Annotated in this window: 106 protein-coding genes and 1 tRNA gene; 59 read left to right on the top strand and 48 right to left on the bottom strand. The window is 65.0% G+C overall.

Annotation, left to right across the window (positions count from 1 at the left end; translation table 11 throughout):
* Positions 1-37 precede the first annotated feature (37 nt).
* From FGK64_RS06225 to FGK64_RS06210, 4 genes are all read left to right on the top strand, one after another.
* Positions 38-114, top strand: a tRNA-Arg gene (locus FGK64_RS06225).
* Positions 115-284: 170 nt separating this feature from the next.
* The gene (locus FGK64_RS06220) at positions 285-1241 is read left to right on the top strand and encodes an AraC-like ligand-binding domain-containing protein (protein WP_138862890.1); all 957 of its coding nucleotides are present in this window, start codon (positions 285-287) and stop codon (positions 1239-1241) included.
* Positions 1242-1347: 106 nt separating this feature from the next.
* Positions 1348-3390, top strand: coding sequence for a hydantoinase/oxoprolinase family protein (locus FGK64_RS06215; protein ID WP_138862889.1), 2043 nt, complete (start codon positions 1348-1350; stop codon positions 3388-3390).
* A gap of 3 nt (positions 3391-3393) precedes the next feature.
* Positions 3394-5349, top strand: a complete 1956-nt coding sequence (locus tag FGK64_RS06210) for a hydantoinase B/oxoprolinase family protein (RefSeq protein WP_138862888.1) — start codon at positions 3394-3396, stop codon at positions 5347-5349.
* Positions 5350-5389: 40 nt separating this feature from the next.
* On the opposite strand, the gene FGK64_RS06205 is transcribed toward FGK64_RS06210, so the two are convergent.
* Positions 5390-6307, bottom strand: coding sequence for a LysR family transcriptional regulator (locus FGK64_RS06205; protein ID WP_138862887.1), 918 nt, complete (start codon positions 6305-6307; stop codon positions 5390-5392).
* 203 nt (positions 6308-6510) lie between these two features.
* Here FGK64_RS06205 and FGK64_RS06200 point away from each other — a divergent pair, with 203 nt between their 5' ends.
* Genes FGK64_RS06200 through FGK64_RS06180 form a run of 5 tightly spaced genes read left to right on the top strand, consistent with a single transcriptional unit; the run spans position 6511 to position 10782 of the window.
* A complete protein-coding gene (locus FGK64_RS06200) occupies positions 6511-7296 on the top strand; it encodes a 5-oxoprolinase subunit PxpA (RefSeq protein ID WP_138862886.1) in 786 nt (261 codons plus the stop codon).
* Between the two features lie 30 nt (positions 7297-7326).
* A complete protein-coding gene (locus FGK64_RS06195; RefSeq protein ID WP_138862885.1) occupies positions 7327-7563 on the top strand; it encodes an acetyl-CoA carboxylase in 237 nt (78 codons plus the stop codon).
* A complete protein-coding gene (locus FGK64_RS06190) occupies positions 7564-8946 on the top strand; it encodes an acetyl-CoA carboxylase biotin carboxylase subunit (protein WP_138862884.1) in 1383 nt (460 codons plus the stop codon). It begins immediately after the preceding gene.
* The gene (locus FGK64_RS06185) at positions 8943-9818 is read left to right on the top strand and encodes a 5-oxoprolinase subunit B family protein (RefSeq protein WP_138862883.1); all 876 of its coding nucleotides are present in this window, start codon (positions 8943-8945) and stop codon (positions 9816-9818) included. Before FGK64_RS06190 ends, FGK64_RS06185 begins: the two co-directional genes overlap by 4 nt.
* On the top strand, positions 9808-10782 hold the full coding sequence (locus FGK64_RS06180) for a 5-oxoprolinase subunit C family protein (RefSeq protein ID WP_138862882.1): 975 nt from the start codon (positions 9808-9810) through the stop codon (positions 10780-10782). Before FGK64_RS06185 ends, FGK64_RS06180 begins: the two co-directional genes overlap by 11 nt.
* A gap of 62 nt (positions 10783-10844) precedes the next feature.
* On the opposite strand, the gene FGK64_RS06175 is transcribed toward FGK64_RS06180, so the two are convergent.
* Positions 10845-11846 carry a GntR family transcriptional regulator gene (locus FGK64_RS06175; RefSeq protein ID WP_138862881.1) on the bottom strand — a complete coding sequence of 334 codons (1002 nt, stop codon included), beginning with the start codon at positions 11844-11846 and terminating at the stop codon, positions 10845-10847.
* Positions 11847-12156: 310 nt separating this feature from the next.
* Between FGK64_RS06175 and FGK64_RS06170 the strand changes: the two genes are divergently transcribed.
* The 27 genes from FGK64_RS06170 (at position 12157) to FGK64_RS06040 (ending at position 38889) form a co-directional block, all read left to right on the top strand.
* Positions 12157-13227 carry an ABC transporter ATP-binding protein gene (locus tag FGK64_RS06170; protein ID WP_138862880.1) on the top strand — a complete coding sequence of 357 codons (1071 nt, stop codon included), beginning with the start codon at positions 12157-12159 and terminating at the stop codon, positions 13225-13227.
* Complete coding sequence (locus tag FGK64_RS06165; protein ID WP_246057683.1) at positions 13227-14138, top strand: ABC transporter permease; 912 nt, start codon at positions 13227-13229, stop codon at positions 14136-14138. The genes FGK64_RS06170 and FGK64_RS06165 overlap by 1 nt, the downstream gene beginning before the upstream one ends.
* Positions 14139-14142: 4 nt before the next feature.
* Complete coding sequence (locus tag FGK64_RS06160) at positions 14143-14991, top strand: ABC transporter permease (RefSeq protein ID WP_138862879.1); 849 nt, start codon at positions 14143-14145, stop codon at positions 14989-14991.
* The gene (locus FGK64_RS06155; protein WP_138862878.1) at positions 14988-15716 is read left to right on the top strand and encodes an SDR family NAD(P)-dependent oxidoreductase; all 729 of its coding nucleotides are present in this window, start codon (positions 14988-14990) and stop codon (positions 15714-15716) included. Before FGK64_RS06160 ends, FGK64_RS06155 begins: the two co-directional genes overlap by 4 nt.
* A gap of 8 nt (positions 15717-15724) precedes the next feature.
* Entirely contained in the window at positions 15725-16477 is a 753-nt protein-coding gene (locus tag FGK64_RS06150; RefSeq protein ID WP_138862877.1) for an SDR family NAD(P)-dependent oxidoreductase, read from the top strand.
* Between the two features lie 31 nt (positions 16478-16508).
* On the top strand, positions 16509-17735 hold the full coding sequence (locus tag FGK64_RS06145) for an ABC transporter substrate-binding protein (protein WP_138862876.1): 1227 nt from the start codon (positions 16509-16511) through the stop codon (positions 17733-17735).
* A gap of 95 nt (positions 17736-17830) precedes the next feature.
* Positions 17831-18898 carry an ABC transporter ATP-binding protein gene (locus FGK64_RS06140; protein WP_138862875.1) on the top strand — a complete coding sequence of 356 codons (1068 nt, stop codon included), beginning with the start codon at positions 17831-17833 and terminating at the stop codon, positions 18896-18898.
* A 61-nt stretch (positions 18899-18959) separates the two neighbouring features.
* A complete protein-coding gene (locus FGK64_RS06135; RefSeq protein ID WP_138862874.1) occupies positions 18960-19838 on the top strand; it encodes a polysaccharide deacetylase family protein in 879 nt (292 codons plus the stop codon).
* A 61-nt stretch (positions 19839-19899) separates the two neighbouring features.
* Positions 19900-20223 (top strand): hypothetical protein, encoded by a 324-nt coding sequence (locus tag FGK64_RS06130; RefSeq protein ID WP_138862873.1) that lies wholly within the window; start codon positions 19900-19902, stop codon positions 20221-20223.
* On the top strand, positions 20220-21254 hold the full coding sequence (locus tag FGK64_RS06125) for a CobW family GTP-binding protein (protein ID WP_138862872.1): 1035 nt from the start codon (positions 20220-20222) through the stop codon (positions 21252-21254). Before FGK64_RS06130 ends, FGK64_RS06125 begins: the two co-directional genes overlap by 4 nt.
* The gene (locus FGK64_RS06120; protein WP_171053989.1) at positions 21254-22456 is read left to right on the top strand and encodes an ABC transporter substrate-binding protein; all 1203 of its coding nucleotides are present in this window, start codon (positions 21254-21256) and stop codon (positions 22454-22456) included. The genes FGK64_RS06125 and FGK64_RS06120 overlap by 1 nt, the downstream gene beginning before the upstream one ends.
* A 4-nt stretch (positions 22457-22460) precedes the next feature.
* A complete protein-coding gene (locus tag FGK64_RS06115; RefSeq protein WP_138862870.1) occupies positions 22461-23444 on the top strand; it encodes an asparaginase in 984 nt (327 codons plus the stop codon).
* 151 nt (positions 23445-23595) lie between these two features.
* On the top strand, positions 23596-24462 hold the full coding sequence (locus tag FGK64_RS06110) for an amidohydrolase family protein (RefSeq protein WP_171053988.1): 867 nt from the start codon (positions 23596-23598) through the stop codon (positions 24460-24462).
* Positions 24463-25908, top strand: a complete 1446-nt coding sequence (locus FGK64_RS06105) for a class I adenylate-forming enzyme family protein (protein ID WP_138862868.1) — start codon at positions 24463-24465, stop codon at positions 25906-25908.
* A 114-nt stretch (positions 25909-26022) separates the two neighbouring features.
* Positions 26023-26847 carry an acetoacetate decarboxylase family protein gene (locus tag FGK64_RS06100; protein WP_138862867.1) on the top strand — a complete coding sequence of 275 codons (825 nt, stop codon included), beginning with the start codon at positions 26023-26025 and terminating at the stop codon, positions 26845-26847.
* A 40-nt stretch (positions 26848-26887) separates the two neighbouring features.
* On the top strand, positions 26888-27910 hold the full coding sequence (locus FGK64_RS06095; protein WP_138862866.1) for an ABC transporter substrate-binding protein: 1023 nt from the start codon (positions 26888-26890) through the stop codon (positions 27908-27910).
* Positions 27907-28512 carry a cysteine hydrolase family protein gene (locus FGK64_RS06090; RefSeq protein WP_138862865.1) on the top strand — a complete coding sequence of 202 codons (606 nt, stop codon included), beginning with the start codon at positions 27907-27909 and terminating at the stop codon, positions 28510-28512. Before FGK64_RS06095 ends, FGK64_RS06090 begins: the two co-directional genes overlap by 4 nt.
* A 5-nt stretch (positions 28513-28517) precedes the next feature.
* Positions 28518-29348 carry an ABC transporter ATP-binding protein gene (locus FGK64_RS06085; RefSeq protein ID WP_138862864.1) on the top strand — a complete coding sequence of 277 codons (831 nt, stop codon included), beginning with the start codon at positions 28518-28520 and terminating at the stop codon, positions 29346-29348.
* 18 nt (positions 29349-29366) lie between these two features.
* Positions 29367-30146, top strand: a complete 780-nt coding sequence (locus tag FGK64_RS06080; RefSeq protein ID WP_138862863.1) for an ABC transporter permease — start codon at positions 29367-29369, stop codon at positions 30144-30146.
* A gap of 19 nt (positions 30147-30165) precedes the next feature.
* The gene (locus FGK64_RS06075) at positions 30166-31014 is read left to right on the top strand and encodes an amidohydrolase family protein (RefSeq protein ID WP_138862862.1); all 849 of its coding nucleotides are present in this window, start codon (positions 30166-30168) and stop codon (positions 31012-31014) included.
* 69 nt (positions 31015-31083) lie between these two features.
* Complete coding sequence (locus tag FGK64_RS06070) at positions 31084-31854, top strand: GntR family transcriptional regulator (RefSeq protein WP_171053987.1); 771 nt, start codon at positions 31084-31086, stop codon at positions 31852-31854.
* A 30-nt stretch (positions 31855-31884) separates the two neighbouring features.
* Positions 31885-32493: a cysteine hydrolase family protein gene (locus FGK64_RS06065; protein ID WP_138862860.1), complete on the top strand. Its 609-nt coding sequence runs from the start codon at positions 31885-31887 to the stop codon at positions 32491-32493.
* Positions 32494-32538: 45 nt separating this feature from the next.
* Positions 32539-33810, top strand: coding sequence for a 3-isopropylmalate dehydratase large subunit (locus FGK64_RS06060; RefSeq protein WP_138862859.1), 1272 nt, complete (start codon positions 32539-32541; stop codon positions 33808-33810).
* Entirely contained in the window at positions 33807-34292 is a 486-nt protein-coding gene (locus FGK64_RS06055; RefSeq protein WP_138862858.1) for a LeuD/DmdB family oxidoreductase small subunit, read from the top strand. Before FGK64_RS06060 ends, FGK64_RS06055 begins: the two co-directional genes overlap by 4 nt.
* Positions 34289-35146, top strand: coding sequence for an isocitrate lyase/PEP mutase family protein (locus FGK64_RS06050; RefSeq protein ID WP_138862857.1), 858 nt, complete (start codon positions 34289-34291; stop codon positions 35144-35146). The genes FGK64_RS06055 and FGK64_RS06050 overlap by 4 nt, the downstream gene beginning before the upstream one ends.
* 10 nt (positions 35147-35156) lie before the next feature.
* Complete coding sequence (locus tag FGK64_RS06045) at positions 35157-36830, top strand: hydantoinase B/oxoprolinase family protein (protein WP_138862856.1); 1674 nt, start codon at positions 35157-35159, stop codon at positions 36828-36830.
* A gap of 4 nt (positions 36831-36834) precedes the next feature.
* Positions 36835-38889: a hydantoinase/oxoprolinase family protein gene (locus tag FGK64_RS06040; protein ID WP_138862855.1), complete on the top strand. Its 2055-nt coding sequence runs from the start codon at positions 36835-36837 to the stop codon at positions 38887-38889.
* Positions 38890-39066: 177 nt separating this feature from the next.
* On the opposite strand, the gene FGK64_RS06035 is transcribed toward FGK64_RS06040, so the two are convergent.
* The 7 genes from FGK64_RS06035 to FGK64_RS06005 form a co-directional block, all read right to left on the bottom strand.
* Complete coding sequence (locus FGK64_RS06035; protein ID WP_138862854.1) at positions 39067-39876, bottom strand: enoyl-CoA hydratase/isomerase family protein; 810 nt, start codon at positions 39874-39876, stop codon at positions 39067-39069.
* Positions 39873-41705: an AMP-binding protein gene (locus tag FGK64_RS06030; RefSeq protein ID WP_138862853.1), complete on the bottom strand. Its 1833-nt coding sequence runs from the start codon at positions 41703-41705 to the stop codon at positions 39873-39875. Before FGK64_RS06030 ends, FGK64_RS06035 begins: the two co-directional genes overlap by 4 nt.
* Positions 41702-42223, bottom strand: a complete 522-nt coding sequence (locus FGK64_RS06025) for a MarR family winged helix-turn-helix transcriptional regulator (protein ID WP_138862852.1) — start codon at positions 42221-42223, stop codon at positions 41702-41704. Before FGK64_RS06025 ends, FGK64_RS06030 begins: the two co-directional genes overlap by 4 nt.
* On the bottom strand, positions 42223-43515 hold the full coding sequence (locus FGK64_RS06020; RefSeq protein WP_138862851.1) for a TRAP transporter large permease: 1293 nt from the start codon (positions 43513-43515) through the stop codon (positions 42223-42225). The genes FGK64_RS06025 and FGK64_RS06020 overlap by 1 nt, the downstream gene beginning before the upstream one ends.
* Positions 43512-44060 (bottom strand): TRAP transporter small permease, encoded by a 549-nt coding sequence (locus FGK64_RS06015; protein ID WP_138862850.1) that lies wholly within the window; start codon positions 44058-44060, stop codon positions 43512-43514. The genes FGK64_RS06020 and FGK64_RS06015 overlap by 4 nt, the downstream gene beginning before the upstream one ends.
* A 100-nt stretch (positions 44061-44160) precedes the next feature.
* Complete coding sequence (locus tag FGK64_RS06010) at positions 44161-45180, bottom strand: TRAP transporter substrate-binding protein (RefSeq protein WP_138862849.1); 1020 nt, start codon at positions 45178-45180, stop codon at positions 44161-44163.
* A gap of 101 nt (positions 45181-45281) precedes the next feature.
* On the bottom strand, positions 45282-45887 hold the full coding sequence (locus FGK64_RS06005) for a helix-turn-helix domain-containing protein (RefSeq protein WP_138862848.1): 606 nt from the start codon (positions 45885-45887) through the stop codon (positions 45282-45284).
* 148 nt (positions 45888-46035) lie between these two features.
* Here FGK64_RS06005 and FGK64_RS06000 point away from each other — a divergent pair, with 148 nt between their 5' ends.
* The 5 genes from FGK64_RS06000 to FGK64_RS05980 are packed head-to-tail and all read left to right on the top strand — an operon-like array spanning position 46036 to position 52127.
* A complete protein-coding gene (locus FGK64_RS06000; protein ID WP_138862847.1) occupies positions 46036-47187 on the top strand; it encodes an NAD(P)/FAD-dependent oxidoreductase in 1152 nt (383 codons plus the stop codon).
* 55 nt (positions 47188-47242) lie between these two features.
* Positions 47243-48214 (top strand): TRAP transporter substrate-binding protein, encoded by a 972-nt coding sequence (locus tag FGK64_RS05995; RefSeq protein WP_138862846.1) that lies wholly within the window; start codon positions 47243-47245, stop codon positions 48212-48214.
* Positions 48215-48271: 57 nt separating this feature from the next.
* Positions 48272-49729 (top strand): M81 family metallopeptidase, encoded by a 1458-nt coding sequence (locus tag FGK64_RS05990; protein WP_138862845.1) that lies wholly within the window; start codon positions 48272-48274, stop codon positions 49727-49729.
* Complete coding sequence (locus FGK64_RS05985) at positions 49726-51222, top strand: amidohydrolase family protein (protein WP_138862844.1); 1497 nt, start codon at positions 49726-49728, stop codon at positions 51220-51222. Before FGK64_RS05990 ends, FGK64_RS05985 begins: the two co-directional genes overlap by 4 nt.
* Positions 51219-52127, top strand: a complete 909-nt coding sequence (locus tag FGK64_RS05980; protein ID WP_138862843.1) for a CobW family GTP-binding protein — start codon at positions 51219-51221, stop codon at positions 52125-52127. The genes FGK64_RS05985 and FGK64_RS05980 overlap by 4 nt, the downstream gene beginning before the upstream one ends.
* On the opposite strand, the gene FGK64_RS05975 is transcribed toward FGK64_RS05980, so the two are convergent.
* From FGK64_RS05975 to FGK64_RS05940, 8 genes are all read right to left on the bottom strand, one after another.
* Positions 52124-52924, bottom strand: a complete 801-nt coding sequence (locus tag FGK64_RS05975) for a hypothetical protein (RefSeq protein WP_138862842.1) — start codon at positions 52922-52924, stop codon at positions 52124-52126. The two genes, FGK64_RS05980 and FGK64_RS05975, sit on opposite strands and share 4 nt — an antisense overlap.
* Complete coding sequence (locus FGK64_RS05970) at positions 52911-53297, bottom strand: hypothetical protein (protein ID WP_138862841.1); 387 nt, start codon at positions 53295-53297, stop codon at positions 52911-52913. Before FGK64_RS05970 ends, FGK64_RS05975 begins: the two co-directional genes overlap by 14 nt.
* 79 nt (positions 53298-53376) lie before the next feature.
* Positions 53377-54240: a dynamin family protein gene (locus FGK64_RS05965; RefSeq protein ID WP_138862840.1), complete on the bottom strand. Its 864-nt coding sequence runs from the start codon at positions 54238-54240 to the stop codon at positions 53377-53379.
* Complete coding sequence (locus FGK64_RS05960) at positions 54225-56288, bottom strand: dynamin family protein (RefSeq protein ID WP_138862839.1); 2064 nt, start codon at positions 56286-56288, stop codon at positions 54225-54227. The genes FGK64_RS05965 and FGK64_RS05960 overlap by 16 nt, the downstream gene beginning before the upstream one ends.
* Positions 56289-56336: 48 nt before the next feature.
* A complete protein-coding gene (locus FGK64_RS05955; protein ID WP_138862838.1) occupies positions 56337-57263 on the bottom strand; it encodes a hypothetical protein in 927 nt (308 codons plus the stop codon).
* A complete protein-coding gene (locus FGK64_RS05950; RefSeq protein WP_138862837.1) occupies positions 57260-58198 on the bottom strand; it encodes a PP2C family protein-serine/threonine phosphatase in 939 nt (312 codons plus the stop codon). The genes FGK64_RS05955 and FGK64_RS05950 overlap by 4 nt, the downstream gene beginning before the upstream one ends.
* Positions 58191-59120, bottom strand: coding sequence for an FHA domain-containing protein (locus tag FGK64_RS22480; protein WP_246057682.1), 930 nt, complete (start codon positions 59118-59120; stop codon positions 58191-58193). The genes FGK64_RS05950 and FGK64_RS22480 overlap by 8 nt, the downstream gene beginning before the upstream one ends.
* Positions 59121-59164: 44 nt before the next feature.
* Positions 59165-60652: a serine/threonine protein kinase gene (locus FGK64_RS05940; protein WP_138862836.1), complete on the bottom strand. Its 1488-nt coding sequence runs from the start codon at positions 60650-60652 to the stop codon at positions 59165-59167.
* 204 nt (positions 60653-60856) lie between these two features.
* Here FGK64_RS05940 and FGK64_RS05935 point away from each other — a divergent pair, with 204 nt between their 5' ends.
* Both FGK64_RS05935 and FGK64_RS05930 read left to right on the top strand, forming a co-directional pair.
* Positions 60857-61213: a DUF2946 family protein gene (locus FGK64_RS05935; protein ID WP_138862835.1), complete on the top strand. Its 357-nt coding sequence runs from the start codon at positions 60857-60859 to the stop codon at positions 61211-61213.
* 40 nt (positions 61214-61253) lie between these two features.
* On the top strand, positions 61254-61733 hold the full coding sequence (locus FGK64_RS05930; protein ID WP_138862834.1) for a copper chaperone PCu(A)C: 480 nt from the start codon (positions 61254-61256) through the stop codon (positions 61731-61733).
* Between the two features lie 16 nt (positions 61734-61749).
* Here FGK64_RS05930 and FGK64_RS05925 read toward each other — a convergent pair whose 3' ends face one another.
* Positions 61750-62406, bottom strand: coding sequence for a GntR family transcriptional regulator (locus tag FGK64_RS05925; RefSeq protein ID WP_138862833.1), 657 nt, complete (start codon positions 62404-62406; stop codon positions 61750-61752).
* Between the two features lie 137 nt (positions 62407-62543).
* Here FGK64_RS05925 and dctP point away from each other — a divergent pair, with 137 nt between their 5' ends.
* The 5 genes from dctP to FGK64_RS05900 all read left to right on the top strand — a co-directional run bounded on the left by dctP (position 62544) and on the right by FGK64_RS05900 (position 68251).
* On the top strand, positions 62544-63530 hold the full coding sequence (gene dctP, locus FGK64_RS05920; protein ID WP_138862832.1) for a TRAP transporter substrate-binding protein DctP: 987 nt from the start codon (positions 62544-62546) through the stop codon (positions 63528-63530).
* 80 nt (positions 63531-63610) lie between these two features.
* Positions 63611-64159, top strand: coding sequence for a TRAP transporter small permease (locus tag FGK64_RS05915; RefSeq protein WP_138862831.1), 549 nt, complete (start codon positions 63611-63613; stop codon positions 64157-64159).
* Positions 64159-65475: a TRAP transporter large permease gene (locus FGK64_RS05910; protein WP_138862830.1), complete on the top strand. Its 1317-nt coding sequence runs from the start codon at positions 64159-64161 to the stop codon at positions 65473-65475. The genes FGK64_RS05915 and FGK64_RS05910 overlap by 1 nt, the downstream gene beginning before the upstream one ends.
* Positions 65472-66719 carry a malonyl-CoA decarboxylase gene (locus FGK64_RS05905; protein WP_138862829.1) on the top strand — a complete coding sequence of 416 codons (1248 nt, stop codon included), beginning with the start codon at positions 65472-65474 and terminating at the stop codon, positions 66717-66719. The genes FGK64_RS05910 and FGK64_RS05905 overlap by 4 nt, the downstream gene beginning before the upstream one ends.
* 14 nt (positions 66720-66733) lie before the next feature.
* A complete protein-coding gene (locus FGK64_RS05900; RefSeq protein WP_138862828.1) occupies positions 66734-68251 on the top strand; it encodes a malonate--CoA ligase in 1518 nt (505 codons plus the stop codon).
* Positions 68252-68395: 144 nt separating this feature from the next.
* On the opposite strand, the gene FGK64_RS05895 is transcribed toward FGK64_RS05900, so the two are convergent.
* Genes FGK64_RS05895 through FGK64_RS05860 form a run of 8 tightly spaced genes read right to left on the bottom strand, consistent with a single transcriptional unit; the run spans position 68396 to position 75722 of the window.
* Positions 68396-69922, bottom strand: a complete 1527-nt coding sequence (locus FGK64_RS05895) for an aldehyde dehydrogenase family protein (RefSeq protein ID WP_138862827.1) — start codon at positions 69920-69922, stop codon at positions 68396-68398.
* An 11-nt stretch (positions 69923-69933) separates the two neighbouring features.
* The gene (locus FGK64_RS05890) at positions 69934-70278 is read right to left on the bottom strand and encodes a cupin domain-containing protein (RefSeq protein ID WP_138862826.1); all 345 of its coding nucleotides are present in this window, start codon (positions 70276-70278) and stop codon (positions 69934-69936) included.
* Positions 70279-70292: 14 nt separating this feature from the next.
* Positions 70293-70640 carry a cupin domain-containing protein gene (locus tag FGK64_RS05885; RefSeq protein WP_138862825.1) on the bottom strand — a complete coding sequence of 116 codons (348 nt, stop codon included), beginning with the start codon at positions 70638-70640 and terminating at the stop codon, positions 70293-70295.
* Positions 70637-71917, bottom strand: coding sequence for a nucleotide disphospho-sugar-binding domain-containing protein (locus FGK64_RS05880; RefSeq protein ID WP_138862824.1), 1281 nt, complete (start codon positions 71915-71917; stop codon positions 70637-70639). Before FGK64_RS05880 ends, FGK64_RS05885 begins: the two co-directional genes overlap by 4 nt.
* Positions 71918-71938: 21 nt before the next feature.
* The gene (locus tag FGK64_RS05875) at positions 71939-72985 is read right to left on the bottom strand and encodes an ABC transporter ATP-binding protein (protein ID WP_138862823.1); all 1047 of its coding nucleotides are present in this window, start codon (positions 72983-72985) and stop codon (positions 71939-71941) included.
* Complete coding sequence (locus FGK64_RS05870; protein WP_138862822.1) at positions 72982-73764, bottom strand: ABC transporter permease; 783 nt, start codon at positions 73762-73764, stop codon at positions 72982-72984. The genes FGK64_RS05875 and FGK64_RS05870 overlap by 4 nt, the downstream gene beginning before the upstream one ends.
* On the bottom strand, positions 73761-74615 hold the full coding sequence (locus FGK64_RS05865; protein WP_210236540.1) for an ABC transporter permease: 855 nt from the start codon (positions 74613-74615) through the stop codon (positions 73761-73763). The genes FGK64_RS05870 and FGK64_RS05865 overlap by 4 nt, the downstream gene beginning before the upstream one ends.
* A gap of 60 nt (positions 74616-74675) precedes the next feature.
* Complete coding sequence (locus FGK64_RS05860; RefSeq protein WP_138862821.1) at positions 74676-75722, bottom strand: polyamine ABC transporter substrate-binding protein; 1047 nt, start codon at positions 75720-75722, stop codon at positions 74676-74678.
* A gap of 193 nt (positions 75723-75915) precedes the next feature.
* On the opposite strand from FGK64_RS05860, the gene FGK64_RS05855 reads away from it, so the two are divergent.
* From FGK64_RS05855 to FGK64_RS05835, 5 genes are all read left to right on the top strand, one after another.
* Positions 75916-76836: a GntR family transcriptional regulator gene (locus FGK64_RS05855; RefSeq protein ID WP_138862820.1), complete on the top strand. Its 921-nt coding sequence runs from the start codon at positions 75916-75918 to the stop codon at positions 76834-76836.
* 9 nt (positions 76837-76845) lie between these two features.
* On the top strand, positions 76846-78126 hold the full coding sequence (locus tag FGK64_RS05850; protein WP_138862819.1) for a nucleotide disphospho-sugar-binding domain-containing protein: 1281 nt from the start codon (positions 76846-76848) through the stop codon (positions 78124-78126).
* A 128-nt stretch (positions 78127-78254) separates the two neighbouring features.
* Positions 78255-79643 carry a hypothetical protein gene (locus tag FGK64_RS05845; protein ID WP_138862818.1) on the top strand — a complete coding sequence of 463 codons (1389 nt, stop codon included), beginning with the start codon at positions 78255-78257 and terminating at the stop codon, positions 79641-79643.
* The gene (locus FGK64_RS05840) at positions 79640-83524 is read left to right on the top strand and encodes a hypothetical protein (RefSeq protein ID WP_138862817.1); all 3885 of its coding nucleotides are present in this window, start codon (positions 79640-79642) and stop codon (positions 83522-83524) included. Before FGK64_RS05845 ends, FGK64_RS05840 begins: the two co-directional genes overlap by 4 nt.
* A gap of 34 nt (positions 83525-83558) precedes the next feature.
* The gene (locus FGK64_RS05835; RefSeq protein WP_138862816.1) at positions 83559-83963 is read left to right on the top strand and encodes a hypothetical protein; all 405 of its coding nucleotides are present in this window, start codon (positions 83559-83561) and stop codon (positions 83961-83963) included.
* 189 nt (positions 83964-84152) lie between these two features.
* Here FGK64_RS05835 and FGK64_RS05830 read toward each other — a convergent pair whose 3' ends face one another.
* A complete protein-coding gene (locus FGK64_RS05830; protein WP_138862815.1) occupies positions 84153-84551 on the bottom strand; it encodes a DUF3307 domain-containing protein in 399 nt (132 codons plus the stop codon).
* Between the two features lie 187 nt (positions 84552-84738).
* On the opposite strand from FGK64_RS05830, the gene FGK64_RS05825 reads away from it, so the two are divergent.
* Positions 84739-87756, top strand: coding sequence for an ABC transporter transmembrane domain-containing protein (locus FGK64_RS05825; protein WP_246057681.1), 3018 nt, complete (start codon positions 84739-84741; stop codon positions 87754-87756).
* Between the two features lie 3 nt (positions 87757-87759).
* On the opposite strand, the gene FGK64_RS05820 is transcribed toward FGK64_RS05825, so the two are convergent.
* The 10 genes from FGK64_RS05820 to FGK64_RS05775 all read right to left on the bottom strand — a co-directional run bounded on the left by FGK64_RS05820 (position 87760) and on the right by FGK64_RS05775 (position 97108).
* Positions 87760-89208, bottom strand: coding sequence for an amidase (locus FGK64_RS05820; RefSeq protein WP_138862814.1), 1449 nt, complete (start codon positions 89206-89208; stop codon positions 87760-87762).
* A 31-nt stretch (positions 89209-89239) separates the two neighbouring features.
* Entirely contained in the window at positions 89240-90469 is a 1230-nt protein-coding gene (locus FGK64_RS05815; protein ID WP_138862813.1) for a mandelate racemase/muconate lactonizing enzyme family protein, read from the bottom strand.
* A gap of 15 nt (positions 90470-90484) precedes the next feature.
* On the bottom strand, positions 90485-91573 hold the full coding sequence (locus FGK64_RS05810) for a zinc-binding dehydrogenase (RefSeq protein ID WP_138862812.1): 1089 nt from the start codon (positions 91571-91573) through the stop codon (positions 90485-90487).
* A gap of 88 nt (positions 91574-91661) precedes the next feature.
* Positions 91662-93008 (bottom strand): lyase family protein, encoded by a 1347-nt coding sequence (locus FGK64_RS05805; protein ID WP_138862811.1) that lies wholly within the window; start codon positions 93006-93008, stop codon positions 91662-91664.
* The gene (locus FGK64_RS05800) at positions 93008-93721 is read right to left on the bottom strand and encodes an alpha/beta fold hydrolase (protein WP_138862810.1); all 714 of its coding nucleotides are present in this window, start codon (positions 93719-93721) and stop codon (positions 93008-93010) included. Before FGK64_RS05800 ends, FGK64_RS05805 begins: the two co-directional genes overlap by 1 nt.
* Positions 93721-94287, bottom strand: coding sequence for a protocatechuate 3,4-dioxygenase subunit alpha (gene pcaG, locus FGK64_RS05795; RefSeq protein WP_138862809.1), 567 nt, complete (start codon positions 94285-94287; stop codon positions 93721-93723). Before pcaG ends, FGK64_RS05800 begins: the two co-directional genes overlap by 1 nt.
* Positions 94288-94289: 2 nt before the next feature.
* On the bottom strand, positions 94290-95000 hold the full coding sequence (gene pcaH, locus FGK64_RS05790; RefSeq protein ID WP_138862808.1) for a protocatechuate 3,4-dioxygenase subunit beta: 711 nt from the start codon (positions 94998-95000) through the stop codon (positions 94290-94292).
* Entirely contained in the window at positions 94997-95377 is a 381-nt protein-coding gene (gene pcaC / locus FGK64_RS05785; RefSeq protein ID WP_138862807.1) for a 4-carboxymuconolactone decarboxylase, read from the bottom strand. Before pcaC ends, pcaH begins: the two co-directional genes overlap by 4 nt.
* Entirely contained in the window at positions 95370-96158 is a 789-nt protein-coding gene (gene pcaD / locus FGK64_RS05780; RefSeq protein ID WP_138862806.1) for a 3-oxoadipate enol-lactonase, read from the bottom strand. Before pcaD ends, pcaC begins: the two co-directional genes overlap by 8 nt.
* 74 nt (positions 96159-96232) lie before the next feature.
* Positions 96233-97108 (bottom strand): 3-hydroxybutyryl-CoA dehydrogenase, encoded by an 876-nt coding sequence (locus FGK64_RS05775; RefSeq protein ID WP_138862805.1) that lies wholly within the window; start codon positions 97106-97108, stop codon positions 96233-96235.
* A gap of 158 nt (positions 97109-97266) precedes the next feature.
* Between FGK64_RS05775 and FGK64_RS05770 the strand changes: the two genes are divergently transcribed.
* The gene (locus FGK64_RS05770) at positions 97267-98097 is read left to right on the top strand and encodes a DUF6473 family protein (protein ID WP_246057680.1); all 831 of its coding nucleotides are present in this window, start codon (positions 97267-97269) and stop codon (positions 98095-98097) included.
* A 133-nt stretch (positions 98098-98230) separates the two neighbouring features.
* On the opposite strand, the gene FGK64_RS05765 is transcribed toward FGK64_RS05770, so the two are convergent.
* From FGK64_RS05765 to FGK64_RS05720, 10 genes are all read right to left on the bottom strand, one after another.
* Positions 98231-99157 (bottom strand): electron transfer flavoprotein subunit alpha/FixB family protein, encoded by a 927-nt coding sequence (locus FGK64_RS05765; protein ID WP_138862803.1) that lies wholly within the window; start codon positions 99155-99157, stop codon positions 98231-98233.
* Positions 99157-99915, bottom strand: a complete 759-nt coding sequence (locus tag FGK64_RS05760; RefSeq protein WP_138862802.1) for an electron transfer flavoprotein subunit beta/FixA family protein — start codon at positions 99913-99915, stop codon at positions 99157-99159. The genes FGK64_RS05765 and FGK64_RS05760 overlap by 1 nt, the downstream gene beginning before the upstream one ends.
* A 167-nt stretch (positions 99916-100082) precedes the next feature.
* Positions 100083-100664: a cob(I)yrinic acid a,c-diamide adenosyltransferase gene (locus tag FGK64_RS05755; protein ID WP_138862801.1), complete on the bottom strand. Its 582-nt coding sequence runs from the start codon at positions 100662-100664 to the stop codon at positions 100083-100085.
* A 3-nt stretch (positions 100665-100667) separates the two neighbouring features.
* On the bottom strand, positions 100668-100868 hold the full coding sequence (locus FGK64_RS05750; protein WP_138862800.1) for a twin transmembrane helix small protein: 201 nt from the start codon (positions 100866-100868) through the stop codon (positions 100668-100670).
* Positions 100869-100946: 78 nt separating this feature from the next.
* Positions 100947-101774, bottom strand: a complete 828-nt coding sequence (locus FGK64_RS05745; RefSeq protein ID WP_138862799.1) for an SDR family NAD(P)-dependent oxidoreductase — start codon at positions 101772-101774, stop codon at positions 100947-100949.
* Positions 101775-101841: 67 nt separating this feature from the next.
* A complete protein-coding gene (locus FGK64_RS05740; protein ID WP_138862798.1) occupies positions 101842-102876 on the bottom strand; it encodes a siderophore-interacting protein in 1035 nt (344 codons plus the stop codon).
* Entirely contained in the window at positions 102873-103685 is an 813-nt protein-coding gene (locus FGK64_RS05735) for an ABC transporter ATP-binding protein (RefSeq protein WP_425456600.1), read from the bottom strand. The genes FGK64_RS05740 and FGK64_RS05735 overlap by 4 nt, the downstream gene beginning before the upstream one ends.
* Positions 103685-104725 (bottom strand): FecCD family ABC transporter permease, encoded by a 1041-nt coding sequence (locus FGK64_RS05730; protein WP_246057679.1) that lies wholly within the window; start codon positions 104723-104725, stop codon positions 103685-103687. Before FGK64_RS05730 ends, FGK64_RS05735 begins: the two co-directional genes overlap by 1 nt.
* Positions 104722-105756, bottom strand: a complete 1035-nt coding sequence (locus tag FGK64_RS05725) for a FecCD family ABC transporter permease (protein ID WP_138862797.1) — start codon at positions 105754-105756, stop codon at positions 104722-104724. Before FGK64_RS05725 ends, FGK64_RS05730 begins: the two co-directional genes overlap by 4 nt.
* The gene (locus FGK64_RS05720; RefSeq protein WP_171053998.1) at positions 105753-106742 is read right to left on the bottom strand and encodes an iron-siderophore ABC transporter substrate-binding protein; all 990 of its coding nucleotides are present in this window, start codon (positions 106740-106742) and stop codon (positions 105753-105755) included. Before FGK64_RS05720 ends, FGK64_RS05725 begins: the two co-directional genes overlap by 4 nt.
* A gap of 320 nt (positions 106743-107062) precedes the next feature.
* Between FGK64_RS05720 and FGK64_RS05715 the strand changes: the two genes are divergently transcribed.
* Entirely contained in the window at positions 107063-109180 is a 2118-nt protein-coding gene (locus FGK64_RS05715) for a TonB-dependent siderophore receptor (protein ID WP_425456605.1), read from the top strand.
* 150 nt (positions 109181-109330) lie between these two features.
* On the opposite strand, the gene FGK64_RS05710 is transcribed toward FGK64_RS05715, so the two are convergent.
* On the bottom strand, positions 109331-109951 hold the full coding sequence (locus FGK64_RS05710; RefSeq protein WP_171053983.1) for an SH3 domain-containing protein: 621 nt from the start codon (positions 109949-109951) through the stop codon (positions 109331-109333).
* Between the two features lie 205 nt (positions 109952-110156).
* On the opposite strand from FGK64_RS05710, the gene FGK64_RS05705 reads away from it, so the two are divergent.
* The 3 genes from FGK64_RS05705 to FGK64_RS05695 all read left to right on the top strand — a co-directional run.
* Positions 110157-112475, top strand: coding sequence for a DNA topoisomerase IV subunit A (locus FGK64_RS05705; protein ID WP_138862794.1), 2319 nt, complete (start codon positions 110157-110159; stop codon positions 112473-112475).
* 67 nt (positions 112476-112542) lie between these two features.
* Positions 112543-113157, top strand: a complete 615-nt coding sequence (locus tag FGK64_RS05700; RefSeq protein WP_138862793.1) for a hypothetical protein — start codon at positions 112543-112545, stop codon at positions 113155-113157.
* A gap of 111 nt (positions 113158-113268) precedes the next feature.
* Positions 113269-113398 (top strand): GTP-binding protein (locus tag FGK64_RS05695; RefSeq protein WP_246057696.1); only part of this gene is annotated, 130 nt, incomplete at its 3' end.

The following is a 113398-nucleotide window of genomic DNA, read 5'->3' as shown; positions in this document are numbered from 1 at the left end:
CAAACCCCCGTGGGCTTCTCTAAATGCCAGCCTCAGTGGACCGATAGCTCAGCTGGATAGAGTACTTGACTACGAATCAAGGGGTCGGGGGTTCGAATCCTCCTCGGTCCGCCACTACCTGACAATCAGACTGGTTTCGTCGCGAAACGCACAGGTTTCGTGGCGCTTGCTATGCGACTTCGCGCTTTCGGCAAAAATTATGCGCCCAGAGCCAAGTCTGGCGGCCTGCGCGTGTTAGTCTTTCCCTCGACACAAGAAGAATCAGTCGTGACAGGGAGTCACCGATGAGACCGGAACACGCGGTCCATGTCTCGGGGCATGGCGAAGACGGATGGCGCAAGGCCGTGGCGCGGGCCTATTTCGCGCTGGATATCGAAACGCGCGACCGCCACGGGTTTCGTGGCGAAATGGAGTGCTGGGATCTTGGCGATGTCGGCTTGTCGCGGATCGACTGTGACGCGCTGATCTATCGCCGCCACAAACGGCATCTGCTGAATGAGTCTGAAAGCTCGCTTCTGGTGGCGATCCCGGAAGATGACGATGTGCAATTCATTCAGGGCAACCGTCGCACAAGCTGCAAGCCCGGTGGTTTTGTGGTGGAACGCAGCGATGCGCCCTATGAATACTGGCACGGCAAGCGCAATCGCCAATGGGTGCTGAAGGTGCCCACCGCCAGTGTACGGGCGCGGGTCGGGGCCTCGGAACGGCTGGGCGGGCTGACGTTTGATGCCTCGTCGGGCGTGGCGAGCTATTTCCTGTCGAGCCTGCGCAACACCGCCGGCCATATCGCGGGAATCGACGCCGCCGCGCGCGAGGCGGCGGGCAATCACCTGCTGGAACTGCTGTGCCTGACGATCCGCAGCGACGACCGGGTTCTAAGCTCCGGCGCCTCGTCGATCCGCGCGGCGCATCTGGCGCGGGCCGAACAGGTGATCCGCGAAAACCTGAAATCCGAACAGCTCACGCCGCAGTTCGTGGCCGAGGCTTGCGGCATCTCGCTGCGCTACCTGCAGCAGCTGTTCTTTGAAACCGACCAGTCGATCAACGGCTATATCCGCGAACGCCGCCTGAAACGCTGTGACGAGGAATTGCGGTCGGCGCTGACAACGCTGTCGCTGGCGGAAATTGCCTATCGCTGGGGATTCACCGATCAGTCGCAGTTCTCAAAGCACTACAAGGCGCGGTTCGGCATGACCCCGACCGCCGCCCGGAAAGAGGCGCAACAGGCCCGCACCGGCTGACACCGCGCTTTTCCTGACAAACCGAACCTGAACCGCCGGGGTCCGCCCCGGCAGGCCGGCACCGCTGTGCCTGCGCCAATCGCCTTGCGACCAAGAAGGACAGATCATGACAAACACCCGTGTTGCCGTCGATGTTGGCGGGACGTTCACCGACATCTGCGTGATGGACGAAACGACCGGCAAGATCCGCATCGAGAAAACATCCTCGACGCCCGATGACCCGATGCGCGCCGTGATGGACGGGATCGAAGTGGCCGGGATCGACCTGTCGGATGTGTCGATGTTTTCTCATGGCACGACGGTCGCGACCAACGCGCTGATCACCCGCAACCTGCCGCGCACGGCGATGGTGTGTTCCGAAGGCTTCCGCGACGTGGTGGAAATTCGGCGCGCCAACAAGGAAGATCTGTGGGACACCTATAAAGACGTGGCCAAGCCCTATATCCCGCGCCGCGACCGGCTGACCGTGGTCGAACGGATCGACGCCGAAGGCCGCGTGCTGCAACCGCTGGACGAAGAGGGCGCGCGCCGGGTGGCCGAGGTGCTGAAGAAACGGCAGGTCAAATCCGTCTCGGTCTGCTTCATGAATTCCTATGTGAACGCCGAGAATGAAAAGCGGATGCGCGACATCCTGAAAGAGGTGATGCCCGATATCCCCGTGTCGATCTCGGCCGAGATCATGCCGGAAATCTTTGAACACGAACGGTTTTCGACCACGATGGCCAACGCGGTCGTGTCACCCGTGGTGGTGGATTACGTCACACGCCTTGGCGACAAGCTGGCCGAGGGCGGGTACGAACGCGAGCTGCTGCTGCTGCACACCGGCGGCGGGGTGATGACGCCGAAGGCCGTGCGCGAATACGCCGCGCGTCTGGCCGGGTCGGGCATCGCGGCCGGGGCCATCGCCAGCCGGTTTATCGGCAACCTTTGCGGGTTTCCGAACACCATCGGGTTCGACATGGGCGGCACCTCGACCGATGTGTCGGTGTCCTTCGAGGGCGAGCCGCGCATCACCAAGGACTGGTATATCGAATACGGCTATCCGATCCGCTTCCCCTCGATCGAGGTACTGACCATCGGTGCGGGCGGCGGCTCGCTGGCCTGGCAGGACGAAGGCGGATCGCTGCGCAATGGCCCGCAATCGGCGGGCGCCTACCCGGGCCCGGCCTGCTATCAGAACGGCAACGAGGTGGCGACGAACACCGATGCCAACGTGGTGCTGGGCCGTCTGGGCACCAGCCTTGCGGGGGGCAAGATCACGCTGGATCCGGCGCTGGCCGAAACCGCCGTGCGCGACACGGTGGCAGATCCCTTCGGGATGGAGCTGCACGAGGCCGCCGAGGCCATCGTGCGTGTCGCCAACGCCAATATGGCCAACGCCGTGCGCCTGCTGTCGATTTCGCGCGGGTACGATCCGCGTGACTTTGCGCTTTGTGCCTTTGGCGGGGCGGGGGCGCTGCACGGGGCTGCCGTGGCGCGCGAACTGTCGATCCCCACGGTGATCGTGCCGCCGAATCCGGGGGTGACCTCGGCGCTGGGCTGCCTGTTGGTGGATATTCAGCACGATTTCTCCGACAGCTTCATGCGCCGCGCCGCCGATACCAAGGCCGAAGACCTGGAAGAGGCGTTCACCCGGATAGAGGACGAAGCCCGCGCCCAGCTGGCCCGCGAAGGTGTCGAGGACAAGGACATGGTGCTGACCCGCACGGCCGAGATGATGTACCAGGGCCAGTGGCGTTCGCTGGAAGTGCCCGCACCCGCCCGCGTCACCGATGTCAACGCGCTGGTCGATGCTTTCCACGCCGAGCACGAACGCGAATACAACTATGCCCGGAAAGAGGCCGATGTGTCGCTGTTCCGCGTGGCGGTGAAGGCCGTCGGGCTGGTGCCCAAGGCGGAACTGCCCAAGCAGGACGTGTCGGAACACGACGCCGAGCCCACCGGGCAGCGCCCCGTCTGGTTCGACGGCACCGCGCATGACGCCGGTATCTACCAGCGCGAGACGCTGGCGGCGGGCGCGCGGATCAAGGGGCCCGCGATTGTCGAACAGCTGGATTCGACGACCGTCATTCCGCCCGACACCACCGCCCATGTCGACGCCTACATGAATATCCGCATTGAACTGACCGCACCCGAAGCGAAGGCCTGACCCATGACCGCACACACTCCGCTTGATCCCGTCACCTTCGAGGTGCTGAAGAATTCCTTCATCACCTCGGTCGACCAGATGGCCGAACAGATGCTGCGCACCTGTTATTCCTTCGTCATCTACAACCGCGACTTTTCCAACGGTCTGCACGATGCCGAGGGCAATTCGATCGCGCAGGGCAATCAGGATATCGCCGTGCATGTCGGCACGCTGCATTTCACCTGCAAGGACGTGATCCGCACGTTTGAGGGCGAGATGATGCCCGGCGACGTCTACGCCATCAACGATCCCTACGCCGGGGGCACGCATTTTTCCGACGTGCGGCTGGTGCGCCCGATCTTCGACGACGATGTGCTGATCGGTTTCTCGCAGTCGAATGGCCACTGGTCCGACCTTGGCGGGTCGGTTCCCGGATCGTTTGACGTGACCGCGCGCGACATGTTCCGCGAGGCGGTGCGCATCACCCCGGTGCGCCTGTTCCGGGCCGGTGAATTCTGCCACGACGTGGCCGGGTTGCTGGCGGCGAACACGCGGGATCCGGCGTCGATCATCGGCGACATCCATTCGCAGGCCAGCGCCACCGCCGTGGCCGAGCGCGAATTGCTGCGGCTGGTGCGCAAATATGGGCGCGATCAGGTGCTGCAAGGCATGGCCGAGGTGCAGGATTACGTCGAACGCGCGGCGCGTCAGCGCATCGCGGCACTGCCGGACGGCACTTGGGAAACGGTGGATTACATCGACCGTGACCCCGGCGCAGGCGAAGGCATGATTCCGATCCGCGTGAAGATGACGATCAAGGGCGACCGGATTCACTATGATTTCACCGGCTCGCATCCGACCATCTCGTCGATCTACAACTCGGCCCCCGGCGCGACCTTTTCCGCCGTGGTTGCGGGGATGAAAACCTTCTTCCCCGACCTGCCGCTGAACAGCGGGTTCTACCGCATGATCGACGTAACAGCCCCCGAAGGCAGCGTGGTCGCCGCCGAATGGCCCACTGCCGTTACCGGGTTCCTGATGCCGTTCGAAAAGATCATGAACGCGATCTTTGAAATGTGGTCGCAGATCATGCCCGACCGGGCCATCGCCTGTGCCTTCAACCTTGAATACCTGCTGGCGGGCGGACGCGATCTGCGCAGCCCGGACAAGCCGATCTTCATGTTCTACGAATGGCTGCCCGGCGGCTGGGGCGGGCGCAACGGCAAGGACGGGTCGGACGTGACAACCGCCTGTTTCGGCACCGGCCTGATGTCGCAGCCGAACGAAGGCAACGAGCGTGTGAACCCGACCCGCACGACCGAATTCCAGATCCTGCGCGACAGCGCGGGCCCCGGCAAATGGCGCGGCGGGGCAGGGGTGCAGAAAACATCCGTTCTGCTGGAAAGCGAAAACGCCGTGATGTCCTATATCTGCGACCGCGAGCGCGCGGTGGTTTGGGGCGTCGAAGGCGGCTTGCCATCGATGCCGCACGGGCTGTCGATCAAGGGCGCGAAAGAAGACAAGGCGAAATGGCTCGGCTCGGTCTTTTCGGATTACCCGGTTTACACGGGCGATGAATTCGCGCGGCCCACGGCGGGCGGGGGCGGCTTTGGCGACCCGCTGGAGCGCGACCCCAAGGCAGTCTGCGAGGATGTCATCGACGATTATGTCTCGGTGGAGCGGGCGGCCTGCGACTATGGCGTGGTGATCGTCGAGAACGACGCCGACCTCTGCGATTACGAGGTGGATGCCGAGGCGACGGAAAAGCTGCGCGCTGACATCCGGGCCAAGCGGCGCGACTGGGCGCGCACCGATCCGGCCAAGGTGTCCGAGATGTACCGCAAGGGCGATATCAACACGCTCGACGTGGTGCGCCGCTATGCGACCATTCTGGATTGGGAAACCGGCGAGGTGCTGGAAAAGACCACGGCGCAGTTCCGCGAAAGCTATGAAAAGCGGACCGTTGCGCATTGGTCCTGATAGCAACGTTCCCGGGTCATGCCGGGGCACGGGGCGCGGGTCAGCCGCGCCCCACGACCGCCGGGCTTTGCGGCGACAGAAAGGCGTGGCGGAAGTAGTCGTGGAACACGGCCAGAGGGCCGGAAATCTCCATGCCCTTGCGCCAGGCCAGGCCCACGTCCATCGTCGGCACCTCGCGTTCGGTCTGGACGGTGCCGATACGTTTTCCTTCCAGCGACCAGGGCCGGTAGACCATGTCGGACAGGATCGTGATGCCCTGACCGTTGGCCACCATCGAGCGCACCGCCTCGGTCGACGAGGTGCGCAGCTTGACTCTCGGCTGCATTCCCAGAACCGACCAGTATTTCATCGCCGTCTGCGCGGCTTCGTCCACGGTGAGCATGATGTAATCCTCGCTTGCGATATCGGCAAAGCTGACGCGCCCGGCTTGGTGAAACCGGTGGTTGTTGGGCACCCACAGCCGCCGGCGCGAGCGGAACAGCGTTTCGGTTTCCAGATCCGGGTTCGCGGTGTTCGAGGTCAGCATCACCGCCATGTCGAAGCGGTTGCTCAGCAGTCCTTCCTCGATGCTTTCGCGGGGCTGTTCGCTGGGCCGGATCTCGAGCCCCGGAAACAGCTGGTGCAGGCGGTCAAGATGATAGGGCAGGAAATACCCCATCACCGTATAGCTGGCCGCGATGGATATCGTGCCCGTCACCGCCGATTGCCGGTGCGTGATATGCCGCGCGCGTTCCAGCCGGTCGAGGATATCCTGCGCCGAGGCGCGCAGCTCGCGTCCCGCGTCGGTCAGCTCCATCCCAGAGGCGGTGCGCTGGAACAGCGGCGCACCCAGCTCATCCTCCAGCCGTCGCACCGCGGCGGTGACCGAACTTTGCGAGATCGCCAGCGCGTTGGCCGCCCGGCTGACTTGCCCGGATTCCGCCGTTGCCAAAAAATACTTCAACTCGCGCAAATCCATCGCATTCTCCGTAATTCCGATACCTCTGCATCGGGTTGGGCGATAATGGTGGCGATCCAGGGCCGTTTTGCCGCGCGATCCGGACCCGGAACCCCGAAAATCGTCAACATTATCGGTTTCTCAGATAATGCGATACCTGAATTCAGAATTTTACAAAAGCCCCGCGCCCGTCTGATCGTAACGAAAATGCAACGGGGAGACCGATGGGCAAACTGATAGATCTCAACTGCGACATGGGCGAAGGCTTTGGCCATTGGACGCTGGGCGAAGCGCCCGACGAAGACCTGATGGCGCTGATTTCCTCGGCCAATGTGGCCGCAGGGTTCCACGCAGGCGACCCGAATTCGATCGACCGGGTGGTGCAGCTGGCCAAGACATATGGTGTCGGGCTGGGCGCGCATCCGGCCTATAACGACCTGCAGGGATTTGGCCGCCGCTTTATCGACACCAGTCCCGAAGAGCTGGTGAACGATATCCTGTACCAGGTCGGCGCGGTGCGCGAATTCGGCCGCCGTCATGGCGTTGCCTTACAGCATATCAAGCCGCATGGCGCGCTGTATATGGAGGCAGCAAAGAACGAAACGCTGTCGCTGAAGCTGATCGACACGCTGCGCGACACCAGCGGTGACACCATCCTGTTCTGCATGGGCGTGTCGAAAACCTATGACATCGCCAGGAAGCTGGGCCAGCCGGTGGTGCGCGAATTCTATGCCGACCGTGACTATGGCGACGACGGGTCCATCGTGTTCCGCCGCAAGGTGCAGCGCCCCGACCCGCAGGCCGTGGCCGACAAATGCCTGCGCGCCTGCCTTGAAAACAAGGTCGAGACGGTCGACGGCAAAGTGATCGACATCGAATTCGAATCGATCTGCTTCCACTCTGATACGCCCGGCGCCGTCGCGATCGGGCAGGCCATCCGCGACGGTCTGACCGCCGAGGGCATCACCATTGCCCCCGCCGCGACCGTGCTTGAACAGACATCGGCCTGAGCGCCGCAAAAGAACGAAGGAACCGACACAATGACCGATATCCAATCCCCGCTGCCCGGCACGTTCTATCACCGCCCCGACCCCGACCAGCCACCGTTCAAAGCCAAGGGCGACAGTGTGGCCGAGGGCGACGTGATCGGGCTGATCGAGGTGATGAAGACCTTTATCGAGGTCAAGGCCGAGGCCGCCGGCACATTTGCCGGATACGAAGCCGATGACGCCACGCCGGTGACGGCGGGTGCGGTGCTGGCAAAGCTGGAGTCCTGAATGCCGGTCTCTCGCCTATTGATTGCCAACCGGGGCGAAATCGCCATGCGCATCGTGCGCGCGGCAAAATCGCTGGGGGTGCATACGATTCAGGCCTACTCCGAGGCTGACGCCGAGATGCTGTCGGTGCGCGAGGCCGATGAATCGATCTGCATTGGCCCCGCCCCGGCTAAGGACAGTTACCTGAACATCGACGCGCTGCTGAAAGCTGCGCGCGAGACAAACGCCGATGCGGTGCATCCGGGTTATGGCTTTCTGTCGGAAAGCCCCGCCTTCGTGCGCGCCGTGGAAGACGCCGGGCTGACCTTTGTCGGCCCCTCGGCCGATACCATCGAACGCATGGGCGACAAGGTCGCCGCGCGTCAGGCGGCCGAAGCGGCAGGCGTGCCGGTTGTGCCTGGTTCGGACGGGCGGGTGGATGGCGTTGATGCCGCGTTGGAGGTGGCCGAGACCATCGGTTACCCCGTGATGGTGAAGGCCGCCGCTGGTGGTGGCGGACGCGGCATCCGCGTGGCGCAAGACTCGGATGAGCTGCGCAAGCTGGCGCCGCAGGCCGCACGTGAGGCGCAAGCCGCCTTTGGCGATGGCGGGCTGTATGTCGAACGTGCGATCCTGTCGCCCCGTCATATCGAGGTGCAGATCCTGGGCGACGGCACTCGCGCGGTGCACTGCTGGGAGCGTGAATGTTCGCTGCAACGCCGCCGCCAGAAGGTCTGGGAAGAGGCGGGAGCCTCCTGTCTGGATCAGGCCACGCGCGAAACATTGTGCCAATCCGCTGTCGCGCTGGCCAAGGCAGTGAACTATCGCGGCGCGGGCACGCTGGAATACCTTTATGACGATGCCAGCGGCGAATTCTTCTTTATCGAGATGAACACCCGCATCCAGGTTGAACACCCGGTGACCGAAATGATCACCGGCGTCGATCTGGTGGCCGAGATGATCCGCGTGGCCGGTGGCGAACCATTGTCGATGACGCAGGACGACATCGCCCGCAATGGTCACGCGATCGAGGTGCGGCTGAACGCCGAAGACCCGCTGATGCAGTTCATGCCCTTCCCCGGCAAGGTCGACGGGCTCGACTGGCCCGAAGGCGACGGCATCCGCGTCGATCACTTCCTGAGCGACGGCTATCAGATTCCGCCGTTCTACGACTCGTTGATCGGCAAGCTGATCGTTCACGCCCCCACCCGCGACGAAGCCATCGACAAGCTGGCCAAGGCGCTGCGCAGCACGCGCATCGGCGGCGTGAAAACCACCATCCCGCTGCATCTTGCACTGGCCCGTTCCCCCGACGTGCGCGCGGGCCGCGTTCATACCCAATGGCTGGAGCCCTGGCTGGATGCCGGGAACCTGACGGCCGAGGCGACAGGAGATCCCCAGTGAAAACCAGATATACTTATGGCGGCGACGAACACGTCTATGTCGAGATGGACGAGGAGATGTCGCTTGACGCGTTCTTCAAGTCCCTCTCGATGAGCGAGGCGGTCAAGGCCGCCAACATCCCCGGCGTGCGCGAAATCTGCCCGGCGAACGCATCGTTCCAGGTGCGGTTCGATCCGGACGTGACCGCGCCCGACGACATGATGGAACAGATCAAGCAGCTGGAATCGCAGGCTGAAAAGGCTGAAAAGCGGCTGACCACCCGTATCATCGAGGTGCCGGTCTATTATCAGGATCCGTGGACGCACGAAACGCTGATGCGGTTCCGCGAACGCCATCAGGATCCTTCCGGCAGCGATCTGGACTATGCCGCGCGGATCAACGGCTATGACAACGCCGAGGCCTTTATCGAGGCGCATCATTCGCAGCCGTGGTTCGTGTCGATGGTCGGCTTCGTGTCGGGCTTGCCGTTCCTCTATCAGCTGGTCGAGCGTGACAAGCAGTTGCAGGTGCCGAAATACCTGCGCCCGCGCACCGACACGCCGAAACAGACAGTGGGCTACGGCGGCTGCTTCTCGTGCATCTACTCGGTGCGCGGGGCGGGCGGCTACCAGATGTTCGGCATAACCCCGATGACGATCTACGACCCCCGGCAGGAAACCAGCTATCTGAAGGATTTCATGGTCTTCTTCCGCCCTGGCGACATCGTGAAATGGAAACCGATCGACCGCGCCGAATACGACCGCATCCTGAAAGAGGTCGAAGCCGGCACTTGGGCGCCGCGCATCGCCGAGGTCGAATTCGATCTGGATGCATTCAACGCAGACATGGACGGCACCAACGCCAAGCTGATGGAGGCGCTCAATGACGCTTGAGATTGTCAAACCCGGCCTTGCCACCTCGGTTCAGGATCTGGGACGCCCGGGCTATTTCCACCTTGGGATCCCCGAAGGCGGCGCGATGGATCGCTATGCGCTGCGGGCCGCGAACCTGCTGGTGGGCAACCCCGAGGATGCCGCCTGTCTTGAGGCGGTGTTCATGGGGCCGGAAATCCGCATCGGCGCCGATTGCATTCTGGCGGTGACGGGCGGCGAAATGCCGATCAAGCTGGACGGCGAACCGCAGGCGACATGGGAAAGCTTTGCCGCCAAGGCGGGGCAGGTGCTGTCGTTCGGATTTCTGACCGGAGGCGCGCGCATCTACATCGCCGTATCGGGTGGCGTGGCGACCGAGCCGGACCTGGGCAGCCGGTCGACCTATCCGATTGGTGCGCTGGGCGGGGTCGAAGGGCGGCCTGTGCAACCGGGCGACGTGCTGCCGATTGGCGCGCCGAACGGAGCAAAGCCGGGCTGGTCGGTGCCGGAAGAGCTGCGCCGTGGCCCCGGTTCACCGGCCGAGCTGCGGGTTTTGCCGGGCCTGTACTGGGATCGGCTGACCGAAGCCTCGCAAGCGGCGTTCTTCGACGACACCTGGACCGTCGCATCAGAGGCTGACCGCATGGGCTATCGCTTCAAGGGCGGGCGGGCGATGGAATTCGTCGACCGCGAACAGCCCTTTGGCGCCGGGTCGGACCCGTCGAACATCGTCGATGGCTGCTATTCCTACGGCTCGATCCAGGTGCCCGGCGGCACGGAACCCATCGTGTTGCACCGCGACGCAGTGTCGGGCGGCGGCTATTTCACGCTTGGGGCGGTGATCTCGGCTGATATGGACCTGATCGGCCAGTTGCAGCCGAACATGCCCGTGCGCTTCGTCAAGGTCGATATGTCCGAGGCGTTGCTGGCCCGGACCGAGCGGCGACAGATGTTGGCGCAGCTGCGCCAGAGCCTCGCAGCCTGATGATGACTGCTCCGGCATACCCGATCCCGGGCGTGCCGGGGCTTCTTCTGTCTGGTGCTGCGTCAGTCAGGCACCAGATAGCTGGCAAGATCGCCGGGCGGTTCGATCACCGACACGATCTTCAACTGTGCAATAGTGCGATCCAGCGCCTTGCGCAGATGCGTTGTCAGCATGTCGGCGGCGGCGGTCAACGTGCCCGCCTGCAACAGATCGATCACCATGCACAGCTCCAACAAGGCCTGCCGGTCGGGCGGCAGCCCGATGGAAAACAGCACCCGCTGCGATGCCTCGAGCGCCGAACGGTTGGCCGAAACATAGGTCGCCAGATCGCAGTTCGGCGTGGCGAGAATGGCCAGCTGAAAGAACCGCGCGTCCATGTCGAACCAGGTTTCGGGGCTCAGCGGCTGGTCGGCGGGCAGGGCGCGGATATCCTGCGCCAGGTCCGCCAGTGCAGCGCCATCGGGCGTGGCCGTGCGCAGCGCCGCGTTTTCCAGCACGATGCGCAGCTCGAACTTGTCCTTGATGCGTTGGGCTGTCAGCGGCTCCACCACCCAGCGCGAGGTCGCGCTTTTCTGCACCAGCCCGCGTTCCTGCAACCGGCCCAAAACGTCACGGACCACGGTGCGCGACACGTCGAATTGTTGGGCTACCAGCGCCTCGACCACGCGGTAGCGACCGAAGATGAGGCAGCGCGACAGGTCGGACTCGATCCGGTCGTGGATGCGCTGCCAGTTCGGGCGTCCGGCACTTTCGTCCATGCCGTCAAGATCCAGCGCCAGTTTGCGCAGGTCCAACCGGCGCGGCGTGTCGTCGCCCGACCCCGCCACCAGATAGCCACGGCCGGAAAAACGGCGCACCAGCCCTTCTTCGGCCAGGATCGACAGCGCCCGCTTGATTGTCGCGCGCGACACGGACAGCCGTTCCGACAGGGCGCTTTCCTGCAGCACCAGCCCGGGGATCAGGCGACCGCCGCCAATATTGCCGCGCAGCAGGGCTGCCGTCGCCTCGAACAGCGTTGGGGGCGGCGTATCGCTGTGGGCATCGCGGGCCGCGTCCTGAGGCATCTGCCTGTTCCTTTCATATCTGACCCGCGTTCGGCTTCGGGGCGAATCGCTGGCGAATGTAGCTTGAAAGTCAGCTTAGGGAAAATATGATTATTGCATACAAAAATCATATAGAGGCGCAGCGTATGGAGCAGGTGTTCTGCGGCTGCATAGCGTTTGATCGAAAATATGTTACCTCATAACACTTAAAATCATCAAAAATGAGGCGTTTTGAAAAGATAATGCTTTTTGTGCGCAAAAATCATTTTTTATCTTGCGAGAGAAAATTTGTGATGTTTGTGTACGGACACCAAAAAACGGAGTGCGAATCGTGCTGAAGCTGAGTGGGGTAACGCGGCGCTATGGGGATGCCGTGGCGCTGGACGGTCTCGATTTCATTGTCCCGGATGACACCTATGTGTCGCTGCTGGGGGCGTCGGGGTCGGGCAAGACCACTTTGCTGCGCTTGATCGCCGGTTTCGAAGAGCCCGACGCGGGCGAATTGATGCTGGGCGGCGAACGGCTGGACGGCAAACCCCCGCACCGGCGCGACATCGGGTTCGTGTTCCAGAACTTTGCGCTGTTTCCGCATCTGTCGGTCGAGGAAAACGTCGCCTTTGGCCTGCGCCATCGCGAATCCAAGGCGGTTCCTGCCGGAAGCGATCTGAACGACCGTGTGAACGCCGCGCTTGATCTGGTTGGCTTGACCGGCTTCGGCCATCGCGGCGTGGGCGAGATTTCGGGCGGTCAGAAACAGCGCGTCGCCCTTGCGCGCACGCTGGTGACCGAGCCGCGTATCGTTCTGCTGGACGAACCGCTGGGCGCGCTGGATGCCAACCTGCGGGCGCGGATGTGCGACGAGCTGCGCGCCATTCGCGAACGGCTGAAAGTGTCGTTCCTGCATGTGACGGGTTCGGAAACCGAGGCGCTGACCATGGGCGACACCGTGGCCGTGCTGGCCAATGGCCGCATCGCCCAGGCCCAAGACAGCACGTCGCTGTTCACGCAGCCTGCCAATACCGCCGCCGCGCGCCACCTGAATGCGTGGAACCTGATCGGCGGGCGGGTCAAGGGCCGCACGCTGGACACCGCCGTGGGCGCGCTGCCGATTTCGCAATCGCTGCCCGACGGGTCGGAGGCGCAACTTGCCGTGCGGTTCGACCAGATCGGTGTGTGTGAGCCGGATCAGGTGCCCGCCGGGCAAGACCATTTCACCGCGCGCTACCTGGCCGGCGAATTCAACGGCCCGACCGAGCTGTCGTTCTTTCGCGCCGACAACGGCGACCTGATCCAGGTCGTGAACCACCTGAGCAATCCGCGCCTGCCCGACCTGACCGAAGGCCGCACCTACGCTTTGCATTTCTCGCCCGACGCGGCGCTACTTTTCGAGGGGGCCGCCTGATGAGCACCATGACCACCGACATGCCCGCCGAAAAGGGCCAGAGCCCGGCCATCAAGCGCGAGGCCCGCGACCGGCGCCGCGCGCTGATGCTGCTGTCGCCCGGGGTCCTGTGGATGGTGCTGTTCATGATCCTGCCGATGATCATGGTCGTCTACGTTTCGTTCTGGACGCAGACCACATTCGCGGTCGAACCCACCCTGACCACCGCAAGCTGGGAACGCTTCCTGTCATCGTCCACCTACCTTAGCGCCATCGGCACGACGCTGCGGGTCTGGGCCATCGTTCTGGTGGCAACATTGGTGGTGGGCTATCCGGTTGCGCTGTTCATCGGGCTGTTCGTGAAGAACCGCACCATCCAGACCGCGCTGCTGGTGGCCTGCGTGATCCCGTTCTGGACTTCGTTCCTGATCCGCGTGATCGCGTGGCGCCCGATGCTGGGCACCGAAGGTGCGATCAACGTGATCCTGCAAAAGCTGGGGATCATCAACGAACCGCTGACCTTCCTGCTGTTCTCCGAATTCTCGGTGCTGGTGGGCATGACCCAGATTTACTGTGTGTTCATGGTCGGCCCGATCACCTTCATGATCGCCCGGATCGACGAGTCGATGATCGAGGCGGCGCGCGACCTTGGGGCCTCTTTCGGGACCATCTTCCGCCGGATCATCCTGCCGCTGTCGATGCCCGGCGTGATCGTGGGCGCGATCTTTGTCTCGGTCATGGTGCTGGGCGAATTCGCCACCGCCGCGTCGCTGTCGGGCCGCAAGACCAACATGCTGGGCAACATCATCGTCAGCCAGGTCGGATCGCTGAAATGGGCCTTTGCCGCCGTGGCCGGGGTTGTCCTGACACTCATCATCGCTGCCGTGATCACGCTGGCGCTGCGGATCGTCGATCTGCGCAAGGAGATGTAAGCCAATGAACACCCGCATCCTTCGCCCCGCGCTGGCCGTCTATACCGCCGCCTTCCTGCTGTTCCTCTATGGTCCGCTGATCGTTCTGGCGATCCTCAGCTTTCAAAGCCAGACGGGCGGCCCGCAGTTCCCGATCCAGGAATGGTCGACCTATTGGTATCGTCACCTGTTCGGCCTGACCGAAACCAGCCGCATCTCGCAGCTGCCGGTGGGCGACAGCCTTGTGCGCTCGCTGGTCCTGGCCTTCATGACGACCGTGGTGTCGACCGTTCTGGGCACGATGAGCGCCGAAGCCTTCCGCACGCGGTTCAAGGGCTCGGGCCCGGTGTTCTACCTGATCATCCTGGGCATGATGGTGCCGGGTGTTCTGGTTGGCCTTGGCATGGCGCTTTTGTCGAACTTTGCCGGGATCGACCGGGCATGGTGGGGCACGGCCTTTGTGCTGCACGTCGTCTATACCTACCCGTTTGCCTTCCTCGTGATGCTGGCGATCTTCAACCGGTTCGACCGCAGCGTGGAAGAGGCCTCGATGTCGCTTGGTGTCAGCCCGGCGCAAACCTTCCGCCGCGTGACCTTTCCGATCATCTTTCCGGGCGTCCTGTCGGCCATGCTGTTCAGCTTTACCCTGTCTTACGATGAATTCTCGCGGACGCTGTTCACCGTGGGGCGCGAGCTGACGCTGCCGCTGTCGATCTATGGCACCTTCTCGGTTGAAATCTACCCGAACATCTTTGCCTTCGGGGTTCTGACCACGCTGTTCAGCTTTACCTTGCTGGTGATCTACGGCGTGCTGATGAAGCGGTTCACTGCCTCGCGGGCCGGGCGCTTTTCCGGGCAGGAGGAGGCGGCATGATCGCGCTTGTCACCGGCGCCGGATCGGGCATCGGCGCGGCGATTGCCGAACGGCTGGCGGCTGACGGCCACAGCGTTGCGGTGAACGATCTGCACCTGAGTGCCGCGCAAGAAACGGTTGACCGGATCACCGGCGCGGGCGGCACCGCCTGGGCCTTTGCCGCCGATGTCAGCGACGAACCGGGTGTCGCCGCGATGGTTGACGAGGTACGCAACACGCTGGGCGCGCCCGAGATCCTGGTGAACAACGCGGGCTTCGGCCATCAGGCCCCGTTCCTGGACATCACGCCCGAGCAGTTCGACCGCATGTTCGCGGTGCATGTGCGCGGCACCTACCTGCTGACACGCGCCTGCCTGCCCGCGATGCTGGACAAGGGCGAAGGCATCGTCGTGAACGTCGCCTCGCAGCTGGGCCAGATCGGCGGGGTCGAGCTGGTGCATTACGCGGGCGCCAAGGCCGCGATCATCGGCATGACCAAATCGCTGGCGCGCGAAGTCTCGACCAAGGGCGTGCGCGTGAACGCGGTGGCGCCGGGGCCGATCAACACCCCGCTGGTCGAGGCGCTGTCGGAAGACTGGAAAGCCGCCAAAAAGGCCGAGCTGCCGCTGGGCCGCTTCGGCTCGCCAGCGGAAATCGGCGGCGTGGTTTCGTTTCTGTGTTCGCCGGATGCGGCGCTTTTCGTCGGACAGACGCTGGGCCCGAATTCCGGCGATGTGATGCTGTGAGGAAGACAATGGACAAACGTGTCGTCATCGTAACCGGGGCCGGGATCGGCATCGGCAAATCCGTGGCAGAACGCTTTGCGGGGCAGGGCGATCATGTTGTGGTGACCGATGTGCTGGAAGCCGAGGGCAAGGCCGTGACCGAGGCGATCACCGCCGCCGGTGGCAGCGCCGAATTCCATGCACTGAACGTGCGCGACACTGCCGCCGCCGATGCGCTGGTGGGCGATGTGATCGACCGCTTTGGCCGGATCGACGTGATCGTCGCAAATGCGGGCATCGCGCACCGCGTCCCCATGTCGGAAATGACCGACGAGAAATGGGACGAAACATTCGATGTCGACCTGAAAGGCATGTTGCGGGTGATCCGCCCGGCGCTGCCCGCGATGAAGGCGGGTGGTTCGATCATCTGCCTGTCGTCGATCATGGGCGTGGCCTATGGCTGGGACGAACATGTGCATTATTCCTCGGCCAAGGCCGGGGTGGTCGGGTTGGTGCGTGGTCTTGCCGTCGAGGTTGCCAAGCGCGGCATTCGCGTCAACGGCATCGCGCCCGGATACATCCGCACCGCGCAACTCTTGTCAGAAAAGAACAGCCTTGGCCCCAACGCGGCCGAGATCGCTTCGCCTTACATCCCGATGGGTCGCCTTGGCGAACCCGAGGAAATCGCCTCGGTCATCGGGTTTCTCGCATCTGCCGACGCCTCCTACCTGACGGGTCAGGTGGTGACGGTCGATGGCGGCCTTTTGCCGGGCCGCTACTAACCATCAACCAAAACTAAAAGCAGGGAATGACATGACTTCTTTCAAAACACCTTCCCGCCGCGGGTTTCTGCGCGGCAGCGCGGCGCTGGGCGCCGCGGCACTGGGCACAGGGCTGCACCCCTGGACCAGCATGGCCCACGCCCAGGATCTGGGCGGGCAGGCGCTGCGCACCACCGGTCTGTCGGTGACGGTGCAGGACCGCATCCTGGAAATGTTCACCGAAGCCTCGGGCGTCGGTTCGGCCTCGGGCACCCCGGCCACCTTCCCCGATGCGCAGACCAAGATCCTGTCGGGTTCGTCGGATTACGACACCTGGGAAATCATCGCCGAGCGTCTGCCCGCGCTGATTGCCACCGACAACGTCGAGACGATCAACACCTCGTCGCTGAAGAACTGGGCGAACATTCGCGATACCTTCACCAGCTTCAACCCCGACATGCCCGAACGCGCGCAGATCGCCGGGCAGATTTGGGCAGATGAAGGCCAGACCGAGCTGTACATGGTTCCGGCCGTCTACAACTATGACTCGATCGGCTATAACCCCGAGGTTCTGTCGGCCGAAGAAGCCAACACCTGGACCGCGATCTTCGACCCCAAGTGGAAGGGCAAGTCGGGCCTGAACGTTGATCCGCTGATCGCCTTCGGTCAGGCCATTCTGGCGCTGAACTCGCTGGGTGAGATGGATGTGGCCAACCCGGGCAACCCGACGCAGGCCGAAATCGACGAAGCCGCGGCCTTCCTGATTTCCAAGAAGAAAGAAGGCCAGTTCCGCGCGCTGTGGGGCGACTTTGGCGAGCTGGTGAACCTGATGGCCTCGGGCGAGATGGTCGTCTGCGACGCGTGGCAGCCTGCTGTCATGGCGGTGAAGGCGCAGGGCAAGCCCGCCCAATACGCCGTGCCGAAAGAAGGCTACCGTGCCTGGGCCATCGGGCCGTCGATGCTGAAAGGCACGCCGAACCGCGAGGCCGTGATCGCCTATGCCGATTTCTGGCTCTCGGGTCAGCCGGGCATCGCCGTGACCGAGCAGGGGTATTATTCGCCCTCGACCAACATCAAGGACGTGATGGACCCCAAGAAGTACGCCTTCTGGTACGAAGGCAAGCCGTGGGAAGGCGAGCCCGAGCGCGGCATCAACCCCGGCGATCTGCGCGATGGCGGTTCGCTGGAAGAGCGCGCGTCGAACGTCGCCTACTGGCACCAGTGGCCGGATGAGTACGACTATCTCATCCAGAAGTGGGACGAGTTCCTGAACGCCTGATGGCAACGGCTCGGGCGCGGGTTTCTCCCCCTCGCGTCCGGACCACCCCCTGCCCACGGGCAAACAACCAAGACTTCCGAACCCCAGGAGGGCGCATGGCCCACGATCTTGAACTCATTCAGGTTGGCAAGACCTATCCCGACGGCACCGTCGCCGTTTCGGATTTCGACCTGAAGGTCGAAAAAGGCGAATTCGTCGCCTTCCTTGGCCCGTCGGGCTGTGGGAAATCGACCACGCTGCGCATGATCGCCGGGTTCGAGGACATCACCAACGGGCAAATCCTGATCCAGGGGCGCGACGTGTCGACGATCCCGCCGGAAAAGCGCCCGACCTCGATGATTTTCCAGAACTACGCGCTGTTCCCGCACATGACGGTGCGCCAGAACATCGCCTTTGGCCTTGATATCAAGGGCATGGCCAAGGCCGAGAAGGACAGCAAGGTTGACCGCATCCTTGACATGTTCGACCTGACCGAATTTGCCGACCGCCGCGCCGACCGCCTGTCGGGCGGGCAGCGTCAGCGCATCGCCCTTGCGCGCGGCCTTGTGGTCGAACCCGAAATTCTGCTGCTGGACGAACCGCTTGGCGCGCTGGATGCCAACCTGCGCCGCATCATCCAGAACGAGCTGAAACTGCTGCAACGCGAGCTGGGCATCACCTTTGTCTTCGTGACCCACGCCCAAAGCGAGGCGCTGGGCCTGTCGGACCGCGTGGTGGTGATGTCGAACGGGATCGTGGAACAGATTTCCCACCCCAAAGAACTGTACCGCCGCCCGGCCTCGCCTTTCGTGGCGGAATTCATCGGCTCGAACACCATAATCAAGGGTACGCCTCAACCGGGCGATGCCACGGGTCTGGCCCAGCTGAACACGCCGCTGGGCGTGATCCGGGGGCATGGGCCTGCGGATGCCGATATGGCGGTGATCCCGGCCGAAGCCTTCCGCATCACCCCCGCAGGCGCCCCCGGAGAACTGCGCTTTGACGGGACGGTGACGAACAAGAGCCTGATCGGCTCTGTCGGGCATATCCGCGTGCGGCTGGCCGACCAGCGCGAGATCGAGGTGGAAACCCACGCCGATACCGATGCCGCGCAGGCGCTGGTGCCCGGTGCCCCGATCACGCTTGGGGTCGATCCCGTTTCGGTCACCCTGATCCATTCATAAACGACGCGGGCCGGGGGCCAGGCGCCCCTTGGCCCAGCAAACCACCAAGAGGAGTAAACAGATGACCAAGGAAATTCTTGTCGGCTTCGGGATCGACGTCGACGCGGTTGCAGGCTGGCTTGGGTCCTACGGCGGTGAAGACAGCCCCGACGACATCTCGCGCGGGATGTTTGCCGGCGAAGTCGGCTCGCCCCGCCTGCTGGACCTGTTCGACAAGACCGGGTTGAAAACCACATGGTTCATCCCCGGCCACTCGGCCGAAACCTTCCCCGAGCAGATGAAGGACGTCGCCGCGCGCGGGCACGAGATCGGCATTCACGGCTATAGCCACGAAAACCCGATCGCGATGACACCCGAGCAGGAAGAGGAAGTGCTCGACAAGTGTATCGACCTGATCACCGAGATCTCGGGCAAGCGGCCGACGGGCTATGTGGCGCCGTGGTGGGAATTTTCCAATGTCACCAACGAACTGCTGCTGAAAAAGGGTATCAAGTACGACCATTCGCTGATGCACAACGATTTCACGCCCTACCGCGTGCGCGTTGGCGACAAGTGGACCAAGATCGACTATTCCGGCAAGCCCGCCGACTGGATGAAGCCGCTGGAGCGGGGCGAGGAAACCGACCTGATCGAGATCCCGGCCAACTGGTATCTGGACGATCTGCCGCCGATGATGTTCATCAAGAAGTCGCCCAACAGCCACGGCTTCGTCAATCCGCGCGACATCGAACAGATGTGGAAGGACCAGTTCGACTGGGTCTATGAGAACATGGATTACGCCGTGTTCCCGATCACCATCCACCCCGACGTGTCGGGCCGTCCGCAGGTTCTGCTGATGCTGGAGCGGCTGATCGACTACATCAAGTCGAAGGACGGCGTGCGCTTCGTCACCATGAACGAAATGGCCGACGACTTCGACAAACGCTTCCCGCGCGGCTAAAGCGGGCCAAACTTTGCAGGATCCGTGCGATTGCGGGTCCTGCCACTTACGGAGGCACGCCATGTGTTCGCTTTGCGGTATTCTTGGATGCGACGATCACTGGACCAATGCGGTTGAGCGCCCGGGCGTCTACAGCCGCAACACCGACCGGCAGGCCCGGCGCGCCGAAACCGCCCGCCGCATGGCCGCCGCCAACCGCGTTCTGAACTATCGCCGGTTGAAACTGTCGGAATGGCAGGGCATGAGTTACGTCGTGTCAAGCCCGACCGGGGCCTCGACCGTGTTCGACGCGCTGTTGCACCTGTGGCCCGAGGCCGAGGCGCTGGCGCCGCGCGGGTTCGACCCGCTGGACGAGGACATGATCAACTGGATGGAGCGGCAATGACTCCGGTCATCTTGCTTACGGGGTTTCTGGGGTCTGGCAAGACCACGCTGCTGCAACGGCTGCTGACCGATCCTGCGATGGCGCGGGCGGCGGTGCTGATCAACGAATTCGGCGAGGTGGGGCTGGACCATCACCTGCTGGATCGTATCGACGACAACGTGATGCTGATGAAATCGGGCTGCATCTGCTGCACCGTGCGCGGAGAGGTGGCCGACGCGCTTCAGAACCTGAACAGTCTGCGCAGCCGGGGCGAGATCGCGTTTGACCGCGTGGTGATCGAAACCACCGGGCTGGCCGATCCCTACCCCGTGTTGCAGACCCTGCGCGCCCATCCGGTGCTGCGCAGCCATTTCGACAGCGGCGGCGTGCTGACCACCGTGGACGCGGTGAATGCCGCGCAACAGCTGGAATACCGGGCCGAGGCCGTGCGCCAGATTGCCGCCGCCGACCGCATCGTGCTGACCAAGACCGATCTGGCCGCGCCCGAGCAGATCGCCCCGCTGCGCGCCGCGCTGTCGCGGGTGAATCCTGCCGCGCGGGTTGTCACCTCGGCCGAAGGGGTTGCCGAGATCATCGGCGGGCTGGAGGATCACGCCACGCTGGTGCCGGAAGAGGCGTGCGGGCCGGATTGCGACCACGAAGATCACGACCATGATCATGACCACGGGCACGGGCATCACCACCACCACGCGCATCACCACGACGAAACGCTGGGCGTGGTGACATTTTCGCTTGTCATAGACCGCCCCGTGGACTGGACCGATTTCGGCATCTGGCTGACGCTTCTGCTGCACCGCTACGGCGACAAGATCTTCCGTGTCAAAGGCATACTCGACATCGCGGGCGAAGATCGTCCCGTCGCCATTCACGGCGTGCAGCATCTGGTGCATGCGCCGGTGCATATGCAGCACTGGCCCGCAGGCCCGCGCCAGTCGCGGCTGGTCTTCATCCTCGAAGGGCTGGACCCGGCGATGATCCGGCGGTCGTTCCATGCCTTCATGCGGCTGCCCGCCGCCGAGCGTGCCGCCTGATGGAGCCGCTGCGCGTTCTTTGCACGGAAATCCTGCCGTGGCGGTTGCTGAAGGACCGGGCCGAGCGCGAGCTGGGCTTCCCGCTGGAATTCATGGAGCAGGATTTCGTGACCGCGCAGCGCACGGCGGCCATGTCGCCCGACAGCTACGATGTCTACGACCAGTGCTTTCACAACCTTGATATTGTCTGGCATTGGCGCGCGGTACAGCCCATCGACACCGCCCGCATCAGCGCATGGGACGAGATGAGCGAACTGGCGCGCAGCCCCGGCTTGGGCAACGGTGCGCATCGCGGGCTGGGCGACGCCCCGGCGACGCGGCTGTACGTGCAGCCCGACGGTTCGCTGTCGGCCAATCCCACCGCGCGGATTTCGATGCTGCCCACGGTGCACAACTTTGACAGCTTTGCCATCAACAGCGAGGTGTCGGGCGTCGATGTCGACCGCGACGTGACCAGTTGGGCCGAGCTGCTGGACCCGCGCTGGCAGGGGCGGGTGGCCTTGGTGGATGAACCGGCGATCGGGGCATTCGACCTGACGATGGCGCTGGTTGCCGACGGGCGCATGAAGGTGGCCAACCTTGGCAGCATGAGCGTGGCCGAGATTGAAGAGATGTATCAGCACGGGATCGAGCTCGTGCAATCGGGCCACCTTGCGCCATTCTGGCGGCGGGCGTCCGAACCGGCGCTGCGGTTCGCTTCGGGAGAGCTGTGCATATCCTCGATCTGGTCGCCCTCGGTCGTTCAGATGAAGGCGATGGGGCTGAAGGTGCGGCAGGCAATTCCGGTCGAAGGGTACCGCGCGTGGCATGGCGGCATGTGCCTGTCGCGCAAGCTGTCGGACCGGCGGCTGGATATGGCCTATGCCTGGCTGAATTGGTTCCTGGACGGCTGGGCCGGCGCCTGCATGGCGCGGCAGGGATACTATATGTCGGTGCCCGACCGGGTGCGCGACCACCTGGACCCGGACGAATGGGAATACTGGTACGATGGCCGCCCCGCCGCCCGCGCGCTGCCCGACCCGAACGGCAAACTGGCGATCCGGCCCGGCGAGGTCCGCTCGGGCGGGTCGTATCGGGCCCGGTCAAACCACGTTGCCGTCTGGAACAGCACGATGGATGAACATAACTTTCTGGTGCGCCGCTGGAACGAGCTGATCGCGGCCGCCGAACAGAAATGGGCACGCACCCGCAAGACAGGTTGAGGACATGAGCAAGGTAACCCTGATCGCCACCGGCGGCACCATCGCATCGGTCGAAGACAGCGCCGGAGGCCCGGTCAACGCCGGTCTGGCCGGCGACCGGCTGCTGGACAGCCTGCACGACCGCCCCGAGGGGATCACCGTCGACGTCGAGAATTTTCAGGCGGTCGGCAGCTATGCACTGGATCTGGACACGGTGTACCGCCTTTGCGTGCGCATCTCCGAGGTTCTGGCCGACCCGGATGTCGATGGCGTGGTGGTGACCCACGGCACCGACACGATGGAGGAAACGGCGTTTCTGGCCGACCTGCTGGTTGCCAGCGACAAGCCCGTGGTCTTCACCGGCGCGCAGCGGCACGCAGGGCAACCCGACACCGACGGGCCGCGCAACCTGTCGGATGCGCTGCGCTGTGCTGCCGCGCCTGCCTTGCGCGGGCTTGGCGCGGTGATCCTGTTCGAGGGTGAAATCCACGCCGCGCGCGACGTATCCAAGGTGCATACCTCGCGCGTCGATACCTTCCGTTCACCCGGATTGGGCAAGCTGGGCGAAGTCGATGGCGCGCGGGTGCTGGTCTATCGGCATCCGGCGGAACGGGTGCAGCTGTCGACGCCGCGTCTGGATGAAACGGTGGAACTGATGGCGCTGGGGCTGGGCTCGCGCCCGGGGTTTCTGGACTATTGCCGCGAGAACGGCGCCGCGGGCGTGGTGATTTCGGCCTTTGGCCGGGGCAATGCGCCCAAGGGCTTTGCGGATGCGGCCGAACGGCTGATCGGCGCGGGCATTCCCGTGGTCATCGCCTCGCGCTGCGCCGAGGGCCGGACCGAGCCGGTTTATGGCCGCGATTCGGGGGGCACCACGCTGGTTGGGGTGGGCTGTGTTCTGGCCGGGACGCTTTCAGCGGTAAAGGCGCGGCTGCTGTTGTCGATCCTGATCGGCAAGGGCGCGGATATGGATGAAATTCGAACGGTGTTCGCAGGTTACGGCGGCTGACCCTCGGTTCGCCAGATGCACAGCGCCTTGCCGGCCGCCCTAAAATGGGGCGGCCGTTTGCGTTTGCCGCGCCGCGCACGGAATTTTCCTTGCTCGCCCCGACATCGTATGCTTATTTGCTATAACATTATATCAAATAAGGATGCCGCCCGTGTCCCAGCAGGACTATCGCGCAATCGACGCTGTCGTGAACATCTGGACCGACGAGGCCTTGGCCGGGCGGCCTGACCGCGACGATTTCTACACTGGCAAGATGAAGGTGGACCGCGCCACCTTCGAGGGCATTTCGCTGGACGAGATGCTGCGTCGCATGGATGCCGCCGGGATCGAGAAATCCTTTCTGATTGCCGCCAAGGTCGGCCCCGCCCTGCATCGCTCGTGCTATCATGTGCCCTACAAGCTGGTGGCCGAGGCGGTGCAGGCCCACCCCGACCGGTTTCTCGGGCTGGCGGGCATCGACCCGACTGAAGGCATGGCGGGCGTGCGCGCGCTGGAGAGTGCGGTGCGCGATGACGGGTTCATCGGCGCGCATCTGTATCCGCATTGGTTCGAGCTGGCCCCCGATCACGCGCGTTACTACCCGTTCTACGCCAAATGCATCGAGTTGGACGTGCCGATCCAGCTGCAGGTCGGCCAGTCGATGGTGTATGACAAAACCTATCCGCGCCGCAGCGTGGGCCGTCCGATCACGTTGGATTCCGTGGCCTGTGACCTGCCCGAGCTGAAGCTGATCGGCATTCATGTCGGCATACCGTGGACGGACGAGATGATCGCGATGGCCTGGAAGCACGACAATGTCTTCATCGGGTCGGATGCGCATGCCCCGAAGTACTGGCCCGAGAGCTTCGTGAAATACATCAACAGCTACGGGCAGGACAAAGTGATCTTTGGCACCGATTTCCCGGTGCTGGATTTCGAGCGCACCATGCGCGAGATCGACGATCTGAACCTGCGCCCCGTCCCGCGCCGCAAATTCCTGCGCGACAACGTGCTGCGCATCTACGGGCTGGAGGGGTAGATGAACCTTGCTGACGCCTTGGAAATCCACGCCGCCGCGCGCCCCGATCACCCGGCGGTGGTGGCGGGAGACCTAAGCCTTAGCCATGCTGAATTTGCCGCGCGGGTGCAGGGCATGGCGGCGGCATTGGTGGCGCGGGGGGTCACGGCGGGCGATCTGGTGGGCGTGTGCCTGCGCGACAGCCCCGAGCATCTGATCGCCAATTTCGCCGTGGTGCGGCTGGGCGCGATCCTGCTGCCGATGGACTGGCGCTGGACCAGCGGCGAGAAAGAGCGGCTGGCCGACCATTTTGGTGCCCGGCTGGTTCTGGCAGAGGCCGAGGAAACCGCGCTGGCCAAGACGCGCGTGGTGGTGGGCGAGCTGTCGGGCGAAGGCCTTGCGGCCCCCGCAGTCGCGCCCGGAGGCGATGCGCCGCTGCTGCTGTCGCTGTCTTCGGGCACCACCGGGCGGCCCAAGGGGCCGTGCATCACGCATGATCACATGCTGTGCCGGTTCCGCACGCATTGGATCAACATCGGGCTGAACGCGGCGGATCGCTATGTCTCGGCCACGCCGCTGTATTTCGGCGGTGGGCGGACCTTTGCGATGTCGGTGCTGTTTTCGGGCGGCACGGTGATCCTGTTTCCGCCGCCCTTCCGCGCGCCGGATCTATGCGCCGAACTGGCGCGCACCGGGGCAACCAGCACGTTTCTGGTGCCGACACAGCTGCGCAAGCTGCTGGCCGAAGGCGACGAAATGCTGGCCCCGACCCGGGCGCTACGCACACTGATCTCCAGCGGCGCACCGCTGGATCCGGAAGAACGTGCCGAACTGGGCCGTCGGATTTGCGGCAACTTCATCGAATATTACGCCTCGACCGAAGGCGGTGGCGTGTCGATTTCTACCCCGGCTTCGCGCGAACGGGCGCCCGATTCCGTGGGCCGCCCGGTTTTTGCAGTCGAGGTGCAGGTGGTTGGCGACGATCACACGCCGCTGGCGGCGGGGCAGGTCGGGCGGCTGCGCTATCGCGGACCCGGCGTGGCGACGGGGTATTACCGCGACGACGAGGCCGGGAAAGACGCATTTCGCGACGGCTGGTTCTATCCCGGCGATCTGGCCGACATCGACGCGGGCGGGCACATTCACCTGCGCGGCCGGGTGAAAGACGTCATCATCCGGGGCGGTGTGAACATCCACCCCTCCGAGGTGGAGACCGTACTGCGCGACCATCCCGGCGTGACAGAGGCGGCGGTGGTCGGCTGGCCTTCGGCCCGGCTGGGCGAAGAGGTTGCGGCCTTTATCAGCGTCAGCGGCCCGGTCGACGATACCGCGCTGGTCAACTGGTGTGCCGAGCGGCTGGCCAGCTACAAATGCCCGGTCGCCTATTTCCGTGTCGAGGATATGCCCCGCAACAGCGCGGGCAAGATCCTGAAGCCCGAGTTGGTCGCGCAGCTGCCCGCCCGATGACTGCGCGAAAAACAGGCGCCGCCCCGGTCCGATCCGGCAAAAACCCACAAAAGATTTGATCGGCCCGGAAACTTGGACATAATGTTATATAGATATAGCAAATAGGCTGATTCGATGCGGGACGACACCAACAAGCCATGGCGCGGGCAAAGCTGGCCGCGCACTGTCAGCGGCAAAAGCGCATTGGTCGAGCCGCTGCCGCATCACATCAGCTGCGAAGCGTTGCATGTGAATTTCCGCGCCAACCCGGACGCGGTGGCACATTTCCTGCCGCCGGGGCTGGAGCCGCTGGAAGATGGCGCGGGCTGGGTCATGATCGCCGAGATGGCGAAAGTCAGCGCGCATCAGCCCGAGCAAATCTGGCGTGATCCGTCGCGGTCTTCCTACAATGAATGCGTGTTGGGGTTTTACTGCCGCTATGGCGACCGGATCGGGCGGTTTTCCGCGCTGGTCTGGGTGGACCGCGACTGGTCGCTTGGTATGGGCGCGATTTTTGGCTGGGGCAAGCGGCTGGGCGCCATCGACCGCACCCGCCTGCAAAGCACCAACCCCGCGCTGGCGGGCGAGGATGTGAAGCTGGGCGGGACCGTGTCGCGCCATGGGCATCATGTGCTGAGCCTGTCGGTCGATCTGCCGGGCGGCGGTGCGCCGCTGGACGCGATGCCGGGGCATGGCGGCTCGACCTTTCTGTATCGCTATGTCGCAAGCCCAAGCCCGGATGTGCCCGATATCGAGCAGCTGTTCGAACTGGGTTTCACCAATGTCCGTCAGACAGGAATCCGGCAGGGCGCCGGCGAAATTCGCTTTGGCAGCGCCCCGGACGAAGAGCTTGACGTGCTGGGCACCGTCGAGGTGACCGGCGGATTTACCTATCAGCGCGGCTGGACCACCGACAGGACGGCCCGGTTGCTCCAGGACTTCTCCACCCCCGGGCAATGATGCGCGGGCAATCTCGAACGACAACAGGGAAGACGAAACAATGACAAAGATGATCTTGAACCGCCGCCGTTTCCTGGCGGGGATGCAGGGGCTGGCGATTGGTGCCGCCGCCACCGGGCTGCCGCGCCTTGCAATGGCGCAGGACATGAAGCAGATGACGTACCTCACGCCTTTTGGCTATCTGCTGGGCTTTTCGCCCACCATGTATGCCGACACCAGCGGCATCTTTGCCAAGCACGGGCTTGACGTGACAATCGAGGGCGGTCGCGGATCGTCCATGGCGGTGCAGCAGGTGACGGCGGGCCGCGCGCTGGTGTCACGCACCGGCGGGACCGACCTGATCAAGGCCTATGCCACCGATCCGTCGATCGTTGCCGTGGCCGAGATTTACGAACGCGATCTGTTCTTCGTGATCTCGTCCGAGGAAGGCCCGATCAACACCCCCGAGGACATGGAGGGCAAGACCATCGGCATCGTGTCGCCCAGCGGCGCGACCGAGAACATCCTCGACATGATGCTGGCGGCCAAGGACATCCCGCTGGACAGCGTCCAGCGGGAAGTGGTCGGCAATGCCCCCGCCGCCTTCGAGCTGATCAAGCAGGGCCGCATCAACGCCTTCATCGCCACCAGCGACACCGCGTTCCAGTTGCAGGTCGACGAGCAGCCCGTAGTGGCATGGTCGACGGATGAGGTGGCGCGTTGCCCCGGTCAGGTCTACATGACCTCGAAGGCGCAGCTGGAAGAGCGCCGCGAGGATATCGCGACCTTCCTGGCGGCGGTGCACGAAGCACTGGGCGGAATCGTCAACGCCGAAGATCTGGCCCCGGTCATCGAGTCGATGAGCGGCAAGTACGACATCGCCGAGGCCAAGCGCCCCGACAAGGGCCTTGCCGTGCTGGATTTCGGCCGCACCAACCTGAAGCGCGCCTATGACGACAAGATGGCGACCGAGCAGGAAAGCTGGGACAGCGCCTATGCGCTGATGCTGAAGGCGGGGCTGATTTCCGAAACGGCGGATCAGAACTTCTATGACGACTCTGCACGTCAGCTGGCGTTTTCGTGACGCTGGATCTGCATAAAACCGCGCTTGTCGTGATCGACCCTCAGGTGTCGTTCTGCGACAGGGGTGGCGCGATGGACCGTCAGGGGCGTGACATCGCGCCCCTGCGCGACGCGGTCGCCGCCTGTGATGAACTGGCCGGGATCGCGCGTGCGGGCGGCGCCATGGTGATCTGGACGCGGATGGTGTTCGCGCCCGGATACACCGACGGGGGCGAGCTGACGACGCGCATCCGCCCCAACCTGGCCCGCATCGGTGCGCTGGAGCGTGGCAGCGGCGACGAGAACCTGTCGGATCTTGTCACCCCGGCGCCCACCGATCTGGTGATCGACAAGCCCCGGTTTTCCGCATGGATCGGCACCGGGCTAGAGGTCGCGCTGAATGCGCGTGGCATCGACACCGTGATTGTCTGCGGCATCACCACGTCGATGTGCGTGGAAAGCACGGTGCGCGACATCGGCCAGCGTGACTATCGCACCTTTGTTGTCGGCGATGCCTGCGCCGATTTCGACCCCGCCGTACACGCGGCCTCGCTGGCCGCGATGCAGTTCGGTTTCGCAACCGGGATCGACTGCGCCGAAGCGAAGGAGCTTCTGAAAGGATGAATTCGATGACGTCACATGACAGCGTGGCCCAAACCCCCGTCACCCGCGCGCTGCCCGATCCGATGATCCGTCTGACCGACGTGGAACAACGCTACAAGACGCGCGATCATGACGTTCTGGCGCTGACCGATGTGACGCTGGACATCGGCAAGGGCGAATTCCTTGTGCTGCTTGGCCCCTCGGGCTGTGGCAAGACAACGCTGTTGCGCATCATCGCCGGGCTGCTGCAATCGACCGGCGGCGAGGTCAAAATCGACGGCACCCCGCTGTGGACGAAGAACACCCGCAACGACACCGCGATGCAGGAACTTGGCGTGGTGTTCCAGGAGGCGAACCTGTTTCCCTGGATGACGATCGAGCAGAACATTGCCCTGCCGCTGAAGCTGCGCGGCGTGGGCAAGGCCGAGCGTCTGGCCCGCGCGCGCGAGCTGTGCGCGACGGTGGGCATTTCGGGCTTTGAGAAACGCTGGCCGCGCCAGCTGTCGGGCGGGATGCGCCAGCGTGCGGCCATTGCCCGCGCGCTCAGCACGCGGCCCAAGATCCTGTTGATGGACGAACCCTTTGGCGCGCTCGACGCAATGACGCGCGATGCGATGAACCTCGAACTTCAGCGGATCTGGATGGAAACCGGCTGTACTGTCGTTCTGGTGACCCACTCGATCCGCGAGGCGGTGTTCCTGGCCGACCGCGTGCTGCTGCTGTCGCCGCGCCCGGGCCGGATGGACACGCTGACTGAAATCGAGATCGACCGCCCGCGCACCACCTATGTTCAATCTTCTCCTGAATTCCAGAACTACGAACTGGCCCTGCGCCAGCGTCTGGATTCCTTCGCTTAACCACAGGAGCCGTTCGTTATGCTTGGCAAATACGCCTCATGGATTGCAACGCCGCTGCTGCTGGTGCTGCTTGTCCTGATCTGGGAAGCCTATGTGACCATCTTCGATGTGTCGCCCTTTATCCTGCCGGGGCCGGGCGCGGTGTGGGATGCAACGCTGGTTCTGTTGTCGGAACCGAAAACCTATTCCCACATCGGGATCACCGTTTATGAAACCGTTGTCGGTTTCCTGCTGGCGGTGGTGATCGGGATCGTCTTTGGCGGTGTCCTGGGCAAGATCCGCTGGCTGGAACGCACGCTGAACCCGCTGATCGTCGGGTTGCAGGTGATGCCCAAGGTCGCGCTGATCCCGCTGTTCATCGTCTGGTTCGGCTTTGGACCCACGTCCAAGGTGGTGCTGGCCGCCGTCATCGCCTTTTTCCCGATCATGACGAACACCATCCTTGGCATCAAATCGGTCGAAAGCGGGCATCGTGACGTGATGCTGGCGCTGAATGCCTCGCGCTGGCAGACCTTTCGCGATGTCGAATTGCAGAACGCGCTGCCCTTTATCCTGACGGGGATGGAGGTGGGCATCGTTCTTGCCACCATCGGCGCCATCGTGGGCGAATACCTCGGCGGCAGTCAGGGGCTGGGCTATATGGCCGTGGCCACGCTGAACGCCTTTGATGTGACCTCGATGTTCGGGGTGATCTTCCTGCTGACGATCCTTGGCCTGATACTGTATTTCGCCGTGGTCATGCTGCGCCGTTACGTCACCCCCTGGCACGAGGCTGTCGCCTCGGCCCGCGATTCCTGAATTCGGAAGGACAAGAGTGATGGCACGCATCATCGACATCAGCACCAACTTCAAGCCGCACACCCAACTGAAGCTGTACGACGTGCTGGGGATCGACCGCAGCACCGCCAAGGGCATCGACCCCGAGGCCTATATCGCCGAGATGGACGCCAACGGCGTGGCGATGACGGGGATCATTTCCAACACCGTTCAGAACGGGGTCGGGGGCGAGCTGCTGATGACGCATGTCGACGAGGTTTATCCGGTGCTTCAGAAATACCCGGATCGCTTCTTTGGCTGGGTCGGGATCAACCCGCTCGGCGGGATGGAGACGCTGCGCTATATCGAATACGCGGTGAAGGAGCTGGGCTTCAAGGGCGTACACGTTTACCCGCATTGGTTCGGTGTGCCGATCAACCACCGCACCTATTGGCCGATCTACGCGAAGTGCTGCGAACTTGACGTGCCGATCACGCTGCAGGTGGGGCGGCAATCGCCCCGCTCGGGCGGGAAGCTGTGTGCGCGGCCCGAATGGATCGAGGATGCGGCGTTCGATTTCCCCGAGCTGACACTGATCGGGCTGCACATCGGCGTGCCCTATGATTTCGAGATGACAAGCGCCGCCATGTGCCACGAGAACGTGTACATCATCGCCGACGCGCATCCGCCCAGCACATGGACCCAGCATTTCATCGACTATTGCGCCGGGCGCGGCTTTGCCACGATGGACGGCGAGAAAAAGGTGATGTGGGGCACAGACTGGCCGGTCCAGACCATCACCAAATCGCTGGCCGAACTGCGCGAGTTGGACATTCCGCAACCGGCGCTGGACAACCTGATGGGCGAAAACGCCATCCGGGTGCTGAAACTGGACGTGCCCGCGCAATGAGGCGCGGGGGTTGCACCCGGGGGCCAAGTGGCGAACATGCCGCTTCGCCCGGTCAGAGGAGGGGACAGGATGGTCACGACGCATAACGCGGTAACGCCGCTCTATCATCAGATCACGCTGGTGCTGCGCGAACGGATCGAGGCCGGGTATTACGGCCCCGAAGGGCGTATCCCGTCAGAGCTGGACCTGAGCAAGGAATTCGATGTCTCGCGCATCACCGTATCGCGCGCGATCAACGACTTGGCGCAGGAAGGTCTGGTCGAGCGGCGACGCGGGGCGGGCACCCGGGTGATCGGCTCGGCGCTGAACCGTCCGGTGACCGCCGGCATTGGCGGGTTGCTGCAAAGCCTGAACGACATGGGCAGCCGCACACAGGTGAAGGTGCTGGAATACGGGTTCGTTTCGCCCTCTCCCGATGTGCAGGCGGCACTGGATCTGCCCGCCGATGCGCGGGTGCAGCGTGCCGTGCGGGTGCGCAGTTTCAAGGGCGAGCCGTTTTCCTACCTGACCTCGTTCCTGCCCGACGATATCGGCGGCCAGTTCGACGACAAGGCACTGGGCCAGCATTCGATGATGGAGCTGCTGAAACTCGCCGGTGTCGAGGTGGGCAGCGCCGAGCAGAGTTTCTCGGCCAGCCTTGCCGACCCACAGACCGGCGCCGCGCTGGACGTGGTGGTGGGCACGCCGCTGTTGTCGATCAACCGCGTGGTGCGCGACCGGCAGGACCGGCCGGTGGAATACCTGCGCATCCTCTATCGCACCGATCGCTACCAGTATCGCATGTCGATGGATGCCGAAAACGAAGGGGCGGCCCGATCATGGTCGACCACCGAAAGCTAGGCCGCATGGGCCGCGAAAAAGGATAGAGCAATGTCAGCCACGCTTGCTGAGACCGCCCTGCTGATCGTCGATCTGCAGAACGATTTCCTGCACCCCGAAGGGGCCTATGGCCGCGCCGGGCAGGCCAGCGCCGAGATCGCCGCGTTGCCTGACCGTATCGCGCCGCTGGCAGGGGCGCTGCGGGCGGCGGGCGGGTCGGTCGTGTCGACCCAGTTCACTCTGGTGCCCGGCCGCCACGGCGCGCCGCTGATCGCGCCGCATCTGAAACAGCTGCGCCCCTTCCTGACCCAAGGCGATTTTGCGCCCGGCAGCTGGGGCAACGCCATGGTCGACAGCCTGCAGCCGGCGGATTTCGCGGTCGAGAAGGTGGCCTATTCCGCCTTCTACATGTCGCGGCTGGAGCTGGTGCTGAGGCGCGCCGGGCTGAGCCGGCTGATCGTCTGCGGCATCGTCACAAATGGGGGTGTCGCCGCCACCCTGCGCGATGCGCATGTGCGCGATTTCGAAACCATCCTGCTCAGCGATGGCTGCGCCGCCTTCAAGCCCGAGGTGCATGACGTGACCATTGCCTCGCTCTCCAGCGTCAGCCCTACGATGACCTGCGCCGAGGCGCTGGTGATGGTGCAGAATGGCGCTTGACGAAATGCTATAATGATATAGCAATAGGTAAAAATGCGAGTTCACATGACCCACCCCCCGCAAACCCTGACACAGAAGATACTGGCCCGCGCCGCGGGGCGTGACACGGTGCGCCCGGGCGAGATCGTGACCGTTTCGGTCGATCTGGCGATGATGCACGATTCCGGCGGGCCGCGCCGGGTCAAACCGATGCTGGAGCGGCTGGGCGCGCAGGTGTGGGACCCGGAGAAGGTGGTTGTCGTGTCAGATCACTTTGTGCCTGCCGTCGATGTGGACAGCGCGCAAATCCTTGATCTGACGCGCAAATGGGCACGCGAAACCCAAGTGCGCCGGTTCTTTGACATGAAGGGCATCTGCCATGTGGTGCTGCCCGAAAACGGGTTGATCCAGCCCGGCATGATGGCCGTTGGCGGCGATAGCCATTCCTGCACCGGCGGCGCATGGGGCGCGGTGATGGTGGGCGTGGGCGCCACCGATATGCTGGGCGTGCTGGTCACCGGCGAAATCTGGCTGCGGGTGCCGTCGACCGTCCGGTTCACCTGTCAGGGCAGCCTGCCGCCCGGGGTCAGCGCGAAAGATATCATGCTGCACCTCTGCGCCACGGTCGATCCGGTGTCGATGAACTATCGCGTTGCCGAATACGCGGGTCCCGCCGTCGAAGCGATGGAGATGTCCGAGCGGATGACGCTGTGCAACATGTCTGCCGAGCTTGGCGCCAAGACCGGGATCATCGCCCCGGATGCCACCACGCACGATTGGCTCGCGCAGGTTGGGGCCGGGGTCGGCGATCTGGAGGTTCTGGGCGACCCCGAGGCCGAGATCGAACGTGAGGTCGTGATCGACACGCCCGCCCTTGCCCCGCAGGTGGCCGCGCCGCATTCGCCCGCCAACACTCACGCGGTCACCGACAGCCTGGGCACGCGCGTCACGCAGGCCTATATCGGTGCCTGCACCGGGGCCAAGTTGAACGATCTGCACATGGCGGCGAAGGTGCTGAAAGGCCGCCGCGTGGCCGATGATGTGCGCCTGCTTCTGGCGCCCGCGTCCACCAAGATCACCGCCGAGGCCGCGCGCGACGGCACGCTGGAAATCCTGACCGAGGCGGGTGCGATCCTGCTGCCATCGGGCTGCGGCGCCTGCGCGGGCATGGGGGCAGGGATCCTCGCCGATGGAGAGGTGTGCATCGCCTCGACCTCGCGCAACTTTCAGGGGCGCATGGGATCCTCCAAGGCCGAGGTCTGGCTGGCCTCGCCCTATACCGTTGCCGCCGCCGCCGTAACCGGCGCAATCGCCGACCCGCGGGAGATGCTGGCATGAAGATCGACGGCACCACCCACGCCTTTGGCGACCGGATCGACACCGACCTGCTGTCGCCCGGTGCCTATATGAAGGGCCCGATCGAAGAGATGGCGAAACATTGCCTTGAAGCGATCGACCCGGAATTCCCGGCCCGGTCGCAACTTGGCGATATCGTGACGGCAGGCTTTGAATTCGGCACCGGATCCTCGCGCGAACAGGCGGCCAGCTGCCTGCTGCTGAACGGCATCGGTTGCGTGCTGGCGCGGTCTTTCGCGCGCATCTTCTATCGCAACGCGCTGAACCTTGGGCTGCCGGTACTGGTCTGCCCCACGGCGCATGAAATCCCTGCTGGCACCCGGCTGGTTGTTGACCCGCTGGCCGGCACCGCGACAGAGGCGGGCGGACGCGTGCACAGCTGCGAGCCGATCCCCGAACGCCTGATGCAGATGGTCGCCGCCGGTGGCCTGATCCCCTTTCTAGAACAGACGAGGACCCAATGAACCTGCGCGAACGGCTGAAACAGCCGGAAATCCTCGTGGCTCCGGGGTGTTACGACGGGCTCTCGGCGATGTTGATCGAACAGGCCGGGTTCGAGGCCGCTTATGTTTCGGGCGCCTCGGTCAGCTATACCCGCTATGGCCTGCCCGATATCGGGCTGGTCGGCATGTCGGAAATGGCCGACACGGTGCGCGCCCTGTCGCAACGGATTTCGCTGCCGCTGATCGTGGATGGTGACACCGGGTTCGGCAATGCGCTGAACGTGCAGCGCACCGTGCGCGCCTATGGCGACGCCGGGGCCGCCGCGATCCAGCTGGAAGACCAGACATTCCCGAAACGCTGCGGCCATCTGGACAGCAAGACACTGATTTCGACCACGGCGATGGCGGGCAAGATCCGCGCCGCCGTGGATGCGCGCGCAAGCGACGACATGCTGGTGATCGCGCGCACCGACGCCGTGGCCGTCGAAGGGCTGGCCGCCGCGCTGAACCGGGCCGAAGCCTATGTGGATGCGGGCGCGGACATGCTGTTTGTCGAGGCCCCACCCAGCACCGACGCCTTGGCCGAAGTGGGCGAAAAGCTGGGCCACCGGATCCCCCTGATGGCCAACATGGTCGAAGGTGGCAAAACGCCCCTGTCCTCGGCCGCCGATCTTCAGGCGCTGGGCTATTCCATGGTGATCTTCCCCGGGGCCTTCGTGCGGGCGCTGACATGGATGGGGCAGGAATTCTTTGGCGCGCTGCGCGAACACGGCACGACACGCCCCTATGCCGACCGGATGCACGATTTCAATTCACTGAACGATGTGCTTGGCACGCCCGATTTCATCGCGCGCGGCCACAGCTATGACGAATAGGACCAAAGCCATGAGCGACATGGACCCGATCACGCTGGCCGTGCTGAAGGGACGGCTGGAACAGATCGCCGACGAGATGGACGCAACACTCTTCCGTTCCGCCTTTAACCCCATCATCGCCGAAGCGCATGATGCCAGCCACGGGCTGTACCACGCCGAAACCGGCGAAACGCTGGTGCAGGGCAAATCCGGCCTGCCGATTTTCGTGGGCGCGATGGCCTATGCCACCAAGGCGGTGATCGACAAGGCAAAGGCGGACGGCAACCTTGCTGATGGCGATGTCTATATCTTCAACGATCCCTACGATGGCGGCACGCACCTGTCGGATTTCAAACTGATCCGCCCCTATTTCCGCGAAGGCGAATTGTTCTGCTGGATCGCCTCGGTCGGGCATTGGCATGACGTGGGTGGCAACGTGCCGGGCAACTATAACCCCGTCGCGACCGAGAGCTTTCAGGAGGGGATGCTGATCCCGCCGGTGAAACTTTACTCGGGCGGAACGCTGAACCCCGATATCGTCACCATCCTCAGCGCCAACAGCCGCCTGCCGCGCAGCGTCTATGGCGACATGAACGGGCAGGTAAACGCGCTGCAACTGGGCATCCGTCGGCTGGACGCGCTGCTGGACGAATACACCGGCCCCGTGGTGCAGCAGGCCATGACCACGCTGCGCGACCGCGGCGCCGTGCTGATGCGCGCCCGCATCGCCGGCCTGCCCGATGGCAGCTGGAGCGCGACCGATTACCTGGACAACGATGGCATCACCGACGCGCAGATGCAGATCGCGCTGAAGATCACCGTCAAGGGCGAGGATCTGACGCTGGATTTCACCGGCACCTCGCCGCAGTGCATGGGGCCGGTCAATATCTCGCGTTCGACGGCCGAGGCGGCCTGTTACGTGGCGCTGAAGCACGTCTTCCCCGACGTGCCCGCCAATGGCGGCGTGCTGGAACCGGTGCAGATCGACCTGCCCGAAAACAGCCTGCTGTGCGCCAAGGCGCCGCGCCCGGTGGGCGGCTATACCGAAACGATCCTGCGTCTGATTGATGTGGTGTTTCAATGCTTTGCCCAGGCTGTGCCCGATATCGCCCCGGCCCCGGCCTATGGCACGATCAACGCGCTGTCGATTTCCGGGCATAACCCGGGTGGCCAACGCTGGGTCATGTTCTCGTTCTTCGGGGGCGGACACGGCGGGCACAGCGATGGCGACGGTCTGAACCACGGCAACGCGCCGATTTCCACCGCGACGATCCCGCCGCTGGAAATTCTGGAAGCGGCCTATCCGGTCAAGTTCACCCAATGGGCGCTGCGCCCCGATTCAGGCGGCGCAGGCGAATTCCGCGGCGGTCTGGGCGCGATCTATGAAATCGAGCTGCTGGCAGATGAGGCGCAGGCGTTTCTGTTCGGCGAACGCGGCCGCACCCCGCCTCCGGGCGTGAACGGCGGCGGCGCGGCCCTGCGCAACCGCTTTACCTTCCCCGATGGCGAAGGCGGGCGGGCCGAGCCGCCGATGACCTCCAAGATGACCGGCATCCGGCTGTCCAAGGGGCAGCGCGTGCGGCTGGAAACGCCGGGCGGCGGCGGCTGGGGCAACCCCGCCAACCGCGCCCCCGCGCTGACAGAACAGGACCGACGGCTGGGCTATGTCGGCCAAGGCGCCGCCCAGACAGAGAACAAGGCATAACAACATGACGGATAAATCGACCGTAATCGGCGTCGACGTGGGCGGCACGTTCACCGATCTATTCTTCCTGAACGACTCCACCGGCGCCATCGACGTGGTCAAGGTGCCCTCGACCCGGGGGCGCGAGGCCGATGGCTTCCTGGACGGGCTGTCGCGCAACCAGACCGATCTGGCAAAGGTCGGCACCATCGTGCACGGCACCACCGTGGGCACCAACGCCCTGCTGGAGCGCAAGGGCGCAAAATGCGGGCTGATCACCAGCGCCGGGTTCCGCGACGTGCTGGAAATGCGCCGCCGCGACCGCCCGGCGACATGGGGCCTGAGGGGGGAATACACGCCCGTGATCCCGCGTGACATGCGGCTGGAAGTGCCCGAACGTATCCTTGCCGACGGTACCATCGACACACCGCTGGATCACGACGCGCTGCGCGCCGCCGCGCAAGCCCTGCTTGATCAGGGGGCCGAGGCAGTGGTGGTGGCTTTCGTCAACGCCTATGCCAATACGGCGCACGAAGAAGAGGCGCTGAAGGTGCTGGCCGAAGTCTGGCCCAACGAGCATCTGACCGCCGCGACCCGCCTGTTGCCCGAAATCCGCGAATTCGAACGCACGTCGACCGCGGCGCTGAACGGCTATCTGCAACCGGTGGTGGCGACCTATCTGGACAAGCTCAACAACCGCCTGAAAGATGAAGGCTTTGACGGCGATCTGCTGATCGTGCAGTCGAACGGCGGCGTGATGACGGTGGACACTGCTGGCAAACTGCCGGTGCGCACCGCGCTGTCGGGGCCTGCGGCAGGGGTCATAGCCTCGGCCGAAATCGCGGCGGCGGCGGGGTTCCCGAATGTCATCACCTGCGACATGGGCGGCACCTCTTTCGATGTCTCGCTGATCGCAGGCGGCGAAACCCACCTTGCGGCGCAGACGGCGATCGACTTCGGCATGGTGGTCCGCTCGCCGATGATCGAGATATCGACAATCGGCGCCGGGGGCGGTTCCATCGCCTGGGTCGACGATGCGGGCATCCTGCAGATCGGGCCGGAAAGCGCCGGGTCGATCCCCGGGCCCGTGGCCTACGGGCAGGGCAACACCCGCCCCACGGTGACCGACGCCAACGTGGTGCTGGGCCGGATCAATGCCGAACGCCCCATCGGCGGCAAGCTCGCCCGGCTGGATGTCGACGCCGCGCGCGACGCGATCCTTGAACATGTGGGCAAACCGCTGGGCCTTGATGCCACGGCGGCGGCGGCGGCTATCCTGCGGGTGGCCAACGCACGTCTGGCCGGCGCGCTGCGGCTGGTGTCGATCGAACGCGGCTACGACCCACGGGATTTTTCGGCGCTGCCCTTCGGCGGAGGCGGCGCCCTGCACGCTGGCGCGCTGATCGGCGAAGTCGGCCTGAAAAGTGCGCTGGTCCCGCGTTATCCGGGCGTCGCTTCGGCGCTGGGCTGTGTGATCGCCGATATGCGCCACGACCAGATCCGCACGGTGAATGGCGTGCTGTCTTCGCTGGACGCGCCCGCGCTGGCGGCGCAAGCAAACGACATGGCCGAGACCGGCCTGGCCCTGCTCAATCGCGGCGGCATCACCTTTGTCGCGCGCGATGTCCTGGTCGAGCTTGACATGTCCTACCTTGGCCAGACCCACACCGTTTCCGTGCCCGTGGCACTGAACGATCTCGGTGCGCGCGAGGCGATCAGGTCGGCGTTTGAAGCCGCCTATGACACCGCATTCGGCAGCCACCTCGACAATGTCGATATCCGCGTGCTGAACCTCCGCGTCGCCGCCATCGGCCGCCGACCGAAGTTCGACCTGCGGGTGCTTGCGCCTGTCACCACCGGCCCCGCCAGTGCTGCACGACAGGGCAGCCGCCAGATGTTTGCCGAAGGCAACTGGCACGAGACCCCGGTGTACGACCGGCTCGCCCTGCCGGTTGGCGCCGTGATCGACGGCCCGGCGATTCTGGAACAGCTTGACACCACGATCATCGTCGAACCGGGTCAATCCGCGCGGGTGGATGATTTCGGGAATGCTATCATCGAGCCGGTCCAACACATGTGATGTTGCAAACCGCGCTTTCGCGCGGTGCCTCCGGCGGGGATACTTAAGGCCCAAAGAAGCAGGGGACTCCTTGGCTTCTTTGGGCTCCAAATATCCCGGGGGAGGCCGCAAAGCGGGCGGGGGCAGAGCCCCCTTCTTCTTCCACTTCCGCCTCCCGGCGGCGGAGGAAGAGCCGCCTTACACGCCTCGATATTGCGGCGGGCGGCGTTCCATGAAGGCGCGGGGGCCTTCTCGGGCGTCTTCGCTGGCCATGATCCTGTCCATGCTGGCGGTTTCGATGGCAAACCCGTCTTCCAGCGTATGCCCGACAGCCTTGGCGGTCGCCCGTTTGAGTTCGGCCAGAGCGAGCGGGCCGTAGCCAGCGATGCGGTTGGCAAGCTCCATGGCGGCGGGCAATACCCTGTCTTGCGGGACAGCGCGGTTGATCAAACCCCAGTCCAGCGCCTGCCCGGCTTCGATCTGATCGCCGGTCAGCAGCAGTTCCATGGCCGCCGCATAGGGAATCTGGCGGTGCAGCCGGGCCAGCGTTCCGGCAAAGGGGATCAGCGCGTGGCGCACTTCGGGCAGACCGAACCGTGCCGTTTCGGACGCGATCCGGATATCGCAACCCAGCATCAGTTCGAACCCGCCTGCAAGGCAGTGGCCGTTGATCGCGGCGATCATCGGCTTGGCCAGCACGGGGCCCTTCAGCGTGGACCGGAACAGTGTGTCGCGGTTCGCGACCAGCCGGTGATCCCACTCGGTTTCCGGCTTTCGCGCACCCGACAGCAGCGGCAGGGTCAGCTCTAGGTCGCCGCCTGAGCAGAAGCTGCGCGTGCCTGCGCCTGTTACGACGGCGACCCGCAACTCCGCATCCGACTCGAACCGGTCGAAGGCATCGGCAAGGCGGCAGATCATTTCCGGAGTCTTGGCGTTGTGACGTTCCGGTCGGTTCAGGGTAATCCGGGCCACGTGGCCTTGGGTATCAAACAGCAAGGGCAATGTCATGATGCAGATCGTTCCTTGACCGTGAAGCTAACTGGCATCCCGGCCAGGGCGGCCCGCAGCGGTTCGCATTGACCCGAGGGAGCCGAGATGATCGTCGTCTCGCCCGGCGCAATCGTGATGTCGCCGGGCCCCAGCCCGGCGGTTTCGGCGGCCGAGAGGATCGCCCAGCCGGTCGCCTGGTGCCGTAGCGTCGGCTTGAAGATCTTGCCCACGGGGGTCAGGGGCATCGTGTCGATCACCTCGATCCGTTTTGGCAGCGCCACCGGGTCTTCCAGACGGCCTTTCAGGAACGCGACCAGCGCGGCGCCATCTGGCGCGTCGTCGCCGGTGCGCAGAGTCACGAATGCCACCGGCAATTCACCGGCATAGGCGTCGGGCATCCCCACGGCGGCGGCGGTTTCGACCATCGGGTGCGCCAGAAGCGCGTCCTCGATCATCTGCGGGTCGATGTTGTGGGCGCCGCGGATGATGATGTCCTTCTTGCGCCCGGTCACGAACAGGCGCCCGCTGTCATCCACCCGGCCCAGATCGCCCGAGACCAGCCAGCCGCCGGACAGGAAGGTGCCTGCGTTGCGCGCCGCGTCGGAATACCCGGCCGAAACGTTGGGGCCGCGCAGCGCGATGATGCCGGTTTCATCCGGGCCGAGGCGCTTGTTCGGGTCGGCCTCGCCATCCGTCTCGCCTAGGATCGCCAGTTCGGAAAACGGCATCCGCAGCCCGCAGGACAGTGGCGTGCGCGGCGCGGCGACGGGCTCGACCGCGATCGCCCCGGCACATTCGGTCATGCCAAGGATGTTGCGCACGGCCTTGCCGGTTAGCTTTTCGCTCGCCTCGGCCAGCTCGGTGGGTAGGGGCGAGCCTCCGGTCAGGAAATACTTCAGCGAAGAAATGTCGGCGTTGATCTTCACCGATTTCATGCCTGCCAGCACCGTCGGCACCGCGCCGATGATGGTGATGCCGTGGCGTTCCACCTGTTGCCAGATACTGCGCACGAAGGTCTGGTTGCGCATCCCCAGCCTCCCGGGAACGAGTAACGTGCCCCCGGCGGACAGGGTGGACAGCCCGTAAACGAAAGCCCCCGCGACATGGAACAGCGGGAAGCCGTTCACCACCACGTCGCCCGGGCCAAGATCGTGCAGCAGCGCGCAGGATCGGGCGACATGTGCCTCGTTCAGGCGCGAATGGCGCACCATCTTGGGCGCGCCGGTGGTGCCGCCGGTGTGGTAATAGGCGGCCAGCGCGTGTTCGTCGCCGTCGGGCGTGATGTCAGCGCCGTCGATGTTTGCGGCGATCAGGTCGGTCAGGCTGCCATCCGAGCCGGGGCAGGGGGCATCGGCATCTGCATCCAGGATCGGCAGCGTCACGCCTTCGGCGCGCAGGGCGGGGACCAGCGCCGTCCAATAGTCGATCTCGGCATTCACGCCGGTAATGACAATGGCAGCCGCATTCCCCGCTTTAAGCAGCGCGGCGATATGGGCGGGCGTCAGCATGGGGTTGATCGGGCAGGCATGGCCCACGATTTGTGCACCCCACAGCGCGATCTGCGCCTGCGGGGTGTGTTGCGTCAGGACGGCAACCGAAGTGCCGGGCACAACGCCAAGGGCGCGAAAGCCACGGGCGGCGGCCATGCAGCTGGCGGCCAGGTCGGCATAGGTCAGAATCGTGTCGCGGGCCGGGTCGGCGGCGTCGTTCAGAAAGCGGATCGCCACGTCATCCGGCGCGCGGGCGGCCGAGCTGCGGATCATGTCCCACGGGGTGCGCTGGGGGTATGCGGCGTTGAACCCGCCCGCTTCCAGCGCCTGAATGTCGGCAAGGGTGCGCAGGCTCATGAGGTGGCTCCATTTTGGGGGGCGGGTTTTGCGGCATGGGCCAGCGCGGTGCGCAGGTTGCCATCGACCCGGTCCAGCAGGCCGATCAGCGTGTCGACCTCGGCCCCGTCCAACCCGGCGGTCATCATCGCCTCGTGCCGGTCGACCTCCTGGCCCAGCCGGTCCAGCATCTGGGCGCCAGCGGGTGTCAGGAATACCCGGCGCACGCGTTTGTCGCGCGGGGTGGCGCGGCGTTCGATCCAGCCATCGCGCGTCATGCTGTCAAGGATGGGCACAAGGCTGGACCGGTCGAGGAAAATCGCCTCGGCCAGGCGGGTCTGGGCGATGCCGGGGTTGGCCTGAATGATGCGTAACATCCCGTAATAGCGGGGCGCGGTGCCGAACCCCGCCAGCACGGTTTCGAAGCTTTTGTAGGCCGCGATCTGCAACAGTCGGATCCGGTAGGACACCGAGCCGCGCAGCTCGTCCGGTTCCACCAGCGGCTCGTCTGCGCGAATGGCCCCTTGCACCGTGCCCATCACTGCATCCCCGAGGGCAGGAACAGCACGATCCCCGGGAAGGCGATCAGCAGGATCAGCCGCACCACATCGATGGCGACGAAGGGGAGGACGCCCCGGAAGATCGTCGGCAGGGATACGCGCGCGGCAATCGAGTTGATGACGAAGACGTTCATCCCGACCGGAGGCGTGATCAGGCCCAGTTCCACCGTCATCACGATGATGACGCCGAACCAGATCGGGTCGAACCCCAGTTCCGTGATGACGGGGAAGACGATCGGCACCATCAGGATGATCATCGCCATCGCGTCAAGGAAACAGCCCATGATCAGGAACATCGCCATGATCAGCAGCAGCGTGCCGTATTTGCCCACGCCCAGGTCGATCAGGAATTGCGTCAGTTCCTGCGGGACCTGCGTGATGGCTAGGAAATAGCCAAACAACGTCGCCCCGATCAGCACGACATAGATCGCGACCGAGGTGCGCAGCGCCTCGACAAGGCTGTCCAGCAGCGAAGAGGCATTCAGCCGTCCACGCGCCAGCCCGATCAGCGCCGTCAGAAAGGCCCCGGCGGCGGCGGCTTCGGTCGCGGTGACGATACCGAAGTAGATCGACAGGATGACGGCCACGAACAGCAGCCCTACGGCCCAGACCCCGCGCAGCGAGCGGACCGCTGCCCCTAGGTGAAACACTTCGCCCTCGGGCAGTTTTGAGGCGTACCAGACACGCACCGTCAGCATGTACAGCAGCACGGCCAGGATGCCGGGCACGATGCCCGCGACGAACAGAACGCCGATGTCCTGTTCGGTGATGAACCCGTAAACGGCCAGCACGACCGACGGCGGAATCAGGATGCCCAGCGTGCCCCCGGCGGCGATGATCCCGGTCGATACATCGTCGGGGTAGCCCGCCGATTTCATCTCGGGGTAGGCGACTTTCGTCATCGTGGCGGCGGTGGCGACGGACGACCCGCAGATCGCGGCAAAGCCCGCGCAGGCCCCGACCGACGCCAGCCCAAGACCGCCCCGGAAGCCGCCCAGCCATGCGCGCCCGGCGCGGAACAGTTCCGACGACATGCCGGAATTCGTCGCCAGCACGCCCATCAGCACGAAGAAGGGGATCAGCGTCAGGTTGAAATCGGTGATCGTGCTGATCGGTGATTGCGATAGCAGGTTCAGCGCCGGGCCCATGCCGACCACGGCGCCAAAGCCGCCGATCCCGACCAGACCCATGGCGATGCCGATCGGCACCCGCACCAGCATCAGCGCAAACAGGGCGACAAAGCCGCCGGTGGCGATAAGTTCGTTGCTCATTTCAGCCGCAAGTCCTGTTCAAGCTGTTCGTCGATGCCGTCGTATTCGCCCAGATCCTGGCCGCGCGCCGTGATCAGCCAGAGCCGCAGCGCGGTGGTGATGAGCGCTGCGACCAGCCCCAGCCAGATGCCAAGGATGAAGGGCCAGTGCGGCAGCCGCAGATCCATCGTGGCATCGCCGCCGTAGAAGGCGCTGACCAAGCGTTCCCAGATCTTCCACGTCAGCAGGATGGTGAAGCCCAGAAGCACCGCCCAGGCGAGCGCGTTGATCGCTCGTCGTGCGGCGGCAGGCAGGGCATGGGCCAGCAGATCGACCTTGATATGCGTGCCGTGAAACCCGAGGCTGGCCAGCCCCCATGCGATGGCAACGCCCAACACAAGGCGCGACAGGTCGAAGGCATCGGGCACCGGCCGCGCAAAGCCATAGCGCCCGATGGCCGAAATCACGATCAGCACGGTTACAAGGCCCAGCATCACGCCGGCGATCCGTTCGATGATATGGACAGTTTTCAGCGCGCCGCCCGCGCCGTTGCGATCAGGGGTCATTCGCGATCTTTCCGGATGAGTCCGCTTGCGCCCGGATGCACCGATGCGGGCGCGTGGCGTTCAGAGGCGGCGCAGGCAGGGCCCGCGCCGCGCAGGCGCCTTAGTACTTGGCGTCGTTTGCTTCGAGCGATTTGACATAGGCGTCAAGGATCGCATCGGCATCGCCGCCCTTGGCCACAACGCTTTCCTTCCATTCGTCGATCAGCGGCTGCGATGCCTCGCGCCACGCGGCCACATCGGCCTCGGATGGCTCGTTCAACGTCTGTTCGCCATCGGCGATCAGCTTGTCGCGGGCGGCCATGTCATCGTCGTGCCAGCCCTGCGCAACCTTGGCGGACCACTCGGGCGTGCAGTGGCTGTCGATCACGGCCTTGTTTTCGTCCGACAGCTTGTCATAGCTGGCAAGGTTCATCACCAGAACCTGCGCCGACATGTAGAACGGCATGTCCAGATGCTGGGGCACTTCGCCGGTCAGTTTGAAATCGTACATGGCACCCCACGGGAAGGTCACCGCCTCGGCGGTGCCACGCGACAGCGCTTCGCGCACTTCGGGGGCAGGCACCTGCACCGGGCCGCCGCCCAGAAGGCTGACGAACCGCGCCATGGTGGCGTGCGCCGGGCGGATGTTCTTGCCCTTGATCTGGTCGGGGCTTGTGATGGCCTCTTTCGAATGCAGCGCACCCGGGGCGTGGGGGTGGATGAAGCAGACCTTCACGTCGCTCATCTCGGCCTCGGCACCGTTCTCGAGGTACCATTCGTGGATCGCCTTGGCACCCTGCACGGAGTCGTCGACCATAAAGGGCACTTCGGTCAGCGCGTAGATCGGGAAACGACCGGCGGTGTAGCCCGGGTTGACCCATGCCATGTCAACGATGCCCTGCTTGGCCATGTCATAGTGATCGGGGGCCTTGCCCAGCTGCTGCGCCGGAAACAGTTGAATCGCGATGGACCCGCCCGAGGCGTCCTCGACCGCCTTGGCCCAGGGTTCGATGCCCTTCGAGGCCGGTGCAATCCCGGCGGGCACCCAATGCGACAGGCGCAGGGTGACGTCTTGTGCGTGGGCTGCCAGCGGCAGGGCAAGCGTTACGGCCGCGCCAAGCGCGATAATACGTGAAGTCATGATATCCTCCCATGCGAGGCCCGCTCCACCGGGCTTCGATAATTGATGGATATCAAACAATCTGCGCCGATCAAGCGGTTTTTTGGCCGCTCACGCCGGTTTCAGATCGCGGATTCACCTTCGCCCTGCGCCTTGGGTTCGGTGCAGATGCACAGCACCTCGGCGTCCTGCCCGTTGGCGCTGACATAGGCGTGCCCCATCGAACTGTCGAGGTAGACGCCATCGCCCTGAGCCAGTCGCACGGTTTCATAGAACGCGCTGTGCACCTCTATTTCCCCCTTGAGAACAAACAGGAATTCCTCTCCCCCGTGGCTGAAAAGCGTGCCAAATTCGGTCATCGACCGCGCCTTCACCCGGGCCAGAATCGGCACCATCTGTTTGCGCTTCACATCAGGGCACAGGTACAGGTAATCGTAGTTCGGCGTATCGAACAGCACGCCACTGTCCTTGCGCGCGACAGAAAAGCGGCTGTTGGGCGCGGTGTCGGTCTGGGTGCCGTCATCTTCGCTGACCAGATCGCCAATCTCGACGTTCAGCCCGTCGCACAGTTTCAGAATCACGTCGAGCGTGGGTGACAGCGCGTCGTTTTCGATCTTGGAAATGGTTGAAACCGAAACGCCTGACAGCCGGGCCAGTTCGGCCAATGTCTGATCGCGCCCCTTGCGCAGCCGCCGCACCCGTTTGCCGATTTGTTGCCGTGTGGACATGTGCCTTGCCTTTTCTGCCTTGCCGCAAATCTGGCAGGGATCGCGAGAAATGCCTAGCGGAAACGGCAAAAATTTTCGCATACGAAAATAAATCTTGGAATGGGGAATTTTGTGCGCAATAGTCCTGTCAGTCAGGAGTCGCCGCCGCATGAAGTCCACCACTCACCATTCTGCCGATATCGCGGTGATCGGGGCCGGTATTGCCGGGGCCTCGGTCGCCGCCGCCTTGGCGGGGCAGGCGCGCGTGGTCCTGATCGAGATGGAAGCCCAGCCGGGCTTTCATACCACGGGCCGGTCGGCGGCTGTCTTTGCGCCCAGTTATGGCCCCGGTCCGATCCGCGCGCTGACGCGGGCCTCGGCCGGGTTCTATCACGCGTCACCTGCCGGGTTCGCCGAGGCGCCGCTGCTGACGCCACGCCCGATCCTGATGATCGCGCGCGACGACCAGCAGGCGGCGCTGGATGAACTTGTGGCCGCCGTGGCCGGGGAAACCCCGGTCGAAGTGCTGGGGCCCGACCAGATCGCGCACCATCAGCCGCTGGTGCGCCCGGGCTATGCCGCTGGCGCGATGCTGGACCGCGACGGCCATGACATCGACGTGCACGCGCTGCATCGCGGCTACCTGCGCGCCCATGCGGCGGCGGGTGGCGTCACGTTGCTGAACGCCGAAGTCTCGGAGATGACGCGCGTGCAGGACCAGTGGCAGCTGACCACCCGCAAGGGCATCGTCACCGCCCCCGTTGTGGTGAACGCCGCCGGGGCCTGGGCGCAGGTCATCGGCGACATGGCCGGGGCCGAGCCGATCGGGCTGACCCCGAAACGGCGCACCGCTGTCACCATCGCCGAACCGGCAGGCACGCCCTGCGCCGCGCTGCCGATCACCATAGACGTGCAGGAACAGTTCTACCTGAAACCGGAATCGGGGCGGCTGCTGATTTCGCCCGCCGATGAAACGCCATCGGCCCCCTGTGACGCCCAGCCGGAAGAGATCGACATCGCCATCTGCGCCGACCGGATCATGACGGCCTTTGACCTGGATATTCGCCGGATCGACAGCAAATGGGCCGGGCTGCGCAGTTTCGTGGCCGATAAATCGCCGGTGGCGGGCTATTCGGCCACCGCCCCGGGGTTCTATTGGCTGGCAGGGCAGGGCGGCTATGGCATCCAGAGCGCCCCGGCCCTGTCGCGCGCCGCTGCCGCCGACATCCTGCACCAACCCCTGCCTGACGATATCGCGGCGCATGGCCTGCGTATGGCCGACCTGGCCCCCGCGCGCCTGAAAGCCACCGTACCCGCATGACGCAAAGACCGAACCGGCACAAAGCCGGGAAACCAACACCAACGGAGGACGTAACATGACCCTTTTCACCCGCCTCGCCGCGCCCGCGCTTGTGGCGCTGCTGGCCCTGCCGGTTCACGCGCAGGTCAAGATCGCGCTGGATACCCCCGCCGATCTGGAACAATCCGGCACCTATGTCTGGGCCCATACCTTTGGCGAATACCTGAAGGAACACGGGATGGAGGCCGATGAATACCAGCGCAACGCGCTGGGCGAAGAGGCCGAGCGCCTCGATCAGGTCAGCCAGGGCCTGCTGGAAGTGTCGATGTCCGATGCCAAATCGGCCGGCACGCTCGACAAGACGATCTTTGGCGCGATGATGCCCTATTTCTTTGCCGACGGCGAAGAGCTGGACCGCGCGCTGGGCGAAGGCGGGATGCTGGCGCGCATCAACGAAGGCACCACGCCGCAGGGCGTGCGCGTGCTGGATGTGGTGTACCTTGGGCTGCCGACGGGCATCTTCACCACCTCGGTTCCGGTGCGCACTTTTGACGATCTGTCGGGCCTGCGCCTGCGCGCGCTGGACGAACTTCAGGTGCAGATCTTCGGCGCCTTTGGGGCCAAGGGCACCATCGTGTCGTGGTCGGAAGTGCCCAACGCGCTGCAAACCGGCGTGGCCGAGGGCTATGTCAACCCGCCCTTCGTGCCGCTGGTGTTCGGGCATACCTCGTTCATCAAGTATTTCACCGATGCCAAGATGTCGTCGTCGGTGCGTGTCGCGATTGCCTCGGAAGATTGGTATCAGGGCCTGAGCGACGAAGAACGCGCCATCGTGGACGATGCCGCCAAGGCCGCCCATGACGCCAACCGCACCTTCCTGAAAAACCGCGAGAAGATCTATGACGACCTCGAAGCGGCCGGCATCGAGGTGATCCGCCTGAGCGACGAGGAACGCGCCAAGTTCCGCGAAGCCTCAAAGCCGATTTATGAAAGCGCGGATCTGCCAGAGGGCGCGCTTGAGGCCTGGACCAAGGCCATCGGCAAATAAGACCTGCGCGGGCGCCCCGGTGGCGCCCGTATTTGCACCCAGCCCAAAGGTGACGATGTGAAACTGTTCATGGCCTCGCTCGCGACCGAGAGCAATTCCTTCTCGCCCATCCCCACAGGGTGGAGCGGGTTTCGCGAAAGCCTGTACACCAAGACCGCCTCGCGCGGGGAGCCGGGGCTGTATGCGGTGGCGCTGACCACATGGCGCAACCGGGCCGAGGCGCTGGGCTGGGACGTGGCCGAGGGGCTGGCAACCTATGCCCAGCCCGCCGGGCCCACGGTGCGCGAGGTTTACGAGACCATCCGCGACGACATCCTGACCGATCTTCAGGCGGCGATGCCCGTGGATGTGGTGCTGCTGTCGATGCACGGCGCGATGATCGCGCAGGGCTATGACGATTGCGAAGGCGACATGCTGGCCCGCGTGCGCCAGATCGTCGGCCCCGACGTGGCCGTGGGGCTGGAAGTGGATCCCCATTGCCACCTGACCGAGCTGATGCTGGACAACGCCACCGCCATCATCTGCTACAAGGAATACCCGCACGTCGATATTTCCGAACGCGCGGACGAGTTGTTCACGATCTGCGCCGATGCGGCAGAGGGCAAGATCGCGCCGGTAATGCGCGATTACGACTGCCGCATGATGGCGATGTATCACACCCCGTTTCAGCCGGTGCGCGGCTATGTCGACGCGATGCAGGCGGCCGAGGGGCAGGGCGGCGTGCTGTCTGTCTCGCTCGCGCATGGCTTTCCCTGGGGCGACAACCCGCGCGTCGGCGCGCGCACACTGGCGATCACCGATGGCGATGCCGATCTGGCCGAGCAGACGGCGCGCGACTTCGGCGAACGGCTGTGGGCGCTGCGCAACGATCTGCCGCGCAGCTATCCGACGCTGGAGGAAGGGCTGGACCGCGCGATGGCCGCGCCCAAGGGCCCGGTGGTGCTGGCCGATTTCGCCGACAATGCCGGGGGCGGCGCGCCGTCGGATTCCACCTTTGTGCTGCGCGAGGTGCTGAACCGTGGCCTGCGCGACGTTGCGCTGTCATTGTTCTGGGATCCGGTGCTGGTGCAGATGTGCCTGGACGCCGGGCTGGGCGCGCAGATGTCGGTGCGCGTGGGCGGCAAGATCGGCCCGATGTCGGGCGATCCGGTCGACCTGAAGGTGACGGTGCGAGGCATCAACCGCGATGCCTATCAGCTGTTCGGCAGCGCCCCCACCAGCGCGGGCGATTGCGTCTGGCTGGAAGCGGACGGCGTGCATATCGTGGTCAATTCCAAGCGCACGCAAACCTTTCACCCGTCGATCTTTACCGAACTGGGACTGGACCTTGACGCCATGAAGATCGTCGTGGTCAAGTCGTCCCAGCATTTCTACGCGGGGTTCGCCCCCATCGCATCCGAGGTGATCCACCTGGCGACGCCGGGCGCCATCGCCCCCGATTACACCATCATCCCCTATACGAAACGGGACGACCGTTTCTGGCCCAAGACACAGGACCCGTTCAGCCAGCCATGACCTATGACCACGTAATCCGCAACGGCCGGGTGATCGACCCGGAAACCGGTTTTGACAAAATCTGCGACGTGGCGATCAAGGATGGCCTGATCGCCGAGATCGGGGAAAACCTTGGCGCAGGGGCAATGGAAAGCGACGCCACCGGGCTGATCGTCTGCCCCGGTTTTATCGACCTGCACGCGCACGGCCAATCCGTCGCTGCCGACCGGATGCAGGCCTTTGACGGCATCACCACCACGCTGGAGCTTGAAGTGGGCGCGGTGCCCGTGGCCGAATGGTACGACCATCACGCCACCAAGGGGCGCGTGCTGAACTATGGCACGGCGGCGGCGTGGATCCTGGCCCGCAAGGCCGTGTTCGGTGGCTATGATCCCGATGGGGCGATGCACCCGATTGATGCGATGGGCCACAATCCGGGCGACCCGTCCTGGTCGCTGGATGCCGCCACCCCCGAGCAGACCGACAAGATCGTCGCGATGATGCATCAGGGCCTGGCGGATGGCGCCATCGGCATTGGCATCCCCAACGGCTATGCCGCCGGGGCGGGGGTGAAGGAGTTGTCGCTGGTCTGCGACGCGGCGGCCGCGTACGACGCGCCGACCTTCACCCATATCGCCAACGCCTCGAACATCGATCCCAAAAGCTCGGTCGACAGCTATGTGCGGCTGATCGGCCTGGCCGGGGCGACGGGGGCGCGGATGCACATCTGTCACCTGAATTCGACCAGCCTGATGGACATCGAACGCGTTGCGACGCTGGTGCGCAACGCGCAGGCGCAGGGGCTGAAAGTCACGACCGAGGCTTATCCCTATGGCGCCGGGTCCACCGTGGTGGGCGCCGAATTCTTCACCGATCCGCAGTTCGTCGAACGCACCGGAAGCGACTACAGCAACATCGAGCTGGCCAAGAACCACGAAAGGTTCGAAAGCCGCGACCAGATCATGGCCGCGCGGGAAAGCAACCCGTCCGATCTGGTGATCTGGCACTTCCTGGACATCGATAACGACGACAGCCACCAGAAGATGCTGGATACCTCGGTCACGATGGAGGACGGGTCCATCGCCTCGGACGCGATGCCCTGGATCCGGCCCGACGGGAAGATCTATGACGAGGTCGAATGGCCGCTCCCGCGTGAGCTGGCCGCGCACCCGCGATCCTCGGCGACCTTCGTTCGTTTCCTGCGCGACTATGTGCGCGACCGGCAGGTGGTGCCGCTGGTCGAAGGGCTGGCGAAATGCACGATCTACCCGGCCCGCGTGATCGAGGCCTGCGCGCCCCAGATCGCCCGCAAGGCGCGGATGCAGGTGGGATTTGACGCCGACATCGTCGCCTTCGATCTGGCGGCGCTGGCCGACAAGGCGGATTTCGCCGACATGGCGCAGCCATCCGAAGGGGTGCGGCACCTGCTGGTTGGCGGCGCGCCGGTGATCGCCGACGGGGTGCTGAACACCGAAGCCCGCAACGGCACGGCCATCCGTCGCACGCCGAAATGACGGTGCCGGTACTGCTGGTCGCGGGGTTTCTCGGGGCTGGCAAGACGACCTTCATCAACCAGGTGCTGCACCAGCCGCACGGGCAACGCATCGCTGCCATCGTCAACGATTTCGGGCAGATCAACATTGATGCGGCGCTGCTGGAAAACGCCGCCGATGATGTGATCGGGCTGCGCAACGGCTGCATCTGCTGCGCGATGCAGGGCGATCTGCTGCGCACGCTGCGGCAGGTGCTGGACGGGCAGGCGCCCGACCTGATCGTGATCGAGGCCAGCGGCGTGGCCGACCCCGGCGGCATCGTGAACGCGCTGCTGGATCCGGTGCTGCGGCAGGCCGTCAGCCTGGATTGCGTGCTGAGCCTTGTGGATGCCGAGGATGTCACCGCCAACCCGATGCGCCGCCGCGATCCGTTGTGGCAGGCGCAGGTGAAGGCGGCCGACATGGTGCGCCTGTCGCGCACCGATGCGGTGGATTCGGCCAGCCTTGATGCGCTGCGCGGGCATCTGGCCGAGCTGGGCGCAAGGCATGTGCTGGGTGATGACGATACCACGCTGGCCGCCGTGGTCGGCATGGCCGGGCGCGCGCGGTTTCCGCTGCCCGCCGCGCAAATCCAGACCTCGGACAGGTTTGCCACCTGCGAATGGCAGTCGGACGGGCCGATCGGGATGCACGGCTTTCGCGCGGCGATGAACCGGATTTCGCCTCATGTGCTGCGTGCCAAGGGGTTTGTCAGCTTTTTAGAAAAGCCGGGCCAGCCGTTCCTGTTCCAGCTGGCCGGCAAGCGGGCCACGATGACGCCGCAGCCTTCTGCGCCGAAGGGGTGCAAGCTTGTTCTGATTGGCGAGGCGGATCGCATGGGGGAGGTGGACATCGCCGCGCTGCTGGATGCAACCGGCCCGAATTAGCCCGCCAGCCCCGCCTGCCAGTGCCGCAACGCCTGCATGATCTGCGCATAAGGCATGGTGGCAAACAGCATCGCTGACCCGGCCGAGAGACACAGTATCCCACCATCGCCGGGCTGCGCACCGCACCATGCCATCGCCTGCGGCGGCGGCTCGCTGCCTGCGCGTTCGGCGAGTTCGTCAGTCGCCAGCCTGCGCAGGCGGGCAACGGCGTCGGCCACGCCGGATTCGCGACGGACGGTGCCGCCGCCGACAAGCACCAACGCCTCTGCCTGCGGCGCCAGAGCGTCAGCCATGGCGGCAAGGTCGATGCTGGCGTGGATCGGGCGGGACGGTCGGGCCAGACGGTGCAGCGACACGCCGATGGTATCGAATTCGCCCGTTTCCTCGCATAGCTGCGCGCGCACCTTCAGTCCTGCGCCCTCTCGGCAGATATGGCGCAACACCTCGGCCAAAGGCTGCACAAGTGGGTCGCCGGCGTCAAAAAAGGCGTGCCCGAGCAAGGCGCCGAAGCCGGGCCGATCCGGCGCGGACAGGTCAAGTGCGACCACCGCGCGCAACCGCCCCGAGGCGACATCGACAGTGATCCGGTCGCCCAGCCCATTGTCGAATTCCAGCCGGCGGGGCAGGATCGTTTCGTCCACCTCGCGCACCAGCGCGCCCAGCCCGCCGCCCGGGTCCAGCGCGCGCCACCCGTCGGCGCGCGTGACGACCGGCCCGGCCAGCGCACTCAGCCGCAATTCCAGCCGCGAGGCCGCGATGCGCTGCGCGGCAGAGCGGGCGCGGTCAGCCGGTTGCATGGGCCAGCTCCAGCAGGTGCAGCATCGGAGGAAGCGCCGGTTCGACGGCGCCGATATCGTCAAACAGACCGCAGAGCACATCGGGCGATCCGTCACCCGACCCGAGGAACAATGCGGCGCCGTCACTGTCGAGGGCGATCGCCATGCGCATCCGTCCGCGCCCGGCGTGCCCCATGGCCGCCGCGATACGCACCGCGCTTTCCCCGCGCAGAAGGTCCACCGCTGTGGCGCAGAGCCGGTCCAGCTGTTCCTGAGGTTGGCGGCGGCGCCCGCTGGAGCACAGGATCATGCGGGCGGAAATATCGCCAAAGGCGATCAGCGAACACGCGGGATGTGCCGCGCGCAGATCGTCCAGCCCCCTTGCAATATCCATGTCGCGCCCCCGCGTGCAGACCATCGGTTCAACACCCGGTCTTTAGGGGGCGAAGGTAAGATTCGCGTTAACTTTGCCTCTAGGCGCCGACGCTCAGGCTGCTTTCGCGCGCGGGCGGGCGTGCGGTGCGGCGGGTGCCCGTGGCGGGCACAACGCGCCGGGGGCGCACCTTGCCGGCACTTTGCGGCGCGCAAGATTGCAATGGGTGGGTTGCCACCGGCGGCGTATCCGGGCGCGTCGGACGTTCAAGCCGGTGCAGCAGTTCGACAAATCGGCGGGCAAAGGCATCGGCGCCGCTTTGCAGCCATAGGTCGGGGTCATCCTCGGCGGCGCTTGCCTGGGTCAGCGATATCGGCAGGCAGCCGCAAAACAGCCCGTCGGTTTCATGGCGGACGCGTTTCAGCACCCGTTCCCGATCGGATTGCGTGACCAGCTTGTCGAACCGGGTCAGCAGCAACAGGCTGTGGCGGCGCAGCTTTTTCGGGAGCGAGGCCCAGACCGCGGCCTCGCTTTGCCGCCAGGCCTGCGTGGCATGGGTACACCATAGCACAGCGTCGGCGCGCGGCAGCAGGCGCATCCATGTTTCGCTGTCCATGTTCGGGTCCGAAATTCCGGGCATGTCAATCAGATCGCAGCGTTCCAAAATGTCCTGCGGGCTTTCGACGACAAGGCAGACCGTGTCGGCCATATCGAGTCCGTCCAGATCGGTCAGATCGACGGGATGTTGCTGCCCGGCCAGATCGACCCGGCGCGCAGGGCCGGTGCCATGGCGAATCCAGACCGGGGGCAGGCGGGTCGCAACGACTTGAACCGGCAAATCGCCACCGCCCATCAGCAGATTCGACAGCGTGCTTTTCCCCGCGCTGAATTCCCCCATCAGCGCGATAACGGGTTTCTTGGCGGCGTCGGGCGAGTCGAAGGGCAATATCAGCTCGTCGGACATGGGGCGAACTCCTTCAGGATGCGTTGGGATTTTTCAAGCACGGTGGCGCGGGCACGTTGTTTGCCAAGGCCCAGCGTTTCATCAAGATCGACCTCGCCGCCGCCTTCGGGGGCGACGATCCCCTGCAACACGGCGCGCTGATCGGTCAGAAAGGTCTCAACTTGTGCCAGCCATTCGGCACGGATGCCAGCCGCATGATCCGATTTCAGATCGTCCACGAAAATCGCGGTCTCGGCGCGGATCAATTCGCGAAATCGGTCAGTGTGGCTGTCATAGCCGCGGCGCCGCATCCACCAGCCTTTCCACCAGTTTGTCCCAAGGTCCAGCGCGATGGTGCGTGCCAGCGAAACCGGCGGCGGAATCCGCGGTGCGGGCGGCGGCGTGATGTCATACAGCCCCTCGGGCAGCGACAGGGCGTGCCGGGTCACCTGCGCCAAATCTTCGGCGGCGGCGCCCAGCATCTCGGCCTGCGCGCGCGTCATCGCGGCGCCGAATGACTTGCAGGCCGACGCCAGAAGCGCGCGTAGCCCAGCCGGGTCGTAGGTCCAGACCTGCTGATCGCCGTAGGCCTCGAGGTGCGCAACCAGAGCGGCGGTCGCGCGATCCAGAAAGGTGGCGAGCGCGCGGTCAATCCTGTCGGAAAAGCCCTGCGTGAGGTCGGCTGCGCGGGTTTCGGCGGCATGTTTGTGACGCGCGATGATGGCGTCACATTCCTGCATCACGGCATCGGGGTTGGACACGCGCACTGGTCCACCCTGCGCCGGTGCGGCGATCAGACGTTCGGAAATCTCGATCCCGTTGGCCAGATTGGTCGCGGCTGCCGCAATCCGTTCGACAGAGTCCGCCAGCGTGCCCTCGGTCGCGCGGATGCCGATCGCGTCGTAAAGCGCGGGAATGCCCGAAAGATCCCACAGGATATTCTGCGGCGTCTCGCCTGCGGGAATGCTGAACTGTTCTGACCCCGCCCAGGCATATAACGCCTCGGCACTGGCGCGGGGCAGCTTGGCCATGGCGCCCGAGAGCGCGAAATTGGCCCAAAGCGCGCTGCCGAACAGGATATGAGGCGGCTCGGCCCCCTGGTCGCGCTGCAGGGTGTCGCGGATGCTGGCCTCGATCTGGGGCACCTGTGCCACCGGGTCGGCCAATTCGTCGATGCGATTGACAAAGATGATAAGCTCGCGCGATTTCACGTTTGAAATCATGCGGATCAGGGCCAGGTCGGTCGACGACAGCGCCTGATGTGCCGACAGGACGACCACGCAGATACGGCTTTGGCGGATGGCCCCGATGGTGATCTGTTCGCGCACCATGAAGGTGTCGTTCACCCCGGGCGTATCGCGGATGCAGAACGGCATCGGGAAGGACGGGCAGTGCAGGCGCAGATCAGCCGATTTGGTAATATCGGCAAAGCGGCCCTGACCCTCGGCGGTATCGTCGAAATCATCGCCAAGACAGACGTAGCGTTCGATCAGGTCGGGATCGAAATGGTCATAGCTGTGTTCCTGGCCCAGGAGCAGTTCGAATTTGTCGCCGAGGCGGGCGGCAGATTTTTCGCGCATCCGTGCAATCTGGCGGCGGATCGTTTCCAATTCGTCTTCGGCCCCGGCGCGCCCGGCCATTTCACCGATACGGCCACCCCCGGCGACAAGATGATCCCATTCACCCCTGTCGAAGAACCGAAAGCGCGCGCGCGGCCCGCCGGGCAACGGTTTCGGGCCAAGGTGCAGCGATGTAACGACCGAGGTCCACGGGTTCACGTCCGACGGCAAAAGCCCGGGCCAACCCGCCATTGCGTTGATCAACATCGTTTTTCCGGCCTTGATCTGGCCGATCATCGTGACACCGGGTTCAATTGCGTCCAGCTGGCGTCGCAGTTGTTCCGCACGGGCGGCGGCGCCCTTGTCGCCCAGTCGCGCGATATTGCCCAAGGCATCGCGCAGCGGGCGCAGGCGGCGGGCCTGCTGCGCCAGCCGGTCAGTTCCGCGCGAAAGAAGCTGCGCGTTGACCGAAGGCACATGCGACAGCGGAATGAAGGAATCGGCGTTCATAGGAGGGCCAGGAGCTGCGCAAGGGGAAGGGAGCGGACGGGTATCATGTCAGGCGGCCGCCCTGCACTCAAAGTCGCGGCGCAGCTGCAACAGGATCGCGACCGCATCGGCGGCGGCGGCGGGGCCGTCCTCCATTGCGATCAGCAACATCCTGTCGGCTGCATCCGTTACATCATCGGCCAGCGCAGCGTCTGACTCTGCGCCTGCGTTGAGCGATTCAGCCACCGCTTCGCAAGCGGCCAGACAGTTGTCGAGCACGGCGCGCGGGTTCGTGGCCAGCGGCAGCAGTTCGGCGCCTCGCTGGGCCAGATACTCTGCGAGATCGGTGAAATGCTGGTTGCGCCGCACAGGACTGTCGGGCGCGGCGACGGGATCACCGGCTGTCGGCGATGGCAGCGCGGCACGCAACAACAGTACATCGGCGGCATCCACGAGCGCGCCGCGTCCGGCCGCGACAAGGGTGCGAACGGCATGGGACAGCGCGGTGAAATCGAAACCTTCGGCCACGGCGATGAACCGGGCAAAATCGTGCTGCGCATCCAGTTGCATCAAGGCAAGCGCGTCCTTCGGGGTGCCGGGCGGGGCGACAAGCAGACTATGATCTTTCAGTGGGTCGGGCACCTGCGCCCATGCTCTGGATTCGGGGGCATCGAATCGCCGCGCGCACCAAAGGATGATGTCGGTCGTGGCGCCGAGCCGGGTCAGCGCCGCCATCAACCCGGCCGGGTCTTCCGGCAAGGTCATGCAGGCCAGATCAAGGTCGGGGCTGCGCAAGGCCGCCATTGCGGCTGCCGCAAAAACGGCGTCCTCCTGTCCTTGCGTCAGGATCGCCACACGGGCCGGAGCCGTCAGGCGGTACGCCAGACCGTGCGCGCTTTCGGCGTCTGCTGCCGTCATCGTTCCGTTGTCCGCCAGTGTCTGAAGGTGGCGGGCGACATCGGCGGGTTCGGGTACAAGGGTCGGCTCGATGGTCATGGCGCCCTCCGTCCGTCAACTGGAGATGAAGGCATCCGCGCGTCTTGCCACAGGCGCGACACGCGCTTCAGCCCGGGAAATCCCTGGCGTTCGGGGCGGAGAAGCGGCACGGTGCGTCCGCGCGGCTCGTCCAGGTTCACACGGATCACGGCGAGCGAAACGTTGTCCTGATCGGGGGCGTTGCTCTGCCCGACCTTTTCCAGAAGAAAGCGGGCGAGCTGATCGCTGCGGCACAGGGGGTGCGCCCGCAGAACGCCGGCAATTTCGTCGCAATCCAGAGTTTGCAGCCCGTCGCTTGCCACCACCAGCGTATCGCCGGGAAACAGGCGGAACGGTTGTCGCGGGCAATCGATGCGGGGGATCTCGGCCCCGAACAGAACCGAGGTCAGCACATGCCGTTCGGGATGGCTGCGGGCGGTTTCCTCGTCGATTTCTCCGCGGCTGGCCATCAGGTCAATTTCCGGCGCCATCGAATGGTCTTCGTTCAACTGGCGCAAGGTGTTGTCGCGGAACAGATAAAGCGGCGAATCTCCGACTGACAACCAGTGCAGCGCATCGCCGACAATAACCAGGGTCACAAGCGTCGCGCCCATGCCGTGGGCCTGCGGGTGCCGCGCGGCGTGGGCCTGCAGACAATCGTTAGCCGACGCCGCGGCGCGGGTCAGCGCCCCGGGGATGTCGTTCACGAAGCCAGCCATGTCATTGCGTTGCAGAACCAGATCGCTGAACATTTCGGTCACCACGATCTTGCTGGCGATCTCGCCGCTGGCGTGGCCTCCCATGCCATCGGCCAGCACCGCGAACCCGAAATCCCCCCCGCGCGAGAAATCGGTGACCACCGCATCCTCCTGCTGTTCGCGGTGGCCGATCCACAGGGCCGAGGCCGCATCAAGCCAAAGGTCTTCGGGGGCGGAAACAGGAAGCGGTTCAGCCATCGCCGGGCTCCGGTGTCCAAGTGAAATCGGCGCCACACAGGGCAACCAGCTTCAGCACCGTTTCCCCGATCCGGATTTCGTCGCCGTTGTGCATTTCCTCGGTGCTGAGGACCGGGCGGCCGTTCAACCGGATGATGTTCGATTTGCCGCCGTGGCCCAGATAGAACGCCTTTGCTTCATCGTCATAGGCAATTGCTGCGTGGTTCTGGCGCGAAATCGCGGTATCGCCGAAATCAAGGCAGACGCTGTTGTCGTCGCCGCGACCGATCAGCGACACGCCAGAGGCCAGCGCGAAATGCGCGCCCCGTCCGGGCCCACGCGCCACGACGATCCAGCCAACTGGAAATTCGACACGCGGAGGCTTGCCAATCGCAGCAGAGACCGCCGCATCGCGGGAGGTTTCCACCGGGTCGCGCGGCAAATGTCCTTCGCCGCCGGTAAAGCCAAGAAGCCGTGTGCGGACCCGACCGGCAGACGGTCGGGGCGCGGGCGTGGCATCCTTGGAGGGTTGGGAAACCTCGGGCGCGAACCCCTGTGCGCGCATCGCCTCTATCTGGCGCCGGGCCAGTTCGGCCGCATCGGGCGCGGGTTCGGTTTCCGGGGCAGGGACAGATGGCGCGGTGGCCGTGTCTTCGACGGTGCGAAGCCCCTGAGTCAGCACAAAAGCACCCTCTTTGCGACGTTCGGCAAAATCGAAACTGTCTGCTTCGGGGCTGGTGCCAACCTGCGCGGAGTCTGTGGTTTCGTCGGCAGGCCCGCCACCGGCCCGTTCGATGTCCTCTTCCGAAAAGCTCTCATGCGGGTCGTCTTCGACCGCGAAGATATTTCGCAGGTCGGCCACGGTATCCTGCGCTTCGGCAGCGGGGGTACTGCGCGCGAGAGCGTCGCTGTGGGTGTCGAAAACTTTCTTGAAAAGTGCCATTTGCCTGTTGTCCTTGATGCTCAATCCACGGCGGTTGCGGCCTGTCAGTAGTCGGGGCGGTGCACGATCACTTCGGGTCCGATGCCAAGGGCCACGGCGATGTCATGCGTGTCGGTGGCCAACCCCAGTGCGACAAAGGTTACCAGGGCGGCCAGCGTGTATTTGCCCAGCCGCACGGCTGCGGGTTCGGTGGACGTGTGCTGGGCATAGCTCATCGGCGCGGCGACATTGGCGCCGCCGGGAGGAAGGTTTGGGCCATCGGGCGTATCCATCATCTCGCGCGTGCGCTCCCAGGCGGCCCAGACTGCCTGAATGTAATCCGGCGCCTCGCGGTGCATATTCACCGGCTCGACCTTTCGCTGGCGCATCTCGGCGATCGTGGGCTCGCGGCGTTCTGGCGCCTTGGCCGGATCCGGATTGCACTTGGCCGGGCGCGGGGTCTGTTTGTCTGCCGGTGTGGCTGGCGTCTTGCGCGGTGCAGCGGGCCGCTGTGCGGCATCACGGCGTTCATGGGCGACCAACTGGCTCAGGCGCTGCTCAAGTGCGCCGTCGATCTCTGGCTGCGGGGCTTGCGTTGACTGGGGGGCACGGGCCGCGTTTGGCGCCGGAACGGGCGCGTTCGGGTTAATCCGGGCCGCCCATTCCGCAGCGGTCTGGATGCGATCGCCGGGAAACAGACGCATGGCATCGTCGATGGCGCGCAGAAACGGCTCGGGGTAGCCGGCGATCCGCCCGGCCAGGGCGCGGCAGGGATCGGGCTGATGCGAGGCAATGGCTGCCAGCCGGGCCTGGCTGTTGGGCGGTGCCTCGCCGCTGATAAGATGCCAGAACGTCGCGGCCAGCGCGTACAGATCGCTGCACGGTGCCTGTTTGCTGCCCGCGATGTAAAACTCCTGCGGCGAATACCCGTCTTTCACCACCAGCAGTGCCGACATGGCGCGGCTTTTCTTGCTGGCCTCTTCGCGCGCGGCGCCGAAATCGATCAGCACGGGCTTGTCGTGAACGTCGATCAGGATGTTGTCGGGCGAGATGTCGCGATGCAGCATGTCATTGGCGTGCACTTCGCCCACCGCGTCCAGCAGCCGTGGCAGCCAGGCCATCACCTGTTCCGGTGCAGGAGGCGCAACCCCTTCGATCAGGTCGAGCAGATCGTGGCCCTTGACCAGATCCAGCGCCATATAGGCCGTCTGATTGTCCTGAAACACCTGATGCACGCCGACGACATTGGGGTGGTCGATCCGGGCAAGGCTGCGCGCCTCGCGCACGAACAAATCGACAAAGGCGCGGAAATCGGCCTGACTGGCCTGCGACCGGGCCTGCACCGTCTTGTTCACCCGCCCGCAGAAGGCCGAGGGGAAACATTCCTTTATGACGACGGTCCGCTCAAGACTGTCGCGGGCAAGATACGTGATGCCGAACCCCCCGCTCGACAGGTATCGCTCGATCACATACTGCCCGTTCAGCAACGCGGTGCCCGGCGGGAGCATGTCCCCCAGGCCGTATTCTGTCGCGTTGTCGTAGTCGGTTTGCATGGCCCTGACCCATCGCAATTGCGGCTTTGGCGTGATGATGGCGCATGGGCGCCGGTTCTTCCGATAATGCCCGGGAAAATGTGTTCGAAAGGTGTCTGGCCTCGGCGCGAGCGGTGGAGAGTACTGACAAGTTTCATAAATTGTCGCAGGGTCGCGCGGGGAATTCGCGTGGCATTGGGCCCGGCAGATGGTAGACCTGAGGCCATGAAACTGTTGCGGCTTGGCCTTGTTCTGCTGATCGCGCTTGGGGTGGTTCTGCCCCGGGGCAGCGCGGTGTTGGCCGGGGCCATCGGCATGGGGCCGGGGCTGATCGTGGTCTGTACGCCGTCGGGGTTGATCACGATCCGGCTGGGCGCGGATGGAACGCCTGTAGAAACTCAGGGCGACCCGCAGCATTGCGCTCTGGTCCATGCCGGGGATACGGCGGTTGCGACTGCGCTGCTTGTGCCGGTGGCAGAGGGGTACGCGACGCTTGCCCCGTGGCAGGCCATTGCGCATTCGCCCGGCACACCGCGCCACGCACCAAACCGGCCCCGAGCGCCGCCTGTTTCTGTTGCCTGACACAAGACGATCAGACACTTACACGAACAGGACGATACCGATGCGTGACATACTTGGCGCGACCTTTCTGCTTTGCCTGCCGGCTTTGGCGCAGGCGCATGACTATACCCTTGGCGATCTGACGATTGCCCATCCGATGGCCTTTGAAACCGCGAAAACCGCGCAGACGGCGGGCGGGTTCCTTGAGATCACCAACACCGGCACCGAAGATGATGTGCTGCTTGAGGTGCGGGCCGATTTCCCGCGCGTGGAACTGCACGAAAGCAAGGAAAAGGACGGCGTTGCGACCATGTCGCATGTCGAGTCGATCAGCGTTCCCGCGGGGCAGACCGTCGCGCTGAAACCCGGCGGCTACCACGTGATGTTCATGGGCCTTGGCGGTGATCCCTTTGAAGAGGGCGAACGGGTCCCGGCGACGCTGGTGTTCGAGAAGGCCGGCGAAATCGAGGTGGAATTTGCCGTCGAACCACGTGGAAGCGGGGCAGGGTCACACAGCGGGCACAGTGGGCACGGCGGCTGACCCGGACGCCCTGCGATCAGCTGGCCGCGGTTTTCAGCCCGGCCACCAGATGATGAAACTTTTCGCCCTGTACGGCCACATGGTCGCGCAGGGCGCGCGCGGCGCCTTCGGCGTCGCCTTCGGTCAGCATCTGCACCACCGTTTCATGTTCCGACATCGATTGCCGCATCCGGCCGCGCAGGCGCAGCTGCTGACGGCGGAACGGCTTCAGCCGCTTGTGCAGGCGATTTGCCTCGGTTTCCAGAAATCCGTTGCCGGACTGGGCATAGATGATTTTGTGAAACCGTTCGTTTTCAAGGTAATAGGCATCAAGATCGGCGCGTTCCACGGCGGCTTTGCAGCGGGCGTTTGCCTCGCGCAGATCATCTAGGGCACTGTCGCTGATGCGGCGGGCGGCGTAGCGGCCACAGGCGGCCTCAAGCTCGGCCATCACCTCGAACATCTCAAGCAATTCAACCGCGCCGGGCTGGCGCACGAACACGCCGCGCCGCGGGATCTGTTCAACCAGCCCGGTCTGGGCCAACCGCTGGAACGCCTCGCGCAGGGGGGTGCGCGATACGCCGAACTGCTCGGCCAGCCGCACTTCGTCCAGCCGGTCTCCATCGGCGAATCCACCGCTGAAGATCAGCTCTTCCAGCTCCTGGGCTATGCTGTCGGCGCGGCGGGGTTCCATGCCCGACATCTAGCAAAGCGGCGTGAGTGTGCAAAGCGTTTCTTTTTGTATACAAGATGATTGACTCACAGAACATATCCTCCATAGTTGGCGACACAGCCCGGTGAAATCCGGGCGGTACACCATGGGAGGAACACATGATTGCCAAGCTGAAGGCTGCCGTCGCCGGCGCCGCGCTGATTGCCGCGGCCGGGGCCGCACATGCCACGGAATTGCGCCTGTCGCACCAATGGTCGAACAACGACGTGCGCCACAAGGTGGCTCAGATCGTCGCGGATGAGGTTGCCGCCGCCGGTGTGGACCTCGACATCAAGATCTTCGGGTCCAGCTCGCTATTCAAGGCGCGCGAGCAGTACAAGCCCCTGTCGCGCGGCCAGCTCGACATGACCGTTCTGCCGCTTTCCTATGCGGGCGGCCAGCAACCGGCCTATAACCTCACGCTGATGCCCGGGCTGGTGAAAAACCATGACCACGCCGCGCGCCTGTCGGACTCGCCCTTCATGGAGGCGCTCGAGGCCAAGATGGCGGAGGACGATGTAATGGTGCTGGTGCACGGCTATCTGGCGGGCGGCTTTGCCGGCAAGGACAAGTGCATCACCAAGCCCGAGGATGTCGCGGGCCTGCAAACCCGCGCGGCGGGCAAGGCGTTCGAGCAGATGCTGGCGGGCGCGGGCGCATCCATCGCGTCGATGGCCTCGTCCGAGGTGTACAACGCGATGCAGACCGGCGTTCTGGATGCTGTGAACACCTCGTCGTCGTCCTTCGTGTCCTATCGCATCTTCGAGCAGGTCAAGTGCTATACCCCCGCGGGCGACGTGGCGCTGTGGTTCATGTATCAGCCGCTGCTGATGAACAAATCCACCTTCGAGGGGCTGACCCAAGAACAGCAGGACGCGCTGATGGCGGCCTCGGAAAAGGCGCAGGCCTTCTATCTGGACGAAGCCAAAAAAGAAGACGCGGCTTCGGTCGAAGTCTTTGAAAAAGCCGGTGTGGAGATTGCCAATATGTCGGATGCCGATTTCAAGGCATGGCAGGATCTGGCGCGCGAGACGTCCTATGCGGCCTTCGTCGCGGATGTGCCCGACGGGCAAGAGCTGCTGGATATGGCGCTCGCGGTCGAATGATCGCGCTGCGGGGCGGCCCCGTGCCGCCCCGCACCCCCTGAACTCCCACATCACGACACCCCCGAACCCCGGAGGCGCCCATGGCCGGCCACAGCACGGCTGCCGCAGCACATGCAGGCAACAACCCCTTTCTGAAAACCGTCGCGGCGTTATCCACCCTTGCGGGCTGGTTGTCGGCGGCGATGATCGTCGTGGCGGTGGGCATCACCTGCCAGATGATCGTGATCCGCTTTGTGCTGAACGGCTCGACCGTCTGGCAGACCGAGGCGGTGATCTACCTGATGGTCGCGGCCACTCTGATCGGCCTGCCCTATGTCCAGCGCCTGCGCGGTCATGTGAACGTCGATCTGATCCCGCTGTCGCTGGCGCCGCGCGCGCGCAAGGTGCTGGCCGTCATCACGCTGGGCCTGTCCATCGCGATTGTCGCCGTCATGGTCTACTACGGCTATGACTACTGGCATTTCGCGTGGTCGCGCGGCTGGACATCCGACACCGTCTGGGCCGTCCGCCTTTGGATTCCCTATCTTGCCATTCCGGTCGGCTTTGGACTGCTGCTGCTGCAACTGATCGCAGATCTGGTGGCCGTGCTGACAGGTGTCGACAAACCTTTCGGGCTGGAGGACGTCTGATGGACCCGCTCGTTCTGGGCGCGCTGGTCGCGCTTGCCACCATCGCCGTGCTGTTTTCCGGCGTTTCGGTTGCCATTGGTCTGCTGATCGTCTCGGCCGGATTCCTGATCGTGTTCGACGGGATGCGCTCGCTTGAACTGCTGCCCGAGATCTTCTTTGGCAAGCTCGACAATTTTGCGCTGCTGTCGATCCCGATGTTCATCATCATGGGGGCTTCCATCGCCTCGACCCGGGCGGGGGCGGACCTGTACGAGGCGCTGGAACGCTGGCTGACGCGCATTCCCGGCGGGCTGGTCATTTCCAATCTTGGCGCCTGCGCGCTGTTTGCCGCCATGTCGGGATCGTCGCCCGCCACCTGCGCCGCCATCGGCAAGATGGGCATCCCCGAAATGCGCAAGCGCGGCTATCCCGATGGCGTCGCCGCCGGGTCCATCGCCGCGGGCGGCACGCTGGGCATCCTGATCCCGCCCTCGGTCACCATGATCGTCTATGGCATCGCCACCGAAACCTCGATCGGGCGGCTCTTCCTGGCCGGTGTGATCCCGGGCTTCCTGCTGGTCGCCCTGTTCATGGCCTGGTCGCTGTATTCCACATGGCGCTCGGGCGATACGACGCGGCTCGGCTCGGGCAGCTATACCTGGCGCGAACGGTTCGAGATTCTGCCGCGCGTGGTGCCCTTCCTGCTGATCATCCTTGGCGTGCTTTATGCCATGTACGGCGGCATCGCGACACCGTCGGAAACGGCCGCCGTGGGCGCGCTGCTCTGCCTGCTGATCGCGGTCATCATCTACAAACTCTGGAGCCCGCGCGCCCTGTGGGACGTGCTGCGCGACAGCACCCGTGAATCCGTGATGATTCTGTTCATCATCGCGGCGGCGGGGGTGTTCTCCTACATGCTGTCATCGCTGTTCATCACCCAGTCCATCGCCGAATGGATCGGCACGCTGGATGTGAACCGCTGGGTGCTGATGGGGGCGGTCAACGTGTTCCTGCTGGTGGCCGGGTTCTTCCTGCCGCCGGTCGCGGTGATCCTGATGGCGGCGCCGATCCTGCTGCCGATCATCACCACCGCCGGGTTCGATCCGATCTGGTTTGCCGTGGTGCTGACGATCAACATGGAAATCGGGCTGATCTCGCCCCCCGTTGGCCTGAACCTTTATGTCATCAACGGCATCGCGCCCGACATCAAGCTCAAGACGATCCTCACCGGGTCGCTGCCCTTTGTCGGCTGCATGGTGCTGGCGATCATCCTGCTGTGCCTGTTCCCGGGGTTGGCCACCTGGCTGCCCGAGGCCGTGATGGGAGAAGCGTTTTGACCCTGCTTGCCGATCTTCTGTCGACCGTTTTCGACCGGCGCTATCGCTCGGGCCCCGCGGCCCGGGATGACAGCCGCCCGCTGCCCGACCTGGCCAGCGCGCTGGTCAGCGCCTCGGGCGAAACCTCGGGCCTGGCCCTGGCGCGCAGTTACCTGGACCGGTTCGAGCAGTTGGATGACGGCGAAAAGCTGGCCGTCTTCCACGACCTGGCCGAGGCCAAGAACATCGACCCGACCCAGGTGCGCAACACTCTGGCCGCGTACGAGGCCGACCCCTCGAAAGCCACCTATCGCGCCTTCATGGCCGCCGCCGAACCCCCCCGGCAAGAGCTGATCCGCCGGTTGAACCAGGTGCCGGGCGCAACCGCGCGACTGGTGCGGATGCGGGCCGACCTGCTGCGTCTGGGGCGGGGCGATCCGGCCTTGCAGGCGCTGGACCTCGATTTCCGGCACCTGTTTGCCTCGTGGTTCAACCGGGGCTTCCTGGTGCTGCGCCCGATCAACTGGGAAAGCCCGGCGCATATCCTTGAAAAGATAATCGCCTACGAGGCCGTGCACGCCATCGACAGCTGGGACGATCTGCGCCGCCGCCTGCAACCCGAAGACAGGCGCTGTTTCGCCTTCTTCCACCCTGCCATGCCCGACGAGCCGCTGATCTTCGTCGAGGTGGCGCTGACGCAGGGCATTCCCGGCTCGATCCAGATGCTGCTGGCCGAAGAACGCGCCCCGCTGGCCGCCGAAGATGCGGACACAGCCGTGTTCTATTCGATCTCGAACTGTCAGGCCGGGCTGGCAAGCATTTCGTTCGGCAATTCACTGATCAAGCAGGTGGCCGCCGACCTGTCGACCGAACTGGCGGGGCTGAAAACCTTCGTCACGCTCTCGCCCATTCCCGGGCTGATGCGCTGGTACACCGCGCAGGAGGCGCCCCCTCCCATCGACACGTCCGAGGCGCTGCGCGCCACCGCCGCCCACTACCTGCTGAAGGCCAAGACCGAAGGCGCCGCGCCACTGGATCCGGTCGCGCGCTTCCACCTTGGCAATGGCGCGCTGGTGCATGCCGTACACGCGGGCGCCGATACATCGGAAAAAGGTATGGCCCAAAGCGCCGGGGCCATGGTGAACTACCTTTACGATCTGGGCAAAGTGGCGCAGAACCACGAAAAATTCGCAACCGAGAAAACCGTCGCCGCCTCTCCCGAGGTGCGTGCGCTGGCTGCCGGCGCCGCCCGGGCGCAGGCCTGAAGAAAGTCGAACCCATGGCCAACCCGCTTTATGACACGCTGTTCGCCGCCCACGCCGGGCGCCTTGATGCCTTCCTGATCCTGCCCGACGGCTCCGAGATCTCGTACCAGTCGTTCCTGCAAATGACAGCGCGGTTTGCCCATGTGCTGACCTGCGCGGGGCTGAATCCGGGCGACCGGGTGGCCGTGCAGATCCAGAAATCGCCGCAGGCGCTGGCCGTCTATGCCGCCTGCGCGCAGGCCGGTCTGATCTTCCTGCCGCTCAACACGGCCTACACGGTGGATGAACTCACCTATTTCCTTGAAAATAGCGGTGCGCGGCTGATGGTCTGCGATGGCGCCAGTCAGGGGGCACTCGCACCCATCGCCACGGGCCTTGGCGCCACGCTGGAAACGCTGAATGGCGATGGCTCCGGCTCGCTCTCGGACAAGGCCGAAGGGCAGCCCGACAGCTTTGACACAGTCGACCGCAGTGGCGACGATCTTGCCGCTTTCCTCTATACCTCGGGCACCACGGGCCGCTCCAAGGGCGCGATGCTGACGCAGGACAACCTGCTGTCGAATGCCCGCACCCTGACGGATCACTGGCGCTTCACCGCCGATGACGTGCTGCTGCACGCGCTGCCGATCTTCCACACCCACGGGCTGTTCGTGGCGACGAACATCACGCTGACGGCGGGCGGGTCGATGATCTTCCTGCCGAAATTCGATGCCGATCAGGTGATCGCCCTGCTGCCCCGCGCCACGGCGATGATGGGCGTGCCGACCTTCTACACCCGCCTGCTGGACGACGCCCGCCTGACCCGCGAGCTGACCGCCAGGATGCGGCTGTTCATCTCGGGCTCCGCGCCGCTGCTGGCCGAAACCCACGTCAGCTTCGAATCCCGCACCGGCCACCGCATCCTTGAACGCTACGGGATGACGGAAACCAACATGAATACCTCGAATCCCTACGACGGCGAACGCCGCGCCGGCACCGTGGGCTTCCCGCTGCCGGGGGTCGAGCTGAAGGTGACCGACCCCGAAACCGGCAAGACCCTGCCGGACGGCGAGGTCGGCCAGATCGAGGTGCGCGGCCCCAACGTGTTCAAAGGCTACTGGCAGATGCCGGAAAAAACCGCCGCCGAGCTGCGCGAAGACGGCTTCTTCATCACCGGCGATCTCGGCCGCGTGGACGAAGACGGCTATGTCCACATCGTGGGCCGCAACAAGGACCTGATCATTTCAGGCGGCTACAACATCTACCCCAAGGAAATCGAGCTGCTGCTCGACGACCAGCCCGGCGTGCTTGAATCCGCGGTGATCGGCGTGCCGCACCCGGACTTCGGCGAAACCGTGCTGGGCATCCTCGTGCCGGAAAAGGGCGCAGCCCCCGATACCGATGCGATCCTCGCCGCTGCCCGCGACAGCCTCGCCCGCTTCAAGCACCCGCGCGAGTTGATCCTGCTGGACGAACTGCCGCGCAACACCATGGGCAAGGTGCAAAAGAACATCCTGCGCGACACCTACAAATCGCGCTTCATGCCGTCCTGACCACCAAAACCCCGGAGGGGCCCAGCCCCTCCCACACCCGCGCCGCCGCGCTGATCTCCTGTCCCCCTGTTCTTTGGGGGACAAATATCCCGGGGGAACCCCGAAGGGGTGGGGGCAGAGCCCCCTCTTCCAGTACGAAGCAACTCAGACGTGGCTGCGTCCGGCGCTCTCGTCCTCGGCATGGAACCAGTCGTCGGGGTAGGGATACCACCAGTCTGCCATCCGCGCCTTTGGGTCGATCACCGCCATCTTGGGGCGGCGGAACGCGTCCAGCCCCGTCCGGCCCAGCGTGCGCCCAAGGCCCGAATTCTTGATCCCGCCAAAAGGCAGCGCGTCGTTGTCCACCAGCGGGTTGTTGATCCAGACCATCCCGGCCTGCATCTCGCGCACGCCCCGGAACGCCTCGTCCAGGTCATCGGTGAACACGCTCGCGCCCAACCCGAAGTCCGAGTTATTCGCCTGTGCCAGCGCCGTGTCGAAATCCGGCACCGGGTAGACACAGACCACGGGGCCGAAAATCTCTTCCCGCGCGATCTCCATCGCATCGGTCACGCCGGTCAGCACGGTGGGCGCATAGAACCAGCCGGGGCCGACGCCTTCTGGCACACACCCGCCGCATTCAACCGTCGCCCCCTGCGCAACGGCGTCCTCGACCAGCCGGGCCACCTTGTCCCGCGCGGCACGGCTGACCAGCGGTCCGATCTCGGCCTTGCCCATGCCATCGCCGATCCGCAGCGCGCGGGTCCGTGTCACCAGCGCCTCCAGAAACGCCCCGTAGGCGGAGCCAACGACGTAAATCCGCTCGGTCGAGGTGCAGACTTGCCCTGATTGCAGAAACGCGGCGGTGACGGCCCCGGCGGCGGCCACATCCACATCCACCTTGTCCGACACGATCATCGGGTCGCTGCCGCCCGCCTCGATCACCGCCGGCTTCAGCTGTCCGGCGGCGGCCACCGCCACCGCCTTGCCTGACGCCACCGAGCCTGTGAACGCCACCCCATGCGTCAGGGGCGAGCCGATCAGGTGCTGGCCCACCTCGGCCCCGCCCGGCAGCACGGCGACCAGGTCATCGGGCAGCGCCCGGAACACCTGCGCAAAGGCCAGCGTACACAAGGTTCCCGCCGGCGCGGCCTTCATCACCACGCCATTGCCCGCCGCCAGCGAGGCGGCAATCGACCAACAGCCAAGGATCAGCGGAAAGTTGTAGGGCACCACATGCACCGTCACGCCCAGCGGCTCCTGCACCATGAACTGGAACGATCCGGGCTGCATCGGCCCGGCGATATGGCCCGCATCGTCGCGGGCCATTTCGGCGTAATAGCGGAACACCGGCGCGATATTGGCGATCTCGCCGATCGCCTCGGGATAGGGCTTGCCGGTTTCCAGCGTCATGCGCTTGGCCACAGCGGCCATGTCGCCCGTCTCGATCGCATCGGCCACGCGGTGCAGCACCTTGGCGCGCGCCTTCGGGTCGGTCGCGGCCCAGCCCTTCTGCGCGGCGTTGACCCGCGCCAGAACAGCGTCGATCTCGGGGCCCGTCGGCGCGCCGAACACGCCCACGGGTTCAAGGGTCGAGGGGTTTTCCAGCACGGTCCCCGCGCCCGACAGCGTCTGATAGGCCGGGTTCAGAAACAGCGCGGGGGTGAACGGGTCGGGCAGCTCGGCGGACATCAGCGGCTCTCTCAGCGGATCATGTAGACCTTTTTCACCGTCTCGTGGACGGTGCAGACGCCCTTCCAGTCCTGCGGGAAAAAGGCGGCTGTGTCGGGCGTGATCTCGATCACCTCGCCCGACTCGTGGACGTAGGTGCAGCGCCCTTCAAGGAAGTGGCAGAATTCGTCGCGGGTGACGTGGCAGTTCCACTTGCCGGGGGTACAAACCCACAACCCGCATTCGCTCTGCCCGTCGGGGCCCTTGTGAAGCAGCTTGCCCGAGGTGTGCGAGCTGCCTTCGATCATCGTCGGGATCTCGCCCCAATCGACCAGATCGTCCTGCTCCAGCGGTTTGTGCATCACCGGGGTTGTCATCGTCAGTCTACCTTTCAAAACAGCGCATAGACGTTGCGCATTTCCTCGTGCACGGCGCATTGGCCGGACCATCCTTTGGGGAACATCACCACGGTGCCGGGGCCCACCTCGATCACCTCGCCGGTGTCGGCGGTATAGGTCGCGCGGCCCGCCACGAAATGGCAAATCTCGTCAGCGGGCAGGGTCAGCCGCCAGGTGCCCGGCGTGCAGACCCAGGTGCCGATCTCGGGGCGGTTGTCCGGCCCCTTGTGCACCAGCCGCCCCGAAGAGCGCGAGGCACCTGCGACCGCATCGGGCTGCGGGCCCCAGTCGATCAGGTCGCCTCGGGTGGACACATCGTGGAGGTGCGGCGCGCTGCTCATGCCTGCAGGATCCCGTCCAGGATGCCCGCCGCCTTGGTCGGGCCGTGGCGCGATTGCATATGCGCGGATGTCGCGGCCAGTTTCGCCTGCATCGCCGTATCGGTCAGGCAGGTGTTCAGCGCCTCGGCCAGTTGCTCATCACTCCAGTCATAGCGGTGAAAGCCGAAGCCGTGGCCGGTTTCCTGCACCCGCGTCGCGTTGTCATGCCCGTCCCAGACATAGGGCATGATGATCGCGGGCTTGCCGAAATACAGGCACTCGGTGAACGAGTTGTTGCCGCCGTGGTGGATCACCGCGTCAACCTGCGGGATCACCGAGGGCTGCGGATACCAGCTGGCGATATGCACGTTGTCGGGGATATCGTCGTATTCGCCGATATAATCGCCCACGTTCACCAACGCGCGATAGGGCAGGGTCGACACCGTCTTGATGATCCGCTTCAGCAGATCGGTATCGCCCGCGCCCAGCGACCCGAACGAGATGTAAAGCAAAGGCTTGTCGTTGTTGGCCTTGAAGGTCGGCACCTCATAGGGCTCTTCCTCGCGCACGCAGCCTTCGAGGTACTGGAACTGCGCTGGATCCAGAGGGGTTTCGCGGGGGTATTTCACCGGCTCGGGATACAGCAGGAAATTCATCGTGGGCGAGGGTTCAAAGAATTCGCCAAGCTCATAGGGCGCCTCGTTATTCTCGGCCAAGAAGGCGTTGTAATCGTCGTGGATCGGCTTGATGACCGCCTTGAAGCGATCGTCATAGGCCTTCATTCCCTCGGGGTCGTCCACGCGGCAGCCCGACAGATGCGGCGGCACCAGCGGGTCGGGAATTTCGTTTTCCGAGCAGGAGATGATGCGCACCCACGGCACGCCATACTGCTTGATCGCGGGGAACATGATGACGTTGTCGACGCAGATCATGTCGGGCTTGATCGCATCCAGCACGCCGGGCAGATCCTTCTGCGCCCATTTCGCGCTGTCCACGATCGCCTCCCAGCAGTCCTTCACGTAGTTGTCGATCTGGTCGATGGGCGATTTGCGGAAGTTCGGGATGTGGCCGTTGATGAAATCCTCCCAGAACTTCGCCATGGCTTCGGGCTCCATCGGTTCTGACAGGGCGACGGGGTGCGCTTCGAACCCATAACCCTGATACACCTCGACAAATCCCGGGTCCGAGAGGAACACGGCCTTGTGGCCCAGCTTTTCGCAGGCCTGCGCGATGCCGACGCTGTTCAGCGCGGGGCCAAAGGCCGCTTCGGGGAAAAAGGCGATGGTTTTCTGTGTCATCTGGAAACTCCCTTTGATTTCTTATTCCGGCAGGATGCGCGAATGTTCAGCCGCCCAGGCGCAGGTGGCGGGCGCGCCGATGGCGGGGGCGTCCTGCCCGGCGCGCAGCAGGGCGCGCATCACCGCGCCATTGGTCAGCCGCACATGCACGCCCATGTCGGCTCCGTGATAGGCGACCTGTTCGACGGTGCCGGTGACGGCATTGCGCCCGTCGCCCGGCGTGGCGGTCAGCAGATCGACCCGCTCCGGCCGCACGGCCAGCACGGCGGGGCCAGTCAGCGTGGAGGCCCCGCGCAGCAGGCCCAGCCCCGGCACCTCGACCCCTTGGGCGGTGGCGGTGCCTTCGACGAAATTCATCTCTCCGATGAAACCGGCGACAAAGCGGCTGGCGGGGTGTTCGTACAGCTCGCCCGGCGAGCCGACCTGCGCCAGCTTGCCGTCTTTCAGAACGGCGATCCGGTCGGCCATCACCAGCGCCTCTTCCTGATCGTGGGTGACGATCAGAAAGGTGATCCCCATTTCGGCCTGTAACCGCTTCAGCTCCAGCTGCATGTCCTGCCGCAGCTTCTTGTCCAGCGCCGACAGCGGTTCATCCAGCAGCAGCACGCGCGGACGTTTCACCAGCGCGCGCGCCAGCGCGACCCGCTGCCGCTGCCCGCCCGACAGCTGGTCGGGGCGGCGGTTGGCAAAGCCGCCCAGTTGCGCCGCCTCCAGCACTTCTGCCACGCGAGAGTCGATCTCGGGTTTGGGCAGGCGCTCCATCTCCAACCCATAGGCGACGTTGCGCGCCACACTCATGTGCGGGAACAGCGCGTAGGACTGGAACATCAGGTTCAGCGGCCGTTTTGCCGGGCGCAGGCGTGTCACGTCCTGCCCGCCCACGATCACCTGCCCGCCCTGCGGCGCTTCGAACCCGGCCAGCGTGCGCAGCAGCGTGGTCTTGCCACAGCCCGACGGCCCCAGCAGGGCAAAGAATTCGTTGTCGCCCACATCCAGCGAGACATTGTCGATCGCCGTCACGCTGCCATAGCGTTTGACGATGTTGCGCATCTGAACCACTGGCGTCATCGCGTGAACACTCCCTTGTCGGCGCGCTGCGCGATCAGCACCAACGCGAAGGACACCCCCATCACGATTGTTGCCATCGCGTTGATCTCTGGCGTCACGCCAAAGCGGATCATCGCGTAGATCTGCATCGGCAACGTGGTCGACCCTTGCCCCGCGCCGGCGGTGAAATAGGCGATGATGAATTCATCGACCGACAGGGTGAAGGACAGCAGCGCCCCGGCAATCACCCCCGGCGCAATCGCAGGCAGCAGCACGCGGCGGAAGGTGGTGAATTCGCTTGCGCCCAGATCGGCGCTTGCCTCCAGAATCGAATGGTCGAAATGGCGCATCCGTGTGCGCACCACCGCCACCACGAAGGCGATGTTGAACACCACATGGCTCAGGATGATGGAATGCAGCCCCAGCGTCATGTTCAGCGCGGTGTAGAAGGACAGCAGCGCAATCGCCAGCACGATGTCGGGGATGATCATCGGCGCGAACAGCAGCGCGTCCAGCGCCGCCGACTGGCGCCGCGTTTCCACGCCCACCGCCAGCGCGGTGCCGATCACCGTGGCCAGCGCGGTCGAGGCCAGCGCCACCACCAGCGTATTGCGCGCGGCGCGGATGATCGGGTCGGCGCTGAACAGCTTGCCGTACCATTCCAGCGAAAACCCGGTCCAGACCGTGGGCAGCCCGGCGCGGTTGAACGACAGCGCCATCAGCACAAGGATCGGAACGTAAAGAAATGCATAGAACAGCACCATGTGCAGCTTCAGCGCGGCGGGCATCCGGGGACTCATGAGTTAGTCCTCTCGCCCGAGGCGCGGCCCGCCAGCACCGCCTGCGTGAACAGCAGCACCATCATGATGGCGATCAGGAACATTGACAGCACCGCGCCAAAGGGCCAGTCGCGCGCGCTCAGGAACTGGTCATAGATCAGGTTGCCCACCATCTGAAGCCGCCCGCCACCCAGCAGGTCGGGCGTGATGAAATTGCCGATCGACAGCACGAAGACGAAGACGCCCCCGGCGGCGACGCCCGAAACCGTCTGCGGCAGGATCACGCGGCGAAAGGTGGTGAAGGTCGAGGCGCCAAGGTCCTCGGAGGCTTCGATGGTCTCGCGGTTGATCCGGCTGAGCGACGAATAGATCGCCAGCACCACGAAGGGCGTGTAGTTGTAGACCAGCCCGACCACCACGGCGAAGGAATTATACAGCAGCGGCAGCGGTTCATCGATCACGCCCGCGCCTTCCAGCGCGCCGTTGATCAGCCCCTCGCGGTTCAGCATCACGATCCAGGCATAGGTGCGGATCAGGTAATTCGACCAGAACGGCAGGATCACAAGGATCAGCAGTGCCGTCTGCCAGTGTTTCGGCGCGCGGGTGATCGCATAGGCCGCCGGATAGGCGATCAGGATCGCGATGGCCGTTGCCGTCAGCGCAATCCGCGCCGAGCGCAGGAAGATGCCAAGATACAGCGGATCGGCCGCGCGGGTGAAATTCTCAAACGTCCAGATGTAATCGATGCCGCCGTACAGCCCGCGTTCAAAGAACGCATAGGTAAAGATCAGCCCGCAGGGCACCACCATCAGCAGGGCAAGCCAGCCCAGCCCCGGCCCCATCAGGACAAGCGTTTTCAACGGGTTGTTCACGTCGGTCTTTCAGAACAGCAGGGAAAGCGCGCGCCCCTGCGGCGGGGCGCGCAGGGGGCGTTATTGCGCGGCCATGATCTCGGTCACGGTGCGGGCAAAGGCTTTCTGCCCCTGTCCCAGATCGCGCAGCTGCTCGTATTTCACCAACTCGGCAGGGGCCATGCCCATGTTGGGGAAGCTTTCGACCAGCGACGGGTCCAGGGCTTCCATCGCGGCCTGGTTCGGCGTCTTGTACAGGATGTTCGACGCCACCCAGACCCCCACGTCCTTGCCCATCACATAGTTCACAAAGGCATGCGCCGCGTCCTTGTTTTCCGACGCGTTGGTGATGACGATGGCATCCACCCACAGGTCGCTGCCTTCCTCGGGGATGGTGTATTTGATCTCGGCGTTTTCGGCGATGCCGTAGTTGCACCAGCCATCCCAGGCCTGCACCATCGTCGCCTCGCCCGACACCAGCTTCAGGTAGAAGGTGGCATCGTCATAGGCCAGCAGATCCTGCTTCGTGGCGATCAGCATGTCCTTTTCGGCGGCCAGCGTTTCGGCGCTGGTGTCGTTCAGCGACTTGCCCAGCGCCAGTGCGGCGGCGCCCATCAGCCAGCGGTCGGTCGACAGCATGGTGACCTTGCCTTTCAGGTCGTCCGACGGCGACAGCAGCGCATTCCACGACGTCGGCTCTTCCATCATGTCCGAACGATAGCACAGCCCCGTCGTGCCCCAGGCGTAGGGCACCGAATAGGTGTTGCCCGGATCATGCGCCAGCTCGGTCGCCTCGTCGTACAGGTTTTCAAGGTTCGGCACCTTGTCGTGGTCGATGGGTGCCGACAGGCCCAGGTTCTTCAGCGCCTCGGCAAAGGGCGAGGACACGAACAGCACGTCGTACCCCTTGCCGCCACCGGCGACGACCTTGCCCATGATTTCCTCGTTTGTGGCGTGGACCGACAGTTCGGCCTCGATCCCGGTTTCCTTGGTGAAATTCTCCAGCAGGTCGGGCGGCATGTAGCCATCCCAGTTGGAAATCACGATCTTCTCGGCCTGCGCGGCTCCGGCGATAAGGGCGCAGGCGGCCACGGCGGCAAGGCGCGCGGATAGCGGTGTTCTGGTCATCTTTGTTCCCCCTGTGGAACCAGTGTTGCGATGTCGTGCTGTCGTTGCAGCGAATTGACTTGTTATGGGATCACGGTATTTTTGAGCCAATAAAAACTCAACAGAAATTTGCGGCAATCTGTGCGTGGCATGGTAAAACGCCGGAACACGCGGAAATCTGACGGTTTTTTGGTCACGGGGCGGATGGGCAGGAATGGCGGCGGCACTGAAATACACCCGGTTGGCGGAAAAAATACTGGATGTCGCGGTGGAATCGGGCCTGCGCGAAGGCGACCGGCTGGTGGAAAAATCGCTGGCCGAGTCCTGTTCCGTGTCGCGCACCCCGGTGCGCGCAGCGCTGCGCCTTCTGATGGATCGCGGGTTGGCCCGCCGCGCCGCCGAGGGCGGCACCGTGTTGGCCTGCGCACCCGAAAGCGGGCTTGCCGCCCTTGCGGGCGAGGCACCGCCTCAGGCTGATCTGCCCGCCCGCATCCTGCGCGACCGTGCGGCGCGGCGCTTGGATGATTCTGTGAACGTGACCGATCTGCTGCGCCGCTACGGCTGTACCCGGGCCGAGGCGCAGAAGGCGCTGGAAACCCTGCTGGCCCAGGGCGTGATGCAGCGTGCCGAGGGCCAGCTCTGGCTGTTTCAACGGATGCCGGGCGACCGGGGCGCCAGCGACGAAAGCTATGATTTCCGCCTGATGCTGGAGCCGCAGGCGATCCTCTCGCCCGCCTTCCGGCTGGACGCCACCCGCGCCGCCGCCGTGCGCACCCGGACCGAGATGTTGCTGGCCCATCCCGAACACGGCATCGACCCGGGCGATTTCCAGCAGGCCGATCTGTCATTTCACCGGCTGATCGCGCGCTCGGCCGGGAACCAGTTCGTGACGGAATCGCTGATGGCGCACCACGGGCTGCGCCAGCTTTCGGGCCCGGCGGGGGGGTACAACGATTTCCGGATGCGGCAGGCGCTGGAAGAACACCTGCGCATGCTCGACCATATCGAAGCGGGGCAGCCCGACCTGGCCGCCGATCTGATGCGCGTGCATCTGCGCCTGTCGCGCGCGCGCCGCCCCAGTGTGGCGAACCGGGGCGCTCCGGCGCTTGCCTTTGGCACGCCCCGCAGGCATTGACGCCCTGACATGACCGCCCGCCGCTCCCCCTTGATCGCGATCTTCCCCGAGGCCAGTTTCGGCGCCGCGCTGAACTGTGTCGGCATCGCGCAGCAGCTTGCGAAGCAAGGTGCGACGCCGGTGTTCCTGACCCACGGCGGCTTTCACGGGGTGTTTGCCGATTACGGGTTCGACGAATACCGCATCCCCGGCGAACCGGACCTGACGGCAGATGAAACCCAAAGCTATTGGCAGGATTTCCTGAGCCACCACCTGCCGCATTTCAACCTGCCCCCGCAGGAGCAGCTGACGACTTATGTCGCCCCGGTCTGGCAAGCGATTGTCGACGGTGCCATGGCGGTCGAGGCGGGGCTGCAAAGCCTGCTGGCCCGGCTGAAGCCCGACGCGGTAGTGATCGACAATGTCATCATGTTCCCCGCCATCGCCAACGCGGGCGTGCCTTGGGTGCGGGTGGTCTCTTGCGCTGAAACCGAACTGCCCGATCCGTGCGTGCCGCCCTACCTGTCGGGGCTGGCCTCGGGGGCCGATCCGGCCGCCTTTACCGCCGCTTATCGCGCCGCCACCGCGCCCTCGCACATGGCCTATAACACCTTCCGAACGGACCACGGCCTGCCCCCGCTGGCCGAGGGGCTGTTCATGGAACCCTCGCCGTATCTGAACCTGCTGCTGGCCCCCGACATCACCCGCCACACCCGCGCCACGCCGCTGGACCCGGGGCGCTACACCTGCCTTGACGGTTGCGTAAGGCAAGAGGCCCCCTATACCCCGCCCGCCTTTCCGCGCGACACCGGGCCGCTGGTCTATGTCAGCTTTGGCAGCCTTGGCGCGATGGACACCGCGTTCTTCGGCCGCCTGCTGGAAGTCTTCGCCACGCTGCCCGCGCGGTTCCTTGTGAACGTGGGCGCGGGGATCGACTCCTATTCCAGCGTGCCCGATAACGTGCACCTTCAGGACTGGTTTCCCCAGCCCTCGGTCGTGGCGCAATGCGAACTGTTCATCCACCACGGCGGCAACAATTCCTTTTGCGAGGCGCTGTTCCACGGCGTGCCCTCGCTGATCCTGCCCTATTGCTGGGACGGGCACGACAACGCCGCCCGCGCGGCGGAAACCGGGGTGGGGCAGGCGCTGCCCCGCTGGGACATGACCGATGCCGCCCTGGCCCGCGCCATCACCGAGCTGATGGGCGACAGTACCATGCGCGACCGCCTGCGCGCCAACGCCGCGCAGATGCAGAAGGCCGATCACGTCGCCCTTGCGGCCCGGCGCATCCTTGAGGTTCTGCCCGCCTAGAGGCGGCTTTTGTCCCCTTCTGTGAACCAGATCACTTTCTAGGGTGCCAAAATCGGTGTTACCTTGCGCATGGAATCAGCGTTTTTGCCCCGTATTTTCATGTTTTCCTTTTCTGGGAGGAGCCGGATTTGGCTGACCTGACCGAGACACAGCGCGCATTTCTGGAAAAATACGTTCTGAAACGGCCGATCACGACTCTGGCCGCGCTCGATCTGGCAACGCCCCCGGCGGCGAAAGACCCGGATGCCGAGCGGGCGACGCTGGAAAAGGACCTGAACACGCTGCGCGAGCTTCTGGCGCGGTTCGGCCCGCCTGCCGCCGCCAATGCCGAGGATACAGGCATCCTGACCTCGCTCCACAACCAGGCGATGGGCTATCTTTCGGCCCCGTTCACCCGCGACGGGATCAAGGCCGCCGCGCAGGTGGTTCAGGCCATGCGCGCGCCCCATGCCGTCGCGCTGCTGCACATCCGCCGCGACGCGCTGCTGGGCGATCTGGCAGCGCAGGAGAAACGCGCCGGCAAGGCGCTGGCCGACGATGACGCCGAGGAGATTGCCAGCAAGGTGGCCGCGATCCGCACCGCACTGGGCGCGCCCGCACTGGACGAGGCCGGGCTTGATGCGGCCGAGGTGGACATCGAAAACCTTGGCCCCGCCGTTGACGCGGCGCTGGACCGGGCCGCCCAACAGGCGGCGCTGCGCCTGAAACGGCGCGATGAAATCCTTGCCGCGCAAACCGAGGCCGAGCTGCCCGAGGCGGTCGCCCCCGAGGCGCAGGCCTTGCAGGACGCGCTGGCTGCGTTTCCCGATCTGTCGGGCACCCCCGATGACGCGACGCTGGAAAAAGCCGAGGCCGCGCTGGCCGCGTTACTGCTGGTGGTGGAACAGGGCCGTGCGGCGGCGGCGGGGCGTGTGCGCTTTGCCACCCGCATGGGCCAGCTGCTTGACCGGCTGACGTGGGGCGGTGCCGATCTGAAACCGGAACCGGGCACGCCCCCCGGCCTGACCGACCCGATCAAGGCTGAGGCGGCCGATTTGCAGCAGGCCCACGCCGTGCTGCGCGATGCCACTCGCGCTGCGGCCTGGCCGGTGTCGGATGCCAGCGGTCTGGATGCTTTGGCGACCCGGATCGCGAAAGAGGTGGACGGGGTGTGCAACCAGTTGGCCGATGTCACCGACGCGGTTCTTGCGGTGCAGGCACGCCACGCCGAAGTGGCCGACAACATCGGCGAAACGCACGTCTTTGCGCTTAGCGACGCGCAACAGAAGGCGTTGACCGACCGCGCCGATGCAGCCGTGAAACTGCTGGTGGACAGTCTTGATCAGAAGCAGGCGGCGCTGGATGCACTGGACGATGTGAACAGCGCGACCCTTGGGCTGCAACGCGATCTGAACGGGTTCAAGCTGCGTATCGACCGGGTTGACCTGACCCCGGCCAATGCCGCCCCGGCCGAACTGACCGCCCTGACGAAACTGCACAAGGCAGCGATTGATGCGCTGGGAAAGGCCCTGCCATGAGTCTCGATGCCCTGAAAAAGGCCGTCCGCGCGCTGGAACGGGAAGAGGCGCGGCTGGGCGCGCTGATCGCGGCGCAGGGGGCTGCGCGCACCGATCTGTCATCCACCGAACTGGCCACGCTGACCACGGCCTTCCCCGATGCCGACCGGGCCAATGATTTCCTGACACGGCTGCCGTCGAAACCCGGCGCCAAGGCGATCCTTGCGGCCTTTTCCAACCCGGCCGAGCTGAAGGCGCTGACCGAGGTGACGCTGGGCGGTGACCTGCGCGCGCTGGGCGTGCTGGCAGAAACCGGCTGTGGCGGGAACGCGGGCAAGCTCAAGGATTTTGCCGACAAGTTCGCCGGAAACGCGGATTTCAAGGTCGTGATGGAAAAGGGCGGCCTTGGCACCCGCCCCGAGGCGCTGGCCGCGCTGCTGGGCGACACCTGTGGCGGGTCGGCCGACAATCTGGCAAAGCTGGTCGACACCTTCAAGGATCCGGCACAGGCGGCCAAGTTGGAAAACGCGCTGGGCAAGGGTGGTCTGGGGCAGGCGCCCAAGGTGCTGGCCGAGCTGGCACGCGGCGACGACGGCGCGCTGCTGAAGAAACTGACAGACGATTTCACCAGCGACCAGGACCTTGGCAAGCTGAACGATCTGATGGTCAAGGGCGGGCTGGATGGCGCGGCCCCCGGGCGCGCGGGATTGATGAAGGATGTCATCACCAAGGGTCTTGGCGGCAGCCCCGCGCGGTTGAAAGAATTGCACGCGGGCTTCCCCTCGGACGACGATCAGGCCCAGTTCGGGCGCATGATCCTGGCGTTTGACGGCAAAGATGCACATGGCGGCGAACGGTTGAAGACGGCGCTGGACGGGTTTCTGCATCGTGGTGCTGCGGATAATGCCGCCGCGGCGATAGCACTGCGCGATCCCTTCATGAAAAACCTTGAAACGATGGGCCGCGCCAAGGCCGCCCCCGATCTGGGCGGCAACCGGGCCCGCGCCATCGGCGATGCGTCGGCAACTGGCGAACTGTTGCCACAGGCGGGCGTGGCCGCCGCCATGGGCGATCTGCTGAAATCCGGATCGCCGCTGGCGCTGGGCACCTCCGACATGGCGCTGCTGCTGGGCGAGGATGCCGCGCAACTGGCGCTGGCCAAGGCGCTGCTGGAGGGGCGCGCGGATGAGATCGGCCAATTGCCTCTGCCGCAGGCCAATCCCGCCATCACTCAGCGCACCTCCGAGATGACGGACACCGTGGTCAAGGACACCGCCGCGCTGGTCAAGCTGGGTGCGGGCGCGTGTGATGCTGCTTGTCAGGCGCTGGATCAACTGGCCGACGATCTGCTGACCCAGGCGCGTCAGGAACCCGACGAGACCACCCGCACCGCTGCGCTGACGGCGGCCAAGGCGGCGGGCGCGGCCATCGCCACGGCCCTGGCCGCCCGCGCCGCGCAGGCGCTGGCCGCCAGCGGAGCCATCGGGGCCACCGCCGCCGAGCTGGGCGAGGTCGCCGAGTTGCGCAGCGGGGCAAGCGACGCCGAGAAAAAGGCGCTGAGCGATCTCGGCAAGGCCGCGATGGGGGCCGCCGCCGCTGCTGCTGCCGCGATGGGCGCCAACGCTGATGAAACCAGCGCTGCCGCACAGGCGCTGATCGGCGAAATGGAGGCTGACAAGCGGGCCGCCGAAACCAAGGCCCTGAACGACAAGGCAACATCGGCCACTGCCGCCGCATTGGCGGGCGCGGCTGAAATCGCGAAGCTGCCCGCGCCGGTCGACCCGGCCATCGTCGCGCGGGTGTCTGCCGCCGCCACCATGGCGACCCGCGCGGGCGCCGCCGCCCCCGACAAGACCCAGGCGCAAGACGCATTTGATGCCGCCCGCAAAGCCGCCGATGCCGTAGCCGAAGCCGCGCGCCGCGCCGCCGCCGCCTCGCGCGCGGCGGCAGCCTTCGGCTCGGTCAAGGCCAGCGCCGCGCTGGGCAATGGCAACAGCTGCGACATGATCGCGGCCAGCCTGAAGGCGGCGGGCAAACCGACCGAGGCGCTCGAGGCCGAACGCGCCGGAGATCTGGCGCGCTCCGTGGGTGTCGATATTGCCGATCTTGAACGCGTGCTTGCCGACACCGGCAAGGCCGACACCTTCGCCCGCGCTGCGGCGCAGGCCGAGGTTGGCGATAGCGTTACCTTTGATGAAGCTGCCCTAGCGAATCTGAACGAGGCCAAGGGCGCCAATACCGATCTGACGACCGCGATAAACGTGGTCAACCTGATCGACGAAACCGATGCGGGCTGGATCGATGCGCTGACCGAGATGCGCGCCAAGGCGCAGGCGCTGGCCATGGCCGCGCGGCTTGTCATCGACAAGGACCAGCGCAAGATCTACATCGACCGCGCGCTTGACGCACTCGAAAAGGCGCGCGCCGGGGCCGTTGCCTATGCCACCGCGCAGCAGTCGTTGGCGGCCACCGCACTTAGCGCCAAGCACAAGACCGCCTCGGACGATACCACCACCGCCCGCGCGGCGCTGGTGGCCGACCATATCGGCGGTGCGGCGACAATGGGGGCAGGGGCTCTGGCGCAGCAGGCAGAGGGTCTGCGCGCCACCATGGCCAACCGCGCCGGGGCGATGCTGTCGGATGCGCTGATCGCCGACGATGCGGCCCGCGCCCTGCGAGACGCGGCAACCAAGGCCGATGCCGAGGCCCAGGTGCCCGGCGCGTCGGCGCTGAAACGGGTGCAGGCTGCCGCCGCGCTCTGTGCCGCTGCCAAGGGAATGGCCGATGTGGCGTTCACATTGGCAACCACCCATCTGGGCCGGGTGCCCGCCGCGCCCACCGGGCCGGTCGGAACTCAGCTGACCACCCATGCCAACGGCATGATGCCCGATGTCGCCCTGCGCAATGCCGCCGCGGCCTTCGAAGCCGCGAACGGCGCCGCCGCCAAATGGCACGAACGCGCCAATGAATTGCTGGCCCAGGCCCGCACGGCCCTGGCCGAGGTCGGCACGACACACGCCGATCACGGCGCCATCGACACGGCAAAAACAACCGCCGAAGCGCAGATCGTCGCCGCCACGAACAAGCAGAAGGCGCTTGACCCGGATGTCGGGGCATCGCTCATCGCGCGTTTGCAGGCTGTTGCGTCGGCATGGGCGGCCTGGATCAACGCCAATGTGGCGCCGACCAATCCCGCCTATGCCAACGCGCAGGACATGCGCAACACCTATGGCACGGTGGCGATGATGGTCACCGAAACCAAGCGCAGGTCCGGCCACGTCGGCGCCCCCCGGGACGAGCTGATTCGCTGTGCCGCCGGCATCAAGGGCGACCCGTATGCCTTGGGCAACACCAACTCGAAGCAACCCTGCGGATTTACCGTGTCGGGCCCGCCGCCCGCACCGGCACAGGGCAAGATCCGCCAGCGCCACATCTGTGGCCGTCACGTTCCCGAGGCGTTTGAATTCGGCAATATCGCCGATGGCGGCCCAAGGCCCGGCGACGTGGCGGCCGGCCACATGATGACCGCCCAGTTCGAGGGCCTGCCCACCGCCAGCCTGCCGCCGGGGCAGAACCTGCTGAAGACCCTGCGCAAGCAGTCCAACCAGCAGAAGGTGAACTCTTTCCTGCCGGAAGAGGTGACCAAGGCCAATGTCGTCGCCGTCACGTCCAAGGTGCTCAGCGCGGCCGGCTATGCCTCGTTGCCGGCCTTCGCCGCCGCCATCAACGGCGCCGGCGGGTTCCTGCGCGCCACCGTCACCGTCGACATCCCGCCGGTGTCGACGATCGAGGTGGGCTTCAAGCTTGACGGCAACACGCCCTATGCCGACATGATGCACGGCACCGACGTGACCATGACGATGTCGGACATGATGACCATCGGCCGCGCCACAGGCCAATAGGGGACACCCCGCAACCAGGAAACGGAGCCGCAAGGTGCCAGACGTCGACATCATCCTTTACTTCACCCCGCCCGACGGAAACTACGTCGAAGCCAGCGTCCTGATCGAAGATGCCGCACTGCGCGCGCGGCTGAACGTCGCCGAGGACTGCGTGGGAGGCATCGCCATCGAAGGCCCGGGCGGCCCGATCTTCATCGAGGACGACTTCGACCACGTTGTTCGCGTGCTGCTGGACCAGGCTCCGGACGAGATCGAGGCGGGCAAGAGCGTACGGTTCGACTATCATTATGAAGAGACCTGGATCGACATCGAGGTCTCCGACGGTACGGCCACCTTCCTCGGCGAAGGCGGCAAGCGCGTTGCTATGCCCGCCGCCGAGGCCGCCACCGCCCTGCGCGCCGCGCGCGACGAGCTGACTCGGCTGAACGCGCTGCTGTAAGTCCTGCGCCCCTCATTCTTTGGGGTCCAAATATCCCCGCCGGAGGCACCGCGCGTCAGCGCGGTTGGTGATTTCATTGAACAGCACGGGCCGTTTCGTCGATAGGCGGAAAAGGGGGCTCTGCCCCCCTCTGGCTGCGCCAGAGTCCCCCGAAGTATTTTTTGAATAATGAAAGGGGTGAAGGCCGGCTTAGGGGCCCGGGTGATACCACCATGCCCAGATGCCGCCCATCGCGACATAGGTCAGCTGATGCAGCGCCTGATCGAAGCCGTTGGCGCGCCAGAATCCGGCCTGGCCGGGGTCGTAGGCCTTGCGGTCCGAGTAGCGCGCCTTGCCCCAGTCGATGTTGAAATGCACGATCCATTCCACGGCGACGAGGCAGAGCGTGAACAGACCGTCCGCGCCCACCAGCAGCAGCGCAAGCGCGGATCCCAGCGCGTGCACGCCCGCATGTTGGGCTCGGCCCATGTGCCAGTATTCGCCGCGACCTGACAACATGCGCGGGGTCTGCAGGAAGTAATCCGCAAACATGTGCTTGATCTGCAGCAGCGCGATCAGGAACAGGGTCGTCGTTACGGTTGCCGGCAAATCCGCCTCCGGGTGCAGCATTGCAGGAGCAAGCTTAGGGGGGGAAGCCTCGGGCGATCAAGCCCGCGTTTTTCACCCGCTTTGCGTGTGTGCTCACGGGAGGGTTCGCGCCGATGCAAAAGCAATTGCCAGCAGCGGGGCGGGGTTGCTAGGTTTGCCCGGGCCAGAGGCCCTGCGACGTGACCGGGTGAACCAAATAGAACCGACGCTTTTCAAATTCATCTGGAAATATTCGCGCCGCGATCAGCTGATTCTGCTGGTTGTGACCTCGTGCCTGTTTCCGTTGCTGTACCTGACGCTGGAGCTGCCCAAGCGCATCATCAACGACGCGATCGGTGCCCAATCCGAGCGGATCGACGTGTTGGGGTTCGAGCTGAGCCAGGTCAGTTTCCTTGCGTTGCTGTGCGCCGCCTTCCTGGCGGCCGTGCTGGCGCATGGGTTGGTCAAGATGCGGATCAACACTATGAAGGGGGTGCTGGCCGAGCGGATGTTGCGGCGCTTTCGCTATCAGTTGATTGCGCGCATCTTCCGGTTTCCGCAGCCCTATTTCGAACGGGTCAGCCAGGGCGAGCTGGTGTCGATGATTACCGCTGAGAGCGAGCCGATGGGCGGCTTGATGGGCGATGCGATCAGCCAGCCCGTGTTGCAGGCAGGGCAAATGCTGACCATTCTTGGCTTTCTGTTCCTGCAGAGTTTCTGGTTCGGCGTGGCGGCCTGTGCGCTGATACCGCTGCAGGCCTGGCTGATCCCCAAGCTCCAGCGCCAGATCAACCTGCTGAACAAGAAGCGCGTGGCCGAGGTGCGGGTGCTCGCCGCCGACATTGGCGAAAGCGCGGCGGGGATCACGGCGTTGAGGGCCAATGGCGGCTGGCGCTATCGGCAGGCGATGATCTCGGCCCAGCTGGGGCGGCTGTTCGCGATCCGCTTCGAGATTTACCAGAAGAAATTCTTCATGAAGTTTCTCAACAACTTCATCTCGCAGCTGACGCCTTTCTTCTTTTTCTCGATCGGCGGCTACCTGGTTTTGCAGGGCGCCGTTTCGCTGGGCGCGCTTGTGGCGGCGCTGGCGGCCTACAAGGATCTGTCGAGCCCGTGGAAAGAGCTGCTGGCCTATTACAACCAGACGCAGGACATGGCGATCCGTTGGGAGATCGTGACCGAACGCTTCGCGCCTCAGGGCATGATGGAAGAAACGCGGTTCGATGCCCCGCCCGATCCTTTGCCGCGCCTGCAGGGCGATGTGGTGCTGGACGGGGTGACGGTGCGCGACGCCGATGGCAACGCGGTGCTGGAGGATCTGACGGCCACCCTACCCATGGGTAAGGTGATCGGTGTGACCGCCCCCAGCGGCGAAGACCGGCGCGCCCTGGCCGAAGTTCTGACGCGCGAGGTGCTGCCTGCCTCGGGGCGGTTGCGCATTGGCGAGACCGACATGGCGGGGGTGCATCAGGCGGTGGTGGCCGCGCGGATCGGCCATGCGAATTCGCGGCCGCACCTGTTTCAGGGCAGTTTCGGCGACAACGTGATGATGGCGATGAAGCGCCGCCCGTCAGCTGCGGGCAGCGATGCGGAGTTTGCCGAGGAATCGCTGCGCGCCGGCAACAGCGCCGATCCGCTGGATGTGGAGTGGCTTGATCCCGAGCTGTCGGGTTTTGCCGATACCGGCGAATTGCGAGCCTTCTGGGCCAGCCTGATCGAAGGCATGGGGCAGGGCAACGCGCTGATCCGGCGCGGGCTGGACCAGAAGTTCGATGCCGCCCGCTATCCCGAACTGTCGGAAGCGATCACCGGGCTGCGGGAGCGGGTGCGCTTTGCCGTCTCCGAGGCCGGGCTGGAGCGCTATGTGCATCGGCTGGACCCCGACAGCTATAATCCCGCGCTGCCGGTGGCGGAAAACCTGCTGTTTGCCTCGCCCCGGGCGCCGATCACCGCCGATCTGCTGGTGGCGCAGAGCGAGTTTCTGGCGCAGATGCGGGCGTTGAACCTTGATGTGACTCTGCTGGCGCTGACCCGCGACGTGATCGACATGCTGCGCCAGATCTTTGGAATGGATGGCACCGATCATCCGCTGTTCCGCGCGCTCGGGCTTGACGTCGACACCTATGAACACGCCGTCGCGCTGGTTGAACAGACGCGCGAAACGGGGGCGGCGGGACTGAGCGATGCGCAGCTGGGGCAGTTGCTGATCGTGCCGGCGCAAATCTCGGCCGACCAGATCGGCCCGGCTTTTCCCGAAGCGCTGAAACAGCGCATTCTAGACGTGCGGCACAGCCATTCGGCGGTGCTGACGGCGACGCTGGGTGATCTGTTCGTGCCGCTCTCGGACGACGCCATTGCGCCTGGGCTGACGGTTCTGGAGAATGCGCTTTTTGGGAAGATGTCGCAGGATGCAGGCGCCCGGGCCGACGACCTGCGCCGCCTTGTGGCGAACGCGCTGGCCGAAAGCGGCGCGAACGGGGCGGTGCTGCAGCTGATTTACGACCTGCCGATAGCGTTGTCGGGAGGCAGCCTGTCGTCGCTGTTTGCCGAGCCGCTGGCCCTGTCCCGTGCGGCGATCAAGCGGCCAGATGTGCTGATCCTTGAAACCCCGCTTGCCAGCTATCCGGCAGAAACACGGCGCGCCATGCATGACAGCCTGCGCAGGCTGCTGCCAGACACCACGCTGATTTATCTGGCCGACAGTGCCGATGCGATTCCGGAGGCGGATATGGAAATAGAAGTGCAGCAGGGCCGGATCGTGCGCGATGGGCTGGCAACAGACTCGGGCGACGATGGCGCTGCAACGGCTGACCTTGGGCGCAAGCTGCGGGCGCTGGAACAGACCGCGCTGTTTTCCACCCTCTCGCGCAAGCAGTTGCGGCTGCTGGCGTTTGGCGCACGCTGGTTCACCGCGCAGCAGGGCGAAACCGTGTTTTTGAAAGATGATGCGCCGACCGATGGCGCCTATCTGATCCTTGAGGGCGAGGCCGGGATGTACCTACCCAGCACCGAGGGCGAGGACACGCTTATCGTGCGCTCTGGGCCAGGCACGCTGGTGGGCGAGTTGGGGTTGATCCGCAACGAACCGCGCGCCCTGTCGATGGTGGCAGAAAGCGATCTGCGCTGCCTGCGGATCGGGGCCGAAGAATTCCTGGCCGTGGTCGAAAACGATGCCGCCACGGCATTCAAGCTGTTGCAGGTGGTGGCCGGATACGTGCGCAACTAGACGCTAGTGGCGGCGGATCGGGTCGATCGGAGTAGCGGGCAGGGCCAGCGCCTGTTCGATGAACAGCGCGCATTGCAGCAGCCGCGCCTCGGCCCGGGGGGCGCCGATCAGTTGCAGCGACACGGGCAGCCCGGCGGGCGTGAAGCCAACAGGCATCGCCAGCGCGGGCAGGTTGGCAACCACCGCCAGGAACGAGAACCGCAGCCAGGATTCGTAGGTGCCGACCGGCTCGCCATCCACCATTTCGGGATAATCCAGCTCGACCTTGGCGGGGGCCAGCCCGACGACCGGAATTGCCAGCACGTCGTGGTGGGTCAGGAAGCGGCGCATGGTGTCGTAGATCAGCGAACGGTGGTGGATCGCGTCATAGATCGCATCGCGCGTCAGGGCGCGCCCAAAGGCGACGTTGTCGCGCAGGCGGTCGCAGAACGTCGCCTGCACTTCGGGCGGCAGACGGTCAACCACGGCGCCATAGTGCATCCCACGCAAGCTCAGGTAGGTGTCGTTCAGCTGCGGCAGATCGGGGCAGGCGGTGTCCACAGTCGCCCCCGCGCGGGCGACCTGTTTCATCGCGGCGCGCAGCACGGTGCGGATTTCGCCTTCTACCGGGGCAAAGCCGTTCTGATCTTCGGAAAACGCGATGCAGGGGGCGGGGGCGTCCTGATCCACGGCCTGCGCAAAGGGCGTGGCAGGCGCGTCCAGCGACAGCGGCATCGCCGCGTCCCAGCCTGTCATCGTGTCAAGGAACAGCGCAATGTCGCGCACGTCGCGCGCCATCGGGCCTTGCACCGCTTCGGGCAGAAATGCGCCCAGCGCCGGGCTGCCCCCGGCGCGGCCCGGAGAGGGGCGCAGGCCAAGCACGCCGCAATGGGCCGCGGGGGTGCGCAGGCTGCCCATCAGATCGGACCCCTGCGACAGCCACACCTCGCCCGTTGCCAGCGACACCGCCGCCCCGCCCGAGGACCCGCCCGCGTTCATCCGAGTGTCCCAGGGGTTGCGGGTGGCGCCGAAGACCTCGTTTTTGGAATTGCCGCCCGCGCCGAATTCGGGCGTGTTCGTCTTGCCCATCACCAACGCGCCGCGGCTCTCCAGGCGGGCGACAAAGGCATCGCTGACCTCGGGGGTGAAATCGCGCATCGCCGTGTTGCCGAAGGTGGTTTTGACCCCGCCGACATTGTTCAGATCCTTGATCCCCACCGGCAGGCCAGCCAGCCACCCGGCCAGCGCGGCGTTCTGCGCAGCATGGGTCGGCAGATCGGCCGCCTGTTTCAACGCGCGTTCGGTGCAGCGTGTCACCACGGCGTTTACATCGGGTTCAACCTGTTCGATCCGCTGCGCCGAGGCGGCGACCAGATCGACCGGGTCAAGGTGGCCAGAGCGCAGTTCGGCCACGATCTCGCGCGCGGGGCGGGCACAGAGGTCGGGGCCGGAAAACGTGGTCTCGGGGCGCATCAGTGTGCTCCTTGGATGGGGCGAACCCGTCTCATGTGCCAGTGGGCGCGCCGCCCTGAAAGGCGTTGCCGTTGGCGTAATCGCAGGGCGCTTCCTGCATTTCCAGATGCAGGTGGTCGCCGGTGAAGGGATGGGCGCGAGCGAGTTCCTCGTCGATCTCGATGCCAAGTCCGGGGGCGTCGGACAGCGCGACAAATCCCTGATCCACGCGGATGCTGCCCTTGATCAGCGCGTCATGGAACGGCGTTTCGATCGTTTCGGCCATCAACAGGTTCGGGATCGATGCCGCCAGATGCAGGTTTGCCGCCCATTCCACCGGCCCGGCGTAGAGGTGCGGCGCCATCTGGGCGTTGTAGACCTCGGCCATGGCGGCGACCTTCTTCATCTCCCATATGCCGCCCGCGCGGCCCAGTGCGGGTTGCAGGATGCTGGCGGCGCCGGCGCGCAGCAGGGGGGCGAATTCGGCCTTGGTGGTGAGCCGCTCTCCGGTGGCGATGGGGATGCCGACGGCCTGCGCGACGCGGGCCATTTCCCCCACGTTGTCCGGCGGAATCGGTTCTTCGAACCACAGCGGCTGATAGGGTTCCAGCGCGCGGCCCAACCGGATCGCCCCGGCGGTCGAAAACTGCCCGTGCGTGCCGAACAACAGGTCTGCCTGGTCGCCCACCGCCTCGCGCACCGCGCGGCAGAAGGCCACCGACAAGGTGATGTCCTGCATCGCAGGCATGTGCCCGCCGCGCAGCGTATAGGGGCCGGCCGGGTCGAATTTCACCGCCGTATAGCCCTGTTGCACCATCTGCGCGGCACAGTCGGCGGCCATCTCGGGCGAGGTCCAGAAGGCCGAGATATCGTCGCCCTCCTGCGGGTACAGATAGGTATAGGCCCGGACGCGCGGGTTCATCATGCCGCCGAGCAGCGCATAGACCGGGCGGTTGCGCGCCTTGCCCAGAATATCCCAGCAGGCGATTTCCAGCCCCGAAAACGCGCCCATCACCGTGGGGTCGGGGCGCTGGGTAAAGCCGCTGGAATAGGCACGGCGGAACATCATCTCGATATTCTCGGGGTTTTCGCCTTGCATGTGGCGGGCGAAGACATCGGTGATCACGGCCCGCATCGTCTCGGGGCCGACGGTGGCGGCATAACATTCGCCCCAGCCGGTGATGCCATCGTCGGTCGTCAGCTTGACCAGTATCCAGTACCGCCCGCCCCAGCCCGGCGCGGGCGGGGCGGTGACGATGACATCAAGATCGCGCAGTTTCATCGGGGGCCTTTCGGGCTAGCGGTCGAACAGGATCACGTTGCGCCGCGCCGCGCCGCTGGCGGTATTGGCGATGGCCTCGTTGATCTGATCCAGCGACCAACGGCCGGAAATCAGCTCGTCCAGTTTCAGGCGGCCCTGTTTGTACAGGTCGATCATCCACGGAATGTCGCGTTTGATCACGACATTTCCCATTTTCGAGCCGATGAACCCCTGGCCCTGATCGGCCATGCCCAAGGGCGAATAGCGCGAGGTCTGATCGGCGTGGGGCATGCCCACCATCACGACGTTGCCGCTGGGCGCGAGGTAGCGCGGCGCCTGATCGTAGACCTGCGCGACCCCCACGGTGACCAGCACCGCATCGGCGCCCCGGCCCAGCATCTGCTTGACGGTGCGCCAAGGCTTCGGGTCATTGGCCTCGACCACGTCGGTGGCGCCGAATTCGCGCGCGATGTCGAGCTTTTCGGGCAGCATATCCACCGCCACGATGCGGCGCGCCCCGGCGATGCGCGCGCCCTGGATCGCATTCAGACCGACGCCGCCCGCGCCGATCACCACCACGTCCTGCCCCACGCGCAGTCCGGCGGCGTTGACCGCAGCCCCCACGCCGGTGATGACACCGCAGGAAATCAGCGCGGCGACCTCCTTCTTCACGTCCTCGGGGATCACCACGACCTGGCTTTGGTCCACGACGACCTTTTCGGCGAAGGCGCCACAGGCCATCGCCTGCAGCATCTTTTCGCCGCCCATTGTGGACAGCGGCCCGGCGGTGCCGTCGATCGGCGTTTCACAGGTGGTTAGCCGGGCCGAGTGGCACGAGGGGCATTCGCCACAGGCGCGGATCAGCGTGACGCAGACATGATCGCCCACCGACAGGCCGGTGACGCCCTCGCCCAGGGCGGTGATGCGGCCAGCCGCCTCGTGCCCGTAAACGGCAGGCAGGTGGCCGCCGAATCCGCCCTGCCAGAACGACACGTCGGAATGGCAGATCGCCACCGCGTCCAGTTCCACCTCGACCCCGCCCTGGCCCGGCGCAGCAAGCTGGACATCCTCGATCACAAGCGGTTCGTTGAAGGCATGGCACACGGCCGCCCTTATGGTCTGCATGCTGGCTCTCCCTGTTTGCCCTGGTCAGGTTAGCGGGTGGAAAGCGTGGCGCAAGGGTGAAACGTAATTCCGCAATGCGGAACACCTCCTAGGCCGGATGCGCCGCCAGCCAATCTCGGGCCGCGCGGGCAAAGCCGGTGGCATCTCCGGGGGCATGGCCCATCTGAGCGCTGTCGTCGAAGATTGCCGCCGCATCAAGGGTCGGGTGATCGCGTTCGACCAGCGCGCGCAATTGGGTGCCGGTGTCAATCGCTTCGGCGCAAAGCTTTTTCACGGCAGCCTGAGCCTCTGGCCGGGGCAGGGTTTCGGCCAGCGCGAAACTGAGCGCCTCGGCGTGGATCATGCCAAGACCCCGGGTCAGGGTTGCCGCGATCGCCTGCGCCTGTGGGGCAAGGCCGTCGAGCATCGCGCGCCCGCTTCGGGCAGAGGTGGCGGCGCCCAGCACGATTTGCGGCAGGCACAGCCATTCGGTGAACCACGCAGCGCCGTCGCGCTGGTGGCGCGGCATCCCGGCCCCGTGCAGCGCGGCCATCAGCGCCGCGCCCTGACGCCCCAGCGCAATCAGCACCGAGGGTGCGACCGGGTTCTGTTTCTGCGGCATGGTCGACGACCCGCCCGCACCGCCAAGCGCGACTTCGCCGATGCCCGACATGGCGAGTTCGGTGCAATCTTCGCCCAGTTTCGCGAAGGCCAGCGAGACGCGCAGAAACCAGTCGGCCAGTCGCAGCACCGGCGTGCGGTCGGCGTGCCAGCTGCGGGCCGGGTCGCCCAGATCAAGCCCGGCAGCCAGTGCGGCGCGAGTCTCGGCCGCCCTGTCGCCCAAGGCCGCCCCGGTGCCTGCCGCGCCCGAGAGCGAGACCAGCAAACAGTCGCGCCGCAGGGTCGGCAATTCGTCCAGCAGCGCCAGAAGAGGCGCGCCCCATCCGGCGGCCACGCTGCCAAAGCTGGTAACGGTGGCGTGCTGACCATAGGTGCGCGCGGCCATCGGCTGGCCTGCGTGACGTTCGGCCATGTCGGCCAGCGCGGTGACAGCGGCGCGCAGGTCGCCCTCGACCCGGGTCAGCGCCTGCCGCAGCCGCAGCATCAGCGCGGTGTCGGAAATGTCCTGACTGGTCGCGCCCCAATGCACGAATTGCGCGTGTTCCGGCGCGTTCATCTCGCTTCGGAAGGCGGCGACCAGCGCGGGTACGGCGACGCCATTGGTGCCCGTGGCCTTGGCCAGCGCGCCCGGGTCGATCACGATCTCCACGGCGGCGCGGCCGATGGCGGCAGCGGCGGTTTCCGGGATCACCCCCAGCGCGCCCTGCGCCTTGGCCAGCGCACCTTCGACCAGCAACATGGCGCGGACCTCGGCGGTGTCGGTGAACAGCCGCCCCGCGTCGCCCGCATCGAAAAGCCGCCCGTAGAGGGCGCTGTCAAACGCCGACCCGGCCATCAGAGACGGCCCGCGATGGTGTCGAGAATCTGCGCCAGCCCCGCTGGATCCGACAAGAACGGCGAATGCGAGGTGTTCATCTGGAACACGCGATCCTCGGGCCAGTCCTGCACCATCTCGGCCTGGTATTCGGGCGGGATCGTGCGGTCTTCGGCGCAACGGATATAGAACCGTTCCACGCTGGCGTAACGGTCGCTGATCTCAATCGGGGTGGTCTGCGGCAGGATCGCCTGCGGCCCCAGTTGCGACACGGCCCATTCGACCACCTCGGATGCGCAATCGTGATAGAACAGATCGGGCGCCTGTTCCGGGTCGATGGTGATGGAACAGCCATCGGCATCGCGTACCACGGCGGGCAGGATCGGCTGCCGTTCGGCGCGTTTGCGCATGTCGACAAGGCTTAACCCGTCGCGCGGCACATAGGCGCAAAGGTAGACCAGCGCGCGCATGGCACTCGGGTCGACCTCTGCCGCCGCGCTGATCGGGTAGCCGCCCCAGGAATGGCCGACGATGATGGTGTCGGGCGTGGTGGCCGCCAGCACCGCCGCACCGCAGCCCGGCAGGGTGCAATCGCCAACGGGCGTGTCATCTTCGCCGTGGCCGGGCAGGTCGATGGCCTGCGCTTGGTGCCCAAGGGCCTCCAATGCGGGAATCGCATCGCGCCAGCACCACGCCCCGTGGCACGACCCATGCACCAGCAGAAACCGCGCCATCAGAGATCGAGAAACACGGTTTCGCCTTCGCCCTGAAGCCGGATGTCAAAGCGATAGGTGCCATTGCCGGTGTCGCGCGCGATCAGCGTGCCGCGCCGGTTCTGATGTTCCAGCCGGTTCAGCAGCGGGTCGGCCGAATGATCGTCGCCTTCGAAATACATCCGCGTCTGCAAGCCGATGTTGATGCCACGCGCCACGATCCACAGCGAGATATGCGGTGCCTGTTTGCCGGTGGCGCCGGGTTTCACGGTGTTCAGCACGAATTCCCCGGTCTCGAGGTCGGACGGCATCCGGCACCAGCCCTGAGCACCGGGGCCGAAAGTACCATCGGCACCCGCCTGCCAGGTTTCGATCAGCACGTCGCGCAGCGCGGTGCCGGTACCGTCATAGACGGTTCCGGTCACGGTGATCCGCTCGCCCGGGGCATCGTCGGGGAAGGGCGCAAGGCCCAGATCCTGATCGTAGATGCCTTCGATCCCGACGAAATTCGGGGTGCAGCCGATGTGAACATAGGGCCCGGCAGTTTGCGAGGGGCTTTCTTCCAGATAATCAAGCGGTTGGACCATGGTTACATCCCCTCGGGCTTGTTTTCGAACATGGTCTGGCGCTGACCGCGCAGCACGATGTCGAACTTGTAGGCAAGGCAATCCAGCGGCAGCGCGCGTGTCATGTCGAGCGGGGCGACAAGGCGATCCACCACCGATTTGTCGGGAATGGTGTTCACAATCGGGCAGCGCGCGATCAGAGGGTCACCCTCGAAATACATCTGGGTGATCAGCCGCTGGCCAAAGCTGTGACCAAAGACGGAAAAGTGGATGTGCATCGGGCGCCAGTCGTTCGGGCCGTTGGGCCACGGGTAGGCGCCGGGGCGGATCGTCAGGAATTCGTAGCTGCCGTCTTCGCCTGTGATGGTGCGACCGCAGCCGCCGAAATTCGGGTCCAGCGGGGCAAGATAGCTGTCTTTCTTGTGGCGATAGCGTCCGCCCGCGTTGGCCTGCCAGATCTCCAGCAGCGCGCCGGGCACCGGGCGGCGGTATTCGTCAAGCACGCGGCCATGCACGATGATGCGTTCGCCAATGGCGGGCTGGCCGGTGAAGTTCAGGATCAGGTTGTTGTCGCGTTCGCCCAGCACCTCGTGGCCGAACATCGGGCCGGTCTGTTCGCTGGCAGTGGCGACACCGGAAATCAGCGCCTTGGACGGGCTGCGCGGGACGCTGGATTTGTACCCCGGGGCATAGGCTGGCGGGTGCGCGTTGCGGTTGCGCGGCAGCAGGCTCATTGCTCGCTCTCCATTTCCTTGTAGGTGGCTTTGGCCAGTTTCAACGCGTGGTTCGCCTTGGGCACGCCCGCGTAAATGGCGACATGCTGGAAAGCTTCCATCACGTCGGTTTTGGTGGCGCCGGTGCGCGCGGTGGCGCGAATGTGCATCGGGATTTCGTCGAAATTCCCGGTGGCCGCAAGCAATGCCAGCGTCAGCATCGACCGTTCGCGCCGGGTGATCGCATCGGAGGACCAGACTGTGCCCCATGCGCCTTCGGTGATCAGCGACTGGAACGGCATGTCCAGATCGGTCTTGGCGGCTTCGGCCCGGTCCACATGGGCATCGCCCAGAACCTCGCGCCGGGTTTTCATGCCGCGATCATAGGTGTCAGACATGGCCGATCTCTTTCAAAAAGGTTGTCAGGGTCTGCGCGTATTCAACCGGGTTCTCGACGCAGGGCAGGTGCCCGGCCCCGCGGATCAGGTGGAACCGCGAGCCGGGGATCAGGTTGACGGTTTCGCGCACCAGATCGGGCGGCGTTGATCCGTCCTGATCGCCCGCGATGCCAAGGGCAGGCAGGCGCAAGCCGCTGGTGGGGGTATAGAAATCGGTGCCCGCGATGGCGGCGGAACAGCCGGTATAGCCCTCGACCGGCTGGCGCACCAGCATCGCGCGCCACAGCGCCATCTCGGGCGTGGCGCGGAAGGCCTTGCCGAACCAGCGCTCCATCACGCCATCGGCCAGCGGTTCGATCCCGCCCGACTGGATCGCGGCGTTGCGTTCGTTCCACATTTCGGGGGTGCCGATCTTGGCCGCCGTGTTCGACAGAACCAGACCGCGCACGATATCCAGACGTTTCACCGCAAGGCCCTGCGCGATCATGCCGCCGATCGACAGACCGACCATCACGCAATCGCGGAGGTTCAGGTGATCGCACAGACGTTCGACATCGGTCACCAGCGCGCCCATCGAATAGGGCCCCGGCGGCATCGACGACAGCCCATGGCCGCGCTTGTCGTAGCGGATGAATTTCAGCCCCTTCGGCATCAGCGCAAGCGTGCTGTCCCACAGCCGCAGATCGGTGCCCAGCGAATTGGCGAACAGGACCGGCGCGCCATCCGGGTCACCATCGACCCGGTAGTGCAGGGATACCCCGTCCAGATTGGCTATGTGCATGAAAGCCCCCCATATTTCCGGGCCACATTATGTCGTGCGCGCCGTAACGTAAAGCAGCGCCCGGGGTGTTAGCCCTAACGGGTCGGGACGGGGTGTTCGCCGCGATAGTCGTAGAACCCACGGTTGGTCTTGCGGCCAAGCCAGCCGGCCTCGACATATTTGGTCAGCAGCGGGCAGGGGCGGTATTTTGTATCGGCCAGCCCGTCGTGCAGCACGTTCATGATGGCAAGGCAGGTGTCGAGCCCGATGAAATCGGCCAGCTCCAGCGGCCCCATCGGGTGGTTGGCTCCCAGCTTCAGCGATTCGTCGATGGATTTCACGCTGCCGACGCCTTCGTAGAGCGTATAGACCGCCTCGTTGATCATTGGCATCAGGATGCGGTTTACGATGAAGGCGGGGAAATCCTCGGCCGAGGCCGCCGTCTTGCCCAGCTTTTCCACCACGCCAAGGCAGGCCTTGTAGGTCGCCTCGTCGGTGGCGATACCCCGGATCAGTTCGACCAACTGCATCACCGGCACCGGGTTCATGAAGTGGAACCCCATGAAGCGTTCGGGCCGGTCCGTGCGGCTGGCCAGACGGGTGATGGAAATCGACGAGGTGTTCGAGGTAAGGATGGTTTCAGGCTTCAGGTGCGGCTGAAGATCTTCGAAGATCGCCTGTTTCACGCTTTCCCGCTCGGTTGCGGCTTCGATCACCAGATCGGTCTGGCCGATGTCTTTCAGGTGCAGCGTGGTGGTGATCCGGCTCATTGCGGCGGTCATGTCGGATTCGGACACCTTGCCGCGTCCGACCTGACGCGCCAGATTGCCTTCGATGCGTTTGACGGCGGCGTCCAGCGCATCCTGGCTGATGTCGTTCATGATGACGTCAAAGCCTGCCATTGCCATCACATGGGCGATCCCGTTGCCCATCTGGCCCGCGCCGATCACACCGATTTTCTGGATTGTCATGTATTCCGCCCTTTGCTGCGCTGGCAAACCTTATCGGCGCGACGGGGGCAGGGACAAGGGGCCGAGGGGCGTCGGGGATAGAGAAAATTCGCGGTTTAGCGGATTGGTAAGGGTTTTGAGGCCTATTGCCCGACGGGTGAAAAGAACTGGTGGGTGTTATGAGCTTTGACAGGCAAGGCGCGTCAACGCGCGGCGACGACTTATGCAGATATGGGGCATCGCGGATCATGTGCCGGGGGCCGGCGCACGACCTGTCTCCGCCCTATTTCGCGTTTCTTGGCGAAGGTGAAACATTCGGACGTTTCGTGAAGATGCCATATCCGACTTTGGTCGAGGAAATCACAGGCCATTCCTGCGTGAACCTTGGCTGTGCAAACGGCGGTATCGATACCTACCTGCAAGATCCGGACCTGATGAACATCGCGCGACAGGCGGAGCGGGCGGTGGTGCAGGTTATGGGGGCGCAGAACCTTTCGAATCGCTATTTCCGGGTGCATCCGCGCCGCAATGACCGATTTGTCGAGCCGACGATCCTGTTGATCAAAGCCTTCCCCGAGGCAGATTTTTCGGAGATCAATTTCAACAAGCACCTGTTGCAGACCCTGTACCGGATATCGCCGCGGCGCTGCAATCTGGTGGTGGAAGAGCTGAAGCTGACCTGGGTCGATCGTATGCGCGAGATGCTGCGCGGGTTCAAGCGGCGGCCGGTGTTGCTGTGGCTGCGCTATGACAACACGCGCGGCGCGGACGAAAGCGTTGGGCTGGGGCCGAATCCGTTGCTGGTGGATCGCAAGATGATCCAGAAACTGGGGGATGATGCCGCAGAATTGGTGGAGATCGCGGTGAAACCGGCAGGCGCAACGGGCGAGATGGACCGCATGTCGTTCGGGGCATTGGAAACCCCCGCAGCTGCCCATCTGATCGGGCCGCGCTTTCATGGCCGCATCGCCACGCGCCTGAGCGCGGTGTTTCCTCCGGGGCCGGAGTAGGGGGCGACGGGAGGAGGGGGCTCTGCCCCCCTCCGCTGCGCGGAGTCCCCCGGGATATTTGGAGCCCAAAGAAGGGCAGACATGCGAAAGGCCCGCCGGTATGGGGCGGGCCTTTGCGTTGGATTTTAAAGGCTTAGAGCTTTTCGGTCAGCTCGGGGACAGCTTCGAAGAGGTCGGCCACGAGGCCGTAGTCGGCGACCTGGAAGATCGGGGCTTCTTCGTCTTTGTTGATCGCGACGATGATCTTGCTGTCTTTCATGCCTGCAAGGTGCTGGATCGCACCCGAAATGCCGACGGCGACATAGAGATCGGGGGCGACGACCTTGCCGGTCTGGCCCACCTGCCAGTCGTTCGGGGCAAAGCCCGAGTCGACTGCGGCGCGCGAGGCGCCCACAGCGGCGCCAAGTTTGTCGGCCAGCTTCTCGATGATCGCGAAGTTTTCTTCGGACCCGAGACCACGGCCACCCGACACGACGATGCCGGCCGAGGTGAGCTCGGGGCGGTCGGATTCGGCGACCTTGTCTTCGATCCATTCCGACAGGCCGGGGTTTTCCGCGGCCGACACGGTTTCGACCGGGGCCGAACCGCCTTCACCGGCGGCGTCGAAGGTCGAGGTGCGGAAGGTGATGACCTTTTTCGCATCCGACGATTTCACCGTCTGGATCGCGTTGCCGGCATAGATCGGGCGCTCGAACGTGTCGGCGTCGACCACGCCCGAGGCGTCCGAGATCACCATCACGTCGAGCAGCGCGGCCACGCGGGGCATCACGTTCTTGGCGTCGGTGGTGGCCGGGGCAACGATATGGTCATAATCGCCTGCCAGGCTGACGATCAGCGCGGCCGTGGATTCGGCCAGGCGGTGGCCGAGCGAGGCATCTTCGGCGACCAGAACCTTGGACACGCCGTCGATCTTGGCGGCGGCCTCACCGGCGGCAGCGGCAGAGCCGCCCGCGCACAGAACAGTCACGTCGCCAAGCGATTTGGCGGCGGTCACGGCCTTGGCGGTCGCGTCGAGCGAGAGTTCGCCATCGGTCACTTCGGCAAGCAGGAGAACAGCCATCACACGACTCCCTTTTCTTTGAGTTTGGCCACCAGCGTATCGACATCGGGCACCATTTCGCCTGCGGCGCGGGCTTCGGGCTCGGCCGTCTTGACGATTTCAAGGCGCGGGGTGACGTCGACGCCGTAATCGGCGGCGGTCTTTTCATCCAGCGGCTTTTTCTTGGCCTTCATAATGTTCGGCAGCGAGGCATAGCGCGGTTCGTTCAGGCGCAGGTCGACCGTGACGATGGCGGGCATCTTGACCTTGATGGTCTGCAGGCCGCCGTCGACTTCGCGGGTCACCTTGGCGTGGTCGCCGTCGATGTCGAGTTCCGAGGCGAATGTGCCCTGCGACCAGCCCAGCAGCGCCGAGAGCATCTGGCCGGTGGCGTTCATGTCGTTGTCGATCGCCTGCTTGCCCGCAAGGACGAGGCCGGGCTGCTCTTCCTCGACCACCTTGGCGAGGATCTTGGCAACGGCGAGCGGCTCGATGTCCTGGTGCACGTCGTCGGCGGCGATGACCAGGATCGCGCGGTCGGCGCCCATGGCCAGCGCGGTGCGCAGGGTTTCCTGGGCCTGCTTGACGCCGATCGACACGGCGACGATTTCCTCGGCCTTGCCCGCCTCTTTCAGACGAATCGCCTCTTCCACGGCAATTTCGTCAAAGGGGTTCATCGACATCTTCACGTTCGCAAGATCGACACCGCTGCCATCCGCCTTGACGCGGACCTTCACGTTGTAGTCGATCACGCGCTTGACAGGTACCAGTACCTTCATTGGCCGTTCTCTCCTTCGTCAGCCGAGCCGGGTGCGACTCGTATCGGTTTTCGCTTCCCGCGATTGATAGCGGTCTGCGTCATGGGGAAACAGCGCAAAAACGTCGGAAAAGCAAGCCGGAACGTCACGATGTTTCGCTCTGCGGAATATATTTCCGCCAGTTTGCGCTAACCCTCGCCGCGATTGGCGCCCGGGACCCACAGCACATCGTCGGCGCCATTGTCGTTGGCCACGCGGGCGGCCACGAAGAACCAGTCGGACAGGCGGTTCAGGTACATGATCGCGGCCGGGTTCGCCTGATCTTCGGATGCCAGTTCCACCGCAAGCCGCTCGGCCCGGCGGGCGACGGTGCGGCAGACGTGCAGATGCGCGGCCAGCGCCGAGCCACCGGGCAGGACAAAGCTGCGCAATGGGGCAAGGTTGGCGTTCATCGCGTCGATTTCGCGTTCCAGCCGGTCAACCTGGGCCTGCACCATGCGCAGGGGCGGATATTCGGCGGTGGCGTCAGCCTCCATGTCGGGGCGGCAGAGATCGGCGCCAAGATCGAACAGGTCGTTCTGGATGCGCATCAGTGCGGTATCGACGTCGCCGGAGGCGGCCAGACGGGCCACGCCAAGCTGGGCGTTCAGTTCGTCCACCGTGCCATAGGCGGCCACGCGCGGGGCGTATTTGGCGACCCGGTCGTTGTTGCCAAGCGCGGTTGTGCCCTTGTCGCCGGTGCGGGTGTAAATCTTGTTCAGAACCACCATCGCCTAGTTCCCCGTGCCCTTGAGAAACACGAACAGCAGCACGGCCAGCACAGCCAGCCCTTGCAGCAGGATGCGCAGTTGCATGGCCTTGTTGCTGCGTTTCGCGGCTTTTTCGCCTTCGCGGCCGAAATTGCCCACGCCAAAGGCCAGAACGGCAACGACGCCGGCCAGCAGCACGAGGATGAGGATATACAAGGCGGTCATGGGGCCCCCCGAAATTGCAGTTGGCCCGGGATCTAGCGCGAAAGGGCGGCGAAGGCGAATGCCAATTGGCCGCAACCGTCACATGCGCGACAGGATCGCGTCGCTGGCGCGGGTTGACAGGATGCGGCGCAGGATGCCCGCGATCCACGTCGCGCGGGTGACGTAATAGCGTGGGTTCGGGCGAGGAGACTCCAGCGCGCGGATCAGCGTTCCGGTTACCGCGCTGGCGGGCAGTTCGAACCTGTCTTTTGAATTCAGATCGCCCATGCGGGGTATCAGGCTGGATTCATAGGCAGCGCGGTGGGGTGAATTCTGCCAGTCGATGAAGCGGTTGAAGTAAGTCACGCCGTTGCGGCGGAAGTCAGTGGTGATGGGCCCGGGTTCGATCAGCACCACCTGGATGCCGCTACCTTGCAGTTCGAGCCGCATCACGTCGGTCAGCGCCTCGAGCGCGTGCTTGGTCGCTGAATAGGCGCCCCGCCAGCGCATGTAGGTTAGCCCAAGTGCCGAGGAACATTGCACGATATGGCCGAATTTCTGGCGCCGCATCACCGGGATCACTTGCCGGGTCAGATCGTGCCAGCCGAACAGGTTGGATTGGAAAATCTCCTGTAGCCCCTCGGGCGGCAGATCCTCGACCGCGCCGGTCAGCGCGTGGGCGCCGTTGTTGAACAGCGCGTCCAGCCGCCCGCCGGTCTTGTCCAGCACCTCGGCCAGCCCGGATCGGATCGAGTCAGGGTCGCCATAGTCGATCCGGGGCGCATCGAACCCGGTGGCGATCAGCCGGTCGCAATCTTCCTGCTTGCGGCAGGCGGCAAAGACGCGCCAGCCCCGGTCGCGCAGGGCAAGGGCGGCGTCTTCGCCGATGCCCGAGGAACAGCCGGTGATGAGGATCGAGGATGCCATGCGCCGCCCTGCCTGTGGTTCGTGCTGTGCAAAGCCTAGTGGCGTGGCGGGCGAATGCAATGGGGCCTCAGGCCGACCAGTAATAGGCTAGGTAGGTTTGCGCCCGGGGCAGGTGCAATTCGCCCTCGAACCGCGCCTTGGCCCGGCGGACAAGATCCTTTTCCGCCGCGACCCAGACAAAGGGCGTGGGGCTGTCGGGCAGGGGTTCGGTTTCCAGCCGCTGCCACAGGGTTTCCCCCTGGTCGCGGATCAGCCATGTCAGCGTCATGCCCGCGGGCCGCGTCAGGGGGCAGATGTCGTCGGGGTGCCCCACCTCGACCAGCGCGGTACCAGTGGTTGCGGGATCGGCCTGTTCAAGGATCCGGCGGATCGCGGGCAGGGCGGTTTCGTCGCCCGCGATCAGCAGAGCCGTGGTGTCGGGAAAATCGCCGCTGCCGGGGCCGGTCAGGGCGACCGGGTCGCCCGGTTGCGCATTGCGGGCCCAATCGGTGGCGCGCCCGCCGGCGTGCTCGAATACGTCAAAATCAAACGTGCCCGCCTGCGCATCAAGGCTGACGAAGGTATAGGCGGCACGGTGCAGCGCGTCGGCGCCCTTGGGCCAGACGGCGCGGCCGTTTTCGTCGAGCCTTGGCCAGATTGGCGTGAGGCCCTGCGGCGGGATCAGCAGGGAAAAATGCATCCCGCGTTCCTCGATCAACCGGGCGATGTTCGTGCAGGCCAAAGTGACGCGCAGAAAGCGCGGGGCGACGCGGCGCACGGCGCGCACCGTGGCGGTTTGAAAGTTCGGCGGAGTGCTGTTGCGGGGGATGTCGCCCTGCCAGTTCAGCCCGTCGCTCAGGCCCGGGGCGACATCGTCCAGCAACCACAGCAGGTATTCGCGAAAGTGGAACAGGGCGGTGTCATCGTCGGCGTCCAGCCGCAGGGCGATGGCGTCAGCCGTGCGATCCAGCGACAGGCGCGCCAGCGGGGCGGTGACGGTCAGGGTTGAGGCGCTGTCCTGCACGATCAGATCGGCCTCGCGCGCTCGATGGGCCAAACCGGCGATCAGGTCGTCGGGCGCGGGTGTAACGGTACGCGCGGTGATGGTGGCGGCAAGGGTCATGCGGCGCTGCTTTCTGTCGTGTTGTGGCGCCCCAGCGGCAGCACCATCGGTTTGCCCGAAGTCGGATCGGGGATGATCCGGCAGGGCAGGCCGAAGGCCTGTTCCACCGTTGCTTCGGTCAGCACCTCTTGCGGCGGGCCGGCGGCATGGATCGCGCCGTTTTTCATGGCGACCAGCGTATCGGCATAGCGCGCGGCAAGGTTCAGATCGTGCAGCACCATGACGATGGTGGTCTGGCGGTCGCGGTTCAGATCGACCAGCAGATCCAGCACCTCGATCTGGTGGTTGATGTCCAGATAGGTCGTGGGTTCGTCCAGCAGCAGCACATCGGTTTCCTGCGCCAGCGCCATGGCGATCCAGACCCTTTGGCGCTGCCCGCCTGACAGCGCGTCCAGATCGCGGTCGGCCAGCGTGTCGGTGCGGGTGGCGGTCAGGGCGCGGGCCACGGCGCGGTCGTCCTCGGCGCTCCACCTGGCCAGCAGGCCCTTGTGAGGGTGGCGGCCATGGCTGACCAGATCGGCCACCGTGATGCCACCGGGGGCCAGCGGCGTCTGCGGCAACAGGCCAAGGCGGCGCGCCAGCTCTCGGGGCGGTGTGCGGTGAATCGCGCGCCCGTCCAGCAGCACCTGCCCCTGTTCGGGTTTTAGCAGCCGCGACATGCAGCGCAGCAGGGTGGATTTGCCGCAGGCATTCGCCCCGACAATGGCGGTGATGCGCCCGGTCGGCACGGTCAGGTTCAGCCCGCGCAGGATTGCGGCCTGCCCGTATCCGGCGCTGAGGGTTTCGACGGTGAGGGGCTGCATTGGCATCAGAAGGCTCCGGTCCGGTTGGCGCGGACGATCAGGTACACAAGGAAGGGCGCCCCAAGTGCGCCGGTGACGATACCGACGGGGTAGCGCGCGGGCAACATCTGCTGGCCGATGAAATCGCCGATCAGCACCAGTGCGGCGCCGACCAGCCCGGCCATCAGCACGGGCGAGCGGCCGGGCCCGGCCAGACGCATGGCGATGGGCCCGGACAGGAAGGCGGTAAAGGCGATGGGCCCGGTGACGGCGGTGGCAACGGCAATCATCCCGACCGCGCCCAGCATGATCGTGGCACGCGCGCGGGTCAGCGACACACCCAGCGCGGCGGCGGTGTCATCGCCCAGCCGCATCGCCTCGAGGTCGCGGCGGCAGGCCAGAAGCAGCGCGCCGAAGACCGTCAGCGAGACCAGCAACGGCAGCGCCTGCGGCAGGGTCGCTCCGTTGACGCTGCCGGTGAGCCAGCGCAGCGCGTCCTGCAACGTCCACGATGGCGCGCGGGCGAGCGCATAGGCGATGACGCTTTGCAGCATGGCGGCGATGGCGATGCCCACAAGGATCAGCCGCGCCCCCGCAACGCCGTTGCGGAACGACAGCAGGTAGATCGCTGCGGCGACACCAAGGCCCGAGAGCACGGCCAGCAAGGATACCGCCATGCCGGTCAACCCGAAAGCGGTGATCGCCAGAACGGCGGCGGCGCTGGAGCCGATGGAAATGCCGATGATGTCGGGGCTGGCCAACGGATTGCGCAACATGATCTGGAACGCCACGCCGCCAAGGCCAAAGCTGAGCCCGGCGAGGATCGACAGAACCGCGCGCGGCAGGCGCAGTTCGCGCACGGCGAAACTGACGCCGGGCAAATCGTCGCCCGCCAGCGCGCGCAGCACCTGACCCGGCGGGGTGATCGTGTGGCCGACCGAGAGCGTCAGCGCGACCGTGCCCAGCAGCAGCGCGCCCATCAGCAGGCCAAGGCGCAGGCGACGGGCGCTGCGGCGTCTGCGTTGCCGCGCGATGTCGCGGGCGAGGGTGTCGAGTGCGGCGCTCACAGTTCGCGCACCCGGCGCTGGCGCACGATCCAGATGAAGACGGGCGCGCCGACAAAGGCGGTGACGATGCCCACGTCCAGCTCGGACGGGCGGGCGAGCAGCCGGGCCAGCACGTCGGTCCCGATCAGCAGCGCCGCGCCCAGGAGCGCGGAGAACGGAAGCAACCAGCGGTAATCGGCCCCGACCAGCAGGCGGCAGAGGTGCGGCACCACCAGTCCGACAAAGATCAGTGGTCCGCAGGCGGCGGTGGCCGCGCCGCACAGAAGCACCGCCCCCAGGGCCGCCCCGGCCCGCGCCCAGGCCACCCGCGCGCCAAGGGCGGCGGCCGCATCGTCACCCAGGGCAAGCAGGTTGAGGCTGCGTGCCGACATCAGCGACAGCGCGGCGCCCACGGCGAGGAAAGGCAGGCAGGGGGCGATCACGTCAAAGCTCGCTCCGCCGACTCCGCCGACCTGCCACGCCTGCACCCCGCCGGCTATGTCGTTGCGGGGCAGGATGATGGCGGTGGTAAAGGACGAGGTGGCGACCATCGTCGCGGTGCCCGCCAGCGCCAGCTTCAGCGGGGTTGCCCCACCGCGCCCGACCGACCCGATGGCATAGACGAAGGCGGCGGTCAGAGCGGCCCCGGCAATTGCGGCCCAGATATACCCCGTCAGCGTTGCCATGCCGAACCACGCCATGCCGATCACCACGGCCATCGCCGCGCCCGCGTTCACGCCAAGGATGCCGGGATCGGCCAGCGGGTTGCGGGTGACGCCCTGCATCACCGCGCCCGCCAGACCCAGCGCCGCCCCCGCCAGCGCCGCCATCACCGTGCGCGGCACCCGAACGGCCACAACCGCGCGGGCCAGCGTATCGGTGGTGCCTGTGGCCCCGGCGACAATATCGCGCCAATCCACGTCGCGGGTGCCAAGGCTGACCGACAGTACGCCGGCCCCGGCCAGGACCAGCACGGCCACGCCCAGCCACAGCAACCGCCGGTGACGGCTGCGGGCGAGCGTCATGGCTGCGGACAGGGCGATATCGCTCATTCAACGGCCTGCGCGGCGGTGGACAGCAATTGCAGGTATTCGTCCAGAACGGCGGTGATCGACAGCGGCGTGGGGTTGGCAGAGGTGCCCACGGGATTGTTGCCAAGCAGCACGACCGCGCCATTACGGACCGAGGGCAGATGCGCCGTCAGCAGGTTGGATTTCACCCGGTCCAGCAGCGGCTGGCCGCCATAGGTCACGATAATGTCGACATCATCGAAGGTGTCGATCCGCTCGGCGCTGATTTCACCGGCGAACTGGCCGGGCTGACTGGCCTCTTGCACCGCGCGAGGCGAGGCCAGCCCGATGTCGGAGAGGAACTGAACGCGCGTGTCGTTTTCGGAATAGAACCGGATCACCGACAGGTCGCGCACGTCGAGGTGGATGATGAACATTGCCGTCTTGCCAGCGATTTCGGGGTATGCGGCGACCTTTTGCGCGATCTCGCCCTCGATCCTGTCGATCAGCGCATCGCCTTCGGCCACCATGCCAAGACCGGCAGCGTTCAGGCGGATCATGTCGCGCCAGCTGGTGGACCAGGGCGCGGTTTCATAGGGTACGACCGGGGCGATGTTGCTGAGGGTGTCGTAATCGGCGCGGCTGAGGCCGGAATAGGCGGCCAGGATCACCTGCGGCGCGGTGGCGGCCACCGCCTCGAAATCGATGCCATCGCCTTCGTCGAAGAGCACCGGCACCTCGGCCTTCAATTCGTCCAGCCGGTCGGCCACCCAAGGCAGAACACCATCGCCATCGTCATCGCCAAAATTGGCGCGCGCCATGCCTACGGGCACGATCCCGAGCGCCAGCGGTACCTCGTGGTTGGCCCAGGCCACCGTCGCCACGCGGGTCGGCTTTTCTGTGATCGTGGTGCTGCCGAAGGCATGGTCGATCACGATGGGAAAATCCTGTGCCCCGGCAGCTGTTGCAAAAAACGATGCAATTGCAATGACGTATGGCGCAAGCGACGGGCGAAGAGGCAGGGAAATCGGCACGGGGAAAGCTCCGGCTTGACAAGTCGAGTGTTTTTGTCGGTTTTTCACCTAACGTCGATGAGGTCAAGCCCGGGTACCCGGTTGGCGCGCGCGCCTCAGGTTGGTGGACAATTTCCGACAAAAATTGTCGGCTTGCCTTGTGCAGGCGGAAAACCCCATGCTATCCGCAGCTAAGTGAGTCGCCGGAAACAGCTGTGATATTCGGGCCGACTCGCGCCAGGGTCGCCATGTGCCAGCCCCGGCCGCCAGCGTTTCCACGACGCCAGCCAGATAACAATTCACACGAAACGATCGGGGACGATGGGATGAACGATATGCTTTTGCGCGCGGGTTTGACGGGTGCGGGACGCCTGCTGGGGTGTACAGCACTGGTCTGTCTGCCGGTGGCGGCGCTGGCGCAGGACGGCACGCTGGACGGTGACGGGGCGTATCGCCTGTCGCCGATCATCGTCGATATGGGGCGCCCGGCGGATGACGATCAGGCCTCGATCGTGGCACAAGAGCTGTGGGTCGGCGGCAAGGTCGCGACGAGCATCCTTGATACGCCCGCCGCCGTGTCGGTCATCACCGCGCGCGAGATCGAGGCGCGCAACGCCCGCAAGGTCGAGGAGGTGCTGAACTATTCCTCGGGGATCGTGACCGATTATTACGGCACCGACGACCGCAACGATTACTACCTCGTGCGCGGGTTCCAGGCCTCGACCTATCGCGACGGGCTGACGCTGGGCTCGATGCGCGGTGTGCGCGAAGAACCCTATGCCTATGACCGGCTGGAAGTGGTGAAGGGCGGCAACTCGACCCTGTTCGGCACCTCGGATCCGGGCGGCACCGTGAACTTCGTCACCAAGACGCCGACGTTCCGCCGCCACGGCGAATTTTTCGGCAGTTACGGCAGCCACAACCAGCGCCAGATCGGGTTCGACATCGGCGATACGCTGAACGACAGCCAGACGCTGGCTTATCGCTTTGTCGGCAAGGTGCAGGACGGCGGGCTGGAATACGCCAGTTCGCGCGATGACGAGACATTCCTGCTGGGCAGCGTGGCCTGGGCGCCGACGGATGCGACCAAGCTGACGTTCACGCTGGATTATCTGGATCGCGACGGCACGCCCAACAGCGGCGGCTATCCGCTGGATGCCTATTACGACCGGGGCAGTTTCTACGGCGAGCCGACGTTCAACTATCACAATGTGGAGCGGCTGAGTTTCACCACCACGTTCCAACACGACTTTGGCAACGGGCTGAGCCTGCGCGCGAACCTGCGTTACAGCGATTTGGAAGACAGTTTTGGCTATGTCTATGTGAACGACAACGCGGCGCGGGTCGGGACACTGGTGAACCGCGATTTCTTTGGCACCGACAGCACCGCGAAAGAGGTGATCGGCAACGCGATCGTGCAATATGACACCGGGTTCGGCAGCGTCGACAGCAGCACGCTGGCGGGGATCGAATTCCGCGATGCTTCGACCACGGCGTCGAGCTTCTATGGTAACCATACCCAGATCGACACGGCGAACCCGGTCTATACGGGTGCGCCGACGGGCTATGTGCCCTATAGCGTTCAGGCCAATGAGTTCACGACCAAGTCACTGTTCCTGCAGCAGAACTTTTCCTTCTCGGATCGCGTGGTGGCGACCTTTGGCGCGCGGCGTGACTGGCTGGACATCACCAACGTGAACAGCTCGACCGGGACGGCGGTGACGACGCGGGGCACATTCGCGGAGACATCCTATCGCGCGGCGCTGACCTACAAGTTTACCGACTCGCTGTCGGCCTATGCCAGCTTTGTCGAATCGGTGGCGCCGCCTTCGATCGGGACACAGCCCGAGCGCGGCGAGCAATACGAGATCGGGTTGAAGTATCGCCCCGAGGCTGTGAACGCGCTGTTCACCGCTTCGATCTATGACCTGACCAAGAAGAACGTCGTGGTGCCCGTGGTGCTGCCCAGCGGCGTGATCGACCGGCAAACCATCGGTCAATCGCGGGTGAAGGGGCTGGAGCTGGAAGCCAAGGGCGAGCTGGCCAACAATCTGAGCTTCGCCGCGGCCTATGCTTATCAGAAGTCGGAATATGTGCGCGGCGTGGTGCGGGGCACGACAGTTGACGGCAATGAATTCGCCACTGTGCCGAACCACATCGCCTCGCTCTGGCTGAATTACGATCTGCCGGGCAACGGGCGCCGGGGCGACATGACGTTCGGTGTGGGCGCGCGCTATGTCGGGTCGTATTACTACAACGTCTACAACACCGGCGGAGAGAGCCCGGCGCAGTTGTATCTGGATGCAGCGGTATCATACGAGGTGGCCGAGGGCACGGTTCTGAGCGTGAACGTAGCGAACCTGACCGACCGGCAGTATGTGGTGGGGCGTGGTACCGCAGCCTATTACAATCCGGGCCGGACGATCACCGCAACACTCAAGCACAGCTGGTAAGCGCGCGGAGGGTGATCGAGAAGGGGGCCGCTGGCCCCCTTTTTTGTCTGGAGAGGGAAGAGGGGGCTCTGCCCCCACCCCTTTTGGGGTTCCCCCGGGATATTTGGAGCCCAAAGAAGATGGGGGATGCGGTTCTTGAAACCGCTGCGGTCAGTCGCTTTGGGGACTGACCAAACGGGCGGCGATCCAGCCGACGCGATCCGCGGGCAGGGCGCGCAGGCGGAGCCAGCCACTGCCGTTATCTTCCAGCACTTCGACGCTGTCGCCCTTGGCAAGGCGCATCAGGATGTCGCTGGAGGTGCCGGGACCGGCGCGCATGTTGACGCGGGTGGCGACGATTTCGCGCATGTCGGCCGCGCGCGTTGGCGTCGGGCGCACCTGTTGGATGCCGTTGGGGTTTGCGGCATTGGCCGCAGGTGGCGGGGTAACCATATCTTGCAGCGAAAAGACACGGGGCTCAGGCTCGGCGGTTTGCGCGGCCGGGGTCGCGCGGTTCGTCTTGTTCGTGCCTTCGTCGGCGCCGAGCGAGGCGAGTACCACCTGCGGTTCTTCGGCGCGCGGCGTTTCCGTGCGGGTCGGGGCCGGGGTCGCGGTCCGGGCCTGGCTCGCGCGGGCCATCTGGCTCTTGGCGATGCGGGTTGTCGCTGGCGCCTTGGGCGTTGCGGCTTCGGCGCTTGCGACGGGTTGGGGCGGCTGGAACTCGGCTCCGCCGCTGAGTTCGTAGAACCCCCAGCCCATGAACAGAAAAGACAGCAGGATATAGCGCGGCATAACGGCCCCCCAGACAACAATCACTTGTGACTCAAATCCGAACGGCAGCTGTTCGGTTCCATCATGGTAGCGTATTTCCGCCGATTCGGGGGATTGGCGGGCCGTTTGGGTTGAAAAAGTGGTGGCTGTTGCAGGGCTGCGCGTCGCTGGCGATGCCTGCAAAGGGCGCTTTACCGCGCGCTTTTGGCAATGTACCACAGCATCTATGAGCGACATCGTAGACGACCCCAACATGGAGCCGCCCGAAGGCGTGGGCGAGGTGGCCGAGCCGCTTCGGCGCGCCATTGGCGAGCGCTATCTGACCTATGCGCTGAGCACGATCATGCACCGGGCGCTGCCCGATGCGCGCGACGGGCTGAAGCCGGTGCACCGGCGGATCATCTACGCGATGAACCGGCTGCGGCTGGCGTCGAACGGGAAATTCCTGAAATCGGCCAAGATTTCCGGCGATACGATGGGGGATTTCCACCCTCATGGCGACGCTGCGATTTACGATGCGATGGCGCGCCTGGCACAGGATTTCGCCGTGCGCTATCCGCTGGTCGACGGGCAGGGCAATTTCGGCAACATTGACGGCGATAACCCGGCTGCCAGCCGCTATACCGAAGCGCGGATGACCTTTGTGGCCGAGGCGTTGCTGAACGGGCTGGACGAGGATGCCGTCGATTTCCGCGACAACTATGACGGGCGGCTGACCGAGCCGGTCGTGCTGCCGGCCGAGTTTCCGAACCTGCTGGCCAACGGGTCGGCCGGGATCGCGGTGGGGATGGCAACGAACATTCCGCCCCACAACATTGCCGAACTGTGCGATGCCTGCCTGCATCTGATCCGCACGCCGGATGCGCGCGACGAAACGCTGTTGAATTATGTACCCGGCCCCGATTTCCCGACCGGTGGCGTCATCGTCGAACCGCCCGAGAACATCGCCCAGGCCTATCGCACCGGGCGCGGCTCGTTCCGGCTGCGCTGTCGGTGGGAGGTGGAGACGCTGGAGCGCGGCACCTGGCAGATCGTGGTGACGGAAATCCCGTACCAGGTGCAGAAATCCAAGCTGATCGAGCGGATCGCTGACCTGATCCAGACAAAGAAGGTGCCGATTCTGGCGGATGTGCGCGATGAAAGCGCCGAGGACATCCGCGTGATCCTTGAACCCCGGTCCAAGAACGTGGATCCGGAGGTGCTGATGGGGATGCTGTTCCGCAACTCGGAGCTCGAGGTGCGGTTCAGCCTGAACATGAACGTTCTGATCGATGGGGTCACGCCCAAGGTCTGTTCGATGAAAGAGGTGCTGCGCGCTTTCCTCGACTTCCGGCAAGAGGTGCTGTTGCGCCGGTCGCGGCACCGGATGGGCAAGATCGACCATCGGCTGGAGGTGTTGGAAGGGTTCATCGTTGCCTTTCTGAACCTTGATCGCGTGATCGACATCATCCGCTATGATGACGACCCGAAGGCCGCGCTGATGCGCGAGGATTGGGGCGTGGATCATGCGCGCGCCATGACCGAGGCGGATTATGTGCCGCCCGCGCCGAGTGATGTGCAAAGCCTGTCCGAGGTACAGGTTGACGCGATTCTGAACATGCGCCTGCGGTCGTTGCGTCGCCTGGAAGAACTGGAGCTGCTGCGCGAGCAGGCCGAGCTGATGGAAGAACGCGCCGGGCTGGAGGATTTGCTGGAGGACGAGGGCCTGCAGTGGGCCCGCATCGCCGATCAGTTGAAAGCGACGAAGAAGACCTTTGGCAAGGACTACGAAGGCGGCGCGCGCCGGACCCGGCTGGAAGAGGCGGGCGAGGTCGAAGAGGTGCCGCTGGAGGCGATGATCGACCGCGAGCCGATCACCGTGGTCTGTTCGCAGATGGGCTGGATCCGCGCGATGACCGGCCATATCGACCTGACCCGCGAGCTGAAGTTCAAGGACGGCGACGCCCCGCGCTTCATGTTCCATGCCGAAACGACGGACAGGTTGTTGGTGTTTGGCTCGAACGGGCGGTTCTATACGCTCTCGGCAGCCAACCTGCCCGGTGGGCGGGGCATGGGGGAACCGCTGCGGCTGATGGTCGATCTGCCCAATGAGGCCGAGATCGTCGACTTGTTCATCCACCGGCCCGACAGGCGGTTGCTGGTTGCCTCGTCAGCGGGCGACGGATTCGTGGTGCCCGAAAACGACGTGATCGCCCAGACGCGGAGCGGCAAGCAGGTGCTGAACGTCCGCGGCGACGTGCGCGCGCGGGTCTGTACGCCAGTGCAGGGCGATGCCGTGGCCGTGGTGGGCGAGAACCGCAAGGTGCTTGTCTTCATGGTCGAGGAACTGCCCGAACTGGGCCGGGGCAAAGGCGTGCGGCTGCAAAAGTACAAGGATGGCGGGATGAGCGATGCGACGACCTTCGTGCTGTCCGAAGGTCTCAGCTGGCTTGACCCCGCTGGCCGGACCCGAACCCAGACCGAACTGGAAGAATGGACCGGCAAGCGCGCCGGCTCGGGCCGGATGGCGCCCCGCGGATTCCCGCGCGACAATCGCTTTACCTAGTGCGGGTTTGCCTAATAGCGGGCGCCGCGCTAGGTGGGTCACGCAACAGCGACAGACAGGAATGCCGATGATCCGACTCCTTGCCATGCTTTTGGGGCTTGCCGTTCTGGCCGGGTGTACCGAAACAAACCCCGAAGCCGATCCGCTGGCCGATCTGGGGGCCTATCGCCTTGGCTATAATGTCGTCGTGGCCGACAAGGCCAAGAAGGGCCCGATCTCGCGCGAGGCGACGCCCGAAGAATGGGAGGGCGTGCTGAAATCTGCCGTGGCGCGGCGTTTTGGCCAGTACAACGGCAACCAGCTTTACCATTTCGGGATCAGTGTCGAAGGCTTCATGCTGGCGCCTCCGGGTGTGCCGATCGTGTTCACGCCGAAATCGGCACTAATCATCAATGTCACCGTCTGGGACGATGCGGCCAATGCCAAGCTGAACCCCGAGGTGAAACAGTTCACGATTTTCGAAACCACAACCGGTGACTCGGCGCTGGTCGGCTCGGGCAACAAGCGGACACGCGAAGAGCAGATGCAGGGGCTCGCGAAAAACGCCGTCGCCGCGATCGAGGATTGGATGGTCGAGATGAAGGCCGAAAAAGGCTGGTTCGAGCCGCGCGCCGGGGCGGCGACTTCGGCCGTGATCCCGCGCGACGAACTGGCCCCCGCTCCGGCGTTGGTGGCCGAGTAGTCGCAACCGCCGCAACAGTGCTTGATTTTCCCTCGCGAAGCCAATATGTGCCGCGCGCAGAGACAAAACCCGGTCTACGGACCCATTTGACAGAAGAAGGTGCCGACAGTCATGGCAAAGGCAAAGTTTGAACGCAACAAACCGCACGTGAACATCGGCACGATTGGTCACGTTGACCACGGCAAGACGACGCTGACGGCGGCGATCACGAAATACTTTGGCGATTTCCGGGCCTACGACC

Origin of the sequence: Arenibacterium halophilum, from assembly GCF_005938225.1 — a bacterium.
Classification (GTDB): Bacteria; Pseudomonadota; Alphaproteobacteria; order Rhodobacterales; family Rhodobacteraceae; genus Arenibacterium; species Arenibacterium halophilum.
Note: the sequence above shows the minus strand (reverse complement) of the source record. Positions and strands in the feature narration are given on the sequence as shown.

Excerpts from the sequence above, each read along its gene's own strand:
- FGK64_RS06220 (WP_138862890.1), top strand. The coding sequence starts at position 285 with ATGAGACCGGAACACGCGGTCCATGTCTCGGGGCATGGCGAAGACGGA.
- FGK64_RS06215 (WP_138862889.1), top strand. The coding sequence starts at position 1,348 with ATGACAAACACCCGTGTTGCCGTCGATGTTGGCGGGACGTTCACCGAC.
- FGK64_RS06210 (WP_138862888.1), top strand. The coding sequence starts at position 3,394 with ATGACCGCACACACTCCGCTTGATCCCGTCACCTTCGAGGTGCTGAAG.
- FGK64_RS06205 (WP_138862887.1), bottom strand. The coding sequence starts at position 6,307 with ATGGATTTGCGCGAGTTGAAGTATTTTTTGGCAACGGCGGAATCCGGG.
- FGK64_RS06200 (WP_138862886.1), top strand. The coding sequence starts at position 6,511 with ATGGGCAAACTGATAGATCTCAACTGCGACATGGGCGAAGGCTTTGGC.
- FGK64_RS06195 (WP_138862885.1), top strand. The coding sequence starts at position 7,327 with ATGACCGATATCCAATCCCCGCTGCCCGGCACGTTCTATCACCGCCCC.
- FGK64_RS06190 (WP_138862884.1), top strand. The coding sequence starts at position 7,564 with ATGCCGGTCTCTCGCCTATTGATTGCCAACCGGGGCGAAATCGCCATG.
- FGK64_RS06180 (WP_138862882.1), top strand. The coding sequence starts at position 9,808 with ATGACGCTTGAGATTGTCAAACCCGGCCTTGCCACCTCGGTTCAGGAT.
- FGK64_RS06175 (WP_138862881.1), bottom strand. The coding sequence starts at position 11,846 with ATGCCTCAGGACGCGGCCCGCGATGCCCACAGCGATACGCCGCCCCCA.
- FGK64_RS06165 (WP_246057683.1), top strand. The coding sequence starts at position 13,227 with ATGAGCACCATGACCACCGACATGCCCGCCGAAAAGGGCCAGAGCCCG.
- FGK64_RS06160 (WP_138862879.1), top strand. The coding sequence starts at position 14,143 with ATGAACACCCGCATCCTTCGCCCCGCGCTGGCCGTCTATACCGCCGCC.
- FGK64_RS06155 (WP_138862878.1), top strand. The coding sequence starts at position 14,988 with ATGATCGCGCTTGTCACCGGCGCCGGATCGGGCATCGGCGCGGCGATT.
- FGK64_RS06150 (WP_138862877.1), top strand. The coding sequence starts at position 15,725 with ATGGACAAACGTGTCGTCATCGTAACCGGGGCCGGGATCGGCATCGGC.
- FGK64_RS06145 (WP_138862876.1), top strand. The coding sequence starts at position 16,509 with ATGACTTCTTTCAAAACACCTTCCCGCCGCGGGTTTCTGCGCGGCAGC.
- FGK64_RS06140 (WP_138862875.1), top strand. The coding sequence starts at position 17,831 with ATGGCCCACGATCTTGAACTCATTCAGGTTGGCAAGACCTATCCCGAC.
- FGK64_RS06135 (WP_138862874.1), top strand. The coding sequence starts at position 18,960 with ATGACCAAGGAAATTCTTGTCGGCTTCGGGATCGACGTCGACGCGGTT.
- FGK64_RS06130 (WP_138862873.1), top strand. The coding sequence starts at position 19,900 with ATGTGTTCGCTTTGCGGTATTCTTGGATGCGACGATCACTGGACCAAT.
- FGK64_RS06125 (WP_138862872.1), top strand. The coding sequence starts at position 20,220 with ATGACTCCGGTCATCTTGCTTACGGGGTTTCTGGGGTCTGGCAAGACC.
- FGK64_RS06120 (WP_171053989.1), top strand. The coding sequence starts at position 21,254 with ATGGAGCCGCTGCGCGTTCTTTGCACGGAAATCCTGCCGTGGCGGTTG.
- FGK64_RS06115 (WP_138862870.1), top strand. The coding sequence starts at position 22,461 with ATGAGCAAGGTAACCCTGATCGCCACCGGCGGCACCATCGCATCGGTC.
- FGK64_RS06105 (WP_138862868.1), top strand. The coding sequence starts at position 24,463 with ATGAACCTTGCTGACGCCTTGGAAATCCACGCCGCCGCGCGCCCCGAT.
- FGK64_RS06100 (WP_138862867.1), top strand. The coding sequence starts at position 26,023 with ATGCGGGACGACACCAACAAGCCATGGCGCGGGCAAAGCTGGCCGCGC.
- FGK64_RS06095 (WP_138862866.1), top strand. The coding sequence starts at position 26,888 with ATGACAAAGATGATCTTGAACCGCCGCCGTTTCCTGGCGGGGATGCAG.
- FGK64_RS06085 (WP_138862864.1), top strand. The coding sequence starts at position 28,518 with ATGACGTCACATGACAGCGTGGCCCAAACCCCCGTCACCCGCGCGCTG.
- FGK64_RS06080 (WP_138862863.1), top strand. The coding sequence starts at position 29,367 with ATGCTTGGCAAATACGCCTCATGGATTGCAACGCCGCTGCTGCTGGTG.
- FGK64_RS06075 (WP_138862862.1), top strand. The coding sequence starts at position 30,166 with ATGGCACGCATCATCGACATCAGCACCAACTTCAAGCCGCACACCCAA.
- FGK64_RS06070 (WP_171053987.1), top strand. The coding sequence starts at position 31,084 with ATGGTCACGACGCATAACGCGGTAACGCCGCTCTATCATCAGATCACG.
- FGK64_RS06065 (WP_138862860.1), top strand. The coding sequence starts at position 31,885 with ATGTCAGCCACGCTTGCTGAGACCGCCCTGCTGATCGTCGATCTGCAG.
- FGK64_RS06060 (WP_138862859.1), top strand. The coding sequence starts at position 32,539 with ATGACCCACCCCCCGCAAACCCTGACACAGAAGATACTGGCCCGCGCC.
- FGK64_RS06055 (WP_138862858.1), top strand. The coding sequence starts at position 33,807 with ATGAAGATCGACGGCACCACCCACGCCTTTGGCGACCGGATCGACACC.
- FGK64_RS06050 (WP_138862857.1), top strand. The coding sequence starts at position 34,289 with ATGAACCTGCGCGAACGGCTGAAACAGCCGGAAATCCTCGTGGCTCCG.
- FGK64_RS06045 (WP_138862856.1), top strand. The coding sequence starts at position 35,157 with ATGAGCGACATGGACCCGATCACGCTGGCCGTGCTGAAGGGACGGCTG.
- FGK64_RS06040 (WP_138862855.1), top strand. The coding sequence starts at position 36,835 with ATGACGGATAAATCGACCGTAATCGGCGTCGACGTGGGCGGCACGTTC.
- FGK64_RS06035 (WP_138862854.1), bottom strand. The coding sequence starts at position 39,876 with ATGACATTGCCCTTGCTGTTTGATACCCAAGGCCACGTGGCCCGGATT.
- FGK64_RS06030 (WP_138862853.1), bottom strand. The coding sequence starts at position 41,705 with ATGAGCCTGCGCACCCTTGCCGACATTCAGGCGCTGGAAGCGGGCGGG.
- FGK64_RS06025 (WP_138862852.1), bottom strand. The coding sequence starts at position 42,223 with ATGGGCACGGTGCAAGGGGCCATTCGCGCAGACGAGCCGCTGGTGGAA.
- FGK64_RS06020 (WP_138862851.1), bottom strand. The coding sequence starts at position 43,515 with ATGAGCAACGAACTTATCGCCACCGGCGGCTTTGTCGCCCTGTTTGCG.
- FGK64_RS06015 (WP_138862850.1), bottom strand. The coding sequence starts at position 44,060 with ATGACCCCTGATCGCAACGGCGCGGGCGGCGCGCTGAAAACTGTCCAT.
- FGK64_RS06010 (WP_138862849.1), bottom strand. The coding sequence starts at position 45,180 with ATGACTTCACGTATTATCGCGCTTGGCGCGGCCGTAACGCTTGCCCTG.
- FGK64_RS06005 (WP_138862848.1), bottom strand. The coding sequence starts at position 45,887 with ATGTCCACACGGCAACAAATCGGCAAACGGGTGCGGCGGCTGCGCAAG.
- FGK64_RS06000 (WP_138862847.1), top strand. The coding sequence starts at position 46,036 with ATGAAGTCCACCACTCACCATTCTGCCGATATCGCGGTGATCGGGGCC.
- FGK64_RS05995 (WP_138862846.1), top strand. The coding sequence starts at position 47,243 with ATGACCCTTTTCACCCGCCTCGCCGCGCCCGCGCTTGTGGCGCTGCTG.
- FGK64_RS05985 (WP_138862844.1), top strand. The coding sequence starts at position 49,726 with ATGACCTATGACCACGTAATCCGCAACGGCCGGGTGATCGACCCGGAA.
- FGK64_RS05980 (WP_138862843.1), top strand. The coding sequence starts at position 51,219 with ATGACGGTGCCGGTACTGCTGGTCGCGGGGTTTCTCGGGGCTGGCAAG.
- FGK64_RS05975 (WP_138862842.1), bottom strand. The coding sequence starts at position 52,924 with ATGCAACCGGCTGACCGCGCCCGCTCTGCCGCGCAGCGCATCGCGGCC.
- FGK64_RS05970 (WP_138862841.1), bottom strand. The coding sequence starts at position 53,297 with ATGGATATTGCAAGGGGGCTGGACGATCTGCGCGCGGCACATCCCGCG.
- FGK64_RS05965 (WP_138862840.1), bottom strand. The coding sequence starts at position 54,240 with ATGTCCGACGAGCTGATATTGCCCTTCGACTCGCCCGACGCCGCCAAG.
- FGK64_RS05960 (WP_138862839.1), bottom strand. The coding sequence starts at position 56,288 with ATGAACGCCGATTCCTTCATTCCGCTGTCGCATGTGCCTTCGGTCAAC.
- FGK64_RS05955 (WP_138862838.1), bottom strand. The coding sequence starts at position 57,263 with ATGACCATCGAGCCGACCCTTGTACCCGAACCCGCCGATGTCGCCCGC.
- FGK64_RS05950 (WP_138862837.1), bottom strand. The coding sequence starts at position 58,198 with ATGGCTGAACCGCTTCCTGTTTCCGCCCCCGAAGACCTTTGGCTTGAT.
- FGK64_RS22480 (WP_246057682.1), bottom strand. The coding sequence starts at position 59,120 with ATGGCACTTTTCAAGAAAGTTTTCGACACCCACAGCGACGCTCTCGCG.
- FGK64_RS05940 (WP_138862836.1), bottom strand. The coding sequence starts at position 60,652 with ATGCAAACCGACTACGACAACGCGACAGAATACGGCCTGGGGGACATG.
- FGK64_RS05935 (WP_138862835.1), top strand. The coding sequence starts at position 60,857 with ATGAAACTGTTGCGGCTTGGCCTTGTTCTGCTGATCGCGCTTGGGGTG.
- FGK64_RS05930 (WP_138862834.1), top strand. The coding sequence starts at position 61,254 with ATGCGTGACATACTTGGCGCGACCTTTCTGCTTTGCCTGCCGGCTTTG.
- FGK64_RS05925 (WP_138862833.1), bottom strand. The coding sequence starts at position 62,406 with ATGGAACCCCGCCGCGCCGACAGCATAGCCCAGGAGCTGGAAGAGCTG.
- dctP (WP_138862832.1), top strand. The coding sequence starts at position 62,544 with ATGATTGCCAAGCTGAAGGCTGCCGTCGCCGGCGCCGCGCTGATTGCC.
- FGK64_RS05915 (WP_138862831.1), top strand. The coding sequence starts at position 63,611 with ATGGCCGGCCACAGCACGGCTGCCGCAGCACATGCAGGCAACAACCCC.
- FGK64_RS05910 (WP_138862830.1), top strand. The coding sequence starts at position 64,159 with ATGGACCCGCTCGTTCTGGGCGCGCTGGTCGCGCTTGCCACCATCGCC.
- FGK64_RS05900 (WP_138862828.1), top strand. The coding sequence starts at position 66,734 with ATGGCCAACCCGCTTTATGACACGCTGTTCGCCGCCCACGCCGGGCGC.
- FGK64_RS05895 (WP_138862827.1), bottom strand. The coding sequence starts at position 69,922 with ATGTCCGCCGAGCTGCCCGACCCGTTCACCCCCGCGCTGTTTCTGAAC.
- FGK64_RS05890 (WP_138862826.1), bottom strand. The coding sequence starts at position 70,278 with ATGACAACCCCGGTGATGCACAAACCGCTGGAGCAGGACGATCTGGTC.
- FGK64_RS05885 (WP_138862825.1), bottom strand. The coding sequence starts at position 70,640 with ATGAGCAGCGCGCCGCACCTCCACGATGTGTCCACCCGAGGCGACCTG.
- FGK64_RS05880 (WP_138862824.1), bottom strand. The coding sequence starts at position 71,917 with ATGACACAGAAAACCATCGCCTTTTTCCCCGAAGCGGCCTTTGGCCCC.
- FGK64_RS05875 (WP_138862823.1), bottom strand. The coding sequence starts at position 72,985 with ATGACGCCAGTGGTTCAGATGCGCAACATCGTCAAACGCTATGGCAGC.
- FGK64_RS05870 (WP_138862822.1), bottom strand. The coding sequence starts at position 73,764 with ATGAGTCCCCGGATGCCCGCCGCGCTGAAGCTGCACATGGTGCTGTTC.
- FGK64_RS05860 (WP_138862821.1), bottom strand. The coding sequence starts at position 75,722 with ATGACCAGAACACCGCTATCCGCGCGCCTTGCCGCCGTGGCCGCCTGC.
- FGK64_RS05855 (WP_138862820.1), top strand. The coding sequence starts at position 75,916 with ATGGCGGCGGCACTGAAATACACCCGGTTGGCGGAAAAAATACTGGAT.
- FGK64_RS05850 (WP_138862819.1), top strand. The coding sequence starts at position 76,846 with ATGACCGCCCGCCGCTCCCCCTTGATCGCGATCTTCCCCGAGGCCAGT.
- FGK64_RS05840 (WP_138862817.1), top strand. The coding sequence starts at position 79,640 with ATGAGTCTCGATGCCCTGAAAAAGGCCGTCCGCGCGCTGGAACGGGAA.
- FGK64_RS05820 (WP_138862814.1), bottom strand. The coding sequence starts at position 89,208 with ATGCGCCCCGAGACCACGTTTTCCGGCCCCGACCTCTGTGCCCGCCCC.
- FGK64_RS05815 (WP_138862813.1), bottom strand. The coding sequence starts at position 90,469 with ATGAAACTGCGCGATCTTGATGTCATCGTCACCGCCCCGCCCGCGCCG.
- FGK64_RS05810 (WP_138862812.1), bottom strand. The coding sequence starts at position 91,573 with ATGCAGACCATAAGGGCGGCCGTGTGCCATGCCTTCAACGAACCGCTT.
- FGK64_RS05805 (WP_138862811.1), bottom strand. The coding sequence starts at position 93,008 with ATGGCCGGGTCGGCGTTTGACAGCGCCCTCTACGGGCGGCTTTTCGAT.
- FGK64_RS05800 (WP_138862810.1), bottom strand. The coding sequence starts at position 93,721 with ATGGCGCGGTTTCTGCTGGTGCATGGGTCGTGCCACGGGGCGTGGTGC.
- pcaG (WP_138862809.1), bottom strand. The coding sequence starts at position 94,287 with ATGGTCCAACCGCTTGATTATCTGGAAGAAAGCCCCTCGCAAACTGCC.
- pcaH (WP_138862808.1), bottom strand. The coding sequence starts at position 95,000 with ATGAGCCTGCTGCCGCGCAACCGCAACGCGCACCCGCCAGCCTATGCC.
- pcaC (WP_138862807.1), bottom strand. The coding sequence starts at position 95,377 with ATGTCTGACACCTATGATCGCGGCATGAAAACCCGGCGCGAGGTTCTG.
- pcaD (WP_138862806.1), bottom strand. The coding sequence starts at position 96,158 with ATGCACATAGCCAATCTGGACGGGGTATCCCTGCACTACCGGGTCGAT.
- FGK64_RS05775 (WP_138862805.1), bottom strand. The coding sequence starts at position 97,108 with ATGACAATCCAGAAAATCGGTGTGATCGGCGCGGGCCAGATGGGCAAC.
- FGK64_RS05770 (WP_246057680.1), top strand. The coding sequence starts at position 97,267 with ATGAGCTTTGACAGGCAAGGCGCGTCAACGCGCGGCGACGACTTATGC.
- FGK64_RS05765 (WP_138862803.1), bottom strand. The coding sequence starts at position 99,157 with ATGGCTGTTCTCCTGCTTGCCGAAGTGACCGATGGCGAACTCTCGCTC.
- FGK64_RS05760 (WP_138862802.1), bottom strand. The coding sequence starts at position 99,915 with ATGAAGGTACTGGTACCTGTCAAGCGCGTGATCGACTACAACGTGAAG.
- FGK64_RS05755 (WP_138862801.1), bottom strand. The coding sequence starts at position 100,664 with ATGGTGGTTCTGAACAAGATTTACACCCGCACCGGCGACAAGGGCACA.
- FGK64_RS05750 (WP_138862800.1), bottom strand. The coding sequence starts at position 100,868 with ATGACCGCCTTGTATATCCTCATCCTCGTGCTGCTGGCCGGCGTCGTT.
- FGK64_RS05745 (WP_138862799.1), bottom strand. The coding sequence starts at position 101,774 with ATGGCATCCTCGATCCTCATCACCGGCTGTTCCTCGGGCATCGGCGAA.
- FGK64_RS05740 (WP_138862798.1), bottom strand. The coding sequence starts at position 102,876 with ATGACCCTTGCCGCCACCATCACCGCGCGTACCGTTACACCCGCGCCC.
- FGK64_RS05735 (WP_425456600.1), bottom strand. The coding sequence starts at position 103,685 with ATGCCAATGCAGCCCCTCACCGTCGAAACCCTCAGCGCCGGATACGGG.
- FGK64_RS05725 (WP_138862797.1), bottom strand. The coding sequence starts at position 105,756 with ATGAGCGATATCGCCCTGTCCGCAGCCATGACGCTCGCCCGCAGCCGT.
- FGK64_RS05715 (WP_425456605.1), top strand. The coding sequence starts at position 107,063 with ATGCTTTTGCGCGCGGGTTTGACGGGTGCGGGACGCCTGCTGGGGTGT.
- FGK64_RS05710 (WP_171053983.1), bottom strand. The coding sequence starts at position 109,951 with ATGCCGCGCTATATCCTGCTGTCTTTTCTGTTCATGGGCTGGGGGTTC.
- FGK64_RS05705 (WP_138862794.1), top strand. The coding sequence starts at position 110,157 with ATGAGCGACATCGTAGACGACCCCAACATGGAGCCGCCCGAAGGCGTG.
- FGK64_RS05700 (WP_138862793.1), top strand. The coding sequence starts at position 112,543 with ATGATCCGACTCCTTGCCATGCTTTTGGGGCTTGCCGTTCTGGCCGGG.